Genomic DNA, 113,194 nt, shown 5'->3' on the forward strand with positions numbered 1-113,194 from the left:
AATCTCAAGGACCGGAGGCGGTGACCAAGCTGCGGCATGGCCACCACCCTCGCACGTGGCCCGATCGACATGAAGTCAAAGAGACAGAACCTAGTCAGCTGGCGGGCCGGTTCTTCTTTGTCCAGCTGGCGGTGCGGGGCCTTTTCCGGGACAGGCGCCGGGTCTGCACGCTGGCCACTGGACTATGGTCCGACGACTTCGAGCCAGGCTGCCACTTCCACAGATCTTCGGAGACCGGCTGTGAAGGCCATAGGGTTGGCCTCGGCGAGAGTTCGGCGGATCCCCATGGCTTCCTCGACTGCGGCCAGGCTCTCCTCCCATCGCCCCACCTCACCCAGCTGGATGGCCAGACTGTTCAGGGACTGGGCGAGGCCGGGCAGGTGCGCGGCGGGGTTGGCCTCGGCCAGAGCCCGGCGGATACTGGTGGCTTCCTCGACAGCGGCCAGGCCCTCCTCCCGCCGCCCTACCTCACCCAGGCGGATGGCCAGACTGTTCGGGCACATGGCGAGGTCGGGCAGGTGGGTGCCAGGGTTGGCTTCGGCCAGCACGCGGTAGTGGCTGGTGGCCTCCTCGTTGGCGGCCAATCTTTCTCCCATCGCCCCACGTCACCCAGCCGGTTGGACAGGTTGATCAGGGAGGCAGCGAGGTTGGGCGGGTAGGCGTCGAAGCTGCTGCAGGAGTTCGGGCACCAGGATGGTGCCAAGTTGATCAGTCCCTCCCTGGACCGGTGGATAAGGACGATCCACCGATCCAGGTGACCAACAGCGGATCACTGCGGCGGCGGTGCCAGACCTGCTGGCTCGTTTTCCGACTGCCCCCTCTGCCTGTCGGTGGAGGGGGAAACGCCGTCTTCGGCATCTGGCACGCACGCGCGCCGGTCAGAGACACGGATCAACCGGAATGGTCCGCGTCCTCGCCGACGACAGGCCACCAGGATCAAGCTCCTCAAACGCGTGGGCTACGGTCGCGCGAACCTCGACCTCCTTCGGCGGCGCGTTCTCGGCAGTCCGTGAGCGCCTGCTCCTGAACCGCAGGAAGCGGAGGTCAGTACCAGCGGCTGAACCCAACAGCGCCGGATCCGGTCTCTGCGGCTTGTCGAATCACCCGCAACGGTGCCTCGATAAGTTCCACCGCATCCGAATCGGCTGCCGCTCGCGATTGTCGGCATGGCGGTCCCTGCTCAGGCCGACAACGACAACAACTCCGGCAGCGGAATCCAGGCGTTTACGAAGGGATCGCCTGGTGGAGTGGACGCCAAGCCGCCAGCGACTACTACGCGCAGATCCTGCAGCGGATCGACGACGAGTGGACTCCTGAAGCCGTCACCGAAGCCTGGGCGGCATGCCCCACCCCCGAGCGATACGTCCTCGACCTCGCCCACACCGGGCCGTCTGCCCCGGAAGACGACTAACAGGCCTCACCTCGTCCGCGGAGTGCCCTCGCAGGCGAGGCCGGTCGGAGTAAACGGATCGCAACGCGCTCAGCCCGTAGCCCTTCACCGCTGTACTGCAATCGCACAACATCCTTTTGGGCGACGCTGAGAATGCCGACATGGAGGCCACTCAGGATTTCCCGGGTGGCCGGGACCGGGAGGTTATCGGCCATGGACGGCTAGTTGTAGTTCGAGTTCGCATGAAGCGCGCCCCCTGCACCACGACACCCGCGACGACCGGGGACGGTGCCTACCCAGTGTGGGGCGGCCGTTCCGAGACCGGTGAGGTAATCGGCGTCGTGGTGCTGGTGGAGGGGATGCCCGAGCTGCTCCCGGAGCGGGACGGAACCCCCACCGATACCGCTGTGTAGGCAGGGTCCTACGGGCGGCCGCAGTCGCCAGCCTAAGAAGCCATCTCAATTGGCTCGGTAGGCTGTGGGATGTGGCGGGGATCGTTGAGCGGCCGGTGCCGGATGAGCTGTGGGAGCTGTTCCAGCGGGTAGTGCCTGAGGCTCCTTCGCGGCCTCAGGGTGGTGGCCGGCGTCGGCATGGTGACCGTGAGGTGCTGGCTGCGATCGTATTCGTGGCGACCTCCGGGTGCACGTGGCAGCAACTGCCCGCCGCGTCGTTCGGGCCTTCCGGGGCCACGGCCCACCGCCGGTTCACTGAGTGGTCGAAGGCCAGGGTCTGGGCCAAGCTGTACCGCCTGGTCCTCGACGAGCTCGGCGCCCGGGGCAAGCTGGACTGGTCGCGCTGCGCGATCGACTCGGTGAACATGCGGGCGATGAAAAGGGGGAGCTGACGGGTCCGAATTCTGTCGACCGGGGCAAGTACGGGTCGAAGATCCATCTGATCACTGAGCGGACCGGTCTGCCCATCTCCGTCGGGATCTCCGGCGCCAACCTCCACGACAGTCAGGCCCTGATCCCGCTGGTGAAGGGCATCCCCCCCGATCCGTTCACGCCGCGGCCGACGGCGACGCAAGCCAGGCAAGCTTCACGCCGACAAGGGTTACGACTACCGCCACCTGCGGCGATGGCTCTCCGGCCGAGGTATCCGACACCGCATCGCCCGCAAAGGCATCGAATCCTCTCAGCGGCTCGGACGACACCGATGGACCATCGAACGCACCATGGCCTGGCTCGCCGGCTGCCGGCGCCTCCACCGACGCTACGAACGCAAGGCCGAGCACTTCCTCGCCTTCACCAGCATCGCCTGCACCCTGATCTGCTACCGCAGGCTCAACTCACCGAATGAGGTGACTTCTGCCGTAAGGGTTGTCTCGTAACTCCGACGTCCCTGGCTTCGACTGTGATCGGAAGGGTTGGTCAGGCGTCACTGGGACCGGGAGCCCAGCCGGTGTGCTGGGCCCAGGCGTCAGCGCGTCGGATGATGGCCCATACGAAGGCATCTTTTGCTTGGACGTAGCCGGGACGGTCGTTGCGGAATTTGACTGCGCAGTGCTTCTTGGCTGCCGCGTACTCGTTCGCGGCAGCCGTGTGGCACCGGAGGTAGTCGCGAAACAGTAGTGGGAACTGCTGTGAGAAGCTGCCCAGTTGCCGCACGTTCACGTGGGTCCGGCGCTGACCTGGAGGTTCCCGGAAGTATCGTTTGGTCCGTTCGGGATTGTCCGCCCGGTACACGAGCCCCATCTCTGTCAGCGGGCGCAGGAATGCATCCGTCCCTTCCAGCGATGCCACTGAGATCTGGATGTCAATCACCGGCTTGGCCGCCAATCCTGGCACCGAGGTGGACCCGATGTGGTCGATACGAGCCGCAGCATCACCGAGGGCGACACGTAGGCACGTGCCCCACTTGGCGAACATGGCCGGCCAGGCAGGGTCGTAGGGCGTGATCTCGACTGGCTCTCCCATACTGAGAAGTGTTGCAGGGCTTGCCGCAACCGTGATGTGCGGCTGCCGCCGCCTGCACCGCCTCTACGAGCGCAAGGCCGAGCACTTCCCGGCCTTCGCCGGGATCACAGCCGCTCTCATCTGCTATCGCACGCTGGCGGCCTGACGGGCAGCGCCCGGAAATGGGACGATCCACAGCGTGATCGGATGGATGCGCCACACCCCGCGCTGGGCGGTCATTTCGGTCTGCGTGATCGCGGCCGTGCTGCTCTTCGTCGGCGCTTCCGCGCATGTAGCCGATCTTCTCAGCCACGGTCTGCACCCCTACGCCTGGGCACCGAGCTGGCTCAACCTCTACTGGTCGTCGCTGGCGCTCTTCGACACGCTCGCCGCTGTGTTCCTGATCAGGGGGAAACGCCCAGGAACCGACCTCGCCTGCGCCATCATGGCGACCGACCTCGCCGCCAACTGGTACGCGGTCTACGGCATCCAGCACAGCAGCTTCGCCGCTCAGCCTGGCCTTCAACGACTGACCGTCTTCACCGTACTCGTCCTGGGAACGGCACCGTTTATCCGACGACACCTAACCAAATGAGATGACGTCTAATTACAGCTGGTGACGATCTCGGCAGCACGGTTCACAACGCTCGGCGCTTGCAGGCCGGGGTACATGTACCCATCAAGTCAGCGGCGGGTGCCTCCCGGACTCGGGCTCTGGCCCAACTTCTGTGCTGCCCTTGAGACGCTTACGGATCGCTGCGATTCCGATCCGGCCCCGCTGTCTGCCAAGCCTCACGTCGCCCGCCAGCGCCAGGAACTCATGCTCGACGAGCCACGCCACCACCTCTCGGAGGCGTGCGGCAGGGACGCGCGGTTCCCCTCCCCAGTGGGCCAAGTCGAACAGCGGCCGGTTGCCCTTCAGCTTCCCGGACAGGATGTCCAGCACATCGCGGATGGATCCGTCGCCGGCGCGGCGATTCGCCCCGGCGGCCTGGGCCTGAGCGCGCCGCACAATGGCTAGCTGTACTCGACAGTCGCATCAGCATGCCGACGGCTCTCGCCGCCAGCCGCACGAGCCGACCAACACGACTCAAGGTCAACGGTATTGCGCCTAAGGCTCCAGAGTCACGGTAGTCAGTTGTCCTCGGTTTCTAGGTCCATCTGACGCCCGGCGTCAGTTCGATCCGCGTCGTGTCATTCTCGCGGAAGATGTAGACGGAGTCGGTTGCCGCATTCCACCCCACGGGCACCACGTAGTAGTGATCGTCGCGCTCGATGAGCAACCGCAGGCCCGTGTAGCGGTAGCGCAGATGCGTACCCGGGCCCAGATCATCGGCCTTGAGTCCGGACGGTCCGGTCAGACTCAGGCGCTCGGTACTGAAGAGAACGACCCCTGGCCAGCGGACGACATGCTGCGCTGCTTGCTTGGCCTCGCGATCGCCGAGCTGCGCGGCAAGCAGCGTGATGGCGAGGAGGAGGAACGCCAGAGCGGTGAAGAGCGGTACCGCCCTGTCCATCAGGCCCTGGCCTCTACCCCGCAATGCGGCCCTGCTCTGCCCCAGCAGCAGACCCGCGGCCACGGTGGCCGGGGCGGCCCAGGAGGGCTCGATCCGCGGCCACAACAGGAAGAGCACGAGGCCGGCTGCGACGACCAACCAATATTGCTCGGCCACCGTGGCCCACAGGGCCGTGACACGTCGCCGGAGGCGATTGGTCAGCGGCAGACGCCTGATGAAGTGCGGTGCACTTGTGAGCAGAAGCAGGGTGACAACGGCGACGAGAACCGGGCGCGACAGAACTTGCAGACTCTCGACCACGTATTCGGAGAACCCGAAGCCGAGGGAGGAGGGAGAAAGGTGAAAATTGCGATAGTACCGGTTGGTGTAGATGAGCCCCACGTAAAACATGAGCGCCGCAATGAAGGACGCCTCCGCGACGACCAGCTTCAAGATCGCCGCCGGGTCGACCTCGCGACCGGAACCTCTCCGGCCGTTGTCCGGTAGCGTCACGGTCGGGCGACGCCTGGGGTGATGCCATCAGTCGGAACCCCACCGCTGCCGTCCGGAGTCGGCTTCGGGCCGCTGGGAGGCGGCGGGGGCGGTGGAACGTTGGTGTCTCCGCCACCCGTCGGCTCGGTATCTCCAGGACCGTCGGTCGGCACTGGCGCGTCCGGCGGATCGGTTGCCGGTGTGCTGGTCTCGGTGGTTGCTTCCGGCGATGGGCTTGCCGACGGCTCGTCCCCACCGTCATCCCCGTTGCAGCCGACGACGGATAGACAACACGCCACCAACACGCCGACCAGCCTCAGACGATGGACCGCTCGTCGCATCCCAGACCTCCTCATTGTCACCCGGACAGTAGCCATCCGGAGTCGACACCGACACTCGCCCTCGCTAGGTGTCGGCCAACACCACGCGAATGGCTCAAGCGGCACCCCATGAGGATGGGAATCGGCAGGAGGGTCGGTGCCGACGCTTCTGAGGCGGCCGCGCGCCTGCTGGCCGACCTCATCCTCGGCCGGGTCCGCGTGAACGGACCCAACCACGCGAAAACGCTAGGCGCTCGCCTCAACCATGCCGTCTTCCTTGGAGAGGCGGGGGAGCGCGCGGTCGTTTTCGGATCGCCGGAGCGAATGAGGTGGGGCGCCCACCGGCCGTCAGATCTTCGTCCTGGGCCCCCGGTTCTGTGGCACGGGCGGGGACGCGGCGGGCGCCTCATGCTGGGCCCGTACGGCGGCCTGCTGGCGTTGCTGGGCGTCTGCGGCAACCTGGCGGGCGAGGGTCTCGGTCCGGTGGAGGTCGGGCTGGGTCTCGGCGAGGAGCTGGCGGCGCTGCTGCTGCTCGATAACGGCGATGCTGGCGTGCCCGCGCCAGTCGGCGGTCTCCGCCACCACCGAACGGACAGCTCCAGACGGTCGGCTGAGCTTGGCCCTCGGCAAGAAGCACCTCGGCACGGGTGTTGCAGCCGCCGTAGGCCGCGTCGAGGCTGGCTTTCCAGTGGTCCCGCTGTCCCGCAAACCGACCTCGCTGTCCTGAACGCACTGCTCCCAGACCAGCAGAGGGAGGCGCCTGCTGAGGCAACTGAACTAAACACCTACCGTCAGCGGCACGGGAACGACATGGGGGTGGAGGTCAGGTTTCGGGGAGCCATTTGACGACCGTGAACACCACCGCGAGTACAGCGCTGATGACGGTCAGTGTCGTCGCGAACGCCTTGCCGGACATGGACACACAACGGCGGCCGAGACCAGCGGGCGCGGGTCGTCGCCGATGACTGGGTGGAGGCACGCCGACGGTCCTACGACGGCATCAAGGCCACGATGTCCGCCGGCAACCGCGACAACATCTCCCACGGGGCCGCCGAAATCCGCGACCACTTCGCCGCCGACTTCCACAGTCGGCTGTGGGACCGGCCGGACGTCCGGAAGCGGTGGGTCCTGCGCGCCCGCAACGAAGAATCCGTCCGCGAAGTCGCCGACACCCTCGCGTGGGACCGCGGTCAGCCTGGACCGCATCCTGCCCACCGACATCCTGAGCGCGACCGTCCGCGGCGCGATCCTCCACGACTTCACCGAAGCCATCGACATGAACCGCAACCTCAAGAAAGCCCCCGACGACGCCGAACGGCGGCACCTCTACGTCCTGCGCTCCGTCGCGAAGATGCTCGACTGGTTCATCCGCCACACCCCGAGTCCGCTCACCACTGCATCGGCGACATCGCGTACGAGGCGCACACCAGGTGGAACATCCCTGCGCAGGACACGCTCTACACCCTGAACCAGGCCCTCGCCCTGGACGGCAAGCTGAGCACCGACGACCGCGACGCGTTCTTCTCGCTCCTCGCCCGCCCGAGAAGAACAACTGACCCTCCGCCAGCAAGCAGCGGGGCCGGAGCCACTGACACCGGCTCCGGCCCCCGCTCCTGCGCACTGTAGAGCCACCCTCGGCGGACCCGCTGGTCAGCCGCCGGCCGACCCGATCCGGCCGACCGGATCCAGCCCATAGAGTAGGCAACTGATAGCTGGACGCACCCCCTTAGCAGCCTTGAGGAGCCCGCCGGGTGAGCAACGTACTGAGTATGAACAGCGTCCGGGGAAGGGTCCAGGCCCCGGGGACGGTCAGGGATTCGATCGACTTCTCCGACGGTTCGGGACCGGCCCGCGTGGTCGCGTACCCGGAGCGCGAGCTGCCGCCGGGAGGCATACCCGCCTATCTCGCGGCCCGCAAGAGCGGCGCCCGCGCCTTCGTGCTGTGGGCCGACGAACACCGCCGGGAGCGGGTGGCCACGGTGATGACCCAGTCCGCCGCCGGCGGTGTCGCCACCTTCCAGGTCCTCAGCGCGCACAGCGAGCACATCGGCACGATCGTGCGCGAGAAGGCGTTCCGAGGCAGGGGCCTTCGCACGCGCTGGACCGTGACCCCGCCCGGCGGCCCCGATGCGGTGGGCTACAAGGGCCGGATCGTGTGGTGGTTCGTGTGGTGGCTGTGCCTGCCCCTGATGGTGCTGATCGTCCTCGCCTCCATCCTCGACGGCATCCCGGGGAACGAGGGCGGTGCCGCGCGCGGCCCCCGGCGCATCCGATGGCGTGCGGGCGGCAGGATGCCCCTGGAGTTCAGGTCCGGTGGCGACAAGCTGCACCTGCACGAATCGGACCTGGACTGGCGGCTCGGGGCCGCGCTGGTCGCCCTGGTGCGCAGCTTCAGCTCCATCAGGTGGGACGCCATGAAGAAGTGAAGGGTGGTGCCCCGGGGCCGCGCACAGTAGAACTGGTCCCATGTCCGACCAGCAGCCTCCCTCCCACTGGCCCCGGCCGCCCGGTGCGCCCGGCATGTACGCGCCACCGCAGGCCCGTGAGGTCACCGCTTCCTACCGGCGGTGGGCGGGCGTTCTCACCTGGATCGCCGTCGTCGTCGCCGCCCTCATGGCAGTCGCGCTCGTTGTGAGCATCGTCTTCCTCGTATGGGCGGACCAGGACACGCGGAACGCCGCCTACGGCTACCTCGCGCTCGTTCTCTGGGTCGGGATCGCCGCGGGGGTCCCAGTCCTGATCGGGGTCGCGGTCCCTGCCCGAGGCATGAGGCGTCGGGTGCGGCAGCAGGGCGGGGCGGGGAACGCGCCTTCGTAGGACGCCGCCGCGTGCAGGCCGGGGCCGGTGCTCTCGGACCTCCCGGTCAGGCGGCGGTTCGCGTGTCCTCGGTTCGGCGCGTGCGGCCCAAGGCGAAGCGTCTGGCCGCGCGGGGCTGGCTTGCCGGGACACCTCGGGCTCCTTCAGCGTCGCTGTTTCGCGAGGTGACCCAGTCCGGGGTCGCGGCGGGCGCCGGCACCGGCGCCTGCGTCTCGGTGGCTGGGGTGCGCATGATGCGCCAGCTGGTGCGTGGCGTGGTGACGGCGTGGGCCAGGACGGCGACGGCCTGGCGGCCGGTGCCGCCGCGGGCTCGCAGTCTGGTGGAGCGGGTCTGATCGGCCGCGCAGTCGCCCGCTCGCTGCCACAGGCTGATCTAGCCGAGCCGATCGTCGGCTGCGAGCGCGGTGACGGCGATTGGCGGGGGTGGCTGGCGCCGCTGCCTTGTCCGTACGGTTATATCCATCGCATTCCGATTTTGGACAGCTGCTCCGCCCTCTTGGGTGTGAGTGTTGCGGTCAGGGATCGTTGGTTGTTGCTCCATGCGCCGAGCTTCAGCGGTACCTCCCGCCGCTCCCGGCCCTCCTCGCTGTCGCCGTTGCCGTCGCTGTCGGCGTCGGCGGTGATGGTCTCGACCTAATTGCTAGGGACTTGGAGGTGTCCTTCGCGTTGGTAGCACTGGCGGGCGGCGGCGTAGTTCCTGGCCCATTTCTCGGTTTGTGTACGGCGCGGCTGCGGCTTCTCGTTCTCGGTGGCGGGCTCGATCCCGAGGACTTGCTCCGCCACACCTCTGCCCCTGCCACGCACCAAGTGGCTGGTGTCACGGCTTCCACGCCGCCACCATTCACCGCCGGGGGCCGGCCCAGGCCAGCCACCTCGGCGAGGCCGAATCCCGCGACCTCCTGCTCCAAGTCGCCGCGCTCGCACGACCCCACCAACCCCGAAGAAACGCCCTCATCGTCGAAGCCGGCATGCGCGCCGGCAGCGCCCGACCCGTCCACCCCAAGCAACGCACATGAGCAGCGCCGGAAGCACCGGGTTCAACGCCCAGGCAGCGGCCGAACAGCTTGCCGCGTTCGGCACCGAACCGGCCCAGACGCCGCGGCGCCTTCCAGGCGATGACCGAGCAACCTGAATTAGCCCCTGACCGGTTAGGCTCCTGCAGGCCCCGCGGGTGGCGGCCGTTGGTACCCCGGCTGGTGGGGATCCCCCGCCGGGGTGTACAGGTTCGCGCTGCACGTCATCCGCAACTCGTCACTCGCGCCCCCCACCCGCACTGGCGCGGATACGAGGACGTGAACCTGTACGAACCCGAAGTGGCCGTACGAGACCAACGACCTGACCCAGAGACGGTCGGCCAGGGTAACGCCGGCTCAGTTGACTGGGTGAACGGAAATCCGTCCACCCAGTCAACTCAGAGATCGCTGGCCAGGCACTCGTCACTGGTCAGAGCCGCTGTTACGACAAAGCGCTGCGGCTTCCCTGGACGGCCCTGCCGCAGTTCGGGGGGAGCCCTTGCACGACGAGCGAGATAGCTTCTGCTGGTGTGGAAGCCGCAACGTACGTGGAGAGCTGGGCCTGCGGACTGCCCACGCGCCAGGCTCCACGGTCGGGCATCACGGTCGGGATGTCGTGGGAGTACGGCGACAGTGTGCAGCGGCTGAATGACAGGGAGCCGTGGGAGACGATCGGGAAAAGGCCCCGGAGCGCGGGTGTGTGATAGGCCTCGTCCACGAGCGCCGGGTTGATGGTGGTACTGGGCAGTGCGCGTACCTGATCCCATTGATACTCGACGGCCCGCCCTTCCTCGTGAGCCTGCGCGAAAGCATCGACCTCAAGTCGAGGCCAGGTGGCGCTCATAGAGGTGAGGGGAGTCCGCTGCTGCCACGCGTCGATCATCTCCGCAGCTTCACGCAGGGAGTCGATGCTCCCCGTGGCCGCCACACCCATCCATGGCATCGCGCATGAGATGCGGATGTCGCGCTGAGCGCGCTTGAACTCGATGGCGATCTGACCGCGGTCGGCGTCGATGATGTGGGTGACGGGGCCGTGTGGTGCCGTCGGCCACTCTGTGGTCTCTACGACCGGGAGGGCGAGTCCCGCCGTCGTGGCTGCCCGGAGCAGGCCGGCGCCGGGTGCTCCCGCGTCGGCGGCGAGTTCCGGATACACAGTTGTGTCCAGCGTGGGGCCGTACTGCTCGATTGGGTGGGACATGTTGGGTGCGTCTTTCGTCGGTAATCGCAGGTCGGGTGGCCGAGTGGGGCAGGGATTCTGCCCCACCCGGTGAAGGATCAACGGCCGCCGGCTGTGGTCCTCCAGTCCAGCGGAGGCAGTTCGTCTGGGGTCAGCTTCTTTCCCTTCCAGTAGAAGTCGATGGTTTCCCACCCTCGATCCCCGTTGAGGACGGTCGCCCTCATGACGGTAGCCAGTTCCCAGGCCGTCTGGTTTCCAGGCTGCCGGGCGGTTACTGGGTCCGTGTAGGTCCGGCCGCGTGCCACTGTGGCTCGGAGGGCTTCGGCGGGAGTGTCGAAGGGCTCGTTGTTTCTGTCCCGGAGCCCGTCGAGGGAGATGTCGAGTCTGATTCGGGGGTTGCTCGCGGCCTCCTGGGCGGCAACCATCCAGTTGGGCTTATTCGGGTCCGCATTGCTGGGATCCCCCAGAACTTTTCGCTGTTGAGGGACAAGCGGTTTCCCCCATCCCTGTTGTTGAGTGCCGCGGCGAGCTCGTCGCCGCTGGTGGGGATTTTGTTTACGCCGAGTACGAGGTGGTCGCCGTCGGCCAGCAGGCAGCCGATCTTGGTGTTGTGAACCAGGACGGGAAGAACGCGCCGCCGAAGGAGGTCGAGGTTCGCGTGACCGTAGCCCACGCGTTTGAGGAGCTTGATCCTGGGGACCTGTCGTCGGCGAGAACGCGGTCCATTCCGGTTGATCCGTGTCTCTGACCGGCGCGCGTGCGCGCCAGCGTTTTTCCGGCCAGCACGAAGTATGTGTGGATGTCGTTGACGGTGAGGTCGTAGGCGGGCTGGAGGGATTTCCGGTGCCGGACTTTGCCTACCTGCGCGACGCTGCGGTCGGCCGTGACGAGGTGGTCGCCCGGGTTGAGGGCTCTGGCGTCGACCCAGCGGCGCTGCTTGTCGGACCAGAACGGGTGATGGTCGGTCGTCGTGAGCGTTCCGCCGCCCTGAGCTGCGCGGAGAGTGATCTCGGTGAAGTCGCGGTCGTCGGGAGTCCTGCGTGTCTCCTCTACCTGTCTCGGCCCCTTTTCTCCCGTGACCGGGTCGAGGGACTCGACCATGTCACCGGCCACGATCTCCTCGATTGGGCGGGTCGAGCCATCGGCCATCAGCACTCGGGTTCCGGCCGGGAAGCTATGGGTGGGGACCAGGCAGTCTCCGCCGTTTCTCCAGATCTTGGCGATGGCCTCGAAGAGCTTTTGTGCTTCGGGACCGTACTTAAGCCCGTAACGGTTCCATTTGGACGGGGTCGTGGCCCATCCGGCGAAGGGCACGGCTGAGGCGCAGGAGAGGGAGGCGTCTTGCCACATTCCCTCCCGGCCGGTGAGCACAAAGAGGTCGACGATGCCCTCTGCCCCATAAAGGCCGCAGTTGACGAGATCGGCCGGCTCGCCAAATCCGGGGGCCATGCCCAGGACGTCGAGCCCGATGTGGGTGATGTCCAGTTGGGTGCCCAGCGGTAGCCGCTCGCGGTTGAAGAGCAGCTGGAGCAGTGCGTTCCCGGCCTTCAGCAGTGTGGCACGCCGCGCCATTTCCTGGTCGCGCATGCGTTGTTGCACGGCTGCTTGCTGGTACTGGTCGTACTCGTATCGGTCGAGAGCCTGCTGGTACTTGAACTGTGCCTGCTCGGCGCTCATGCCCGCGTTGATGGCGGAGTAACGTGAGCTCGGCTGCCTGGAAGGCGCTTCTGGCATAGTCGGTCGCGACCAGCGCGCTCGCTTTGGCGAAGGAGGCGGAACTTTCTGCGTTGTTGGCGCTGCTGCTGGCGCGTGCTTCGGCGTTGCTGGCGGTGGCGGCGGAAGTGGCAGCGTCGTTGGCGGAGGCTTTGGCCTGGTTGGCGTAGTCAGTGGCTTGGGTGGCCGATTGGTTGGCCTTGGTCGCGTAGTCGGCGGCCTGCTCGGCATAGCCCTGGGCGGTCGCGGCAGTCTTGGCCGCTTCGTACGCGGAGTAGAATGCGCGAGCGGACACGGCGCTCGCGGAGGCGATGATTTCCTTGACCTGTGCCACGTGAGCGGCGTTGAGCTGGTCGCGGCGCTTGGCCCTGTACTGGCCTGATTCGATGAAGGTGATCAGTTCGCTGTCGGGACCGGCCAGGGCGATCCGGGCGGCGGACTGGACCTCGGGCGTTCTGCTGCGCACCCTCATCAGCCGGCACATCCGCGATGTCTGGGAGGACGCCTTCCCCGAACTCGCTACCGCGGCGTCCGGACGTACTGCTGCGTGATCTTCACCAACCTGCACCGGCGGCTGCTGACCGCCGTCACCGAGATCGGCTCCGACTACCCCTTGGTCCTCGCCGGCGGCTACGCCGTCCAGGCCCACGGGCCGGTCAAGCGTGTCAGCCAGGATCTCGACGTCGCCACCCAGAACCCCGCCCCCATGGTCGACATCGCAGCCCGCCTGGAATCAGGGCTCCACGCCCGCGGCTGGCATGTCCGGACGACCGCAAACGGGCCGAGGGCAAGAGGCACTCCCAGGAGTCCTGGCGCTGGCCCGGCGACGGGTCAACGTGCTGTGGGCACTTCTCCGAGACCAGCGGCACTACGAACTCACGCCACCGATGGCAACCGCCTCATATGCCTTCTCGTCAATCGCAAACCTGATCGACGAGAGCCGAGTTTTCGAGGAGGATGCCGTCAGCATGGACGGATGACGCTGAGGAGCCCCTGTGATCACGCAAGGAGTACAGGTCACAGGCCGGTGCAGTGTCTGCGGAGGCACCACGACCTGCGATGTCGGTCAGTTCTTCGACAACGGCATGCTCTGCTGGGGCACCGAAGGACGATGCGCAGACTGCCTGAACGGGTGGTGCGAGCAGGACAGCGGATCCGTCACACCCGAGGACATTCGACAAGCTCTGCTGCAAGTGCACGGGGCGGCACGGCTTCGCCTGTCTGGAGACTTGCTGAGCCTTGCTCCCGTGCTGCAGGCCCTTCGCAATGTGCGAGAACTGTCCCTGGGCGAAGCACGAGTGCAGGCCACGCAACTTGCCGAGACCGGTCTCATCGGCACGCTCGTCGAGATGGAGATTCTGGCGGTTCACCTTCGAAGACGATTCGTCGCGGTGAGCGTTGAACCAGCGGCATAACCTCGTCTGAACAGCACCCCCATCGGCTCGACACTGGCATTGAGAAGTCTCCGTGGCCAGCCGCATCGGCGGCTGCGGGTACCTCTGGAATGGGCAAGAGCGGCCAGCGGTGGGGGAGGGGCGCCGGGTGGCCAGCCGGAGCGCCGCACTTCGGGCAGAGTCGGGCTGCTGCCGCGATGTGGCCGAGCCCGGCATCGCTGTCCAGCGCTGCGGGCATCGTCGCGGCCGGTGGCCTTCTCGTGCTGCCCTGCGGCCCGGCCGCCCTGCCGTTCCCTGACCGGCCGTGTGCGCGGGCCTGCCCCAGTTTGGCGAAGGCGAGAACGCGGGGCGCCGCGATGGACTTGGCCCGCTCGTACGCCCCTTCGGCCATGTCGGCGGCCTGCTCCGATACCCGCGGAGCACGGTCTGGAGCGACATTGTGGTCAGCACGCAGCAGCCGGCCTGTACGTCTCCCGCAGCCCGGGCCAGGCTCAGGGCCCGCACGAAGTGCTGTTGGGCGGCTTCGTGCTGGCCGATGTCGAAGGCCGACCACCCGGGACAGCTCGGCCGTCGCCGACAGCAGCTCCTTGCCGATGGCTACGGTTGTAAGTGCCGGCGAGCAGGGGAGCGGCCCGGAGCCGCAGGCATTCGGTGACCGAGCTGGACTTCCAGTTGCCCCCGCCGTACCGGGAGTCCCACTTCTGCGCCTCGGCGGCGGCCTGCCACAGCTCGTCCAGGTCGGCGCGGCCGACACGGCGACCACCCTGATGGGCGGGGGTGGCGTGGGCGGGCTGCGTCAGCCACCGCGTGACAGGCGTGGTGAAGCCGGTGACGGTGAAGCCGTTGCGGAGGAACTTTCGGCGGTCCACGGCTCTCCAATAGGTCGCGGTGACGCGGATGGCATCGGTCGGCTCTCGGGGGAAAACCAGGAGGGGGCGCTATGCCTCGGGGAGACCGCGGAGCATCACGGCGTAGACGGGGGAGTCGGCAAAGGGCTGGCGTTCGCCGATGTTGAGGTTTCCCCAGCTCTCGTAGAGGGCCTGGACGCGGGGGTGGGTAGCGTCGACGAGGAGGACGGCCAGTGGTTCGGCGCGCTGGCCATGAGTTCGGTGTGCAGCTGGGCCGACAGGCCGGTCCCGCGCCACTTTGGGCGGACCATCCGTTCTGAGAGGGAGAACGTCGCCGCCGAGCCAGGGGCAGGGGAGAGGTAGGCCCGCCACCATTCCCGGCCGTCCACCGCAGGGTCGCCGTAGGCGTAGCCGGAGGGCTCCTCGCCGTCGTAGGCGATGACACAGTCGAAGCCCGGCAATTCGCTCCAGTGGTCGACGAACCACGCCCGCCGCTTCTGGTCGTGGAACTCGTCCGTCTCGGTTGCGCAGGCGTCGGCGTGGACGTCGAGGAGCAGCTGGCGGATCTCGGCTGCCTGGTCGTGTCCGTAGCGGCGGAAGACGTATGTGGGGGTCACGGGCGGCTCCAGTCGGTGCGGTAGCGGTCGGCCCAGACCAGCGCGGCCGCTGAGCCGGGGGCAAGGGTGATCAGGTTGCGGTGGAAGTCGCTGAGCAGCGAGCGCATGCGGCCGGGCAACGGGGCACTGCACATCTCATCGAAGCCCCGCCCGATTGTGGCGGTGGCCTGCTCGATGTCGCCTTGGTGGAGCTGGGCGAGCGCCAGACGGGCGGTGGTGAGAGCCCGGTTGCGCCGGAAGCTGTCGGGCAGCGCGGCCAGGGCCCGGAAGGAGGCGGCCTCCGCCTCGGCGGCATCGCCGAGGCGATCGCGGACGATCGCGGTGAGCGCGAAGAGTTCGGCCGCTCCGTAGAACGCGATCCAGCTCGGACGGGGCAGTTGCAGGTCGGCCTTGTCGAGCGAGGCGGCGGCGAGGTCGAGCGCGCGCAGCGCGCTGCGGTGCTCGTTGAGGTGCGCGTGGGCGATCGCGGTACGGGCGTGCGCGAGGCTCGCGTACAACGGATCGCGCCGGATGGCTGCCGTGGCCTTCGCGGCCTGGCGGCGAGCGCCTCGGCGTGGTCGCCCTGCTGGTAGACGAGCATCGACACCGAGTTCCACACCCGAAGGGTGAGGGCCGGATCCTGGGCGAGACCCGCCAGGTACAGGGCTCGGTCCAGGTGGTGGCGGGCCAGGGCACGCTCGCGGGCGTCGACACAGGATCAGGCCGCGGTGGCGGTGAAGTCGGCAGCGAGCGCGAACAGTCTCTGCCGGGCGCGCTGCGTGGCTGCCCGCCCCTCGAGAGCGCCTCTTGCGCGCCGGCGAGCGCGGCTTTCTCCACCCGGTCGTGGCCGCCGCGCTGGTCGTCGAGGGTGTTCACGGTGTCGAGCTGCTGCCGCAGGCGCAGAATGTCGCTGCTGCCGACAGACGTAGAGGGATCCTCACCCTGCTCGACACGGAGCCCACCTCGTCGTGTACGTCCGACCGGCAGTACAAGATTTCATGAATTCAGCTATCCATGTACTGTCTTGGGTGTGCTGACTCTCGCTGCTGACATCGAGGTGCTGGCGCGGTTCGGCCGCGCCCTCGCCGACCCGATCCGCTGCCGGGTCCTGCTCGCCCTGCGCGAGGCCCCGGCCCACCCCGCCGACCTCGCCGACGTGCTGGAGATCTCCCGCACCCGGATGTCGAACCACCTGGCGTGCCTGCGCGACTGCGGCCTGGTCGTCGCGGTGCCGGTGGGCCGGCGCACCCGCTACGAACTCGCCGACGAACGCCTCGGCCGCGCCCTGGACGACCTGCGCACCGCCGTGGTCGCGGTCGAGGCCGACAAGACCTGTGTCGACGCGGACGAGAAGGGCTGCTGCCGATGACCACCGGGATATCCATCGGCATAGGCCCGGCCCCGGCCCGCCGTGACGTCCTGGCCAGGCGGATACGGCTGCTGGTCGCGGCCACCATCACCTACAACGTCATCGAGGCGATCGTCGCGATCACCGCCGGGACGATCGCCTCTTCCACCGCGCTGATCGGCTTCGGCCTGGACTCGGTCATTGAGGTCTCTTCGGCCGCGGCGGTCGCCTGGCAGTTCTCCGCCCGCGACCACGTGGTACGCGAGGCACGGGAGAAGCGCACCCTGCGGATCATCGCGGTGTCGTTCTTCGTGCTCGCCGCGTACGTCGGCGTCGACGCCGTCCGCGCGCTGGCCGGCACCGGCGAGGCCGAACGCTCCATTCTGGGCATCGTCATCGCCGCCCTGTCCCTGGCCGTGATGCCGTTCCTGTCCGCTGCCCAGCGCCGCGCCGGCCGCGAACTGGGCTCCGCCAGCGCGGTCGCCGACTCCAAGCAGACCCTCCTCTGTACCTACCTGTCGGCCGTCCTGCTGGTGGGCCTGGTCCTCAACGCCACCCTCGGCTGGTCCTGGGCCGACCCCATCGCCGCCCTCGCCATCGCCGCCATCGCCGTCAAGGAAGGGCGCGACGCCTGGCAGGGCAAGGGCTGCTGCGCGGCCCCTGCCACAGTGATGCCTCCCACCGGTGCCGGGCAGAGCGACACATGCGGTTGCCGCCCTGGCTGCGACTGCTGCGGGTGAGATTGATCAGCCCACGAAGAAGGCCCGGCTGCTGTCGGGAACTCGTGAACGTTCCTGCATGAGGACGACGACTGCGCGCCTCCCGACACACCGCGGGTCCGGCGTATCCCGGGGGAGCCGGGTGTGATCGCACGGGCTCTACATCGACCTGCGCCGCTGACCCACAAGCCGCCTCCGCGGCCGTCCGAGCCGGGCTCTGGCAGGCCCGGCCGGGCTGTCCGGGCTGTCCGGGCTGTTCGGCCGGACGCCTGGGTGTGTGGGTGGTGGGATCGGGGGCATGCGGGGATCGAGCGCATGGGACGGCTCTGGATATGCAGGGCCTGCCGTACTCCCCCTTCCGGCGGGTCCTTGGGTGGATGAACGGCCTGCACCAGGTGATGGTGCGGGCCGTTCGGCGTGTGGGCCCGTGGTGCCGGGCGTGGGGGCCCGTGGTGCCAGGCGTGAGAGGTCCGTGGTGCCGGGCGGCGGATCGTGGAGTGGTTGACCCCGTCCGCCGCCATGGCGTTACTGGAAGCGGAGGGACAGGGCAAGGTGGTGCGGCGCGTGCCCGCACGGTGGGGTGCCCTGGGGCCGCACTGTTGCGGACAGCGGGGGTGTGCTCGATGGCTGTTTCCGAAGTGGATCGAAGCCGGGCTCCCGCTGGATCGCGAACCGTACGAATGCCTCGTCACGGCCGTCCTCGCGTGCACCGGCGAGGACACCCTCACCGCCCGCGACTTGGAGCAGATCGCCCTCCAGCTGACCGGCTACGCCCGCGCGCTCGCCGCCGACGCCCGCCGCCGCGCCGACCAGCTGCCCAAGGACAGCGGACCCTGGGCGCTCGCCGACGTCGTCCTGCGCGAGGCGGAAGGCCGACTATCTACGAGGATCGAGGGCACCGTGCGCTGTGTCCAGACCGCGCCCGCCTCGTTCGCGCTCTCTACGAACGGCTGGACCGCCTGGAGGCCGCGCTCGCCCCGGAGAGGGTTGTACGGAGCGGGGGCTGAACCGTGGGCTGGACGGTTGCTTCCAGCTGCTTCGTCAGCGTGTCGAGTGCGTTCCTCGCCTCATCCGACAAGTCGCTGACCTGGCGCAGAGCATCTTCCTGGGCGTCGGCGGGCTTGCTGATCGTTCCAGCGGAGGAGGCATGGCCCGGCTCCCGCCTCGGATACCGTGTTGCTCTACGGAGTGCCACAACGGATGTGGCGCCCCCCCACCGGAGGTAGTCAGCGTATGAGTTCAAAGCGCAGCAAGAATCCAGCCCTGCCCGTACTTGACGACGCGTTCCGACTCGAGTCGGTCAAGGACGCCGAAGAGTCCACCCGTGACTTGGCCGCCCGGCTGGCCACCACCGAGCTGCGCCGCGTTTCCCACCCGGGCCGGGTCACCTGGGAGCCCACCGATCAGGCCGAGCCCGTGCCGGTCCCGCCGACTGTGGTCGACGGTGACGGGGACCTGTGGCTGCGGGACCGGGGCACTGGCACCTGGACCATGCCTGAGTTCAACCCGAAGGAGTTCCCGGCCCGCTGTGGCGAGGTTCTGACGTGGAACGAGCTTGCCTGCGAGTTCGGCCCGCTTACCGCACTGGCCGACGACCGCCGCATCGGCGGCGGAAGGCGTCGCTGACCGCGCAGCCTTCGGGGATGGCCGCGCCCCTGAAGCGCCCCCGTTACGGGTAGACGGGAGCTCCAGCTCACCGCCGAGCCCGACGGTGGCGGCGAGCAGGTGAGCGTGGTGGTGGCGTGCGACGGCCTCGAGCAGCGTGGTGCGGGGCCTGGCGCCACCCGATGTCCTCGGTGCGGCCGGCGTCGGTGGACCAGCCGGGTAGCGGTCGGCGTTCAGTTGCCGTGGTGAGCGTGCGGCCCAGCTCGCCGATCGACGGCTGCCAGTCGGCCACCTGCCCGGGCAGGCCGCGCACCAGCTCGTCGACGGCGGCCGCCGGGCGGCGCCGAAGGCCCGCGCTTCGACGGCGGCCTCGGCGAGGAGGTCTTCGTCCAGGTCACCGAGGGCCTGACGCCACGGAGCAGCCGCAGCGTCGAAAGCGTCCAGGGGACACCTTCAGTGCAGCACCGCCGCGCATCGCGCTCTGACCTGCGGTGATGCCTCGGATAGAGGTTCGTGGAATCGGTGTTGCACCTCGCGTTGCAGGCCCGCGCCATGTCCGGGCGGAGCCACCGCCGACAGCACGAGGCTCCGGGCGATGACGCCCGGGGCCTCTCGGTGCACTTCGCTTAACCGTCTTGTTCAACAACCAGCCGCAGTCGGTGTCACGCCCAGTCCACGCCCAGCGCCGCGATTGCGGCGAGCTCGGCAGCGGTGAGCTTCTCGCGTCTCGCAGCCGGCCGTTTTGGGCTCGCTGGGTCACTCGCTCACGATGCGGCTTGCGTAGAAGCGTTACGCCGTACGCTGCGGACTCGGCCGTGGTGTGGCATGAGCGGCACGGAGCTGACACCCATGGTTCGGGGCGCGGCTTCGGCGGTCGGCTCCGCTCCCGCCCAGTCGATGCCGAGCTTTCTGCAGCCGGCAGCGAGCCGTTGCCGTTCCTGACTGGCCTGCAGCGCGCTGGTCAGGGTGCAGGCGCTCTCCTCGAGGCTTCCCGCCTGGACGGGCGTCGCCCGTAGTTGGCGGGCAGCGCTCGGCGGCAGCCCACCAATGAGCTCGGCAAGGGGCGGAGCGAGATGCGGAGTCGTCGCAAGCCGATGGTGATGTAGCGACGGATCGACCGTCAGGCCCTGGGTCTCTGGCCGGGCCATCGGTGCGTGATCTTTGATGCTGGAGAGTGATCATCAGTAGGTTCGTGCCGCCCCCTGCCCGGATCCAGCAGCGGGCGGTCTGTTGAGGCGCTCAGTTCAGGGGACGGTGACATCGTGCGTGAACGGGGCGGGAACGGGCCTGGTGGCGGCCGTCCGTGGTGCTTGTCGCTGGCGGACCGGGTGCTGCTGGTGCTCGACGACGGAAGCACCGCCGTGTCCTCGGCGGCCGACGGCGCCTCAAGTGCCACAAGGGGGCAACGGCAGCATCCGACCGCTGGCCACCCTGCAGCTGGGCGGTTGTTCGCTGCAGATCGAGGAGCCCTAGCTCCGGGTCGCCGGGGCGAGTCCCGCGGAGAGAAGCACACACCTCATCAGGCTGCAGGTCGGTTTCGCGGGGCGAATGCTAGGGCACAGGGGATCAATTCCCGTCAGATTTTCGATGCTCCCGTAACCTCTGCCAGTCCGTGGGTAGCCTCTGTCGTCATCACTCGGCCAGGGCGTGAGACCGGTCGGGGCCACTCGAGAACAAGAGGAGCGAGGACCGATGTTGAGTGTGGAGACGTCTTTGAAGGAGGCGATGACCTCGATCGAGGGGAGCGTGGGAGCCGCACTGGTCGACTACACGAGCGGCATGGCGCTGGGGACGCTGGGCGGGAGCAAGGACCTCGATCTGGCGGTGGCCGCCGCGGGGAACACTGATGTGATCCGGGCGAAGGTCCGAGCCATGGAGATGCTGGGTCTCAAGGATGAGATCGAGGACGTGTTGATCACCCTCGGCAGCCAGTACCACCTCATCCGGCTGCTGCGGGGCCGCGGGGGCAACGGCATGTTCCTGTACATCGTCCTGGACAAGGGCCGGGCGAACCTGGCCATGGCCAGGCATCAGCTCAAGCGCATCGAAGCGGAACTGGAGGTGTAACCCCGCTCCTGTTTCCCGGCTCCCGCGTGGCCACAAGTTGAAAGATTCTTCAACTCGGCACATCTGAATGTGGTCAGCACGGGGTGGTCGGAGCCGGGAGACGGGAGGATGGGGAGCTGCACCGAAGGTCTGGCTGACCGGCCTTGGAAGGTTCGTATCCGAGTGGGAGTGTTGTCGTATGCAGGTGCCGCTGTATCAGGCCAAGGCCGAATTCTTCCGCATGCTCGGACATCCCGTCAGAATCCGCGTACTGGAACTCCTCCAGAACGGCCCTGTGCCTGTACGCGAACTCCTCAACGAGATCGAGATCGAGCCCTCCAACCTCTCCCAGCAACTAGCGGTACTACGCCGGTCCGGCATCGTGGTCTCGATCCGTGAGGGTTCCACCGTCAACTACGCCTTGGCCGGCGGCGACGTAGCGGAACTCCTGCGTGCCGCCCGGCGCATCCTCACCGAACTTCTGACCGGACAGAGCGAACTCCTCGAGGAGCTCCGGCATATCGACACCGAAGTACACCTCTGAAGGCGCCACGGACTACACGGCCGGGAACACGGGGCGGATCCTCACCACCGAGACGACCGAGGGGGAGGTGCTGCCTCAGGGCGGGTGGAGCTACCGGCTGACTGATGACATGGACGAGCGAGGGCGGTACATCGCACGGGCGTATAGGGACTGGCCCGGAGGCGGGGGGGCGAGGAGGTCGTCCCTGCTGTTGGTGCAGCGCCTGGTGCTGGGGTACGCCTGCCGTGCCCCGGGAGGAGACCCGAATGAGCGTCAACGCCGAACTGCGCGCCTTCTTCGACAGCCGGCAGCAGCAGATCACCGCCGACATCCGCGCCGTGATGCAGCGGGCAGCGGAGGAAATGGCCGACTCCGGCCAGGGGGGGACCAGGCCCTGGCCGTCGCCGCGAAGGCGCCGCGATTGGGATGACCTCGGGCACTCATGGGCGGAACCATGGGCGCCACCTGCGACATCAAGACGCAACGATGCCTTGCTCCGTCCGCCCTGAATGAGATCTCAAACGCGGTCTCAGGCGAGGAACCGGGTGAGTTCTGCCGGGCTTGACTGTGGTGGCGCACGCGACTCCCGCTTGCGTCCTCAGCGTTCTGGCTGGCCCTGAGTCCTCAAGACCACCAGGACACTCTGGCCGGTCGACTATCCAGCTGAACAGTCCAGCACGCGTCCGTCGCTGGTGCCGATGAGTAGCCGCTTTGGCCCGGCGATGGTCAGTGCGGTCGGGACAACGAGTACTCCGGCGACGGTGAGGTGGCGACGCCAGCGCACCGTACCGTCACGGAGATCGAGCGCGACGATCTCGCCATCGTCGTAGGTGACGTAGACGGTCTCTGTGTCGCAGTCGAGGTCGGTGGCGGGATGGTCGGTCGTGAATACCCAGCGCGGCTGCCCGGCAGATACCTCGCGCCGCACGACGAACGAGCCACCGGGCTGCAAGCCGTGGCCGTTGAACACGGTGCCAGCATGGACCAAAGACCCGTCCGTGAGCTCAGCACCCGGGCCGGCGAAGTGTGTCTCGTTCGGTGCCCAGGAATACGGGAACAGTCGCCTGACCTCCGTTTCTGCCGGCTCGCGAAGGCGTTCGGCAGCAGGTTTGCCGTCCAACTCGACAGCGGCGAACCATGGTTCACCTCGTTCGGGGTTCCGGTCCCCATCTTTGCGGACTACCGCCCGGAAGTAGACTCGGCTGCCGCGACGGATCTTCAGCCTGCTTCGCCGTCCGTTGCGCCCGGCGGGTGCGAGCGCCGGCAGGCCGTCGGCGCAGTGAACTACGGATACCGGGGCGGCCGGCTGGAGGCGGGCGAGCTGTGCCCCATCCTGGAGGGACAGCCGGACGACCGACTGGGGAGACTCCTCCCAGATGGCTCGTACCAGGCCGACCCAAGCCGACTGCTCGTCTGCGGCGACGGCGATGTCACGGCCGCCGTCCTCGTCGTCCGGAACCGTCCACTGCTGCTTCCCGGACAGAAGCCAACACTCCAACTGACACCCGTCGAGCGTCGCGAGGATCCTGCCGTCCGACAGCTCTTGTACTGCTCGAACGTTACGGCGGTGCTCCCAGCCGACACTCGAACCGGAGATGGCCCGTCGTGCTTCCTCTCGTCTGTCGGGACGCGGGGCGGTCACCCGCGGACCGGCTAGCTCTTCAGCGGTGATCGATCTGGGTGGTACGGCCCTCCAGTCAGGCCGCAGCACCCTCGCAACGTGCCCCTCGACGTGTGCGTCACTGTCCTGCCAGTCGTCAGGCGGTGCCATCAGCACACGTAGTTCCTGCTCATTGAGCCATTCCAGGCTCAAGACCTGACGTCCCAATCCGTCCTCGATGAGCGATGTTCCCGTGCCGGTCTCCAGGTCCAGCAGGAGCAGTTCTCCTTCGAAGAAGTAACCGCCGTCGTAACGGCCTGTTCCGACGATGAGGAGAGGAAGAGTCGGATGGAAAGCCATCGCGTGCACGGGGTAGTGCGAACGCAGGAGAGCACGGCAGCCCAGATCGGTTGTGCTGTACACGCCGACCGGCGCGGTGCTGTGGAACTCGTGCGCGCCTGCCACCGCCAGCAGGCCGCGACGCTCGTTGGCGACGGCGAGTACGGGACCACCGACCTCGGCGAAAGGACGGTCACCAAGGATCCGGTCGATACGGAAGGTCATGCTGGTGATCTTCTCAATGACCGAGGGATGCGGGAAGTCCGAAGCCTCGTAGCGGAACAGAAGGACCTGCATGGGACGCCACCAACTGCGAAAGGCCGTCCGTAGGGGGCTGGTGGAAACGGCCCGCCGCTACGCACCCCCATCGTCGTCATCCTCATGACCGCCCGCTCTCGGTCTGCCTGGAGCACAACGTCGGCCACCCCGTCGACCGCCGTGTGCTCGAGGGCACCGTCCACTCGCAGCACCGCGCCGCCGTAGATGCCCACCCGCGTCTGCACCACGAACGCTTCGACCACGTCGTGTTCGCCTCATGCCTCGACCGCCTTTACCACGCTCCTCCCCCGCGCCGCCGTCCACCAGGTCACCGACACCCAGTCCCGGCCGACCATGGGCGCCCCGTCGAGGGGGTCCGCTTCGCCGCACGTGGGGGAGCCGCGACGTCCTGAACATGGTCTTGGCCTGGCCGGACGTGATGGTCGTCCTCGCCCAGCACGCCGCCGCAGGTGCAGCGACCGCCCGTGGTCACTGCGACCTGGGCACCCGGCAGTCACAGGGCGGGTGAACTGGCCGACGCGCTCGGGATCCTAGGAGCGGGAAAGCCCAGGCTGCTCGCGTTCGCCGATGACCGCATCCCCGACTCCGCGCCCGGTAGTCCCCGGCTGTGCGAAGTCCCGATGGAAGTTTGGCCGCTCTGCGCGACGGATCCTCACCGGTGGCGCTGCCGCCCTGCTTGCCGCACTCGGCTGCGTCCTCCTAGGCCCCGGAACCTCCCTCTTCTGCCGATCGATCCATGTGGTGACCGCAACCAGAAAGGTCGCGGCGTCTTCGTCGGGAGGCGTACGCCGAAAGGAGCCGGAGCTTTGCGTCAGGGCCGGAGCCCGATGCGGTTGAGGGAGATCATGCTGAGGTCGGTGATGGCTTGCCGGTCCCCCTGTCGCCAGGCGTCGGCCCATCCGCCTGGCGGGGTCGGGAGTTTGGCGAGTGCGCCCGGAGGACCAGTGAGGGCGCGCAGGGCGAGCAGGTCGGCGCCACCGGGAGCCTCGGCGAGGCGGCGCAGAGTGCTGCTGCGCCGGATCCAGAGCAGGCGCGGCGGGAGCCACAGGAGCAGGACGAAGAGAACCGGGATGAGGATGAGGGCCGTCGTGATCACGTTGGCGACCTGGCTGACGGTCTCCTGGAGCGACACTCCCGCCTCGGCGAAGCCGGAGCCGGCGCCGGCCGCGGACTGGAGCGGCTTCTTCAGGGTGTCGCCGATGAGCGGCACGTCCGATGCCGCGTCTCCCGCGTTGTCGAGTTCTTCGGCGAGGCTGTTGCCAGCACTTTCCACCTTGCGTCCCGGTTGGGCCAGCAGCATGATCGCCTCGCGGACGGCGAAGGCCGCCCAGACGGCGATGGCGATCAGGGCTACGGCGATCAGGTCCACAAGCATCTGACGGATCCGGCGTGCGGGGGTCTGGGCGTAGAAGCGCAATCAAGGGCTCCTGTTCGAGTCCGGGCGTCGAGGAGGTCCGGCGCCCGGCCGGCGCCGTCGGGCGTCACTGGTCCACCGAGCCGACATGCCGCCCGCGACCTCTGGGAACGCGGTCAACCGCGCGCCGGAACGTCACTCATCCTGCGCGGTGAATCGTGAGTCCTCATTGTCGGGCTGGTCGGCGCGGTGGACAAGGACATCGCTCCGGTCGTGCCGGTCCGTCGCCTGCCGACCGGCGAAAGACGGGCAGCAAAGGCCACCTGATCTGCGACGGGCGCGGCACCCCACTCAAGGTGATCACCACGGCGGCCAACGTCAACGACGACACCCAGACCCTCGCCCTGGCCGACGGCACCCCGCCCGTCGCCGGACGTCCGCGACGGCGTCCCGAGGCTCTGCTCGGCGACAAGGGCTACGACTCCCATCCCCACCGCGCCCGAACTCCGCAAGCGCCGGATCCTCCCGGTCATCTCCCGCAGGTGCACCCCGAACTTCCAGGGCTTGGCACGCTCCGCTATGTCGTCGAGCAGACGTTCGCTCTCCTCCACCAGTTGAAGCGCCTCGCCGTCCGCCGGGAATGGGGGCGCGGGAGGCCGGTGTGGGGCTGCCGACCCGGGCGGTGAGCGCGGCGTGGTGGGCGGCGGCGAAGCCGGGGGCGTGGTGGTGCAGGGCCGGCAGACGATAGCCGATGGCGGTGACCGCGGCCGGCCGGGCCGGACCGGTGGTGACGAGCGCGGCTGTGACATTGACCGGTTGTGCGCTGTCGTGCCAACACATGGGCGCCGGAGGTCAACCCAGACGGTGGGGTTGCTCGTAACTTGACGAAGTGCCAAGCCGCGGAGGCGGCGGGACGTTACCGATCGCTCCGAGAGGACCCCTCATGCTCGACACAGCCAAGGTGCAGGCCGCCCCGACCGTCAAGGGTCAGCGAGTGAGGGTCAAAATCATGGCCAGCGCGGTTGCAGCGGTGAACCACGTGATCATGACGGCCCGCACGGCGGATGCGGTGTCGCTGGTGACCAGATCGCCCACCCGATCCCACGTGGTGGGCCCTTGCTCCGCCGTCTCGCTGCGGGCTTCGTCGAAGGACAGCAGGTCGGTGCAGTGAGAGCAAGGCGCGTGGTCGGCGCCGCGCCAATGGGCACGGTCCAGTACCGCGTAGTGAGAGGTCCGCATGCTTGCTCCAACCCTCCGATCGGGCGTCGCGTAATGCGCCCACGCGGTGTCGTCACCCAATCGCTATCTTGCTCGTACCTCTGGCATAAGCACCCCGCCTGGGTGGGTGTGTGAACACACCTCGTAGGAGGTGGTGAACGTCGAGGTGCACCCCGCCGGAGGAGCTGCTCGTGCCTATCTTGCCCGCCAGCGCCCAGCCGCCGCCTGATGGGCTATAAGTCTGCCGTCCCTGTACTGGCCCTGACGGTCGGTTCGAATCCGCCCCCTCAGCTCTTCAGGGGCGGTAGCCACTGATCGGCACCGCACGGCAGTCCGGAGTTGGCTGATCGGTGCGCAAAGGGTGGTGTTGCCTGCGGAATGGGGGAGTGCAGGTGGCACACCAGCCACCGACCATCGCCGCCGTCCACGACTTGCGGGGTTGTCCGCGCAGTGCCCAGACGGCCCGTAGGCCGGACGTCCGCGTACACGCGAGCCCTGTCTCCCGCCTCGCCCGGCGTGCGCCACACCGGCGTGATACCCGAGGTGGCCCACTGCTGCTGGAGTGCGGCCATCACCGTGAGGACGGTGTCCTCCTCGGCGGCGGTGATGTCCAGGACCACGAGCCCCGCCTCGGCGATGTGCTACTCATCGATCTGCATGTCCCCACCGACGGCTCCCCGGGTGGCTCGGTTCGCCGCCCGGGGGAGAAGCATCCGTACGAGCGACTGCGGTCACCGACTCGCCGGGTGCCACTCGCGCAGACCGGGATCGAGCCGTACACAGGGAGAAGCAGTCACGACGTCCGCTCACGCGACCGGTCTGGCCAGGCTGCCTGCGTACGTCATCGCCTTCGACGCCCTCCAAGTGGACGGCGAGGAGCTGCTCGCCGAACCATACGAGCGCCGCCGGGCAATGATGGATGCGCTGTTTCACGAACTGACGCCCGTGACGGCGTGCCGCTCCTGGATCCAGAGCGTCGCCGGCGTCTGACGCGTCACCGCCGACAAGGCGCCCGGCACAACGCGACACGGCCCTCCACCGCACCCCGACGGAGGGCCGTGTCGCCCGAGCGAAGCGGCACCCGGACCGACGCGCTACCGCCGACGAGCTGCCCATCCACTCGCCGCTCCGGGCGTTCACCGGCCCGGATCGCGTTCACCCCCGCCCGGCACGTGCCGTGCCGCCTTGCCCGGCACCCGCCGCCGGTCACCCGTTTTTCTCGCCGCTTCCGCCGACGGAGCGCTGGCGCGCCCGGGTCACCGCGAGAACGCCTCCCGCGATGGCGATCACCGCGATCGCCAGGGCGATGCTGACGCCGCCCTCGGTGTCCCAGTACACGTCTTCGAGACTGATCAGCAGCGCCGCCTCGTCCACGACCAGGGCCAGCCCGACCCCGTAGGCAAGTCCCATCCAGGCACGCGCCCGCGCAGACCGCTCGACCAGACCGGCCGCGCCCACCGCCACCAACAGCAGGATGCCCCATACGTAGTGGTGGATGTGGATCCCGCCGGCCTGGACGTCACCCACCCCGGCCACGTCGATGTGGATGAGCCAGGTGAGCAGGCGCATCCCGCCGAAGGTGAGCGCGAACCCCCACCAGGCGAGGACGAACCCGCGCCGCTCGGGGGAGATGCCTGGCAGGGCGCGCAGCCAGGGGGACGGGCGGTCCGCATCCGGCGAGCACGAACCGCCGGGCGTCCTGCGGGATTTCACGATCGCCCTCCTGCGGTGAACTGCTCGATCAGCGCGGCCACGGCGCCGGGCGCGCTGTAGTGCGCCGCGTGCGCGGCGCCCCGGACCTCGGCCGCGCGCCCGTCGCCGACCATGCGTGCCACGCGCCGGGCCCAGTCCCTGGAGGCGATCGTGTCACCGGCCCCGCGCACGATGAGGGTCGGCGCGGCGACCCTCGCCAGATGCCCCTCGAACGACTCGGCGGCGTCCCGTAGCGCGTGCCGGAAGGAGGCGGCGAACCGGAGGGGGCCGGTCAACAGGTAGTCGCTCACCGCCACCCCGAGCAGGGAGAGCGGTTCACGGGGGGCGTCCGCCAGGAGCCGCCCGCACTGCCGCCAGCCGCCGGCACCCGGTTCGAGCGCCGGGCCGACCATCACGATGCGGTGTACCAGGTGCGGGTGACGGGCGGCGAAGGCGGCGACGACCTGGCACCCGACCGAGTTGCCCACCAGCAGGCTCGGCCCCAGGCCCAGTCCGCGATGCCAGCGTTGCAGGGCGCCCGCGAGCTCCAGGACGCGCGGCGCACGGCGTACGACGGCACGCGACCGCGCGTTGCCCGGCAGATCCGGTACCAACACGGTCGTCCCACCCGCTGCCAGTCGCCGCGCGAGCGGCACAAAGTACCGCCCCGAAAGTCCAAGCCCGTGCACCAGCACCACATTGGGGGAGCCGGTACGCGGCGGTGGACCGAACCTGCGGGTGTAGAGCCCGGCGTGTGTCGACTGTTCCATCCTTCCACCATCCCCCGTACTGGGCCGCTCACCGCCCGAGCCACGCGTTCGGCGCAGGAACGAGTCGAAGGGGCGCATCGCCTCTGCAAGCTTCCTGACCTGCCCCCTTGCGCGGGCTGTAGGGGCCGCGGTCGGATGCGACGCCGCCGGACCGGTGTGCACCGTTGAGGTCGGTCGTCACGGCGGCGAAGGGAGTCCCCGAGCCGATTGCCGGAGAGCCCTTGCTCAGCCGGACATCGGCCCCGGCCCCGATACCCGGAGCGGTGATCGGGTCGGCGAAGATGTCATTGGGGCCTTTGCCCTCGGGGGACTTGCCGCCGAAATAGACGTTGTAGACGTAGGTGACGTCGACATTGCGGGACTTGCTGTTCGTCGCCTGGCCGGGCCGGCTGTAGGCGATGTTGTTGAGCAGCCGCACATCGGTGCTGTCGTGCGCGAAGATGTTGGCAGAGCTCTCCATGCGGGTTCTGCGACCGTTCTTGTACGCCGTGTTGTCGTGTTGTGGACGATGTCGACATGCTGGCTCTTGAAGGCGTGGATGCCTGAGCCGCCGTTGTCGTAGGACAGGTTGTGGGCCACCAGGACTCTGCCCTGGTAGTCGGGGCGGCTTTCTCCGGCCTTCGACTTGTCCTTGAGGGTGTCGATGATGGTGCCGTTACGTCCGAGTAGCACGTGTAGCGCTCCCACTTCACCTTGGTCTCGTTGTCGTGGACCGTGTTGTTGGTGACGCGGATCTTGTACGTGCGGGGGTTGCCCCGATCGATATCGTGCGCGGCCAGGATCGGATGCCGCTCGTGGCGTAGACGGTGTACCACGAGGTCGCGTAGACGTGGTTGCGGTCGATCGTCATGTAGTCCGCGCCGCGCGACCCTATGCCCAGGCCGGGGCAGTGATGGACGGTGTTGCCGACGATGTCGATGTGGTGGGATTCGGCACCCGTCGCCTTGTTGGGCTCCGCCCAGATGCAGCTCGCGTTGTAGGTGAGATCGTTCTTCTTCGCATGGCGCTCTCCCCCGGCCAGGGTCAGAGCGTCGCTGTTGCCCTTGACTTCGAGGTTCTTGATGGCGATGTAGCGCGCGCCGTGAAGGTGATGGTGTGCCGGGGCGGCCGAAGCTGTCCAGCAGCCGCAGTACGGTAACGATGACAACATGTCGGTGGGTGTGGTGATGTCTCTGTGGATGACCTGGACGGTCGAGTCGATCACGTTTGCGGGTGAGGGTGTGGACGACGTCGAGGGAGCTGTTGAGGCCGACATGTATTGATGCCGAGCCGTGACAGTTTCGACGCAGCTGAAAGGCAATGCCGCAGCGGCGTCACAGCCTCAACACCTGCCGTTCTTTCTGGCTGGAAGTGGCTGTTGGTCGGCCATGGCGAAGCACTCGCACGAACACGACGAGTATGTCTCCGGAGTCCGGTCCGAGCTGTGGGAGGCATACCGGACGGATACTTTCCTTCCGGTCGACCCCTATGGTGCTACGTGCCGTTTGTGCCAGGCTTTGGGCGATTCCTGCGACCAGACTGAACCCCCTACGCGGAAGGACGACAAGGAATGAGGGGGTGCCGCCGCCAGCGTCGTGCGGGGTACCGTTTGCGGGCTTCTGGCGGTTGCGACGGGGCCCGTGACGGTGCGACTGCCCGTTCAGTCAGACCGGTTCCGGGGTAAAGGTGCGCAAGTCGTCGGCTCCGGCCTGTACGACGCCGTAGCTGCTCTCGGGTACCTCGTTCCAGGCACCGGGCAGATCGCCGAGGGGCTCGGACACCACCAGGCGGGTCTCGTCGGACACTTCCTGAAGGAAGGTGACTTCGGGGTGCAGCTTGCGCAGCGCGTCTGCCCGGCTGCTGTAGAAGAGCGACCGCGAGGCGCCCTGACTGGAGTAGCGGAAGGCCCACACGGAAGTCCCGTCACTGACGGCGACCGTCATCTGCATCGGATACTCCACGCCGTGTTCGCGGCCTACGCGTTCCACGAGCCCCACCATCCGGGCGACGGAGCCCGGCGGATCCTCCTCCAGCCCGAAGGTGAGCGCAAGGTAGAACATGGTCTCGGAGTCCGTCGTCCCTTCGATCTCGGAGTACAGCGTGGGGTCGACGAGCAGAGCGAGGTCCCGCCGCATGGCGTGGAAGCCGGCGACGGAGCCGTTGTGCATCCACATCCATCGGCCGTGCCGGAACGGGTGACAGTTCGTCTGCTGTACCGCCGTACCCGTCGACGCCCGTATGTGGGCGAAGAACAACGGGGACCTGACGTGGTCCGCGAGCTCCCGCAGGTTGCGGTTGTTCCATGCGGGACCGACGTCCCGCATGAGCGCGGGGGTGCCCTCGCTGCCCTCCGGGTACCATCCGACGCCGAACCCGTCACCGTTTGTCGTCTCGACACCCAACCTGGAGTGCAGACTCTGATCGATCAGCGAGTGGGCCGGTTTGTAGAGGATGGTGTCGAGCAGCTGGGACGTTCCCGAGTAAGCGAGCCATCGACACACGAGCGATCACCTGTTTCTCACCTGAACCTACGAGAACGCCTCGTGTCCCGGTCGCCGCCGGCCTTCCCTAGTCTGCAGGACCCCGCCCGTCGTCTGGCCGCCGCGCCACCTGCGAGTGCGCCGGGAGTGGCAGGTCAATCTCATTTTCGCCTCCTTCGCCATGCACCGCCATGCGGCACGCGCACGTATCGGACGGCGATCGCTCCCGAGCTCGGGGTGATGGAATCAGCCGAGCTGTCCGCTCCTCCGTCGGCCGCGCGGTCCGCCGCGTGCGGGATGAGGACGAGTGGCGGAACTGTGAGCAGAGTCAGGGGTTCACAATGCGAACGTCATGGGCGTGAGCAGTGCTTCAATGCTGATCCGGCGCCAGCGGGCTTCCACCCCAGGCGCTCACACGCTGTAACAGTGGCTTGCCCAACAAGGGTGTGCATTGCTTCCGCTTCCGCTTCCGCACCGCAAGCGCCGAGGCCCGGGGCCTTCAGGGCAGAAAGATCGCCGACGACCGCGGCGAACCGACAGCCGCTTGCTGACAGCAGCAATCGCTTCATCGGATGGGGGCCTCCATCCGCCTTGTCGGACGAGTGGGACAGGATGGCGCCATGGCACAGCAGATCTTGCCCATCGGAGTCCTGGCGCCGGATCGACGCCTGGCCGGCATCGCACGTGGCCTCCGACTACGCACTCCTCAAGCCACCAGCGGCACCGGCGCCGCGCCGGCAGCCTGAAGGAGGTCCAGGTCACGGACATCGAACACCTCGAGTTCGGCCCGCAGCAGCCGCCCCGAACAGCCTCGAGCCCGGACCGATTGGTCCGGGCTCGGTCGCGTACCAGCTTCCGGACCCAGCCGAACTCACTGTTGCGCCGGGCTCCGGGGCCTCACCCTGGGGGTACGTGGGTCCGGCACCGCCGCCCGCACGGACAGGGCCAGATCGAGAAGACCGAGGCGGACCTGAGTCCCCCAGCTCAGGCGACTGCCGTCTCGCGGTTGATGGCCTTGAGCCGGCTTCAACATGTGGTGCTCCTCGCCATCACACAGCCACTACCGGAAGCACCCAAGCAGGCGTCCGCCGTCGGCGGGGAGGGGGGGCCGCATCACCTCACGCCCAGGCCGGCTCGGCCGAGGTGCCCGTCCAAGGCGGGAGGCTGAAGCGACATGATCACCGGCTGTGTGCTCCTGTGGATCCCCGCGGAACTTGGGGCGTCGCGGCGGCCCGCACACCCGACAGTATGGTGGCGGCCGTGATCAAGAACAGATTCCTCACCACCCTCCTCGCCGTGGGCCTCCTGATGGCCGGTGCGACGGCTGCCACCGCGCAGGACGAGACGTACGTGAAGACCGGCGTCGTCTTCAACAAGCCGACCGGCACGACCGCTGAGCAGGGCGCGATCCTCAGCCACCTCGGGCGCCTCGTCAACGGCGCCCCCAGCGGGTCCACCATCCGCATATCCCTGTACGCGTTCGGGTCGTCCTGGCTCGCCGACCAGCTCGTGAAGGCGCACCAGCGGAACGTGAACGTGCAGGTCCTCGTCGACGACACCAGCGTCAGCGGGGAGTGGATGGGCACGGCCGGGAAGACGGTCCGGGACAAGCTCCAGGCCGCGTTCGCGGCGCAGTCCGCGCCCGGTCAGACGTCGTGGTTCCGAGTGTGCGCGGCGGGCCGGCCGTGCCTGGCCGCGGGGACGAGCGGCGTGAACCACAACAAGTTCTTCCTCTTCTCCCACTCCACCGGCAGCGGCTCGCCGACCACGGGGGCGGTGGTCGAGAACATCGTGGTGCAGTCCTCCGGCAACCTCACCACCTGGGACCGCGAGTCCGGCTGGAACGACGCGATGACCGTCACCGACAACGCCGCACTGCACGCCGGCTACGTCCGCTACTTCGACCTGATGGCCGCTTCGCAGGCTCAGCCGGACGGGTCGAAGACGGTGAGCGACCTGGCGATCGACGTGGAGGCCGGGCAGGCCAAGGGCTACTTCTTCCCGCGCTCCTCGACCGACGTCGTCGAGAACATCCTGAGCATGGTCGAGACCCGCGTGCCGAACGCCGATGGGACCGCCGCTCCGGTCTGCCACGGGAACACCCCGGGCCACGGCACGGCGGACGGCCGCACCGTGATTCGCATCGCCAACGGGCACATCTCGCGGCCGGCCGTGGCGGAGAAACTGTGGAAACTCGCCGACGCGGGCTGCTACGTCGACGTCGTCTACGGCAAGCTCTCCGACTACGCCGCCGTCGGCACGCACCGGGAGACGGCGTACTGGCTGACGCGGTCGACCGCGAAGGGGAAGATCTCCCTCCACCGCCTGCAGAACGACGACGTGACGAACCCGGCCGCACCCGAGGTCTCCGGCACGGCCACCCACACCAAGTACCTGCTGATCGAGGGCTCGTACAAGGGCGTGAAGGATCAGAAGCTGGTCTTCACGGGCAGCCACACGTACACGGGCCTGGCGCTCACCGCCAACGACGAAGCGCTCCTGAAGTACGTCGGCCCCGAGATGCACGACGCTTACGTGACGAACTTCCGCGACCAGCGCGCCGCCGCCCTCGCGGAGTCCCAGTACGGCGGTGTCTTCTAGTGCTGTGACGGGGCAGCACCGCCCTCGCCCCCGACGACCGCTTCCTCCTATCAGGCACCACAGACGCCCCCGGTGCCTGTGGGAACTCCACCGGTAGCCGAAACATCCCCCACAACCCCCGGAGCCGCGTGGGGGAGAGGGGGCAGGGGCCACGGGGGACATCAATCGGAAGGTTGATCAGAGCCCTGGCTTCCCAGCCGTCCAGACGGCGTGACGGGGCCCATCCTGGGCAGGCGGGACGGCGGGGTACCGCAGCCCGGGCCCCGGAGCGGAAAGGGGCGTTTCGTGTTCGAGGATTTCGCCACCCGGACGGTGCGCACCGGTGAGGCGTCCATCTTCGTTCGGTACGGGGGCGAGGGCCCGCCTCTCCTGTTGTTGCACGGCCACCCGCGCACGTCGGCGACCTGGCACCGGGTCGCGCCCGTACTGGTGCGGCGCGGCTTCACCGTCGTCTGCCCCGACCTGCGCGGTTACGGGCGCTCCCGCGGCCCGGCGCCCGCTCCTGATCACGTCCCACATTCCAAGCGTGCCGTGGCCGAGGACATGGTCAAGGTCATGCAGGCGCTCGGGCACCAGCGCTTCGGGCTCGTCGGCCACGACCGTGGGGCCGCCGTGGCACTCCGGCTGGTCCTGGACCACCCCTCCGCGGTGACCCGGGTGGCGTTCCTGGACGGCCTGCCTCTGAGCGAGCACCTGGTCCGTGCCGACGCCCGGTTCGCCACCGCGTGGTGGCACTGGTTCTTCTTCGCCCAGCCGGAGATCCCGGAACGCGTCATCAACGCCGACCCTGACGCCTGGTACCGCGGCGACCCCGAGTCCATGGGGCAGGAAAATCACGACGAGTGGCGGGCCGCCACCAGGAATCCAGACGTCGTCCGCGCCATGCTGGAGGACTACCGTGCCGGGCTCACCGTCGACCGCCAGCACGAGGAGGCGGATCGAGCCCGGGGCGCACGGATCGAGTGCCCCATTCTGGTCCTGTGGTCGCTGCGGGACGACCTGGAAGACCTGTACGGCGACCCGCGCGCCATCTGGCGCGCCTGGGCCGACGACGTCGGGGGCCACGGCATCGACGCCGGCCACCATGTGGCCGAAGAAGCACCTGGCCCGCTCGCCGCCGCCCTGGGCGACTTCTTCACCCACTGACCGCAATGAGGAGGCTCGCGCCGATGCCCAGCGGGGGCTTGCCCAGGCCACCCGCTCGGTGATGGGCTGGAGCCGCGCGCTGAGACCCGGCCGCGGGTGGCGTGAGCGGCTCGACCTCTCAGAACAGACCGATATTCCAGCCCATGCCACCGTCCCTTTCCGGTTCGTCGACGAGAACGGCGAGCGCGTCCATCGGTCCATCGAGGACATGCTCAGGGCGGACATCACCGGTGCAGATGCCCCAGCACCCTCCCTCCTAGGCCAGGAGGTGCGCATCCGCCCCGCTCCTGGGGCGCACTCGCATGGGCCAGGCATGCGGTGACAGGGCTGCTGCCAGAGTTCCGGAGACGCCATGACCTCACCGTGCGAATGACCGGGGGTTCCACGCTCTCCGTTCCTGCCCCTGTGAGGCCGGAGTGCCAAGCACTTCACTTCGGTACCGAGGTGCTTGGCGCTCCGGCGAGCTCAGCAACTGGGCCGCTGAATGGTCGACAGCTGCATGGCGCCCTGAGCTTGGAGTGGGCCTCAACGCAGCGCTGACCAGGATGTAGAGGCCCTACAGGACCGCAGAAGACCTCGTTGCTGGTGTGGCCGGGGGCGCGATGGAGGGGCCAGGGCGACCATGGAGAGACAGAGGTATGGAGGCCGCAGCCGCGACTCATGCGGCGGCACGGCGCGCGTCGAGGGATGGCACCGGATGGGTGAGCGACTGCCGATCGAGGAACTGATCAGCGGGGCCGCGCAAGACGCGGGCGGCTGGCTGGGCTCCTTGTCGGTGGCGCAGGTGGCCACCGCGGCCGACGGGACGGTGGTGCGCTGGAACCACGCCGCACAGGAGCTCCTCGGTTACGCTCCGCAGCAGGTGGTGGGACGGCACATCGCCGACCTCCTCCATCCGGGCGCCGACCGTAGCCTGGGGCGTTCTCTGTGGGAGGCGGCGTCCAGCGGACGCGGGGTGACGGGGACGGTCACCGCCTGGCACCACGACGACTATCCGATGGAACTGGAGATCTTGGCGTGCCCCGTGCCTGACCGGCACCACGGCGCCTCAGCCGTGCTGATCTTCGCCGCCGATGCCCACACGACCCGCCGGATTCGCGGAACCTCGGCAGTCTGGGACGGACTGTTCGCCCGCTCACCCGTCGGCATCGGACTCCTCGACACCAAGCTGCGCTTCCTGAGGGTCAACCCGGCGCTGGAGCAGATGAACGGCCTGACCGAGTCTGCCCACGTCGGGCGACGCCTTGCCGAGCTGCTGCCCGAGGTCAACGCGGGCGAGATAGAAGAGGCGATGCGCCAAGCCCTGGCCTTCGGCGAGCCGGTTCTGGACCGGCACCGCACCGGTCGTACCCCGGCCGACCCCGATCACGAGCACGTCTGGTCGTGCTCCTACGTACGGATGGAAGACCCGGGCGGTTCGCCGATAGGTGTGGTGGCCACCCTTGTCGACATCACCGCACAGCACCGCGACCACGTGGAAGCGGAGGCAGGACGGCGCAGGCTCGCCCTGCTCAGCGAGGCCAGCGCCCGCATCGGCGCCAGTCTCGATGTGGAACGCACCGCCCAGGAACTGGCCGATCTCGCCGTCCCGCAGCTCGCAGACGTCGTCACCGTCGACATCCTGGACACCCTCGCCCGCGGAGACGAACCTGGCCCGGGGCTCACCGGCGGTGTCGCTGTGCGACGCCTGGGCAAAGCACCTCTGACCGGCTCCCCGATCACGCGTCTCCTCGCCCCGCTCGGCCGCACGCTCACCCTCCCCGCCGACGCCCCTTACATCCAAGCCATCAAAGCCCGCCAGCCATACCTGATCGCTCACCTCGACCAGCGGGCCATCGCGCCTGCTGCCCGCCACTCCACCGTGACCGCCCAGTTGCTCAGCAAGGGCGTGCACTCGTTCATGATGGTGCCGCTCATCGCCCGCGACCTCGTCCTCGGCGTCGCCACGTTCTACCGCACCCGGCCCGGAGCCCCGTACGGACCCGAGGACGTCACCCTCGCCGGCGAACTCACCACCCGCGCCGCCGTCAGCATCGACAACGCCCGCCTCTATCAGCACGAGCACGAGACCGCAGTCGTCCTCCAGCGCAGCATGCTGCCGCAACACGTCACGCCACCTCCGGGCATCGAGATCGCCCACCGCTACCTGCCCGCGAGCGACATCAACGAGGTCGGAGGCGACTGGTACGACGTCCTGCCCCTGCCCGGTGGCAAGGCCGCTCTGGCCATCGGAGACGTGATGGGACACGGCATCGCCGCAGCTGCCGTCATGGGCCGCCTCTCAGCAACCGTACGAGCCCTGGCGCGCCTCGACATGCCCCCTGTCGACCTGCTCCACCACCTGGAAGCCACGCTCGCCGACCTCGCCGAGCCACTGCTCGCCACTTTCCTCTACGTCGTCTGCGACCCCGCCACCGGACACTGCACCATCACCCGGGCCGGCCACCCGCCCCCCGCTGTCCTGGAGCCCGGCGGCAGCGCCTACCTCTTCCCCTCCGCGGCCGGCGCGCCCCTGGGCGTCGGCGGAGTCGACTTCACCTCCGCTGAAGCCACCCTCCCTGCCAACAGCCTCTTCGTCCTGTACACCGACGGCCTCATCGAAGGCCGCGGCACCGACCTCGACGACCGCCTCACCGAGCTCACCCGCCTTCTCACCCAACCCGAGAGCTCACTCGAACACCTCTGTGATTCTTTGATCACCCGCCTGGTCCCCGGCTCGGCCGACGACGACATCGCTCTGCTGGCCGCCCGCATCGCTCCCACGGCACACAGGACACCGTAAGAATCGAGCGTCCGAGTGGCCGTGACAGGAGCGCCGCCGGTGCTCGTCCTCGCCTTGCTCGGCCCGGCCTTCCCGGACGCCGTCCGGATCCATGGGGGCCAGCCCGCCCAAGGCGGTTGAAGCGTCGGGCAGGAGCCGCGCGGGCCATGACCGGTCCTTGCCATCAGGGTCTTGACCGTCGGGGGATGGGCCGGGTTGGCGTCGAGCAGCCGTAGGTCCTGCCCCGACTACCGGGTCGCTGTGCGCGCGCTACCGGGCCGGGACTTCGGCGCCGGGACGCGTGAACCAGGAAACCAGGGGGCCTGCAGGCGTCACCCGCGCTCGCCGCGCAACCGCGTACGGGGAGCCGGCGGCGCCTCCGCGCCAACGCTGCCCCGGGGGCCCGCTATCGCTCAGCCCCAGTGACCTCAGGCAGTGATCGTCGTTGCTGAGTTCATGATGAAGCGGAACATCCTGACCACTGCCGTGCTCGCCGTCGGCATGGCCCTCACGGCCGCTGTACCGGCGCACGCCGGAATCGTGGACGGTGCCCTCAACAACGCCGGCATCCTGGACAACATCGCACTGCTGAACACCGCTGCTCACAGTGACTCGCAGGAGTCCGGGAACAACAACGCCAACACCCGTGCCGAGGGTAAGAAGAACAACTCCACGTGGCAGCACGGGTAGGCATCCTGGTCACCGATCACCATCCGGTCTCTCAGCAGCGGCACACGTGCCACCGGTGCCCCGAAACGGCAGCAGCACATCGTGTCCTGACGGGCCGCTCACCGGTTGATCTCTGCGTGGAGACTGCTGAGCCGGTGACCGGCGGCTACCTCACTGCCACCGCCTGCCGCTAAACACCGCGGCCCAAGCACGAGACGCGGTCTGCTACCTGCGCCTGCTGGAGATGCTCGACCTCACACCACGAGGGCACGCCGCCGGGCACTGCGGATCTGGCCCGCCGGATCCCCGCCGAGTGGCCGACCGTGCCCGTGCAGGGTCGGTCAGCACTCGCGATCCCTCTGTCCTTCTACGACGTCAGCTGGGCCGGCCGCGCCACCGACGCAGCGGTGTGGTCCCTCGAGGGCGCGGACTAGAACCGGTATTCCGTCAGCACCGCCGGTCCGGCCCGCGGCTGATCTCCCTCCAGGTCTGCCCGTCGGTACGCCCCGCCTCGCTGAGGACACGGGTTACTCCTGCCGGGGTCTTCATGAGGCCGGGAGGGTGGAGCATGACGTTCACCTGAACGGAATGGCTTCATCGCCACCCTGAAGACCCGTCAGCTGGGGAAGGAGAAGTAGAGAGCCTCGCTGTAGAAGGACGCGAAGTGTCTCTGCCAGTCAGCTCGGACAGAGGCCAGCCAGTCATCGTTCTGGCCGGCGATTGCCGCCTCGGCCTTGGCGACGGCGTCGGGGATGTCCTCGGACGCCAGACGCCGCACGCTCGCCACCGGATCGTCGTCCGTCATTGAGACGATCTCCCCGGTCTCGAGGACGAAGTACTTCGCCTGCTGCTTCTCAAGGTGGGCCGTGGTCCTGGCAACGCAATCGGCGAACTCGGCGTCGTCCTCCAAGCCCTTGCCGACCGCACGCAGGAGATCGCGGAGCAGGGCCGCTCCGTTGGCGTAGTCGCCGGCGATGCCGATCGGAGGGTTCCAGATCATGGACGGGACGATTGTTGTCCCACGCCCCACCATGAGCTTGTGCGCGAGCGGGATGTCCCAGTTGTGCTCGGATATGCATCGGATCCGCTTGGGGACCTCTGCCTCGCTCGGCATCGAGTCTGCGGAGTAGAGATACGAACGGTTTGCCATGGTGGGGACGCTAGCACCGGAGACCGACAATGCCGGAAACGCCTGCGCGAGGAAGAGCTCTCGTCGTTCGGCCGGTAGCCGGGACGCAGTCGGCAGTCCTCGGGCGCATCTGCCAGCGGCGGGTCCGGGCACAGCAGCGGAACGATCCGGTGAAGGTTTTCCCCAGTTACGGCCCACAGGCCCATGGGCCGCTCTGCGCGCCGTTCGTAGGTGACGACGCCCTCCGGGCCTTCGCCGGTGCGGACATGGGCCAGTGCGCCGATGCCTTCATCGAGTGGTTTGGGACGAACATCAGGGCGGTCTCGTATCCGGCCCGTGCCCCACTCCGATGGCGTACGCCTGCCCGGAGGCGGGGGCTCGTGCCCAGCTAGGTCAGCGATCGGCGTGGACGGGGGGAAACGTCTGGGTGCACTTCGGCAGCTGGAACTGTCCGGCCGATGGCACAGACGCCGGCTTCGGCGCCACCTCCGACAATCGGTTGCCGCACCGGTCAGGTCGCTGATCTGGTCACGGCAACTGCCCATGCGATGTACAGGACGTTCACCACCAGCCGAGCCACCGCACCGGCAGGCCGCTCCAGCAGCCGGGGCCGGTCCAGGCACGCGCCCCGCAGCGCGTCCAGGTGGGACTCCAGATAGCAGGTGATCAGGACAGCGGCGGCCCAGCCCCCGGCCGGTCTGGTGCCCGGAACCAAGACCAGCACACCCACGACGAAGGGGATGGGGGGGCGATGCTAGACCTGGACGACCTGGACGACCTGGTGAACCGGGTGGTCAACCCGGATGTACGACCGCTGGTGAAGGAGGTACACCGCCGCTACGCCACCGGCGCCGCCCGGGCCGCATTGTGCTGACCTGGCCGCGGTGTGCGCGGACTTGATCCACACCGGACCACTCCCCTTCTCGGCTTCGGGCAGGAGCGTTGCTGGTGATGCCCTGGTGGTGTCCACGAGTGAGCGATCGTGCAGGCTGGTTGCATGGTCAGTCGCGTAGAGAAGTACCTCGCCCATCTTGATCGGCTTTCCGGGGGAAGGGAGCCGCGGTTCTTCCCTGTCGAGTCGACCAAACAGGGGCTGCCAGGCGTGACGGAGATCGTGTACGACGACCTGCCGGACGGGCTTCTCACGACGCTCACCTACGGCTTGTCGCTGGCCGAGCATCCGGACTGGCAGCACGGCTCGCCGGAACTCTGCCTCAGCGTGAACTCGACCAACGTGATCTGGGCCCACGCGGTGGGCTTCCTCGCCGAGCAACTTCGTGGCACATGCCCATTCAGTTACGGCAGCACCATCAACTTCGGTGAGCGAATCGTGCCCGAGTCGGAGATGACGGCATTCTGTGTGTTCGCGCCGATGGTTCTCGACAGAGATGACTACCTGGGCATCGACGTTGGCGTTCCAGGACACGAGGGTCACGACGTGATCAACATCCAAGGGATGTACCCGATCCACGAGGTGGAGCGGCAGTTCATCGATGAGCGTGGCCTTGAAGCCTTCTGGAAGAGCGATTGGGATCCCACTGACGTGCTGCGTCGCCCCGCAATCTGATCTGGGGAGGGCAGCGGTCTTGATCGCTAGGCGTCCGGGGCGCGTCCCGGGGCCGGCAACGTTCGCCCGGCCGGGTGACGGGTCCCTGCCGCCGTGCTCTACCGCGCTCGCGGAGGTCAGCCAGGGGCACTGTCGCACCCCAGGCCGAGGAGGACCGCCGGGCTTCGGCACATATCACCGAGGTCGGCCGCCGCAAGGCCCTGTTCCAGGCCGCCAAGACCTCTTCCGCCTTCATCGCCAACCCCTTCCGCACGACCCTCACGAAACGCCGAGCCGCATGCGGAGGTCCGCTAGGGCAAGCAGGGAGGGTGGGCCGTCCGGATCAACGACGCCCAGCTGACCGTCTCCGGACCGAGGGAGACCGCTCCAGAGATCTGGCGTGCCGGTCACATCGGCGCCGTTCGACGTCATCGCCTCCGCGACGCTTTCGCTGAAGGTCCCCGCGAACCATCATCACGGGTAGGAAGGGCAGAGCCACTCCCTCTGGTCCGCCGACGCTCAGACGCAGGCCGAATACCAGTGATTCGAGTCGGCAACACGAGTACGCCGTTTCGCCCTGTCGCTAGGGTGTTTCAGAAGTACCGGCAGGCGGGGCTGACAGCGGGGGCTGCAAGGATGCGGCCATGGAGCAGATATCGAGTCGCCGGGAAGCATCAGAGGCGGTCCAGGACTACGGGTGGCGTTTCTTGCTGGGCACTTTGCGAACGTCGGTCCGGGTCAGATCGCTGGCGCAGGCGATGGGCTTGGCGGTCGACACTGTCGCGGTGTGCGGCGACGACGCCGATCGGCACCTTCGGGTCGATGTCCGCCCCGATCGGGTCGTCTTCACTCTGCAGTCGCTGGACCACGCAGCGGTTACTACCCGGGATATCGAACTCGCGCGTCAGATCTCCGCCACCGCTGACAGGGCCGGGCTTCTGACAGAGGCCGAAATCGGAACGGGAGCACTGCGGTCCGTCCAGCTTCTGGAGATCGCGATTGATGCACTGAACATCGCCGGGATTCGGCCGTTCTGGAAGGCGGTGCTGGGCTATGCGGATGAGGCGGGTGCCGAGGGACCGGAGGATCCGCTCATCGACCCGGTCGGGCAGGGCCCTGCCATCTGGTTCCAGCAGATGGACCGGGCGCGCCCGCAGCGCAATCGCATCCACTTCGACATCTGTGTTCCGCATGACGAAGCACCCCGGCGGATCGAGACCGCACTGGCGGCTGGAGGCCGACTTGTGTCGGCGACCCGTGCCCCCGCTTACTGGGTACTTGCCGACCTGGAGGGGAACGAAGTCTGCGTGACCACATGGCAGGGTCGAGACGGCTGAAACTTCCTTCGACCGGGCTGCTCATAGCCACTCGACTCGTTGATGGCTGCCACCGGCACGGTCGCCTCGTAGCGGACGGCGAGCTTTTCGTAGCACCCGGGGCCCGCGAGGAAGGTCATTCGCGCGTCCATGGCCGCAGTTTCTCGGGGTTGAGCACGGCCCAGATCCGCCGGATCCGGCCGTCCGTGATGTCGAACGCGTAGACCGACAGGACGACACCGTCCAGGTGGGCCGCCAGACCGGGCTGTCCGTTGACCGTGCACTCCCTGACCGCGAGCCGGCCAGGGAGGGTCCGTTCGGCGAAGAACCGGGCGATCTGCTCGGCGCCGTCAATCGGGTGGAGCAGCGCGGTGACGAGTCCGCCGCCGTCCCCGACGGCGGTGGCGTCGGGATCGAGCAGACCGATGAGGGCGCTGATGTCCTTGGCCTGCCACGCACGCGCGAACTCCCGGACGACACCGGCCCGCTGGGCCATCGGCGACAGGGGAGCTCGCGAGGCGTCGATGCGGCGGCGGGCCGAGGTCGCCAGCTGGCGGCAGGCCGCCGGGGTGCGGCCGACGATGTCGGCCACCTCGGAGAACGGGTAGCGGAAGACGTCGTGGAGCACGAACGCCACGCGCTCCGCGGGGGTCATCGCTTCCAGAACGACGAGGAAGGCCATGCTGACCGTCTCGTCGAGCGTGACCCGATCGGCGGGATCGGCCGTGTCGTCGTCCGTCGCGCCGACGAGCCACTCGGTGCGCGCGGGCAACGGCTCGGGCACCCATGCGCCCACGTAGCGCTCCCGCCGCGATCTGGCCGAGCGCAACTCGTCGAGGCAGATACGGCCGGCGACCTTGATCAGCCATCCCCTGGGGGACGCCACCGCCTCCCTCTGCCGCTGAGGCATCGCGTACCAGCGGGCGTACGTCTCCTGCACGACGTCCTCGGCCTCGGCCAGGGAGCCCAGCATCCGGTACGCGAGGTTGATCAGCCGGCGGCGCTCGGCCGCGAGCGCGCCTGCCGGCGGGTCGAGTCGGCCGTCCTGCGGCGCGGTTGAACGGGACGTCATGCTCCTGAGGCTCCCTCGGTCGGATCTTCCCTCACCTCTTTGACGAGGTAGCGCTCCGAAATGTGAGGTCGGTGCCCGGCCTCACATTCCACCGGGCTGACTCGTCCTACCTGACAACGGGACGCAACCGAAGCAGACGGAGGCGCACCGGCATGGAGTCCGTGCATGTCGCGGTATGCGCCGCCTGATCCCGTACGCCGCACACCACGAATGAAGGAGTACGCGATGATCACCTCCGGCGAGTCCGAGATCCGGACGCTTCTGGCGAGCCGCGCCGACGCCCAGCAGACCAAGGACATCGACCGGCTCATGTCGTTCTACGCCGAGGACGCCGTCTACTACGACGTCGTCCCGCCCCTGCGGTTCACGGGAGCCGAAGAGATACGGCAAAACTTCCTGCGCTGGTTCGACGGATACGTCGGCCCGATCAGCCTGGAGACGTACGACGTCACCCTCGCGACCAGCGGGGACACCGCGTTCGCCCACATGCTCCACCGCGACTCGGGGGAGCGGAAGGGCGGGCTTCAGGCCTCGATATGGGTACGGGAAAGCGTCTGCCTCCAGCGGTCGACCGGAACGTGGTCGATCACGCACGAGCACATCTCGATACCGATCGACCCGACGACCATGACGGTCTGGCTTCCGTCCGACAAGGACCAGCCCGCCTGACCCGCGTTCACGTACAGAATTCCTTCTCGATGAGGAGCATGAATCATGCCCAACGGGGGCTGTGGTTCGCCGCGGCATCGCTCGCCGCGGTCGCGGTCGGCGCGTGGGCAGTCGAAGGTGCAGGGGCAGGCGCCGAGAATCCCGAAAAGCTCGAGGTCATCGAACTCAGAGTTCAGAACGACCAGTACACGGCTGCCGACCTGGGCCCCGCGGGATCGAGCCTGGGCGACATGGATGTGTACTCCGGCACCGCCGTCAAGGATGGTCGGAGCGTCGGACGCGGGGGCGGACACTGCCAGGTCATTCAGCTCAGGGGCGAGGAACCGACCTCTCAGTGCCTGATCACGATGGAGATTGAGCAGGGTTCCCTCACGATGCAGTCGCTGTGGACGAAGGGAACGGGCCCCCTGGACATGGCCATCACCGGCGGTACGGGCGTCTACCGCAACGCGCGCGGAATCGCCCGCTTCTGGGACATCGCGACGCCAAACGAGCGGGTGCGGCTCGAGATCCTGCGCTGAGAACGGTGAGGCCCTGCCGCACGGCTCGCCAGGGCCTCACGTCCGCGTCACACGTGTCCGGGGTGCAGCGCCACTTGCCCGGCCGTGCCGGTCAGCGTGGTGACTCCGCCCAGTTCGAATCGGCCCTGGCGAATATCCGCGGGACTCACCTCCGCCTGGGCGCCCACGCAAGCGCCTGGACAGTGTTCCCGCCGACAGGGCAACGACTCCCGGAAGAGCCGCACCTGCCTGCGCGGAGGCGGGCTTTTCACACACCCCCGTGCCTTACCTTCGGATCATCACTGATCGGCATCTTCGGACTTCAGCAGTCGGCGTGCCGCCTTCACCAGCTCGTCAAGAGCGACGTTAAGGCTGTCCTCCTGGTCCCGCCGCCGTGCGCGCAGGTGAAACCGGTACGTGTCGTCGAGCAAGAGGCGCCTTTCGTCATCACTCACGTGAGGCAACTCCTCCAGCGCCGTAACGGCCGCCGATCTGAACGCCACATACTCGTTCTTGTCGCGGGCGAGGTTGGCGACACGTGCGTCATTCAGTGCGCGGAGCGCTTGCTGCGCCCAGACATGCTCTGGCGACATCACGGGGATGGCCTCCAACCTGCGGCGAACGCGTTCTGCCGGCGCGCGGTCGTCTGCCAGGTCCATGCGCCTCTCCACTGCTGCGACGACCTGGCGAGCCAGTGCCACCACGTCTGCTGGGGCGATCAGTTCAAGCTCTGCCTGCTTCTGTGACAACTCCAGGTACGCAGTCCGGACAGCCGCCTGGAGAGCCCCCTCGTGGTCCTCCTGCTGGTACAACGTCTCCGCATAGGACACCGTCTCTCGCGCCTTCTGCACGAACTGAGCTATCTCCCGCCTGCGGTCGTCACGCAGGGACGCCAGGCGTTGTGCCTCTGCCGTGATGCGAGCGGCATCCCGAGCGGCGTCCGCTTGAGCACGGCCGCCCCGCAGCTGGATCCGCGCACCGATGAAGTTGCCGAGAATGCCCCCACCGATTCCGATGAATGCCACCACCGCGGCGAAGACTTCGGGATTGTCCTTGATCGCTTCGACGACTCTGTTCATGGCGACCATCGTCCCGCGAACCGCTACGCAACTGGTTCTGCAGGGGCAAGTTCGCCGACGCGGAGACCCAAGCCGCGCGTAGTCAGGACAGTCAGCCCGCAGAGGACGAAGGGGGCATCCGGGCCCCGGTCCGGATGGTGGAGCAGATCAGGAAGGCGTGTGATGCCGCAGAAGTCATCGAACACACAACGCATGCTGTGCGTCTAGCGTGCCACCAGGCCCTGAGCGCCCAGCCAACCCGGCGGTCCGGATCTGCGCTCGTCAACGCGGTGCCTCTCGGTGGACGGCACAGGCTTTTGGTCACCTTCAGAATCCTCAACCACGAGGGTTGCCTGCGGCTGTCGCGGGCGCCGGAGCACGAGACCCCCTCCGCGAGAAGCACGGTGATGCAGCGGAGCTGCGGGTGGCAGCACCGAGGCGAGCAGCGGGAGCAGCGCGGGCTTCACCATCAGTGAGTTCACGACGGCGTATCACGACACCATGATCCACCGTCGAACGATTATTTGCAGACGGAGTCTGGTCTAGAGGCCGTCACGGGACGGGCAGGGCCTGTTCCGCCCAGATCGTCTTACCCGTCGGCATATAACGCGTACCCCAGTGTTCGGTGAGCTGGGCGACCATGAACAGTCCGCGCCCGCCCTCCTCGTCGTTGCCGGCGTAGCGGGCGTGCGGTGAGGTGTGCTGCGAGTCGGAGACCTCACAGATGAGAGAACGGTCCCGGATCAGGCGCAGACCGATCGGGCCGGAGGCGTGACGGATCGCGTTGGTGACCAGTTCACTGACGACCAGTTCCGTGGTGAAGGCCAGATCGTCCAGTCCCCATCGCCCAAGCTGTTCCGCAGCCATCGAACGTGCACGTGCGACGAGCGCGGGGTCCGAGGGCAGCTCCCAGGCCGCCACCTGGCGTGCGTCGAGCGCACGGGTGCGCACGACCAGTAGCGTCGCGTCGTCCCGCACATGGTCCGACACCAGCTCCGCGACGATCTGGGCGCACAACAGGTCCGCCGACGATCCTCGCTGCTCCCCGAGTACCGCCGCCAAGCGGGCCGATCCCACGTCGATGCCTTGCCCCCGGGCCTCCACGAGGCCGTCGGTGAACAGGACGAGCAGGCTTCCCGCGGCGAGCGCCACCTCCACGCCCTCGTACGGGAGCCGTCCCACGCCCAGTGGAGGCCCCGGTGGCAGGTGAAGGAAACCGGCGGCGCCGTGCGGCTGCACAACGGCCGGGGTCAGGTGTCCCGCCGCGGCCCAGGTGCTCGTCCGGGAAGCCGGATCGTAGATCCCGTAGACACACGTCGCTCCGACGGCGCCGCTGTCGTCCGGTCCCCTCACGTTCTGGTCGGAGGCGTCCTTACCGACCTGATCGTTCAGCCGAGCCAGGAGTTCGTCAGGCGCGAGGTCCAGCTCGGCCAGGGTGCGCACCATCGCGCGCAGGCGCCCCATGGTCGCAGCGGCTCCCAGCCCGTGGCCGACGACGTCCCCCACGACGAGTCCGACACGCGCGCCGGACAGCGGAATGACGTCGAACCAGTCGCCGCCGGCGCCGAGGTGGCTGTCGGCGGGCAGGTAGCGACTCGCCGCCTCGACCGCGCTCAGCTCGGGCAGCGATCGAGGCAGGAGACTGCGCTGGAGCATGAACGCGGCGGTGCGCTCTCGTTGGTACCGCCGGGCGTTGTCGATGCACACAGCAGTCCGCGACGCCAGCTCCTCTGCCACCGCCCGATCGCCGTCGCCGAAGGGTTCCGAGTCGCCGCTTCGCACGAATGTGACAAGGCCCAGGGGCGTCCCCCGCACGATCAGCGGGACGTACAGCCGTGTCGGCGCGACCACGGCATCCGCGGTCGCACGGCCCCCTGCCAGGCTCTCGGCCTGCGGAGATCCGGCGACGTACGCAACCCGCTCGGCCACCGGGGAGGGTCCTTCGTCGGAATCGGCCACGCGTACCAGATCCCATGCCGTGACGGGCTTCGGTTCCTCTCCCTCGAGCACCTCCGCCGCCACGTCGATCAGCACGGCGTCCGCGTACTCCGGCACGGTGATCTTGGCGAGCTCCGCTGCCGTTCCGGACGGGTCGAGCGTCGCCCCGATCCGTGCACCGGCCTCCGCGAGGAGCGCGAGGCGCTGCTGCGCACGGTAGTGGTCGGTGACGTCAATGGACTGTTCGCACACCCCCACCGGCTCTCCCCTGCCGTCCAGCAGTCGGAAATAGGACGAGGACCAGACGCGCTCACGCCGCGGGTCAGCCGGGGCCCGGCCTCGGAAATGCACGTCGATGACCGGCTCACCGGTGTCGAGGATTTGTTGGACGAAGTCCTCGGGCGGCGCCAGATGCTCGGTGGTGAGGACGTCGCCGGGAAAGAGTTCGGTCATGGAGCGGCCCAGCGATGCTGTGAGGTCGCCGCCGAGCTCCCGGACACTGGACGCGTTGGCCCACAGGAGGCGCGCACCTGGGCCGTAGATGGTCAGTGTCACCGGCGACTGGGTCACGAGCCCCTGCAGCATCGCCTGTCGGGTCTCCCACCAGCGAAGCCCCTCCAGCTCAGCGGCCATGAGGACGGCTGTGGGGGCCCGGCCGGTGGAGTCCCCGTCGGCGCCGGAGGTCAGGGGACGCAGAGTCACTGCCACACGTACGGTGTGTCCGCCGCGGTGGCGCACGTCCACGACGGCACTGCGTGTCCCACCGGACCACAGCCGCTGATCCGGCCGCCGCCCTCCCGGTCCGTCGCGATCGGCGTCCGGGGTCACGAGCAGGTCCGCCGCCCGGCGTCCCAGTACCTGCGAAGCGGGATATCCCATGAGGGCCTCTGCCTCGCGACTCCACCCGACGAGCACTCCGTCTGCGGCGATCAGCGCGAAAGCGACCGGCGGCGGACCGAGCCGCCCGCCTTCGTCCGCCCCGGCGAGAGGAGTGAAAGGTAGCCCTTCCATGGTCCCATCATCCTTCCGAGCGCTCGCGACCGCAGTGCGCTCGATCCGCTCCGGACGGCCACGACGCAGCAGCCCGGGGCTCCGGCCCCGCAGTGCCTGCGCGCAATGGTGATCGGGATCGGCCGCGGCCGCCACGATGAGGGACGTCGGACGGGCACGGCGAGCAGTCTGCAACCGGTACCTAGGTACGGATCTACCGTCGGAGGTGTCCCCACCACCGGGACGTGATGACAGGACTGTGCGCGATGAGAGATTTTGCGTGGGTACCGCGCGGTGCTACTGACGTCCATCCGGCCGGCCCCGGCCGCGATGCCACGGTGCTGCTCGTCGCCCACCGGGCTCGCGGCGCAGGATCCGTTTCCCGCCATCGGCGACGCGGCTGTGCAGTGGGCCCGGGTTGTGCTTCGCTGGCCGATGCCGAGCGGATGCCGGGCTCGCGGGATGGCAGTCCGAGCGGACCGAGGTGTACGGGTACTACGTCCCGAGCGATGACCAGGTGTTCGGCCCGCTCGCCGATCCGAGCGTCAGCACAGTATGTGGCGGCGGGCCTTGGCCAGGAGGGGGTCGAGCGGCCGTCGGCACGCCTCGCACACCAGGCTTCCTGCCGGCACCCGGGGCGGCGGCACAGGTGCTGGCGCCTGCGCCGCCCGTTCCTGGGCGTCACGAACGGACTGGGCGTACCGGGCCGCGTCGTCCTGGCGCCGCTTCGCCTTCTGGCGCGCCTCCTGCTGGGAGTCGAGCAGCCGCTTGTGCAGGTCCCCCGGCAGCACCGCGCCGTGTGCCGCCAGGCCCAGTGAGCCGAGGGGCATCGTCACCCGCTCGAGCTCGTCCAGCGCGCACGGAGGATGGTGGAGCCCTGGCCGTTGCGCCGACATCTATGGGGCGAGGACTTCGTCGGCACCCGCAGGGCTCGTTGCAGGGGGGGCAACGGCGACGGTAACGGAGGGGTGAGCGGTCTGTGACGGTGTCAGATCGGGGGCGTTGACGGGGTGGCCTGGGCGGTACCGGCGGCAGGGCGCCCCACGCCCAGGCGTCGGCTGACCCGGCTCATCGCCTGGGACATGCGGGAGGGGAGGGCGTCAGGGTCGGGAATGGTCACTGGTCGCACGCGTCCATTGTGGATGGCGGAGATCCGCCAACCCTGCTCCGTCCGGACGACCACGAGGGTCTGCCGGGACAGACGCCGCTTGGGCAGCTCGGAGCGCCACGGCATCAGTACCGATGCCGTGCCGTGGACGATGGCGGCGTCCGCGGTGATGTGGCGGATCGCCTCCACGTCGCCGACGAGCGCCGACCCGGCCAACACACCACGAAAGAGCCGGTCGTGGTTGTCCTGGAGGGCCGGTCGGCCGGTCGCGCGGGTGCCGTCGTACGAGACGTAGTCGGCGTCGGCGGTGAAGCAGGCGCCAAGGGCGACGGCGTCGTTATCGGTCCACGCCTGCATGAACTGCTTGAACAATTGCGTGATCCGCTCGTCACTGGTGGGCATGACGTCCTCCTAGAGCTATCATTTCGGCTATCGAATCTTACGCTAACAGAAAGTTTCGAATGTCGAAAGATGATGCCGTGCGCGAGGTCGCCGGGCGGATGAGGCTGCTGCAGCAGAGCTTCGACGCCTTCGATGAGGCCGCCGCGACCCGGCTCGGGCTCAACCGCACCGACCTGCGCTGCCTGGACCTGATCCTGGCCAAGGGCCCGATGTCGGCCGGAGAACTCACCACCGGGGCCAAGCTCAGCCCGGCCGCGACGACAACCGCCATCGACCGCCTCGAACGAGCGGGCTTCGTCACCCGCAGCCGGGACGCCGCCAATCGGCGAAGGGTTCTGGTCACCGCCACCGAGGCTGCCCGCACTGCCGAACACGAGGTGTACGGTCCCCTCGGCGAGGCGGGGACATCGGCGCTCGGGCGCTACAGCGAAGAACAGCTCGCCGTGATCACCGACTTCCTGGAGACAGCCCGCCAGGTCCAGGAAGACCAGACGACACGCCTGAAGGGGCTGCCGGTCCGTGGGTGAACACCCGGGAGCACAACCTCGGTCTCGCCGGAGAGACCAAGGGCTTCACGGTGATCAACCATGGCCGAGGCGACCCGGAGATCATTTACGGGACAGCCCTTAGGGCGGTCGGCCCACGCCCACCAGACGTGCTGCTCGGAAACAACCCCAGGCCACGCGGCAGTGTGTCTGTCGTCATCGTCCCGTCGGCACAGGACAAACGCGCCGGCCTTCAGCAGCCTGTCGCACAGGGGGGAAGGTGGGAACCAGTTCGTTTGGCATCACCCGTCGGCGGTGCCTGCGTCCGTCCCGCCGGGTCGGTCCGGCAGCCGCTGCGCACGCCGGCAACAGCCTCCGCCCGAGGCGGGCGCCGGGTCCCGGCACGTCCGCGCTGCCCACTGGCACCATGGTCATCGCCACATCGGCAGCCGGATCACCAGCGCCCGCGTTGCACCAGTCGATCACCGGACTGCGCCCCACGTTCGCCGGTGACCGTCCCTTCTTCGACGAGGCGCTGCCGACGCTGGGACAGCAGGTCCCGAGGAGCCTGTGCAGAACTGACTCCCACCGCGCCGGCCACTCCGCTCCGGCTACGTCGCCGTCGCCGTCGCCGCTCAGTGTTCGTGCGTCACCTGAGCCAGCAGCTCACGGATCTCCCGCAGGCTCATCCGCGTACCGGGGTCGGAGTCCCGCTCCTCGATCTGCGCGAAGTGCTGTTCGGCCGTGGCCAGGTCGCCGCGGCGCCGGGCCAGGCGGCCGGCGAGGCGGTGGCCGGCGAGGAGGCCGGGGTACTCGGCGAGGATGTCCGCGACGAGTGGCGCGGCCTCCTCGTCGCGCTCCGCCTCGACGAGCAGCTCGGCCAGCTCGGGACGGGGGTCGACGCGCCCTTCGAGCGGTCCGCGCGGTGGGTCGAAGTCGCCGGAGCGCTCCACCGCGCGGCGCAGCCACTGTTCGGCCTCCGCTGTGCGTCCGAGCCGGCGCAGCGCCCTGCCGAGGTGGTACGCCGCCTCGGGAATGTCGTTCTCCCACCCCTGCACGAGCCACCGCTCGGCCTCGGCGTACCGCCCCCAGCGCACCATGCTGCGACCGGCCAGGAACGCGGGCCGCGCCAGACCGCCCTCGGCGGCGCGCACGTACCAGCGCTCCGCGAACTGCGGGTCCCCGCCCCGCTCTTCGGAGGTCCAGCCGACGCCCCAGGCTGCCCTCGCGTGACCGAGCTCCGCGGCCTTCAGCGTCCAGATGCCGGCGGCCCGCTCGTTCTTCGCGTGGGTGTGGATCCCGGCGATGCTGTACGCAGCCCCCGCGTCCCCGGCCTCGGCGGCCGGCTCGAAGTACGGCACGAGAAGGGGCTCGTCGGCATGGCAGTCCTGCAGCATGCGGCCGAGTTCGAGCAGCCCGCGCGGAGTGCCGGTCCTGCGATACCAGTCGGCGGCCTCGGGCAGCCGGTGGAGGCGGTCGAGTGCATCGGCGTACGCGAAGCACTCCTCGGCACCGCCGGACTCCGCGGCCGCCCGCAACTCGGGCAGGCGGGCCGCGAGTTCGGGGTCGGGCAGCCGGGCGGGGTCGGCGCGAATCGCCGCGATCTCCTCGAGCTGCTCGACGAACATCTTGGGCAGGCCGCCGTACTGGTCGTTCTCGTCCTCGTCCTCGGTGTCGCCGGTGAGACGCAGCCATCGCTCGGCCTCGTCCAGCCGCCGCTGCATGATGCCGATCAGACCGAGGTAGAAGCGGGCGTAGTCGTGACCATCGGGTGCTGCGGCCGCCGTCTCGAACCAATGCTCGGCCGTGCGCTGGTCACCGCGCTCGAAGGCCCAGACACCCAGGACGTAGGCCGCGCCCGAGTAGCCGAGCTCGTGCGCCCGTACGGCCAGGGCGCGTGCCTCCTCGATCCGGTCGCTGTCGCGGGCCACCAGGATGGCCTGCTCGACCAGGGCCTGGTGCGAGCCGACCGCCGCGGCTCGCGCGTAGAGAGCCTCCGCCGCGCGGATCGTGCTCGGGTAGTACGTGAACATGCCCGCGTACTCCAGGTCCCGCAGCGGACTCAGCGCCTCGAACGCGGCCTCGGCGTCTCCGTCCGCCTCCGCCCGCGCGAGCCGCTCCTCCCAGAGCTCAAGGTCGTCGACGATGTTCTCGATCATCTGACGGGCCGAGGCCGCCTTGCGGTCACCCAGTTCGGCCGCCTCGTCCAGCTGCGCCTGCGCTTCGGCGAAGGCACCGTGGCGGGCGGCCTTGAGCACGGCGCCGTTGGTGAGGCTCTGGACGTGGCCGAGTGCGGCTCCCCGCGCGTACCACTCCTCTGCTCCGTCCTGGTCGCCGGACTCCTTCAGGAGCGTGGCGAGCCCGAAGGCGCAGCCGCCGTCACGGTCGGCAGCGCTGCGGTACCAGCGCTCGGCTTCGGCGAACTCCCAGCGGTCCTTGTGGCAGATCGCGAGCGTGCGCGCCGCATCCGCGTCCCCGTGCTCGGCGGCCTTGGCCCACCAGGGCAGGGCCTGGTCCATCCGGCCGCTCTTGCCGAGGAATGTGGCGTAGGCGCGGTACGCGCCGTCCTGTCCGGCCTCGGCAGCGGCCGCCAACTCGGCTTCCTGGCCGCGTATGTGCTCATGCGTTTCCCCGTGTGTCATTCCCTGATCGTGTCAGGCGGCGACGGCCGGGGCGGATACGGGGTGCCGGGGCGTGGGCCCGACGTGCGGCTCAGGGCCGCTGCAAGCTGACCCAGTGGGAGGGCTCGGAACTCGGCAGGTCACCGGCCGAGGTCGCCGACACGAAAGAGGCCGGGGCCCCGGTTCTTCCGAACCGGGGCCCCGGCCTTCCGTGGGGAAGGGGACCGCTCAGGCCGCGAGAGGCGCCTTCCGCGCCGCGCCGCGGAGCCCCAGGACACAGGCGACGCCGGCGGTGAGGGCGAACAGCACCATCACCGCGTTGACCAGCACGTCCGGTCCGGCGTCCTGCGCCAGCGCGTTGGACGTCGCCGCCCAGACGCCGAGCACCTGCGTGACGGCCACGAGGCCGAATCCGGCGGCACGCGCCCACGAGGGGCCCTTGTCCGCGAAGGAGGTGAGCCCGAGCGCGGCCGCTCCCCAGAGCAGCAGCAGGACCGTCAGCCCTTCGGCGGCGAGGAAGAGGACGCCGCCGAGGCCGCCGTACCCCCCCGCGTCCGTGTGGTCGATCTCAGAGGTGTCCACCACGAACACCGCAAGGGCCAGCTCCATGAGGAGCAGGTAGCAGGCCTCCAGAACGAGGATCAGGGCACCGGCCCGCTTGACGAAAAGGGTCACTGATTGCTCCTCACAAGCCTGCCGCTCTTGATGATCCACAGCTTGCCGTTCCGCTGGGCGCTGCGGCAATCGTCCCGCGCCTTCGTCCCGGCGCTGTTCTGGCCGGTCCGCTTGCGGCCGATCTCCCGGCCGATCGCGTTGTTCTTCAGGTCCATCTGCTTGTCAACGCCCGAGGACGTCGACTCGTGCCGGGTCGCGAACTCGTAGGCGTCCGTGGTGGACAGGCGGATCTCCATCCGCGCGTTCCAGTAGCAGTGCCGGAAGGAGTCACCCGTGCCCTGGAAGAGGGTGCTGTCGGGGTACCAGTCCTGCGCCTGCTTGAACGCCTTGTTCGCCGCGTCGTAGGCCGCGGTGCAGTCGATCGGGTTCCAGAAGCAGTACGACCTCTCGGAGGGCGTGGCGCTGCCGTAGCCGAAGCCCGGGTCCATCAGGACCGGGTAGGCGAGCTCCTGGCCGGCGGCCGGCGCCAGCGAGGCGGTGACCTCGGTGCCCGAGAGCGTGAGCTTCACGGGGATCTCGACGCCCTTGGCGTCCCTGGCGATCGGGGCGGTGATGAAGGTGAGGTTGCCCAGTTCGTCCGAGACGATGATGACGTTGTCCGCTCCCTGCGTGGCCGTCTGGCCGGGACGCAGCTGGAGGGAGTACGCGTAGCTCTTCGCCGCGGACGCGCTCCGCAGCAGGTGGAACGTCTCGACGGCGTTCTGGCTCGTCCGGATGGCGAGGGTGTCCGCGTCCGTCTGCGTGTTGGGGTAGACGATGACGCCGGTCTCGCTGAGGCCGGCGGTCGCGGCGGCACCCGCGGGCATGGTCACGGCGGTCTGGGTGGTCCCGTCCGCGCTCGTGCCCACGATCTCCTGGCCCGCCGTGCCGGGGAGCTCCACGACGCCGGCGGCGAGGACGGACTCCTCCGTCTCGACGACCTCGGGGTCGATCTGCTCCTGGTAACCCACCGGGGTGTCGTCGACCTCCGGGTACTCGGTGTCGATGGGCCGGTCCTCGGGCTCCGCCTGCTCCTCCTCGGGGTGCAGCAGGTCGGAGAAGTGGGTCTCGGCGATCTGGTTGATGAACGCGGGGGAGAGGCCCCCGGTGATCCGGCCGCTGCGGAAGGTGTACTCCGCCGGGTCCGACCACGTTCCGGCGACGTTCTTGACCCGGGCGGACAGGACGTGCGTGCCGTCCACCGAGGGGGTCAGGGTCACGGTCGCCTTGCCGGCCGTCAGCGCCACGGTGCTCGGCGCGCCACCGTCGAGGGTGTACTCGGCCGTCACCGCCTTGCCCTGGGGATCGGTGATCGTGAACGATCCGGGCGTCCCCGCGCCGCCGTGCCACAGACCGTCGGCGGGGTAGGTGGTGGAGCTGACGGCGGGGGCCGCGGGCACGGACGTGTCCACGGTCAGGGTGCGCCAGACGGACCAACCGCCGTTCCAGAGCTTGCCGTCGTACACGGCGATGCGCCACTTGTACGTCCCCGGCGCCAGCGCGCCGGCCGTCCAGGTGCCGGGCTTGCCGGACGGGACGAAGGCGGAGACCCCGCTCGTGACCTTGGCGGTGGCGTCCGCGTTCCACACCTCGAAGGTGAGGCGCACGGAGTCACCGTCGGGGTCGGTCGCCTGCCCGGTGAGCGTGGGGGTGGTGTCCGCCGTGACCAGGGCGTCGGCGGGGCTCACCGGGGAGGCCAGGTTCGGCTTGGTGTTGTACGTGACGACGAGGGTCGGCTCGGTGGGACCCTGGGACCCGTCCACGTAGTTCGCGGAGCGGAAGCGCCGCCAGCTCAGCGAGTCGGCCTCGTCGACCGCGCGCACCTGGAGGCCGTGGTTCGGCTGGCCCGAGGCCCAGGCCTGGACGATCGCGTCCACGTCCCAGCGCATGAAGTTCGCCGGGCACGCCGAACTGTATCCGTACGCAGCCTTGGAGACGACGGCGCCGTCGGCCGTCGTCGCGGGCTGGACCCCCCAGGTCACCGTGCTGGGGTCCCAGTTCGCGGTGATGCGCCGGACGGCCACGCCGGACCCGGTCGTGGCGCAGCTCGACGACCAGTAGGAGTGCAGCCTGAACTCGGTGTCCAGGATCTGCTTGCCGGCGTACTTCGACACGTCGAACTTCACGTACGACCGGGCCTTCGTGGTGCCGCCGTCGTACGTCCCGGCCTTCAGCTCGGTCGAACCGCGCTGGGAGTCGGGGTAGTTGGTGGCGATCCAGGTGTCCGTGGACGCCGCCAGGGTCGTCGTCGGGTCGATGTTGACCGGGTAGACGACGTCGGGGTCGGTGAGGAACTCCATGCTCGGCTTGAGGACCAGGACCGCCCGGCCCGCCCCCTGCTCGATGCTGGTCTCGATCTCCATGGAGTGGGTCGGGTCCCCGGACTTCGGGTCCGTGCCCATGCCCCACATGCGGGGGGCCGGGGCGCTGGCGACCAACGCCCCCTTGGAGTCCTCGAGTCGCAGGTGCCCCGACCGCTCCTTCTCCAGGCTCAGACCCTTGAGGGTGATCGGGAGCCTCAGCTCCACCGGCTTGGTGGGCCGCTCGTTCAGGATGAGCGACTCCGTGAAGCCCTGCGGGAGTGCGGTGACGTGCAGGTCACCGTCGGGAACGACATCGTCGTAGACCGCGGTGTCGCCCTCGACCCGAGGCGTCGGCAGGGACTTCGACGTGGACCAGTCGAGACCGAAGGTCTGCGTCCCCCGGGTGACGGCGGCGAAGTCCTCGGCCCCGCCGTCGGACAGTTCGACGTCGGCCAGGGCGACTTCGGGTTCCAGCCGCTCCCCGGTGTCGACGAGGGTGGTGTCGAGCTGCTTCCACTCGCCACCCTCCTTGACCCGGAACGGTCCGGACGCGGTCTCCGTGGTGAGCGTCCCGTTCGGGTTCGCCCAGGTGCTGGAGGTCTGCGTCCGCTCGGACAGGGCCTCGACGCGCTCCCCCCTCAACGTGGCGGCCAGGCGGGCCGACGCGAGGTCAGGTGCCTCGGCGCGCTCGGTGGTGGTGTCAACGCCGCTCGATGCGGCGGCGATCGGTGTTTCCTCTACCGCGATGGCCGGCAGCTGTATGGACAGCGTCAGCGCAACGGCGGTCGAGACGGACGCGAGACGTACTGCTCGTCGCATCCATCCCCCCTTAATCGTGCGTTCGATGTGGATCACCTGCGAGGCAGGCGGTGCATGATCATTTCATGAGGATTTAGTAAAGGAACAGTCATGGACTTATGTGATCAGTCACACGGCGTTTCGAGAGGGTGCAACACGTGACTGTTCGTGATCAGGGGGAGGGGGCGGCCCTCGGCCGTGCCGCCGGATGCGCCCGCACACGCCACAACGACGCAGGCCCCGGGTTCCTCCGAACATGGAGGCAACCAAGCCGGGCAGCCTATGGGGTCGGGAGCAGCGACGCCGGAGGCGCGACGTGGACAGCCCGCCTCGCGGGTATGCCGGAGGACGGGCCGTCAGATCCGGCAGGGCACAGCGCCGGTCAGGTTGCAGGACAGGTCATCGACGCGGTCGGCCCCGCACGCGCGGTGCGTGCGGGGCCGGGACGGCTCATGACCCGAGCGGGCGGGGCGCAGCCGGGGTCGAAACGGCGGTTCGTCGCTGTAGCCTCCGGCCCAGCCGGGCCCCGCCTTGTCGGGAGGTCAGCGGCGGATGGTCGGCGTGCGGCGCCGCACGCCGAACCGGCGGCGCAGCTGGTCGAGGAAGTGGAGCGGCCACAGGGGCAGGTCATCGCCGAGGACGTGGTAGGCGGGGCACGTCGGGCAGGGGGTGGCCACGTCGGCGGCCCGGTCGGAGGGTGATGTGCCTCGGGAGGTAGCCGCTGCCGTGGCAGCGGCGGCAGGAGTGCTTCGGGCCGCGGACCGAGTACTTGGGGCCCCGGGACGGGGGCAGGGACAGGGACTTGATGCCGGGGGAGTAAAGGGGTTCAAGTACCCGTACCGCCACGCCCACTGAAGGGCTGGTCGGGGTCGTCGTAGGGGTGGGCGGGCCCGGCGAACCGCACGGACGTCTCCTTGCGCTGAGGGGTGGGCGAGCCCCGGTGGCCGGCCGTGTCGACCCGGGGTGGGCCGCACCGTGGAGTACGGGGGCCAAGCGGGGCGAGGCGGCAGGGCGACGCGGCGGCGCGAGGCGGGCATGGGACGGCCCCGGCCGCTGCGAGGGGCGGGCCGGGTCCAGGCCGGCCCCGGACCCGCCCCGATCACGTGGTCCTGCTGCGGATCATCCGGCGAGGCAGCGGATGCAACCCGAGGTGTTCTGAGCCACGACCTGCCTTGCGGAGCTTGTGCTGCCGGACAGCTCATAGGGGCGTGTTTGAGATCGGTAGTGGGCTGATCGGCGGGTATCTGGCTGGCGGCTACGACGAGCTCGTTACGGGAGCAGCGCCGCCAAGCCGTCCATGATCCGCTCCAGGCCGAAGTCCAGGGCGTCCCCGGCGTGTGGCATGAAGGCGCCCCCTGCGATCGCTGACGTGAGGGCGGGGAAACGGTCCGCGTGGCGCTCCAGGACGTCGGCCGTAAGGCGGGCCCATTCCTCTTTCGCCGCCTCGTCGTGGTCGACGGTCTGCTGGGCGACGTTGCGGATGTGGCCCACGAGCAGCAGGAACGTGTCATGCCGCTGGCGGGCTGACAGGCCGGTGCCGGCCAGCGCGGCCAGGGCGCTGTCCAGCCAACCCAGTTGATTGGGACCCATGATCTGGCGGCGCATGCCGGTGGCCGTCAGGATCCACGGGTGACGGCGGTACACCGCCAGACACTGCCGTGCCCACTCGGTCAGCTGCGGGCGCCATCCGCCGGGGAGGTGAGCAACGGGGACCGTGGGGCCGATCGCGAGGTCGACCATCAGATCGACGAGTTCGGCTTTGCCGGGGACGTACCGGTAGAGCGCCATCGCGGTGACGTCAAGGTTCTTGGCGACCCGCGCCAGGGAGACCGCGTCCAGACCCTCTTCGTCGGCGATCGCGATGGCCGCCTCGGCGATCCGGCCTGCGGTCAGTGAGGGCTTCGGACCCCGGCTCGGCTGACCCTGCTCGCCCCACAGCAGCGCGAAGCTCGCCTTCGCGCCGCTGCCCTGCTTCCCCGTCGGCTTCCGGGGCTCGTTCGCGCTCACCCTGCAACTCCCTCGGCGTCACCCGTTGACGATCTGCACTAACTGTTTATAGCGTATAGCTAACTGCTTACGGCATACACAGTTCATATCCGGGATCTCAGGGAGTCGTCATGCTCACCGCCCTCGTCGCCACCTCCGCCGCCGCGCTCCTCGCCGCACCGACGACCGGAATCCTCAGCCACCGCGCCCTGAAGCGCTCCCGCAACATCTCCCTCATGAAGATCGACACCCCGACCGGCATCGACGACCAGGGCTACGTCCGCATCGGTGGCATCGACCAGTGGATCTCGATCCGCGGCGACGACCGAACCAACCCGGTCGTCCTCGAGCTGCACGGCGGCCCCGGAGCCTCGACCGCGATCTTCGGACCGCGCACCAGATCCTGGGAGAAGCACTTCACGATCGTCCGCTGGGACATGCGTGGCACCCTCAAGACCCTCGGCCGCAGCGGAGCCGACGGACAAGGCGAGATGACCTTCGAGCGGATCTACACGGACGCGGTCGAGGTCACCGACCACATCCGCACCCGCCTCGATGTCGACAAGGTCGTCCTGCTCGGCCACTCCTACGGCAGCGCCTTCGGCCTGCGGCTCGCCCGCGAGTTCCCAGAGCGCTACTCCGCGTACGTCGGCACCGACCAGAACATCCATGACGCCGGCCGCGACGACTTCGTGCACCAGGCGCTCCTCACCCGACTGCGAGCGACGGGGAAGCGCAAGGAACTCGCGGCGGTCGAGGCCCTGGACGCCGACAAGCACCGCTGGACCGCCCGGGAGCGCGCGATGCACGCCAAGCTGCTGGCCACCAGCGATCCGCTGACCCTGGACACGATGAAGAAGGTCGTCATGGGGTCACTGTGGCTTTCGCCGCTGCACTCGCTGCGCGAGCTGGGGCACTTCGTCAAGGGCATGAGCTTCTCGGAGCAGGTCACTACAGGCACGTCCACGTTCGACGACTGGGCGGACGGTACCGAGTTCGAGATCCCGTTCTTCCTCTTCCAGGGTGAGAAAGACGTCCTTACGTCGCCCGACCTCGCCCGCCGCTTCTTCGACGACGTGCAGGCCCCGGTCAAGGCCTTCGCACTGATCGAGGACTGCAGCCACTTCGCGGCGTTCCGCCGGCCGGAACGGTTCCTCGAGCTGCTGTTGGCTCACGTACGGCCAGTTGTCGTCGGCGCCGCGTCGGCTGCTGCAGCAGGCATCTGAACCGGGTGCCACGCTCCTGCCGTCCGGACGTGGTCCCGAACCTGGGTGGGGTGCGCTTGCTGTGGCCCCAGGAGGTCTGCGGTGGCCGAGTGGGTCGGTGGGTCGGGTGAGTCGGGTGGGAGGACAGTGTCACAAGATCGAGAGATCGCACCTCGTCGGGGGGAGAGAGGTGGGCGGTGCGCGGCCGGCCGGGCGGGCGGCGGGCGAGGTACTGGTCGAACTCGGCACGTACGCAGATCCCTTCCCGCTCCGCCGGCTGTGGACGGATGCTGCAGGTCGAGCAGTTCCGTCGGTCAGGTCGTCCACCCACGCTGTCGCGCGCAGGAACGCGGGCGCTTCCTCCTCACACAGCCCCCTGGTCGTACTTCGGGTTTGTGGTTCTGCTCCTCGGGCACGTCCTGACGGTGCTCGGCCTCCTCGGCGGGGCGCCGGTGCTTCCCGGCCTCCCGTCGGTCGTCTTCGCGCTGCGCCGCTCCGGCCTGCGCCTGCATGGGGGTGGCATGTGTGCTGAGGGCGTTGTGTCAGTCGTCGTGGTGGAACGCACAGTGCGTGGAAGGCGTTAGCAGGGTGGTGCACGATGATGCGTGCCCAACGAGAGACGACGTGACAGAAGCTGAGGTGGCACGAGTGGCGATGTGGGATCGGATCAAGGACCAGGCGACCAGAGGTCTGCAGCAGGCCCAAGGAGGGCGCGGCGGCTCCGGCGGCCATGGGCCGGCCGGCGCACGGTCCGGGGGCGGTTCCAGGGCCGAGCTCGTGAGCGCGCTGAAGTCGCAGCTCACGTCGCTGAAGGCGGAGCTGAAGAGCGGCGCGTTCCGGGATGCCAGCATGGCCATGTGCGCGTTGGTGGCCGCCGCTGACGGACGGATCGATCCGGCCGAGCGCCAGCACGTCGAGTCGCTCATCCTCACCAACGATGTCCTTCAGAACTTCCCCGCCGACCAGCTCCGCCAGCGTTTCAACAAGCACGTCGACGAGCTTTCGGCCGGCTTCGTCATGGGCAAGGCGGCGGTGCTTCAGGAGGTCGTCAAGGTGGCGAAGAAGCCCACCGAGGCACGGGCTGTCATCCAGACCGGCATCGTGGTCGCGGGTGCGGACGGCTTCATCGAGCCTGCCGAGGAGCAGATCATCCGCGAGGCGTGCGCCGCACTTGGCCTGCCGGCGGCGGAGTTCGGCATCTGACCCGCTGACCCGCTGACCTCGACGAAGAGACGCGTGACGTGTACCTTCCGCTGGCCCGTCGGGTCCTGCGGGCCGTCCCGGTCGACCAGTAAGGCCCGACCCTCCAGGCGGCTGTCGAGGAACGTGGCCGGCGCGGGGCGCCTTCAGGGGCACCGCGGGCATGGCGCGTCCTGGGGGTGCTAAGGGGTGACCGCACGACTCTCAACCCCGACCTGCGGCGCTGACCCACCTGCCGCTTCTGCGGCCCGTGTGCCAGCCCCTGGTAGGCCCGGCCCGGCTGTCCGGGTTGCTCGGTCGGACAGTGGGGGTGTGGCTTGTGGGATTAGGGGCATGCGGGTGGTGAGCGCATGGGACCGCTCTGGATATGGAGGGTCTGCCGGATTTCCCCCTTCCGGCGGGTTCTTGGGTGGTGAACGGCCCGCACCGGGTGACGGTGCGGGCCGTTCGGCTCGTGTGGGCCCGTTCTGTGGTGCCGGGGGAAAGAGGGCCGTGTGCGGAGCGGCGCCGGGTTGTGGAGCGGCTGTCCCGCCTGCCTTCGTCGGTCTCGGCGACGTGCACCTGGTGCAGGACAAGGACTGCCGTGAGCTCGGGATGCGCTTCGGTGAAGGCGAAACGTTCCGTTGCAAAGGGGCCCGCATGGAGGGGGCAGACGGGAAGAACAGCCGGCGGTCGACGCTCCCCGAGGGAGTCAGCAGCTCAGCTGTCGGCGGCGCTGAGCACGCGCCTGAGGCGTACCGCCATGTACTCGCGGCCCGGGAGAACCACCTTGTTCCGCCTTTGAGCCGCCTGTGTCTGTGTCTGTGTTGGTGTCTCGACGGTCATCTTCCAGGTGTCGCTGAGATCGACGTCCCACTGGCTGTGGCAAGGGCTCGATGCGGCCACTGGGGACCTCACTGGTGATGAGGGCCAGGAAGGAGGCTTGCTCAGTCGATGATCGCGGTGGCTTCGATCTCGACCAGGTGCTCGGGCACGTCCAGCGCCGCGACTCCCAGCAGGGTGGCCGGGGGTGGAGGGGTGACGCCCAGTTTCGTGGCCGCCCGGGTGATCCCTTCCATGAGCAGGGGCATTTTGTCAGGAGTCCAGTCGACGACGTAGACGGTCAGTTTCGCCACGTCCTCGAGGGAGGCGCCGGCTTCGGCCAGTGCTGTGCCGATGTTGAGGTAGCACTGCTCGACTTGAGCGGCGAGGTCGCCTTCGCCGACGGTGACACCGTCGGCATCCCAGGCGACTTGGCCTGCGGTGAAGACCAGCTTCGAGCCCGTCGCGATCGACACCTGGTGGTAGGCGTCGATCTTGGGCAGTCCGCCGGTGTTCAGCAGGGTGATGGGCATAACTGCTTCCTCCTTCATGAGGGCGCGCCGCAAGCTTCGCGCTCTCTTGTGGTTACTTTGGAACCGTAGGAGAGTGGTCGCTGACATGGAAGAACGCACTTTTCAGTGACTGGGGAACCTCATGGTGACCAAGCAGTTCGTAAGCTCGGCCGACGAAGCGGACGTGAGGCGCGCCGACTCTCTGGCTCGGGAGATCTTCTCGGACCTCGCCAACAAGTGGGCTCTCCTGATCATCGAGGGGCTGGGGGAGCGCACACTGCGTTTCGGTGAGTTGAGGGATGAGATCGAGGGCATCAGCCACAAGATGCTCACCCAGAACCTGCGCATGCTGGAGCGCAACGGCCTGGTCGAGCGGACGGTGCACCCGGTCGTGCCGCCGCGGGTCGAGTACACCCTGACCGAGCCGGGCCAAGCCCTGCGAGTGACGATCGATGGCCTGTGTGACTGGACCCACCGGTACCTCGGTCGCATCGAGGCCTCCCGTCACCGCTTCGACGGCTGACAGATTGACCACTCACCTTCCATTCGCCCACTCACCCCAGAGGGCCCGGCCGGCCGGTCCCCACTGCTGCTCCAGCTCCCGCCGCCCCGCGGCGAGGCGGGACCCCCACCGGCGTCCTGGGCGTGCGGGTGCGGTGGGGAGCTTGCCGGTGTGATCCGGTTCGGGGAAGTAGCCGGGGCGTCCCTTGAGGTAGGCGTGGATCGTGGTGACGTTCTTGTAGCCGAGGGGGCCGCAACGTCGCCGGTCGGCGGCAGCGACCAACGCTCCCTGCCAGGCCTTGACGCCGAGATACACCAGGTAAGCGCCCAGCCGTCTCCGTCGGGTACCTGAAGCACTGAAATGTTGAAGCGGGGGCCTACCGACGGTTCGTCACCTGCTCAACCGGCTTGTCCAGCAGGCGCATTATGGCAGTAAAGGTGCATGCCGCAGCTCAGCGACCTATGGTGAGGTTGTAGCCGAATGTGCAGCGGTATGACACCACGTGCGCGGGATTGCCATCCGTCCAAGTACCTTTCGCGCTGGTTCGGTCGCCGCTGGTACCTCGCACCGAAAGTCACGGGGCGGGGCCTGGTTCCCATCACGATCTGTGATCAGAGGGTGTACGGCGATGGACGTCTACGGAAACGACGCAGAGGACCGCCAGGACACGGACACCGGCAAGAACCCGAGCGCGACCATCGAGGCCAGCCCTCGGGCATGCCTGCAGGGCACGACGCTCGACGTCCGTGGCGAAGGTTGGCATGGCTGGAGTGTGGATCTCTCAATCGACGGGCGGCCCGCCGCCCTGGACCACGTCCTGCTCGGCCTGCGCACGGACGACGGGATCCGGCCGGATGGGACCGGGGCGTTCGTCGCCCGGATCTCGACAGCGAAACTGAGGCCGGGGGAGCACACCCTCACCGCCGCGTCCTCGTGGGACGGGGATCGGGCTCACGTGGGCACCGCCTTCGTCGTGGACGAGCGGCGGCTCGCGAACGGATCCGCTGCTCCCGGGGACCAGGACGGAGGCCCGGCCGAGGGCACTGAGCCTGAGGAGGACCCGTACGAGCGCGACCGGTACCACTTTGAGCGGCGCTTCGGGCACCTGGGGTACGTGCCGCCCGGGACCCGGGAGAACCAGATCACGCACGTGCGCGAGCTGCGCGCCCGCCGCGACCGGCTGGAGAACGCGCTCCCGGTCCCGAGCGCGGAGGAGAGCGGCGACGAACCGGACCGGTCCATGCCGGTGCCCGGCGTGGTGAACTGGACGCCGGTGGGGCCTGGTCCTGTCGTGACGCCGTGGGACGCGTGGAGCGGCCGCGCACTCGCCGCGGCCATCGATCCGACCAACACGAACACGGTGTACCTGGGCACGGCCGGAGGCGGACTCTGGAAGAGCACCGACCGCGGCCTGACGTGGTCCCCCAAGAGCGACTTCCAGCGCAGTCTTGCCATCGGATCGGTCGCCATCGACCCGAACGACCCGCAGCACGTCGTGGCCGGCACCGGCCAGTTCGACACGCCGGGCATCGGCTGCTACTACGGCAACGGGCTGCTGCGCTCCCACGACGGCGGCACGACGTGGGCCGAGCTCGGAACCACGGTCTTCCTGCGGGACGAGATGTCCAGGGTGTTCTTCGATCCGACGGACACCACCGGGCAGCGCCTGTTCGTCTCCTCCGGCACGGGTGTGTACGCGAGCACGGACGACGGTCTGAACTGGCAGCAGCTCAGGGCCGCCGACGTCAGCGACATGGTGGCGCTGCGGCCGCCGGGGCCGTCCGGCACGGTGAAGCTCATCGCCGCGGTCAAGGGCTCCGGTCTGTGGACGAGCACCCGCACGTCGGGCAATTGGTCGGCCTGGACGCAGATCTCGTCCGCGGCGTTCCCCGCGGAGTTCGGGAGGGTGAGACTCGCCCAGCAGCAGAGCGATCCCTCGGTCGTGGTCGCCGCGTTCGCCCAGGACAGCGGCATCGCGGGGCTGGCCCGCACCAAGGATGGTGGCGCCAGCTGGACCACCGTCACCGTCCGACTCAACACTCCCGCGGGTGGCTCCGTGTACCAGGCGGCAGGCCACAGCCACGGGCTCACCATCCCCGCCGCGGACCTTACCGCCGCGCCCATGGCGCGCGTCTACACGACCACATCGAGCGGCGCCACGCCGCACACGCACACCTTGTCGCTCACCGAGCCTCAGATGACCACAGTGGCTGGCGGGGGCCAAGTCGTGGCGACGACCAACGCGGACGCCACGGGGCACGAACATCAGGTCCAGTTCCGCATCTGCGGGCAGACCAGCTACAACCTCCACGTCGCCGTGCACCCCACTGACGCCGACACCCTGTTCCTGGGCGAGATCAACCTGTGGCGGAGCACCACGTCGAGCGGCGTCTTCGACCCGGCCCCCATCATCCACTCCGACCATCACGGCTTCGCCTTCGATCCGGTCAACCCCAGCACCTGCTGGGACATGAACGACGGTGGCGTCTACATTTCGACCGACACCGGGGCGACCTGGAGCCACCGCAACCGGGACCTGGGCACCTTGGAGTACATCACGATCGCCCAGCATCCGGAGTGGGAGAACGTGATCCTGGGCGGCACCCAGGACAACGGCACCCAACGCTTCGAGGGCAGTCCGGCCTGGCCGCTGGCAGCGGGGGGCGACGGCGGGTTCTCAGCAATCGATCCGGCGAAACCCACTCGCATGTACCGCCAGTACACCTTCGCGTCCATTTACCGGTCGGACGACGCGGGCGTGAACTGGCTTCCCAAGACCAGCGGCCTCGACGGACGGTCGTACTTCTACTCGCCGTTCGCCTTCGATCCGGCCGACTCCGCCGTCTGCTACTTCGGCGGCTGGGACCTGTGGCGCAGCGCGAACCACGCGGACACCTGGTCGGCCGTCACGTCCGCGCTCAACGATCCCATCTCCGCCATCGCGGTCCACCCCACGGACAGCACCACGATCTACATCGGAACGACGAACGGGCGCGTCTATCGGCTGCAACGCACCGGAGCCACCTGGAATCCCTCGGACGTGCAACGCACGGACCTGACCGGATCACTGCCCTTCGTCTGGATCTCCGACCTCGCCGTGGACCCGAGCGGAACCCTCTGGGCGACCGTGGGCGTCGTCCTCCACGGTGAGGCTCCAGGTGAGTTCTCCAGCGACCACGTCTACCGCCGGACGCCGACCGACACCGACTGGGCGGTGCGCTCCAACGGCCTGGCCCGGGCGAACCCCGTCAACACGATCGTCATCGATCCGGCCAACGTCAACCGGCTCTTCTGCGGGGCCGACACCGGGGTGTTCCGTACGGAGGACGCCGGCCAGAACTGGTACCCCTGGGATCAAGGCCTGCCCAACGTTCCCGTCTTCGACCTCCTCATCCACGCCAAGCACAGACTGCTGCGCGCCGCCACCCACGGTCGCAGCGTCTGGGAACGGCCCATCGACACAGTTGCGGTCAAGATGGTCGACCTCTACATGCGTGACAACATGCTTGACTCCGGCCGGGTGCAGCCCTCGCCCTCGGGAGTCGTGGATCCGCTCGATCCCACGGGCCAGCGCACGCTGTGGTGGTGGCAGAGTGCCGACGCGCTGGTCGACTCGCCCGAGCCGACGTACCAGACGCCGACGCCGGTCAGCGACTACGTCGCCTTCGCCCGGCTGAAGAACCGCACCGCCCGGCGGGGCAAGGTCAACCGTATCTACGTGCAGGTGCACAACCGCGGGGTCAACCCGGCCACCAATGTGCAGGTGCGGGCCTTCCTGGCGAGCGCTGCGGCGGGCCTGCCCGCATTGCCGGCCGACTTCTGGACCGGCGGCCGGCCCTTCACCGGAGACCCGACGGCCACCTTCTGGACGCCCATCGGGCCCACCCGGACGATTCCGCGGCTGGAGCCGGCGGAGCCCGGCATCCTCGAATGGGACTTCCTGGTGCCGCCCAGTGCCGCGGAGCACTCCTGCATCCTTGCCGTGGCCACCTGCGCGGAGGATCCGCTCAATGGAACGGGCGAGTTCGACGTGGGCACTCTGGTGACCACGAGGAAGCACGTCACTCTGAAGAACCTTCAGGTCCTGGACGCTCTGCCCGGGACGACGATGCCGGACACCGCCGTCATCCTCCAGCTCAACAACCCCGCTCTCGAACACCGCCCCTTCAACATCTTCGTCCACTGGGCAGGACTGCCCGCCGGCACCCGGCTGTTCGCCGTCTTCGAGAAGGGGGCGGGCGCGGGACCACGGCCCGGTCACGGTGTCAGACCGATCGGGCACGGGCCGGACATCTTCCCCGGCCAGTTCACCGACCCGCACGGACGTCCCCACCACTTCGACTTCCACCACGCCTACGAGCTCTTCGAGCAGGAGGACGGCCGAAACGACATACGGGCGCTGCGCATTCCGCCGCGCGGCTCGCGTGCCATCGCCCTCAACATCGGCCTTCCCGTCCACACGGACCACGATGGGGAGTACGGCCACGCCGAACTGCACGTGCTTCAAGAAGACGAAGACGGCCGGCTTCTCGGAGGGACCACGTACCACGTGCGTCCGGCCCGTCACACCGACGGCGACCAGGCGGCCTGAGCGGGCTGAAGGCATCCAGGCGTACGCAACTCGGGAGCACCGATGGAGTGGTACCTGCTTCCCGTCGTGATCGCGGCTGTCGCCGCGGCCTTCACCCTCTCGGCCGCGGCCGGCTTCGGCGGCAGCCTGATCCTCGTCCCCACGCTGGCGCTGCTGCTCGGCACCAAGTCGGGGGTGGCGCTGGCGGCTCTCCTCCTTGCCGCCAACAACGTCGTCAAGGTCGTCGCCTACCGCAGGACGCTCCCTTACCGGCAGGCGGCACCTGTGATCCTGCTGGTCGCCGCCGGGGCCTTCCTGGGAGCCAAACTGCTGGTGTCCGCGCCGGAGCGGGCCGTGACGATCGCGGTCATCGTGAGCTTCGCGGTGGCGTTCCTGGTCGAGTCCTTCGACTTCACACGCGTCCGGTGGCTGAGTTCGCCCGTGCTGGCGTTCGCCTCGGGCGCGACCTCGGGTTTCAGCGGCACGTCCGGTCCGCTGAAGGGCCTCGCCGTCCGCGGTCTGGCCCTGGACCGCTTGCATCTCGTCGGCGCGCTGTCGATGGTCTCGCTCGTCGGGGACGCCACCAAGACCGCGATCTGGACGGACGCCGACCTGCTCTCGGCGGCGGACTACGTCACTGCCGCCGTGTGCATACCTCTGATGCTGGGTGCGACGTTCCTGGGCCGGCGCTTCAATACCAGGATCGGTGAACGCGGATACACCGGTCTCTTCTGGACCGTGATGGTCGGCTACACCGGTCGCCTACTGGCCGGCTTGTGACTGTCGCCGAACAACGGTGGGTATAGCCGCTCGCACAGATACAGCAACTCCGCGGTGTCCGCGACGGCGGCCAGATCGGCCGGCAGCGTCCGGATGGCCGCGTCCTCGCCGACACGGACCGCCTGCACGATCTGCTCGACCGTCGCGCACGAAGGATCGATGCCTGCCGGACCGGCCGGGGGCCACCCAAGGCCGGCCGTTCCGGCTCACCGCGTTCCCGCCTGAACGTGTTCTCCGCGCGAGCGGAGGTGAACCGTTGTCGTACCGGACGACCAGGGGAACACGACTGCGCCTCGAAGACGAAGGCGTTCACCACAACGTGCTCGGCATGGCCCTCCCGCACAACCTCACCCACGCCGGATGGGGGGCAGCTCGCTGGTCGACCTGCACCGCGTAGGTCATTTATGGGACAACTCCTGGGCCTCCGGTCGGCCCTGTTCGGCACGGAACTCGTCGAGTAGCTCGAAGAACAGCTCGATCGCGGGTCGGTTCGTGGCCTCTGCCGCGCGCTCTGTCTCCACCGCCCAGCCCAGCGCGCTTTCGTACTCGTACCCCAGCCGCGGCCACAGCCAGCTGGCGAACGGGCCGCCCTGCAGGAAGTCAAGCTCTTCCTTGGCGCTGTGCACCTGCAGAGCCACGTGATAGCCGAACAGCATGGAGTCCAGATGCTGCAACGAACTACCTCGCACCCACATCCCCGGGCGCAGGCGTACTTCCTCCAGGAGGTCGTACACGTCGCGCATCTCGGTGAGCTGTCTGGGTGCCCGCCGGGCCATCTCGGCTTCTGTCATGTGGGAACGCTACTGTCACTTTGAGGACCACCGAATCGCGTGATCGTCGAAGGGCTGTTCAAGGGCTTCGTGGCCGGTGCTCGCGACGGTATGCCATCCGAAAATGCTGCCCAGGGCCGAGAGGCGCATCTGAGGCGGGCAGTTCTGCGGTCAGGGACCAGCCGCAGCGGCCGGTTGACCGACGACGAAGGCGCCCACACTGCGCCGGCGGACATGACTCCTTCTGTTCGGCCCGCCCCGAGCAGTGCCTCCGGGATGAGCGCGTCGGAAGGCAGTCCGAGTGCCTGCGCCAGGCGCTTGCGGTGCTGGGCTTCGGGAAGCCCTGGAGATCCGGGAGCAGGGGGGAGGTCGTCGCGGATATCGGCCGCCAGTTGTGGCAGTGGGGTGGCGGCCATCAGCGGGTCCGCGGACGGTGGGGAACGTTCATCGGATCGTCGGCGTTCTCCGCCCGTGGACGCGCAAGGGAGGGAACGCCGTCGGCCGGATGGGGGTCGGAACGCGTCCGACGCTAATCCCGGCCACGACGCGGAGCGCGGTCCCGAACCACTCGGGACGGTGCCCTCTTCGCTCGCGCGGCATGGGTGCGAACGGGAGGCGCGAGCCCGTCAGGGAGTCACGTAGAGGAACTCCGGACCGTAGTTCTTATCGCCGCCGGGCAGCGGGCGCGCCATCAGCTGTTGTGCGGGGTCCTGCAGGGCGGACATCTGTGCGATCGCCTCGAACAGCAGCCCCTCGCCCTCGCCTTCGTCCTCCCTCCGCCACGCATCCTGCAGAAGACGCAGCAGCTTGCTGTACGCCTGGTTGAACTCGTCGAGCAGCTGTGTCGTCCCGGCGTCCGGTGCGGAAGGTCCCGTCCGGGGCCAGCCCCCAGCGGGAACGATCCCCATCGGCAGGGCGTCCGGAATCGAGATCTCCGCTCCCGTGAACTCGAACTTCCCGGTCTCAGGGTTCTTCCTGAGCCTGCGCTTGTGGAAAATCTCCCGGAAAGCGTAGTAGTGGGCCAGCTCTCCCGCCGCCCCAGGGTGCGGGTTCTGGGGCGAAGCGGTCGTGCCCTCGCCCTGTTCCTTGATCACACCGATGGCCTTCTCCACGGCGGCGAGCGTGGCGAGAGGCACGACGGGGTTCCCCGCGCCGTGACCGAAGTGCAGGGTCAGCTGCCGGGCGCCGGTGATCCGCTCCGGGTGCGTACGGAACGCCTCCAGGAGGGCGGTGTAGAAGGCCCCGATCGACGGGTGCGGCGCCGCGGTCCTCGCGAGCGGCTGGTCCGGCTGCTCTATGAGGGAGTACATCTCCGCCGCGTCCGTCGTCAGGCCGCTGAGGAAGACTTCGAGTTCGGGCCGCACACCTCCCGGCAAGGGCCCCGGATACGTCGGCACCACCGAAGCGTCGTCGAGCACAGGAATCCCGCCGAGTGTGGTGAGCAGGTTGCATGCCAGACCGAAGTGCGACATCTCGTCGAAGACGATCTCGCGCAGCGTGCGGTGGACGGAGCCGTCCCCGCTCGACGTGTCGATCGACCACATGCCGCACAGATACGGGGGGAGCGTGGCAAGTTCCAGGAGGATCGCCTGCTGCGCCGCGTCCCGCATCCATTCGGCGTCACGCCGCTCCGCGGGCTGCTCCATCAGTTCGACGATCCGGTTCTTGCTCCGGGCATACGGAAGCGTGTTCACCACCGGTCTCCTTCCGGTCGGATCCCTCCCGCCTCAGAGGGTGGCGGCGGTCCGTCACCCCGCCGTCATTGGGCTGTCCCGTCACTACTGTGGCTGGGGAAGCGTCCGCGCGAACCGCACGGACGATGTGACACCGAACTCGTGCGCAGGTGCCGGAATGCGACCGAGGAGGGAGGAGGAATAGGCGTTCATCTGCCGTCCCGCAGCGTTTCCCTGACACCGGGATTTCGCTCTTTACCACCACCATCCATGGTAGAAGGAGTGATGGCCGACGGCGCGCTGCAGCGACCTGGTGTGCTTGCTGCGGTCGATCGCACAAAGAAGGCTGAGGACGTTTGGCCGATCACCGCGCACCCATCGAGGCCGCCGCCCTGGCCACGGCGCTCACCGCCGACGCCCAGCGTGGCCCGCATGCAGGTCCTCGCTCGCCCCCCTCGTCGGCTTCACCTACCAGGACTACTACGGGCCGGTGCTACCGACGAGTGGTGCGGGCCGCTGTGGGCGAAACGCTGCCGCTCAGCGAAGACGAGTTTCTGGCTCTGTTCACCAGCCTCGGCGAACTCTGAACGCTCACGGCCGGAGCAGCCCCGGCTCTCCGGACGCCGTTTATTGCCGACTGCTCACCGTGACGAGGTCAAGAGGAACGGCCCGATCTCTTCCATCCGCGCCCCGGGCCCGGGGAAGTTGATGCCCGGCCCCGTACGGGCGATGGGCCGGACACGCTGCGGAAGCGCCCCCCGCTCCCGAGCGAAGCCGGCAAACACATGGCCCAACTCCGGCGCATTGGCCAACGTTTGATCACGCCCATTTCTGCCCAGCTGGAAGGGCAACTGAAGTTTTCCCCAGCCCGCCAGGGCTGGCAAGGTAAGCATCGGGGTACTCCGCTCCGCTATTCGACCTCAATGCGCATGCTGGCGTTCTCCACCTCCTGCACCCCGGTTGGCAGCCGTCACAACCAAGTCGTACGGCTCAGAGATGTGGGTCAGGTCTTCGGGGTCGATCTCCCCGCCGTCTTCCAGGAGTTGGCGGACGATTCCGGCGATGTCCAGGGCGATGTGGAAGATCACGGCGTTCGTGAGCAGAGAGTTGAAATTCATCGAAGCTGAGCGGATGTCGCAGGCACACCTTGCGCCGCTGCTGGGGCCGCTGGCTTCGCCCGGCTCAACGGGTGTGCTGAGCCAACCCCATGGCCAAGGCGGTGGGCGAGCACATCGGCAGACGCCGTGCCAGACTGAGGACGAGCGGTGTCGTACGGGTGTACGTCCCTGGCCGGACGCACCGGCGGCTCGCGATCCCATTCAGCACACTCGCCTTGGCAGGGCGCGTCACCGCGCTTCTTGGTCCAGAGGGAGGAAGTCTGAGATGACAGCCACGAGCACCAACATCAAGCGGGCACTACCTCCGCGCGTTCAGACGACGATGGCGCTGGGGGACGATCACGCCATCCAGATTCTCGAGTTCCCTGACGGTACGAAGGCGATCGTGGAGGGTGGTCGCGCGGTTGACCAGCTTCCCGCTACTCCGGGAGAGGTCGGTGCTCCGCCCGAGGCCGGAGAGCAGGCGAGTGGTGAGCGGGCTGGCTACGACGAGCCGGCGGTGCGAACCACGGACGAGCAGATCTGGTTCCGGAACACGTTCTGTAACGGCGCCCAGGCGTGCGTACAGGGTTGGGACTGGGCGATCTGCGGGACAAATCGGGCCGTGGGCTTCGGGACGGGGATCGCGATGGTCGGTCGCGAAGGGTCGCGCAACGCCACGCTCTTCGTCGATGTGTGGCAGTGCATCTGCATCCCGCCCTTCTGCCTCGGCGGCCAGGAGTGCTTCTGGGTGCAGAACTGGCAGGGCGCGGTCGTTCCGGGACACTGGCTCTCAGTGAACACGAACGCGCCCGACCGCAAGTGGCTGCGGTGGCGGCTCGAGGGCGCCGGAGGCGACACTCAGGTCAGTCTCGCCGCCAAGTTCTGACCGCCCGGCCCGCTCAGCCGTCCCCATCCCTCGCCGGCTGTACGGGACGGCTCTTTCAGGAAGGCCGCGGCCCCGACGCGGTGGGGCCGCGGGCCGACACCCATGCGAGTCTCGCGGCCCGCGGCGGCTCATGAGCCGGGAGACGGGCCGGTGGTTCGTCAGTCGCAGAGGCGGAGAGTAGGGAAGCACGAGATGACCGACACGGAGAAGTACGCAGGCCCGGCCACATCTTCGATGGATCTTCAGATCTCCATTCGTGATGACTCGACTCAGGCCGATCGGCAGAACGCGGAGCGTTCCGTCGCGGCACTCGTCGAGCGTTCTGCCGCGGCGGGCGCGCGTGACCGCGCCGCGGAAGCCGAAGTGGCGGCGCTGACGGCTTCACTGGACACACCCTTCGTGAAGCTGATTGAAGGAGACCCCTCCGCAGTCAGAGCGCTCGAGGACCTTCGCGTCCGCCAACTCGTGCGACACGACGCGGCCGACACGCTCGGCGACGGCGGCCTGTCCGCCTCGGCCTTCGATACGGCACCTATGGGACCGCAAGGGGCGGGGCTGCGGTCTCTGGGTTTCGTCCCACCGTACGACTTCAGCTGGTCTTGGCACGACGGGAACGGCCACCCGCCGTTCAACCGGATCCTGGACCGGCCGACCGGCCGCGTCGGTCTGGACGCCCGGTCGGGGTTGCTGGACGGCGGAGCGTCCGGATTCGTCAACGCGCACGCCGGTTTCGGAGTGTTTCTCAGATCCGACACCCCAGGGCAGAGGTTCCCTCATGCGGTCCTCAATCCCGGTCGTTTCAGTCATGTGATGAAGGCTGTCGGCGTGGGCAGCAATGCGACATCCGAGGGCGGATTCGAACTCACCGTATTCGAGGACGGGCGGCTGCTGGCCGCCGCCAGTCGCAAATTGTGGCGCGCGAGGATCAGCGCGGGCGAATCCTCGTCCGGAGGGGAGGGACCACACCTGATCACCGGACCGGAACTCCAGTTCATGATCCAGCCGGGACGTGGATACACGTTCAACGCAGGCATCTGGGTGTTCAGTGACCGGTCCACGGGAATCGGTGGGGCGGCGGCGCAGTCCCTGCTGCAAGGCGTGGTGACCAGGATGTGGGTCTTCGGCTGAGCGGAGCCGGCTTTCGCCGCATGGGGCTGTGTGGCGGAGCTCACGCGGCGCTCAGTCACCACGCCATTCTGCCGTGTGCAACCGCTCGCACACCAACCGATATCGGAGTCGACCATCCTGAACTCATAGGCGTGCCCTGCCTGCACCGCCCTTCCAGAACGGAGCGCCTCAGTGACCGGCTGCTCTGCCGCGGTGGCCGATCGGCGGACCGAGCGACCAACCAGGAGATCGCCGACCGGCTGTCCATCAGCCCCCGGACCGTCGACCATCATCTACGCAACGTCTTTGCCCGGCTCGGGGTTCGCTCCCGCGTGGAGCTGTCAGTGGTCAGGGTGCTGGCCGCCCGGCACACCGGGAACGAGCCGTGACGGGTACGCCCCGAGCGCGGCCGCGGCCGGTGGTGCGGACCGTCCACGGCCTCCGTCCCCCGGCCTCCGTCCCCGGTCTCAGAACTTCCGCCACCTGGCGAGGCCGAAGGAGAACACCCCGAACAGCGCCAGTCCGACCGCCACGGCGACCAGCAGCCACTGTCCGGCCGGGGCCGTCGCGAAGGAGCGGATCGCGTCGTCCACGCCCTTGGCCTCGGCGGGGTCGAACTGGATCGCGGCCTTGAGGGCGAAGAAGCCGACGGCTGCGAAGACCAGGCCGCGGGAGACTCCGCCGGTGATGCCGGTGCTGTCCATGAGACGGCGCTGGTTCTTCGACAGTCGCGCCCACGTCAGGTGTTTGCGGTACTTCCGGAGGGCGGCGCGCCCCGCGATGACGAGGCCCGCGACGAGGATGCCGGCCGCCGCCGCGCCGACCCACCACTGTCCGCCGGGCTGGCCGAGCAGGCGGCCGGTGACGTCCTGGCTCTGCTGGTCGCTCGACCCGGCCCCGCTGCTCTTGGCGCCCGCGGCGAAGGACAGGACGAGGAAGGAAACGAAGGCGTAGAAGACGAAGCGGAAGGCGGACTGGGCTCGCTTGGCCGCCTTGCCTCCGTCCGGTCCGGCGGCCCCGTACACGGCCTCCGTCAGGCGCCACAGCGCCATGCCGGCGAGCCCCGCGCCGAGCGCCCAGAGGAGGATGGCGCCGAATGGTGTGGCGGCGACCTCGGCCAGGGCTCCGCCCCGGTCGGCCTGCTCGTTCGCCCCCGTGAGGCCGATGCGTACCGCCAGCAGGCCCACGAGCAGGTACAGCACTCCGCGCGCCACGAAACCCGCGCGGGCACCTGCCCGCACCGCGTCACCGCGGGCCGCTCTGCTCGCCGCCGCTCGTGGCGACCATGTTCCTGTCATTACGTCTGACACCTCCGTCGGGCCGGGTCCTTCGGTTGCCCCCGGCCCGGCGATCGCAACCCCTTTCGAGTCCGGTCTCCCACGCGGCGTGTCCGGTGCGTGACCCGGGGATGGCGACAGAGGCGCAGATGCTCAGAATTCGCAAGAAAGGGAAACCGTGATGCAGTCCCGGGTGACGCCTGTTCGTCCCGCGCCCCCGCGTCCGGACCGTCGTGGGCGACCTGACCGCGACGGCCGAACCGCGGCAGTGCGGACGTCCACCGACGCCAGAGAGGCCGCCCGGCGACGGCTGGCGGGCATCCGGCCGACTTCAAAATAGTAAAGGCGAATTCAAGCAGTCCCAGCGGGCCCCGAGGCCTTCCGCCTAGGTGACGGAGTATCGCCCCCCGGGGGCGACCGGCTTCGCGGCTCTGCGTCCTCCTTTTCTCCAGGCCATTTTCGGGAGAACTGATCATGGCGGTGCAACTCGGGGCCTCGCCTTCTGCCTTTTTCTCTTGCTGGGAGCCGGGCTGGGCCAAGTCTGCGGTCAATCTCGTCCAGTTTGCCCCCGAGTGTTCCTAGTTGTGTCTTGAGTTGCTCGTCGTCCTTGGATGACATCATCGACCCCGGGGTTTTAGGATGACGGCAGGTTTAGGCGGGGGGCGGTGGCGTGGGTTTCTCCATTTTCGGCGCGGTCATGCTAATTCTTGGTGTATTCGCATACCGCCGAGAAAGGGGGATCGCGCGCAATGGCAGGCATGTTGACGCGGTCTGCGTCGACCTGATCTACGAGGGGTACGATCCTCACCCCGTGCGCCTCGTGTGTACGTACGTCGACCCAAGCGGTCGGGATTTCCGATGGGTGGTGGACGCGCAGCCTGATCACCCGCCGGTGGGGACAGCCGTCCCAGTGGTCTATGACGTCGAAGCGCCGGCGATAGCGGAGCGGGCGTCGGGCGAGAAACCGGGGTTCTTCACCTTTGCCAGGGTCTGGTGCCTGGCGGCCTGCGTCATGATCGTGGGCGGAATCCTCTTCGACCGTTTCCTCTTGCGGTGTGACTGGCCTCAGGCGAAGAACCGGGTGAGTTCCGCCGGGCGTGGCTGTGTGGCGCCGGGTTGTCCGTTTCCGTAGTCATGATTGGCTCGCTCGTCGTATCGGAGCCGGCTCCCGGCCGCGGCACCGGCACCGGCTGCTCCAGCGCCTCCGCTTCCTCGTCCTGGTTGACCGTAGCGAACATCCAGTGGGCTTCGGCGAGTTGGTCGACGGTCGTGGAGAGCAGGCAGTCGGTCACCGACCATTCCGCCACCTCGCCGTGGACCGCGCTGTCGCTCGACATGAGCCTTGACCTCCGTTCCCCGCCTGATCAGTGACAGTCTTCGCTCGAGTTACGGCGAGACATGCTTGGTCCTTCACCGTTGATGGCTGCCGACAAGCACAGACGCCGGCTTCGACGCCACCTCTGGCAATCGGTCGCCGCGCATCGGCCGTCAGGTAGCTGATCTCGCCACGGCAACTGCCCAGGCGATGTACAGGACGTTCACCACCAGCCGAGCCACCGCACCGGCAGGCCGCTCCAGCAGCCGGGGCCGGTCCGGGCGCGCGCGCCGCAGCGCGTCCAGGTGGGACACCAGGTAGCAGGTGATCAGGGCAGCGGCGGCCCAGCCGCCGGCCGGCCTGGTGCCCGGAATCAGTACCAGCGCACCCACCACAATCTCTGCCGCCCCGCTGGCGGTCACGAGGAGCCGCTTCCGGCAAAGCCATGTGGGCACCAGCATGCGGAAGTAGCCGGGGGCCAGAAAATGCATGACTCCTGTGACGACCAGGAACACGGTCAAGGAGACGGCAGCGATAGCGTGCATGTCACGATGATCCGCTCGCCTCGTGCCTGGGCACTTGAACAGAACGATCGCCGCGTCGTCTTCGCCTGCGGCCCCGACGCGACGATGTTCGCCGAGTCCCGCCCATTCCGCGTCGCCCAACACCGACTGCCCGCGTGGAAAGCCGTGCTGCCCATCGGCGGCCACGCCCACCTCCTCCGGCCCGGAAGGCCCGTGGCGACGGCGCCCGGGCTGATCGTTCCGCCCCAAATGGCCCAGAGCTGCGCGGTGACCTCGCCCTACGTCGCCCTGTTCATCGACCCCTGGCTGCTGCCGTCGCGCCCAGGACCGATACCGCTTGACGCAGTTGTGGTCCGCCGCTTGCTCGCCGCGCTCGGCACCACCGATTCCGACGGCCCCGGCACCGGTGTGGACCTGGCCGCCGGATACACCGAGCTGCGGACCCTCACTGGCGGCCCGGCACCACTCGATCCGAGAGTCGCCCACGCCATCCGCCTGTGCACGTTGGACGATCCGGACATGCCCATCGCCTCCATCGCCAACGAGATCGGCCTGTCGGCCCCGCGGCTGCGCGCCCTGGTCCACCAGGATGTGGGCGTCGCGCTGGCCCGCTTGCGCCGATGGGGCCGGCTCCGCACCGCGATCGCCGGCCTGCCGGATTCCACTGCCGCCCTGGCCGCAGCCACCGCAGGATTTGCCGACCAGGCCCACCTCACCCGAACCGCAAGGCAGTTCCTCGGGCGTACGCCTGCCTCTCTGCGACGCGCTGCGCCATAGGGCGCACCCTTGCCAGGCCGACATGCCCCGTCTTGGGGAGATCCGGCGAACCCCAGCCCCTTATGAAATCCGCCGCCTTCAGGACGGAGGACGCATGGCCGTATCCGACTGGCCGCGCTCAGGTGTACGCCGACATGGGCCTGTGGGGTCGCCCCTACCTGTCGCCGCCCAGTCCAGTCACCGGGCAGCGTACGGGGTGGCCTCCTCGGCACCAGTTGTGGTTGGCACAGGCCCGCGACCGGTGTGATCAGCGCGAGTGATGCACCTGCCGGGCCGTGAAACTGTTTCGGACCGGTCATGAAGGACGACGTGCTGGTGGAACAGCCGACTGTCACGCTGTGCGTCGACTCGTCGGAGGGGCTGCTCTCCCTGACACTCGGTCAACTGCTTGGGCAGTGCTCTTCTAGCACGCCGGTTCTGAGGTGGATCGTGCTCATCAGCCACATCATCGAGAGCGACGCCCCGCGTGTGAGGCTCCTGCGCGACCTTGATGTGACCACCCGAGCCGCCGCGACGCCGGAGATCGAGGCCGTCATCTTCGCCCACCGCCCGAGCCGCGGCTCCTCGAACCGACGGCAGCCCTCCACGACGTCGTCCAACGGTCCACTCCACCTCGCACGGGTGCGCACCACGAGAGAGGGTGAGGGCGGGCCGGCCGGGCCCTCCCGGCAGTTCTTCACGCGAGGACGTTGACGGCGCGGGCTACCACGAGGCCGAGGATCAGCAGGGAGACCAGGGACTGCACCCCCATGGCGATCTTGGCCCAGGGGGCCAGGGGCATGACGTCGGTGGGACTGAACGCGGTGGCGTTGGTGAGTGCGAGGTAGAGGTAGTCGATGTAGCGGGGCCGCCAGCCGGGGCCGCCCAATGCCGGGGTGAGCTGCTGCGGGAAGGCGAGCGCGGGCGTCGGGGGCATGTGGTGGGCGCGGGCGGCCGCTCCGCCGCTGTCCAGCTCGAAGTACAGCAGGGAGAAGGCGAGGACGGTGCAGGCCCACACGGTGCCGCCGGCCTGGAGCAGGCTCTCGGCGGAGCCGGTTTCCTTGCTGCCGTGGATCAGGTCGTCGATCAGTTGGACGGTCGACCAGACGGCACTCAGTGCGAGCACGCTCACCAAGGCGATCGAGGCGGTGCGCAAGGCCGCCGAGCGGCGGCTGATCCTGCCCGGGTCACCGGCGACCAGCGCCAGCAGGAGGAGGCCCTCCAGGGTGGGGAGGGCCCAGCGAGGCGCCAGTCTGAGGTCGTCGGGGAGGAGGAGGGTCAGCACCATGGCCGCGATGACGGCCCCCGCCATCGGCCACCGGCGCTCGCCGAAGGAGTCGTGCGGTTCCGGGCCCTGGGTCGGCTCGGGTGAATGTCCGGTCACGTGGGCGGGCCTTTGCGGTCGAATGCGACGTCGGTCTCGGCGGGTCAGGGTTCGCGGGGTGGCTCGCGTTCTCCAGCGGGTCACCCGCGAGGTGGTGCAGGCTCCAGCCAGGTTCGGCCGGCCGACCCGTACGGTCCGCATGGCGGCCTCGCGCTGCTCGGCCAGGTCCTGATCACCGAGTGAGCCTTCCACGGCAGAACCCAGAGCACGCACGACCCGCCGCCCCATTGCTGTCGCTCACTACTGCGGCTCCGCGCCGGACGCGCCCCGGCGTCGGTTGACGGCATCTCCGCAAGAGGCTTCTTTGCCCCGCGGGGGTTACTGCAGGCTTGACCCTCTCATCGGAAGGCTGTGTGCGACTCGTGACTCGCTGCGTCAGCCGCCACAGCCCTGGCCGTACTCCTCATGGCGGTACAGCGGCCACGGCCCGATCACCTGGCCCGCCGCCTACGCGGCCACGTACGGGGCGCTGCCGGACACCGACGTCCACGGCAGCGTGGGCAAAAAGGCGGTGCCCGTTATCGACGGCATACTGACGTCATGCGGGTAGCGGTGATGACGGCGGGATCGTACGGCGACGTAGCGCCCTTCACAGGACTCGGGCACGCCCTCGCGCAGGCGGGCCACGACGTGACTCTGGTGACCCATGCACGCTTCGCTTCCATGGCCGCCACGGCGGGGATCGGTTTCCATGCGCTGCCGGTCGATCCTCACGCCGAGCTGCATTCCGCCCAAGGCCGGGCACTGCACGACAGCGCCACCGACGCCGGCAAGCTCCTGAAACTTGTCTCCCTGGCCCGAAGGGCGCTTCCAGAGATGGCCGACGAGTTGCTCGAGGCCGCCCAGACCAGCGAGGTGCTGCTTTTGTCCGGCTCGCTGGGCCGATGCGGCTGACCTCCCTCGGCGTTGCGCCCGGGCCTGTCCCCTTGCGCACGGCGTATCCCCAGGGGAGCAGGGTGTGATCGCACGGGCTTACGCCGATCGCAGCGCTGACCACAAGCCGTCTCTACGGTCCACCGCGCCAACCCTTGGTAGGCCCGGCTGCCTCGGCTGTCCCGGCTGTCCGGGTTGCTCGGTCGGACAGCTGGGGGTGTGGGTTGTGGGATCGGGGGCATGCGGGGTGGTGAGCGCATGGGACCGCTCTGGATATGGAGGGTCTGCCGGACTTCCCCCTTCCGGTGGGTTCTTGGGTGGTGAACGGCCCGCGCCGGGTGACGGTGCGGGCCGTTCGGCTCGTGTGGGCAGGGCGACACCGAGGCTCGGATCGAGGTCATCCGGCAATCGAGAGCTGCGCGCCATCTTGCGCGACTGGTTTGCGGCGCCGATACCTGGTCAACGTGGAGCGGGGCAGGTGGGGGAGTGGGTCCGCGGACGATCTCGGTTCATCTCTTGTCGGCGCAGGCTTCCGCCTCCGCCAGATACCGCGCCACCGGCCCCAGCGTCAGCATCCCGCTCGCCCCGCCCGCGTGTTCGGTGCGGGCGGCACGCAGGGCCGTTGCCGCGCGGGCGGCGGCCGGGCGCTCGCCGAGGCGGGCGGCGGCGTGGGCGGTCAGGCACCAGAGTGCCTCCTGCATGTGATCAAGGGGTGGTTCGGGCGTTTTGGTCAGGGCGGTACGGGCTTCCTCGTCCCGCTTGCGGGCGAGCAGCACCAAGGGGTGCGTCCAGGGGTGGTACGGGCCCCAGTCGAGGGTGGGATCGGTGGGCGCAGGACGGTCGTGCAGGAGACGCAGGCCCAGGAGGGCGAGGGCGAACAGGCCCCGGTGCAGCCCCGGCATGCCCGCTGTTTCGGCGAGGGCGTCTTCGGCGGCGCGGTAGTGGGCCGCGGCCGTGGCGGCGGTCGGCCCGCCCGGTTCGGTACTGCGGGTGGCCGTGGCCCGGGCCCGGAACCAGCCGGTCAGGACGGGGACAAGAGAGGCCTCGGTGCTGACGGCGAGCTGCTCGGCGGCCTCGGCATGTGCGGTCGCGGCGTCGAGGTCGCCGAGAGCGGAGGCGGACTGGAGGCGGATGAGCCGGCCGAGCACGGCGAAGCTCGGCAGCTCGTGCCGGGTGGCGAGGTCGAGGAGCTCGGCGCCGATCACGTCCCGTGCCGCCGCGAGCCCTGGCCGGGTGAAGGACTGAAGGAACACGCCGTTGAGGGCGAACGCCAGCAGGGCGGGATCGCCCAGCTCCCGGGCCAGCGCCTCGGCCTCGCGCGCCGCCTGCCCGGCGCGCCTCCGTTCGATTGCGGACAGATCGGCGCTGCGGCTCTCGACCGCAACGGTGGCCAACAGGCGGGCGCGGAGCTCAGCGGGGCCCTCTGTGCCGAGCGCGGTGAGGGTACGCTCGGCCGCCGCGACGACGGCGCGGGACTGCTCGGGGTCGTCGGCCCGGCTCCAGAGGGCGGGCACGTCGTAGGCGCCGATGACGCGGGCGGTCAGAGTGATGTCTCCGGTGCGCTCCGCCGCCTGGACGGCGGCGAGGCGGTCGCGCCGCGAGTGGATGAGGGCATCGCCGCCCGCCAGGGCCAGGGTGCGGGCCAGTTCAACGGTGGTGCGCGGGCCGAGTCGTACGCCTGCGGTCCACACGGTACGTGGGGGCTGGAGCGTCGTAGCTCCGCGAAGAATGTCCGTCTCCAGGCGCCGGAGGTCGGCACCGGGGTCGAGCCCGAGCTGGTCCGCGAGCATCGTGCGGGCGCGGCGGAGGGTGGCCAGTGCGTCCGCCTGACGGCCTGCCCGGTGCAGTGCGCGGGCCAGCAGCCCCCAGGCCGGCTCACGCCAGGGGTGTTCGGTGACGTGGGCGCCCAGTTCGGCGACCAACTCGGCTCCTGAACCGGAGTCGAGGAGGAGGCAGGCGCGCAGTTCCACCCCGTCCAGCCTCAGCTCCTCCAGCCGGGTCCGTTCGCGCTGGGCCCACGCGGAGCCGGTCACGTCGGCGTAGGCGGGGCCGCGCCAGGCGGTGAGGGCCGCGTCGAGGTCGGTGAGCCCATCGGGTGTACGCCGGGCGCGGGCCAGGGCGTCCTCGAACCGGTGGACGTCCACGGCGTCGCGCGGCAGGCGCAGCGCGTAGCCGGGGCCTTCCGTGACGATGACACGCGGCGGGGTGCGGGGCGGCCGGCCGGGTTCGACGGCGCGGCGCAGCGCGGCGACGAACGTACGCAACGCACCCACGGCACGCACCGGCGGCTCGGCCCACAGGTCGTCCACGAGGGTATCGGTGGCGACCATCCGTCCCCCGGCGGCGACAAGCCGGGCGAGCACCTCACGGTGGCGTGGTCCGCCCAGCTCGACCGGGGTGCCGTCGTCGTGGAGGGCCCGCACGGCACCGAGTACGTCGATTCGCATGCCCTCATCTTCCGTGCCGCGGGTCCGCGGCGTCGAAGCGTACTGATCGGCTGCTGATCGGCGTCGCCCACGCTGATTCCGTCGCTCCCCGGACCAAGGCGCTCGCCGGTCCCCGCCCCCCAGGAAGGGCCTTTCATGACTCTCACCATCCCCGGCTTCGACCACGTTCGTCTGCCCGGCACCGACGGAGTGGAGCTGGCCGCAGCCGTCGGCGGCAGCGGCAGCCCGGTCGTGCTGCTGCACGGCTTCCCCCAGACCCACCTGATGTGGCGGCACGTCGCCGAGCGGCTCGCCGGCGAGCACACGGTGATCTGTCCCGACCTGCGCGGCTATGGTGCCAGCGACAAGCCGGCGGCCACCGGCCCTGAGGTGTACTCCAAGCGCACCATGGCCGCCGATGTCGTCGCCTTGGCGGCGGCGCTCGGCCATGAGCGCTTCGCCCTGGTCGGCCACGACCGGGGCGCCCTGGTCGCCTTCCGGGCGGGATTGGACCATCCCGAGACCCTCACGCACCTGGCCATCCTTGACGTCGTGCCGACCCTGGACATGTGGAACGTCCTGCACGGTCTCTCGGCGGCGGTCGGCTACCACCTGTTCCTCATGGCGCAGCCCCCGGGCCTGCCGGAAACAATGATTGCCAACAGCGCCGACGCCTTCTTCGGCTCCTTCCTCGACGCCTGGGCCAGTGACCCGGCCGCCATGCCGGAACCGGTCAGGTCCGCGTACCTGCGGGCGAGCTCCGCGGCCGTGGCGTCGATCGTCGCGGACTACCGCGCCTCGGCGGGCATCGACGTCACACACGACCAGGCGGACCAGGATGCCGGTTCCCAGCTGGCCATGCCCGTGACGGTCGTCCAGCAGGACTGGGGTGCGCGACTGGGCTACGACGCCGCCGCGGTCTGGCACGCGTGGGCGCCGGATCTGGACCACCGGCTGACCGGCGCGGGGCACTTCATGGCCGAGGAGGCGCCCGACGAGATCACGGAGGCGATCCGCGACCTGCTGCTCCGTTGAGCCGTCCACCGCGGGCCACGGGAGGCGGCGGGCGAGCCCTGCGTTCCCGGCCACCGGGCCGACGCCGCGATCCGGTGGCCGGTGAACCGCCCGCCTTCCTACGGCCGTGCCGAGTGACGCTCCGTTATGGCTGGACATCGAAAAGAGCGAAGGAAGGGGGTGGCGGGGGCAAGGCGTCGGGACGACGCCGATGGCGCCTCGTCCCCGCCGCCGGCGGGCGGGCTGTGTGCCGCGCGAAAGGTGTGGCGGCCCCAGGCGGAAACGGATGTAGCCGAGTTCGTGGTTTCCGGGGGTGGTGGGGTGGTCGATGGCTGTGTCGCAGTCGGCGGGGTCGATGAGTCCGGTGGCGAGGATCTCGGTGCGCATGGTGGTGAAGGTGAGTTCCCAGAAGCGGGCGGTGTGGTTGTCGGCGCGTACGAGGGGGATGTCGGCTGTTGTGGCGATGTCGGTCAGACCGGTGTCGTTGAGGGGGGTGGGGTAGGCGCGGGCGTAGTTCAGATCGATCGCTGTTGAGGGTGGTGAGCAGCGCGCGGTCGCAGGCCTGGGTGAAGGCGCGTACGACGGGGTTGGGTGAGCCGGCGGCCATGGTGTTGATGACGCCGCTCAGGATGAGGTGGCCGCCGGGCGCGAGCCACGATGCGAGGCGGGGGAGGACTTCTTCGCGCCGTGGCCACCCGAGCCCGCGGCTACACCGATGCCCCTCCGATTGGACACGGCGGCAGAGAACCGGGCGGAATGGCCCGCTCGCCGCCAGGGACCCGAGAGGCCCCTTGCGGACCTGCGCCGCCCGGCCGGACGCTCCCGCGCGATCGGTGCCGGCGAAGCGGGTGTGGAGTCCACAGCGGAGATCGCCGCGCGCGTATCCGGGCGGCGGTCGCAGCAGGGCGCCCCTCTCAGGCTCTGATGACGACCGATCGCCACCAGGCCGATCCACCTACGACGCGCGTGGTCATAATGCGCGGGTGAACAGACCTCCGGTGCCGTTGCCCGCCGAACACATACCGCCCGGTACCGACGACTGGCGGACCCCCGACGCCCAGCGCTGGCTCGCTGCCGCGCCCGCCCGGTGGGCACACCCTCTGTGGGCGCTGCTGGTGCTGGTCGCCTCGCTGGTGTGGGACATCGTGGCGGCTTCCGTCGCCCCCTGCACCTCCGCCGACCCATGCGGCACTGACTGGCTGGGCCTCGGGACAGCCGTCGTGCTGCTGCTGACCCTGTATTGGGTGTGGCGGCAGCCGCGGCTCGCGCTCGTGGGGCTCGCGGCCGTGCTGACGGGGTTCGCCCTGAAGGGCGGCTTCACGGCGGCGCTCAGCGAACCGTCCGCACTCGTGTTCCTCCTGGCCGCCGCGTTCACCACCGCCGGGCTCATCCACCGGCTGGCCGCCGCGGAGCGGCAGCGGGCGCGGGCCCTGGAGGCGGCCGGACCGGTCGCGCAGCCGCTGCCCGCCGCCGCGCGGACGTTCCGCCGGGGCCGGTTCTCCCTCGTCCTGGCCGCGCTGCTGCTGGCAGCCGCCGGGTTCGGCTGCTGGCAAGGCCGGCAGGTCGCCCACGAGTACGAGGAGCGGGCCGCGGGAGCCACCCACCTGTCCGGACGGATCACGGACTTGGAGCAGGACGACGACATCGACTTTCTCGAGGTGGAGGCCGAAGGGCGTACTCATCGTTTCGAGACGGCCTACCCCGAGGACTTTCCCGTGGGCAGCCGGGTTGACATCGTCGTGGACGGCGACTGGGCGGCGCTGGTCGCGGAGCCGTACGACATCTTCGGCTGGGAGCTGCTGACGCTGGCCGGCTTCGTCACTGGGCTGGCGTTCCTCGCGAACGGCGTGGACGGGCGGACCCGTTCGCAGCGGCTGCGGCGCGGGCCGCTGCCGGTGCTGCACGTGCTGGTGCGTGAGGGTCACGACGACGGCCGCACCTGGGTGTTCGCGGCCGACGACCCGGAGGGACTTCGGCCGATCCTGCACTTCCATTCGCTGTACGCCTTCGAGGAAGAGGAGGAGGACGAGGGCGACGACGACGCAGCCGTCGTTGAACTCGACAAGATCACGCAGATTCTCAAGGGCGAGGATCTTCCCCCGCCGTTGCGGGAGGCCGTCCTGTACGGCGTCCCCTACACCGGCGCCGAAGTCGTCTTCGTCGCGTTCGACGACGAAGACGACGTCGAGGTGTCGGTGCAGTGCAGTGTCACCGCGGTGAAGCCGGCCGCCCCAGGGTTGGTGGAGCGCGGGCAGCGGCGCCGTGAGCGGGAGAACCCGCAGCGGCCCTGCGACGAGATCGCCGCCGGCATGACACCCTCGGAGAGCGCGCGCACGTGGACGGCTCACGGCTTCTCGCGCGCCGTGGGCCTCGGCCTGCTGCTGGTGCAGGGCGGCGGCATCTGGGCCGCGCTCGAGGACGGGCTGTCGTGGCACTGGCTGTGGCTCGCCGTGAGTCTGCCGTGGCTGGTGACGACCGTGGCGACGGCGCTCACGTGGCGTATCACCGCCGACCGTGACGGGCTGTGGGTGACGGGGGCATGGCGCGTACGGCGGATCCCATGGCATTCGATCACGTCCGTACGCCATTCCGATGACGGCATCCGCGTCGACCGGGCCAAGGACTCGTCCGTCGAGCTCACCCCCACCGGCTGGGCGTGGCTGGAGCGCCGCTTGGACCGCGAGCCGCATGCGGTGCGCACCGTCGAGGAGTTGCGGGCGCTGGTGCTTGATCCGGAACTACGGCCGCTGGAGGAGGCGCCGTCAAGGCGGCAAGGCATGCCGGTCGGGCCGCCACTGGTAGCACTGTCGGCGCTGTGGGGTGTGGCGGTGCTGCTTCTGCTGTGACCGGCCCGAAGGTCGGTGTTCGGGCCGCACGTCGATGACCGGGCCGCAGGTCTCGCTCAGCTCCCTGGCCTGCGGCGGGCGAGCCGCGTCCCTCAGGACGGAGAGCAGTTCCGCGCACCGACGCATACCGGTTGGCCGTACGGTGCCGCTGAGGCCGCCCGCCACCAGGTTGCCGAACGCCTCCGCTCCGCCGGCCTCGACCACCCGTGGACCGGCGCACGTCGCGACCTTCTGGGAACCGCGGCGGCCCCGCAGCACCCGAGCGGACCTGGGCTCCTGCACCATGCCGCACTCGCCGACAGCCTGGCTCACTGGGCTGCGCCACTGCGACCACCGCATCGCCGGCTACACCCAGATGCTCAAGCGGCATCCCTCGAGATCCACCCGCACGGGCGACCGGTTCCCCGCAGTGACTCCTGCCGTATCCCCTTCCCGCGGCACCCAGCCAGCCAATGAGTCAACATTCCGTTGTTTCGTTGATCCAACTGTAGGGTGGGAGTCATGTCGGACGACACCGGGATCGAACACCGCATGCGCTTGGCCGGCCTGGCTGACCTCCCACTGGGCGACGGCGTGCCCGCGTGCGCTCTGCAGCATGATGCCGCCCTGCTCGGCAGACTGCTGGCCGGTGCCGCGCAGAACGGCGGCGCGGGGGACCGAAGTGTGACGGACGACGATGTGGCCGCGGCCCTCGCTCTGTTCGAGGACATGCGGACGGCGTTGGACCGGCTGGAGACACAGGTCATCCTCGAAGCCCGGCGCCGCGGCATGGAGTGGCGGCAGATCGCCCTTCACCAGGGCATGAAGTCCTCCCAGGCCGCGTCCCAGCGATATCAACGGCTGGTGACACGTCTTGAAGAAATCCGTCAGGGCATCCGGTAGCCGGCAGGAGACCACCCTTTCATGAGCCATGCGCCCTCCGATCCGCTCTCCGCTGTCGACGCACTCCTCGCCGCCGTCGACGACGGCCACGTCCTGCCCGCCCCGGCCGAGCGTGCCCGTCTGCGTGAGGCGGCCGGCCTGACCCAGGCCGCCGTCGCACAGGCCCTCGGCACCCGCGTGCCCAGCATCCAGGCGTGGGAGGAGGGGCGGGCCGAACCGAAGGCCGAACGCCTCCAGGCCTACCGGCGTCTCCTCGAGGGCCTTGCCCAGCGCTACCCCGCCCCGGCGGAGGCGCGGACCCTGCCCGCGGATCAGGCCCCCGAGGATGCGGCCAAGACCGCAACCGAGAACACTCAGCCTTCTGCCTCTGCTCCCGTCGATGCTGCTCCGACTGCCGCGCCGCGTCCGGCGCGCACCAGGCCGTCGTCGGCGTCGCGCCGCCCGGTGGCGAAGAAGGCCGCCTCGGCCGGCGCCCCGGTGGACGGTACCGATCCGCGGTTCGCCAACGGTCCGCTGGCCGTCATCGACGTCGAGGACGGCCAGGTGCTGGCGTACTGCACCGGCGGCCTGGTCCTGGACGTTCCCGCCAAGTCCCTGCCGTCCCTGGTGGAGTGGACACTCAAGGAGGCGAAGCTCGGGCAGCCGAAGCTGTCGGGCCCGGGCAAGGACGCCGACCCGCTGCTCGTCCTCACCGAGGCCGCCCTCGAAAGCTACGGCCTCCCCGTCACTCTCACCGACGAGGAGCGGCTCGCCGGCCGGATCCCGGAGGGACACAAGGTCATCAAGCAGCTGGTGCGCGCGGAGTGGAAGCTGACGAAGCGGGGCTTCGGGCCATGGGCGCGGATCTACCGCCCCGCGACCGGTTCGGAGCGGGCCTGCGTGCAGCTGTGCATCCCGTCGTGGAACGCCCTCGACTCCCGGCACTGGGGCGACGCCGGACAGCTCCCGCCGGCGGAACTGGCCCGCGTGCTGGGCGTGTACGCCTCCCGGGTGATGACGCCGCGCGGCTCCACGGCCGTGACGGGCCTGGAGTTGATGACCGCCCTGCACCCGCCGACTCGTGCGTCCGAGGCCGACGCGACGGGGAGGCGGCACTCCGAGCACAACCCCGGCTCGCTGGGCAAGGACCCTGTGGACTGCGCACCGTGCGAGGCCCCGGACGGGCACCCGCTCCTGAAGGACCTGCCGCGCTTCCACGTCCGCGGCCCCGGCGAGAAGCTGTTCGAGGAGGCGTACGACTGGGCGCGGCCGATGACGGATGCCGAGTGCACCCTGCGGTACCTGGTCGGCATCGACGTGAACATGGCCTTCGCCGCGGGCGCCAACGGCCTGGTCGTCGGCCTCGGAGCGCCGACACACGTCAAGAGCCCGGTGTTCGATCCGAAGCTGCCCGGCTCGTGGCTGGTGGACCTCTCCCACGTCGACCTGTCCCGGGTAAAGGCCGGCAAGGAGTGGGTGGAGCTGGACGGTTCGCTGCTGCCCTCCCCGTTCACACCGAAGGGCGACCGACCGGAGGGGCCGGCCTGGTACGCGACGCCGACCGTCGCCTACGCGGTGGAACTCGGCTACGACGTCGCGCCGCTGGAGGCGTACGTCCGGTACGACAACGGTCGTTACCTGGACAGTTGGTACACCCGGCTGCGTGATGCCTATCTCGCCACGATGGCCGACCTCGGCGTCGACGCCAACCTGTCGCCGGAAGACTTCCTCGCCGCGATGGGCAACTTCAAGAGCCGCAACCCCGAGCTGGCGATCGTGACGTCCGCGATCAAGGCGACGGTCAAGGGCGGCCTGGGCAAGCTGCGCGAACGCCCGCGCGGGGAGGGCTGGCGGCCGGGCGAGCCCTGGCGTGCCCTTGCCCGCCCGACGTGGCGCCCGGACATCCGCGCGGCCGTCATCTCCCGCACCCGCATCAACCTGCACCGCAAAATCGTCAAGCACGCGGCGTTCACCGGCCAGTACCCGGTCGCGATCCTGTCCGACTGCGTCGTCTACGCGGCAGGCGGCCCCTCGCCGCTGGACTTCCTGCCCTACCGCGAGGGCAAGCCACTGCCCGGCGGCTTCAAGCTCGGCATCAACCCCGGCCTCGTCAAGCACGAAGGCACCCAGAGCGTCCTGTGGGGCGAAGAGGCCCGAGACCGGTTCAACGCCCCCGAACTCAACCTTGCCCGGTACATCAAGGACGGCACCGTCACCGTCACCGACAACGGAGAGTAGGAGGAGGCGACGATGAGCCTGTTCGGGGACGGTCTGGAAGCCGCGGTGCAGAAGGCGTTCACCCGTCCGGTGCCGAAAAGCGCCGGCGCGCAGATGCGGTACCTGGTCAAGCAGCTCAAGGGCACCAAGGCGGTCGCCCAACTGTTGCGGGTCTCCCAGCGCACCGTCGAGCGGTATGTGAAGGACCAGATCAAGAAGCCCCGCCCGGACCTCGCGGCCCGGATGGAGCGTGAGGTGAAGAAGCGGTGGCAGCCGCAGATCCGCGCCAAGGCCCGCAAGCAGGCGGCGAGCACCGGCGGCATCGTCATCGACACCCGCGCCCGCATGGGCTACACCGCGCCGATCGGCTCGACCGACCAGGACCGCATCCGTCACCTGACCGTCGCCCTGCCCCCGCAGTACGCGGCCCGCCTCTTCGACGCCCAGCAGGCCGGCGCCACCGATCAGCAGCTCCGGCAGATCGCAGCCGAAGGACTCAAGGAGGTCTACTTTCAGGACGGCGGCCGCCGCGCCGGCTCCCTGGAAGAAGTCCGGTTCACGGACATCGAACACCTCGAGTTCGACCTCTAGCAGCCGCCCCCTGCTCGAGGGTGACCCCGCACTTGCTCAGTGGATCTCCCCATCCCATAGGGGGCAGCCCAGATACGCTTGAGGGCAGCCATGAGCATTGCGGCCCGCAGGCGTATCTGAACCCCCATGGCGGGGCGCGGATCAGCCGCCGCTCCCGAATTGTGCTGCCCGTCGTGCCGAGGAGCAGCCCCGCCCTGTGTTACCCGGTCTCGGAATCGCTGTGGGCTGAGTCCAGGAGATGGTCGAACGACTCCTTCTCGAAGAGCCAGCCATACTGGCCACCTGTGATCTGGATGCCGTTGATGGCGACCGTGGGGGTGCCAGGGCCGCGTGGGTCGTCGCCCCCGGCTGCCTCATACGTCTTCTGTGATGCGGTGACGAAGTCTTTGTACTTCATCGTCGTCACGGCGGAGTCGAAAGTCTCGCTCCGCAGCCCCTCGACCTGGCCGGCGAGTTTCAGCAGGGACGCCGTGGTGTAACCGCCTGCGAGTTCGTTCTCGGTCATGTTCTCGAACAGCACGGCGTGGTACTCGGTGAACTTGCCCGCGTCCAGCGCCGCGCGAAGGGCATTGGCCGCCCTCTTCGATCCGTCGCCGCCCACGCGGTCGTCCCTGAAGGACGCGAGGGTGTATTCGGTCTTCGCCTCGCGGCGCAGCGTCATCTCGCGTAGAGCCGGGGCGCCGGTCGCCTCGAACTCCTCGACGACCGGACAGCGTGGATCCTCGTACAGCCGGACCGTCGTTGCCGCGGCCGGATCGCCCACCACGATCGTCGTGCCGTCCGCGGCCAGCTTCTCCGGCAGCTCCTCGACACCCGTGTATGCCGCCGGCAGCGGTGTGCCGGCGCCGCTGTCATCCCTGGACTGCGCCTTCGGTGCGCAGCCCGCCATCATGAGCACAGCGATTCCGGCCGCGGTTGTGGCGGCCAGCCCTCTTACGTTCCTCACCTGCGGATTCCCTCCCCTTTGACCGCGCAGACTCTAGGCGCTCCAGGTCACGAATCGCACAGCGATTTCGCCTGATGGCCCAGCCTTGCGGTCGACGTGAGGAGTCCCTTCTTCCCAGGGGGATACCGGCGCGCTCTGTCCACCGTTTGGGAACAGCCCCAGGTGCCCTCGACTGGCCAGCACGTCCCGTACACGGGTCGACCCCGACCGCCGTTGCCGCCAGCGACCGACTGGGGAACGAAGAGCGGCCTTGGGGACATACCGGTTGCCAGTGCCCCCTGGGGCCATGTCAGTTGCGACAGGAAGGTGCGTCTGTGAGGGGAGGTACGGATGGTTCTGGGTACGGCCGTACACGCGGTGGGACGGCACGGAGATCCGTGAGGGCACATGCGATGGCACCGGGGGCGCGACGCGAAGCGATGATCTGCGCGGTGATCGCTTCAGCCGTGGTCGCGAGCGCGCCGGTCCAACCCGCGCGGTCCATCCGCCGTCGCCCCGATTTCCGCCTGCCCCGCAGACACGGAAGAATCCGCCGAGCACGATGACGCACGCTGGAAGGACGCCAATTGACATCGGACATAAGCACGTTCGCCACCCCTTCCACCGGGCAGCCGCCCTCCTCCGTACCCATCGACTGGCCGGCCGTCGAGGACTGGCTCGGACTGCGGCTCCCGGCTGACTACAAGCGGCTTGCCGATCGGTACGGGCCGCTGGACTTCGGTGAGTACGTGTGGATCCACGTGCCGTGCGTCCAGCGGGACCGGTTCGACTACGGCGAGTGGCTGCGAGCGACGCACCGGGAGGCGCGCATCGAGGCACGGGAGCTGTCCGAGGCCGAGCGGCCCGTGTTCCACCCCGAGCCCGGCGGCCTGTTGGCCTGGGGGTGCACGCGGGGCAGCGACGTACTGTTCTGGGACACCTCGGCCTCCGTCGACCCCGACAAGTGGCCCGTGGTGGTGCAGCACTTGGGGGCGGTGCCGGGCAGTGGCCTGCTCCCGTGGCACCGGTACGACCTGACGCTCACCGACTATCTGAGGCACACCGTCCGCGACACCTGGGAGCTCCCTTCTCCTCCCGGCCCGCTGCTGGGCCCGCTGCCGGGCACTGTCGCGCGTACCGCCTTCCTTCCCGACGCCGAGGTGTGGACCCCGCCGGCGCCGGTCCCGCCTCGGCTCACCGAGGCCGAGCGCCGAATCGCGCTGGAGAGCGGCACAGGGCTGGAAGGGCTGCGGCTGCTGTCGCCGCCACCCGAGCTGCCGTACCTCGGCGACGGTTCTTGGGAGGGACTGTTCGCCGAGCTGGGCACACGGCTGCCCGGGGAGTACGTGCGGCTGATGGACGAGTACGGCGCCGGCATCTGGAGCGGGTGGCTGCGTTTCCACACCCCGCTCCGGACCGGCGAGCGGCGTTTCCTCACCCACGTCGAGGAAACAGCGGACGCCTACCGGCAGCTCAAGGACGGCAACGCGGACTGGTACCCACTGGCCATCTGGCCCGAGCCCGGCGGCTTCCTCCCCTTCGCCAACTCCATCGACGGCGACTACCTCGGCTGGCTCACCGAGGGCCGGAATCCCGACACATGGCCGCTGATCGTCTGGCCCCGCCACGCGGACCAGGGACCACCGCTCGAGGGCGGCCTGATCGACACCCTCCTCGACTGGCAGCGCGGCACGCTGGTCACGCACGGGTTCGCCGCCCTGGACGAGGATGACGACCCTGTTGAATTCGCGGACTTCCGGTCCTGGGACAACCACGCCTACTGGTGAGCCCTCCGCCGGAGGTCGTCCGACAGCCCGCACGGCCGGTGCGCTGGGTGACGCGTTCACGCTGCCGTTGCCGATGTGCCGGCCTACGAGCTGTCCGGCCGATCACGTGACCGCCCGCTGACTGGTACTCCAGCCGTAGTTCGTGATCTCGATCGTGAGAGGCGCCGAGGAGTCAGTCGGCAGCGTCGTCCTGGACGAGACCGCCCACGCCGTCGCGGGCGACCGTTTCCTTCTCCGCCTAGCCGAGTCCACCGGGACGGAGGGCGTTCCTCATCTCGCTGAGCTTCGCGGTCGTCGCCGGGGTCCACTCCTTCACCTGCTCACCGAGACGGAGGGCGTTCTCGATCTCGCCGAGTTTCGCGGAGGACAGGGCGCCCGCCCGCTCGATCAGGTCGTCCCGGGACACGGTGGTCAGCCACGTGCAAGGGGTGAAGCCCGGACGCGGCAACGCGAACCGAAGCACGCCTTCGAAGGGCAGTCCTTCCACGGCGCCTACTGCCACTTCGACGCCCAGACCGGTGATGTCGACACCCGCCCGAGCGACGACCTGCATCACCCGGATCCCGGACGCGTCGTCTCCCGACAGCAGGACGACCGGCCGCCGCTCGTCGAACTCCACCCACCAGACCTCGCCACGTTGCACATGTCCTCCTGACACAGGACGGCGGGCGGACGCTGCGCGACCGCGACGCGCTGTGGAGACGGGTGCGGTACCCGTTGATCATCGGTGTGTGATGACAAACGATCACGCTGTGGCCGCAGGTCACAGCGTAGACCCTGCCCGCCGGCAGGAGGCGTTCGAGGGCCTGATGAGCCGGATAGCGGGACGGTTCAGACGGGTCGAACCACGTTGCCAGGTATGGAAGTTGATGCTCGGACTGCTGTCGGCCCCGCGCTGTGGTGGGCGGCGATGTCCATCGAGGGCGTGCCGTCCTGCACCGGCGTAATGCCGGTACGGGATCGGCTCACGTAGATGATGACCTCGTAGTAGCGCAGGGTAGGTGGTGTACCCGTGGTGTACGACAGCGTGATCGAAGATCTCGTCCAGCATCTGTGGAAGTACGGCGGCATCCATGCCGCCCTTCTACGTCACGCGGCGAGACTTTCGACAACGAGATCCACGGATGTCACATGCCGTTGCGCAGAGACCGGCCGGACAGGGCCTAGTCGCCGGTCGTGCCGTCGAGCATCTCGCGCAGGATGTCCAGGTGGCCGTTGTGGCGGGCTGTCTCCTCGGTGAGGTGGAGGAGGATCCAGCGCAGGTCGACGTGGCGGCCGTCGCGGATGGCTCGCTGGGCTTGCTTGTCCAGGTCGTTCCCGGCGACCAGTTCGCGGTAGCGGGCGCTCTGTTCGGCGTATTCGTCGAGCAGCTGCGTGAGCGGGAAGTCGACGGCGATCCGCATCTCGCGGTCGGGGTCCTCCTCGGTCCAGGGGCCCTGGTCTTCCTCGCCGAGGAAGACCACCTGGAACCAGTAGTACTCGACCCAGCGGAGGTGGTTGATCACTCCGCTCATGGTCATCAGCGGTGAGCCCGGCAGGAGGGCCTTGCGGGCGTTCTCCGCAGAGACGTCCTCGCACTTGGCGCGGGCGGTGTCACGTGCGTAGTCGAGAAACGTGGTGAGCTGGGTGCGCTCGTCCCACGCGGGCGGCGTGTCGTCGATTCTTGTCATCCCGCGTAGCGTCCCCGATCACGCACCCGATGTCGAGGCGTTTATCGGCGGGCCCAACTTCTGCCCCATCAACTCCTTGTGCGGCGGGCCGCTACAGCCTGTCGGCGCGCCGGTGGGCCGCCCGCCGAGATCCGCCGGACTGGCCCTAGGCTGTGGGCCGATCGGCCCCGGGCGCGGGGTCCCAGGGGGGGGCGGGGAACAGGTTGTCCGTAGAACGTCACATAGCGGGGATGCTCCAGCAGATCGCCCGTCAGCAGGACATCGTCGAGATCGCCCCTCAGGGCTCCACGCCGAAGGCGGCCGCCTTGGCGCACGTGGCGGAGCAGTACGGCTACATGTACGGCATGGCGTACAGGACCGGGTTCAAGAACTCGCTCGTCCAGGTCCGGATGTACCGGGACCCGCAGCCCGACGCGCGCGTCCGCGAAGCGGCCACCATCACCGCTCACCCGCAGGCAGGCAACGGCGGCACAGTGCCGGGGCTGGAGCAGGGTTCGCTGAAGCCGCTCCCCGAAGCGGTCGGCGCCGTGGCCGTGCTGAAGGACCTCATCACCTTCGACGTCATGGCCCTGTACGTTGCCGACCGGAGCCAGAAGGTGAAGTGCTACCTCGCCTGCGTGGTCCTGACCGTCCTCCTGCTCATCGACAGGTCGGCGGTCGAAGCGGTCGCCTCCGGCGGGACGGTCGCGCTTCTTTGCACCGTGGCGTTCAAGGTGGGCGGGATGCGCCGCAGGACGATCGCACAGCGGCTGACGGCCGCCGGGTTCCTCGCGGTGCGCGACGAACAGGGCAGCCAGCGGTTCCTGCGGCCGGGGCAGCAGTTGCCCGGCCACACCAACCCGTTCGCCACCTAAGAACTCCTAGCGAATGATCTTCGAGGTGGTGGGATCGCTTCGGGAGCGTTGATCCGGGGGCGGGGTGGGGGCGAGGTGGCTCGGCCGAAGCCGTGGGAAGTCGATGACGGGTTGTGCGCGGTGCTGCCGTTGTGGTCGAGCTCGGGCGACCGGATCCACCGAGGGCTCTTCGGCACCTCGCCTTTGAGCGGCTTCTCGAACCATGAGGAGAAGTCACGGACCGACCCCTCGGAGACAAAGAGGTAGGTCGCCGTCAGCTCGGCACGTTTCCCCGCTGCCAGCCGGGCAGAGCTCGCGTCGGTGCCGTTGGCGAACTGGCGCAGGGTTTCGCAGTCGGTGACGAGGTGGTCGCCGCACATGCGGCCCAGACGCGGTCGGGGGTACGTGGCGGCCGGTCTCAAGTTCGTTGGAGGCCGCGGCGATCGATGAGGGGGGCTTGTCCGCGGCGGCAACGGCAGCTTGGAGATCCGCAGCGCGTGCATGACTCTGCGCTGCAAGTCCGTACGCCGTCAAGGTTGTTCGGCGTGTGATCGGACGCCTTGGAGGACGGTTACGAGGGGTTTCTGGCTGGCGCTGGCGACCGTGTCGGCGGGGTCTTCGCCGGGCTGGAGGGAAACGGGCACGATGATGCGGGCTGTCTTCGTGCCGACGACCTGGTTGCGGCAGAGCGCGCGGCCGATCATCAAAGGTCAGAACGGCATGCGGCCTCGGGTGCGTCGGCCGGCGGAGCCGCTGCGACCCACCGCCTTGGAGCTGCTGCGGAAGGGCTTGCTGAAGATGCGGCCCAGGGCCCCGGGTGCTTTGCCACCAATCCGCGAACCGGCTCCCAGGGTGCGCTGGGTGCCGCGTTCGGGATGCCGGGACAGGCGGGGCAGGAGGAAGCCAAGGACGGCCAGAACGATACAGACGGCAACGATGCCGACAACCATCATGAAGGACTCCCTGGGGTGAGGTGTGTATGCCGCCTGCCCCGGCGACCAGAGCTCATGCGCTCGCCACCGCCCGTCCATACGCCCGGGGGCAGTCGGCTCGCTGCTCAAGCCGCGCTGGACTGGCATCGCGGTCTGAGTGTCCTCGTCCTGTTCCGGCCGGGGAGCCACAACGTGCACACCGGCCCCTACCACTGCGTGACTCGCCGCGCTCTTCCCGCTCGCGGGCGGGGGCGGGCAGGGGTGACCCTGCGCCCGCCGCGCCACCAAGCCAGACCGCCCAGGGGACAGATGGCGGGGACGCGCTGCCCCGACCCCGTCGAATGAGACCGTGACCCTCGCAGACTCTGAGTGCCCACTGCCGGTCACGCTCACAGGAGTCGCCTACCAGGACGCACGCGCCGCCGGGAGCTGCGTGGTACGACCCTGCAGTGCGGCTGTGCGCAGTGCCGTGACGAGGGCCGTGGTCGTCGGGTTCGCGGTCTCGGTTTGACGCGTGGCGGCGAACAGTTCGCGCAGGATCGGACGGTCCTCGATGGGTACCGCGCTGATTCCGGGCGCGGCCGGGTCGATGGCCGTGCGGGGGACTAGCGCGGTGGCGAGGCCGGCACGTGCAAGGGCGAGCTGGGCGGCGATGTCGGCGGTGACGTAGCGCACCGTGGGGGTGAGGCCGGCCTGCTCGAAGGCATGCAAGATGGCCTGTCCGCAATCCGTGGTCGGCGGTGGCACTGCGAGGCTGTGCGTGACCAATTCCCGCAGGCTGACCGGTCGTTCGCCGGTCTGGCCGGCCGCGGTGACGATGAGCAGCGGATCGTCGAGCAGTGGAGAGACCGCGAGGCCCCGGGGAGTCGTCTCGGGCAGGTGGTGATAGCGCTGCCCCAGCACCACATCGACGGCGCCGAGGGAGAGTTCTCGTAGCTGAGCCTGGTCGGTGAGAAGGCAGGTCACGGTGAGCTGCGGGTGCTCTGAGCCGAGTGCGGTCAGTGCGGGGGCCACGATCTGGGCGACGGTCGACGGCAGCGCGGCGAGGGTCGCGGTGGCGCCGACCGTTCCCCTGACCGCCGCGACGGCGCTCTCGGCGTCCTGCACAGCGGCGAGGATCCGGTCGGTGTGTTCGAGGAGCACGCGTCCCGCCTCGGTCAGTGCCACGGTTCGCCCGTCGGGGCGTAGCAGATCGACTCCCACTTCGCGCCGCAGCGCGGACAGCTGCTGGGACACGGCACCGGCGGACAGCGCCAGTGAGTGGGCGGCCGCAGTGATGGAACCGCGGGCAGCGACGGTCTTGAGCATGTGCAGACGGCGGATATCCAGCATGAATCAATAGATTACCTAAAGGGTCTCATCAGAAATCACCCTCTTGACCTATCGAGTTGTGGTGAGCGACCTTCGGCCCATGGAGATCTTCGATTGCATCGCCGCGGTGGCCCGGCCGATCCACGATTTCGGCGATGAGTTCATGTCCGACGAGGCGACCGCCGCCATCGGTGTGCGGGCCGGGTTTCCGCCGGGGCGCGGCTTCTACTGCCGCGGCCGCTTTGGGGTGCTCGGCGAGGTATCGGCCTCGGTGGTGCAAGCGGTACAGGGCTTCCTCGGACCCGATCTGGTCATCGCCGGCTGGCGGGCTGGACGGTCGGTGATGCCGGCGGAGGAAGCCGTCGGCTGCTATGCGCACGCCGTCCGAACGTGGGGGCGCGCCAACATCACCACCGACGTCGACGTGGAGCGCTTCAATTGCTTGGCGGAGCAGCTGATCGATGCGGCCGATGCCGATGCCGATGCACTGCCTCTGTTCGCCGGCTGGCGTGCACAGCCCATCCCCATCGATGACCCGGTTGGTGCGGCCATGCAGCGTGCACACGTACTGCGGGAACACCGGGGCGCCTGTCATCTAGCGGCAGTGCGCCGGTGTGGGCTGAGCGCAAGAGAGGCGATGGTCATCAATCTCGGCGTCGAGCAGGCGACCCACTACGGCTGGCATGGGCCGCACCCCGACACCGCGACCCTGATCCCCCGCTGGCAGCGTGCCGAGCAACTCACCGACGAGATGCAGGCGCCCCTCTACGCCACCCTGACCGACCGGCAGCGTACCGAGTTCGCCCAACTTGTCGAGGCGTTGACCGGGGCCCTGATCCCATGACCGGACGCCGAGACCATCGACCGACAGGAACACGAAGCCCAGGCGGTCGTCACCACCGGCCAACCGTTTTCTCCGGGAGCCGGCGGAGCACCCTCTCGCAGACAGTCAGCCCGCACCGACGCGGGTCTTGTCTGGTGGAATGGTGTGCGACGGCGCCCCAGGGCGCGGCATGATCGCGGCCATGCTGATCGCTCATGAGGGTTGTTCGCCGACGGTCCACCCCACGGCCTATGTCGCTCCGACCGCCACGCTGTGCGGTGACGTGCGCGTGGGGGCCGGGTGCCGGGTGCTGTTCGGTGCGGTGCTCACCGCCGAGGGCGGGCCGGTGGAGCTGGGCGAGGGCTGCATCGTGATGGAGAACGCGGTCCTGCGTGGCACCCGACGGGATCCGCTGATTCTGGGACGGCAGGTGCTGGTGGGCCCCACCTCATACCTGACCGGCTGCCGAGTCGAGGACGAGGTCTTCCTGGCCACCGGCAGCCGCGTCTTCAACGGAGCCCGGATCGGAACCCGCGCCGAGGTACGGATCAACGGCATTGTGCATCTCCGCACCGTGCTGCCTGCCGACTCGACGGTGCCAATCGGCTGGGTCGCCGTCGGCGACCCGGTGCGCATCCTTCCGCCGGAGGACCACGAAGGAATCTGGGCTGTGCAGAAAGACCTGGACTTTCCCGGCTACGTCTTCGGCCTCGACCGCCCTGCCGAGGGCGAGAGCCTGATGCCGGCCATCTCCGAACGCTTCGGACGCAGCCTCGGCCGCCACAGCAACGACCAACAGATCTGAGCCCCCGTCGGAGAATCCCGGGCCATCACCGCTCGGCTCCACCAGGCATGCCGCAATGAGCGTCTGCGGTCAGCCCCGCGGCAAGCCGGAGACACCTTTCCGGGCGCGAGCGGCGGCCGTTGCCGGCCTGCGAGTTCTTCAACCTTGCCCCGGCGGGTGGCCATGAGCCTGACGGAGGGCCATGCCGTAGCTGCGCGCCGTGGTCAGGTGTGGCTGGTGGCGGTGAGGATGGTGCCGCCGTGAAAGCGCCCGTAGACCGGAGTGCCTCCAGGCCACCTCGGATGGCGGCCGAACGGAACGCTCGTTGGCCTCGCCGCCCCGCCCAGGTCGGCCAGGAGCGTACCCTCGGGCACCCGGGAGCCGAGGTCCGCGAGCGTCGGATCACCCGAGGAACGCGCTTCCTCGACGGTGATGGGCCTCGCGGTGGCGGGTTCGGCCGCGCGCGCCAGAGCCTCTGGCGAGTCCTCGGGGAACCCGTCGCCGGCATCGGCGAAGTCTCCGGAGAACCAGTTGAGGAATGCGGTGGAGAAGCTGTCGAAGTGCTCCGCGTCCCTCGCGGCGTACCTCACCAGCCCGGCCACGGTCATCAGCCAGTGCTGGAGCGACGGCGCGACCAGCTCAGCACCATGGGTCTCCCAGAATTTGAACACCGGACCCCACGCGCCCGTCGCGGGATTCACGTCCACGTAATAGGTTTCTGCGTATGCGTTGGTGTGGACGATGCGGAACGAGCCGGGATCGCCACACCGCCACGCGCCCCCGCCGCTGGCGGCCTGGGAACGGTTCGGGGCCCCGAACTCTCCATGTTCGCCGACATGTAGCACTCCCACGCGGCGGTAGATCTCCCGGATCGGCTCGGGCACCGGAACACCCCAGCCGTCCATCTCCTCGTCGCTCACCCCTTCACCCACGCGTACGCTCTCCTCGGTGTCCGAGGCCTCCCGCAATGCTTGCACCACGTACTGCCACGAGGGGGTTTCGCTGCTCCACGTCATGCATGGAGCTTCACATAGCGCTCCCATGCTCTCGGCACCGCGGTCGCCCTGAGTTCACGGCAGGCCAGCACGGTGCTGGGCGGGCCGTTGCTGCTGGCCGCCGGGGGGAGGGGTGGCGCCCTCGCATGGTCGCGGCCGGTGCTGGCGCTGTCGGCGGGCTGTCCTTGGCCTGCGGTTCGGGTTGTACCGCCTCCTATCTGGAATGCGGCCTGCGGCTCTGCGGCTTCAGCGGTGGCCGGTCACGATCACCGTGGTTGTTTCCCGCTTTCGTGGTGGCCGGTTGTGGTTGTTGCGGGGCCCGTGGTTGTTCGTGTTGTGGGTGTTTTCTGTGTGTGGTGGGGGTTGTTGCTGGTTGTTAGTGGGGGTTGTGGTGGTCGGTGTCGGTGATGGTGGGGGTGATGGGTGGGACGACCATGCGGCGTCGGCGGAGGATGCTGGTGTATACGGCTGTTCCGATGATTCCTACGGTCATCAGGATCAGCCCGACGAGGTCGAGGTTGACGCCGTCGAGTTGCCAGTCGGACGCGAAGGTGAGGATGGCTCCCACGGCGATCAGGATGATGCAGGCTCCCAGACCCATAAGATTTTCCTCCCTTGGAGGGTCGGATGGCCCTCGCGTACCCCGCTCGGGGCCTGTCATCCCCCTTCTTGCGTGGCGTCCGCGTTCCGCCCGGCCGCGTCTTTTCGCGAGAGCCTCAGTGTCCCGGGGGGTGAGGGGGGCCTCAGTGTCCCGGGGGGTGAGGGGGCCTCAGTGTCCCGGGGGGTGGGTTTGAGAGAGCCTCAGTGCCCAGGGCGGTGAGGGGGGCCTCGGTGCCCGGGGGTGAGGGGGCGTCAGTGTCCCGGGGGAGGGGGGTGTCTGTGCCCGGGGTGGGTTTGGGGGGGGGTGTCTGTGCCCGGGGGTTGGGGGGGTGTCTGTGCCGGGGGGGCGGGCTTTGAGGGGGGGTTAGCGTCGGACGCGGGCGAGGAGGAGGGCGACGTCGTCGTGGTCGCCGGGGTGTCGTAGTGCGGCCAGGAGGTGGTCGCAGGTGTATTCCAGGCTGCGGTGTGGTCCGTCGAGGAGGGTGAGGAGGGTTTCGAGGCGGTTGTCGATGTCCTGGTCGCGGGTTTCGACGAGTCCGTCGGTGTAGAGGAGGAGTTGGTCGCCGGGGTCGAGGTCGACGGTGGTGGTACGGAAGGGGACGCCGCCGACGCCCAGGGGGGCGCCGGTGGGCAGGTCGAGGAGTTCGGGGCGGTGTCCGGGCCGCATCCGGACGGGGGGCAGGTGTCCGGCGGTGGAGATGTGGCATTGCGCGCCGTGGGGGTCGTACAGCACGTAGGTGCAGGTGGCGATGTAGGGGTCCAGGCCGGCGGTGATCCGGTCCAGGTTGCGCAGTACCTCTGCGGGGGGGAGGTCGAGGCCGGCGAGGGTCTGGGTGGCGGTGCGCAGTCGTCCCATGGCGGTGGCGGCGTTGATGCCGCTGCCCATGACGTCTCCGACGACCAGTGCGGTGCGTTCGCCGTTGAGTGGTAGTACGTCGAACCAGTCGCCGCCGACCTCGATCGCCGCGCCGGCGGGCTGGTAGCGGGAGGCGACTTCGAGGCCGAGGACGTGGGCGGGTGGGTCGGGCAGCAGGCTGCGTTGGAGGGTGAGGGCGGTGTTGCGCTGGCGCTGGTACCAGCGGGCGTTGTCGATGCATACCGCGGCGCGGGCGGCGAGTTCGCCGGCCAGGGTGGCGTCGTCGTCGGTGAACGGCAGGGGGTTTCGGGCGCGTACGAGGTCGAGTGCTCCGAGGACCTCTCCGCGTGCGATCAGGGGGACGGCCAGGTAGGAGTGGACGCCCGCGCGGGCGAGCAGGGCGGCGGCGCGTGGGTCGCGGGCGATGAGGGACAGGTCCGCCTCGTGGACGTGGGGCACCATGACGGGCCGGCTGGTGTTCACGCACCGGGTGACCAGCCGGTCGGCCTCGTAGCGGGCCACTTCGCCGGGGGGGTCGGCCGCGGCGGCCGCCGCGGTGGGGTAGGCGGCGGTGACCGCGAGGGCTCTGAACACCGCCGGCCCGTCGGCCGGTCCGGGCGCGCGGTGGCCGGACAGGGCGGAGTCCAGGACGTCGACGGCGGCCATGTCGGCCAGTTCCGGTACGGCGACATCGGCCAGCTCCCGGGCGGTCTGTTCCAGGTCCATGGTGGTGCCGATGCGTACGGAGGCATCGGCGACGACGGCGAGCCGGTGCCGGGCCCGGTCGGCGTCGGTGGCCGCCCGGTGCCGGTCGGTGACGTCGATGACCGAGAGGGCCACCCCGAGTACTTTTCCGCCGGTGTCCTCCAGGCGGTAGAAGGACACCGACCAGGCGTGTTCGGTGTCCGGGTCGGCCTGTGTACGGCCCAGGGTGTACCGGTCGACCAGGGGTGTTCCGCTCGCCAGGACCTGACGCATCGCCGCTTCCACTCCGGCGGTGTCCAGCAGCGGCAGCATCTCTCCCACCCGGCGGCCCAGGTGTTCCTCGGCCGGGACTCCGTTGATCCGTTCGAGCGCCGGGTTGACCATGACGTAGCGCAGCTCGCTGTCCATGACCGCCAGTCCGATCGGTGACTGTTCCACCAGCCGTACCGACAGTGCCAGGTCACGTTCCACCCGCCGCAACAGTGCCTGGTCGGTGGCCAGGCCCAGCGCGTACAGGTCTCCGAGGTCGTCCTCGAGGCGCATGTTGCGGAATTCCAGCAGCCGTGTCCGGCCGTCCTTGTGCCGTACGGGGAAGGTGCCCGCCCAGCTCCCTTCCCCGCCCATCACCTCGGCGAACAGCCGCAGCACGAGACCGACGTGTTCCTCGGCGACCAGCAGCTGCGCGGCGGGCCGGCCCAGTGCCTCGGAGGCGCTGTAGCCGATCAGTGCCTCCGCCTGCGGGCTCCAGAACACGATCCGCCCCTGCGCGTCCAGGACGATCGCCGCCACCCCCAGCACGTCCAGCAGCCCGCCGCGCGGTGTCCCGCTCAGCTCCAGCCGCCCCGCGCCGTCCACGCCCTCCCCGAACCCGTCCGTGTCCATCGACCAGCCGCTCCTCCCACCCCCCGGGCACGCCCCCGGCACGGTCACGCCACGTACTCCTCCCGCAGAGGCCGCCATGACCCCCATCGTCTCCCCGGCCCCCGCCCGGCGCAGCCGCTGAGCCGGCCGCCCCCGCACCCCGGCCGCACCCCGGCCGTGCCCGGGGCCCCCGGCCGTGTCCGCGCGGGGGCCCGCGGCCGCACCCGCGCCTCCCGCCCGCGCCGCGGCCGTGCCCGCCACCCGGGCCGCGCCTTCCGCCGCGCCCCCGGCCCGGCCGTGCCCGCGCCTTCCGCCGTGCCCGGGCCGCACCCTGTCCCCGGCCGCGCCTTTCGCCGCGCCCGCCCCCCGGCCTCGGCCTCACCGGCGGTCGGGGTACGACGCCCCGGCCGCCCCTGCCTCCCGCCGCGCCCGCGCCCCGGCCGCCCCTGCCTCCCGCCGCGCCTCCCGCCGCGCCCGCGCCTCCCGCTGCACCCGCGCCCCCGGCCGCCCGGGCCTCCTGCCGCGCCCGCCGCCCGGTCGCGCCCCTACCGTCGGTCCGGGGTACGACACCCCGGCCGTGCTCGCGGCCTCGGCCTCACCGTCGGTCGGGGTACGGCGCCCGACCGCCCCCGGTCACGCGCTACTGGCGGTCGGGGTACGCCGCCCCCGCCGCCCCTGCTTCCCGCCGCGCCCGCGCCCCGGCTGCACCCGCGCCCTTGGCCGCCCGGGCCTCCTGCCGCGCCCGCCCCCCGGTCGCGCCCTTACCGTCGGTCCGGGGTACGACGCCCCGCCCCCGCTCGCGGCCTCGGCCTCACCGTCGGTCGGGGTACGGCGCCCGGCGGTATGACGAGGACCCCGCCTGACACTCACGCCCGCCGGCGCCCGACGGCGCGCGGCTGTTCCGCGCCATCGGCGTGTCACCGGCGGCGGTCTCGAAGGGTTTCCCGTACGCGATGGCGCCGGGCGGTCGCCTTTGCCGCCGGGCACGCCCCGGGCTTCTGGTGGGAGGTCTTCACCGTCGAGGAGCGGATCCCGGTGCACAGCGTCCGTCTCTGCCGCACCCGCGCGATGCCCCCGCCCGCCGGTGGCTCCGGCGCCTGCCTTCCGCGTCCGTCAGGTGGTGGCTCCCGTCCCGTACGTCCGCGATCATCCGTGACGTCGCTTCGGTGGTGTTCGGTGTGCCGGGGGGCGTCGTGGCAGCGGTGTCGAGGTGCCCGGCGGTGGGTCCTTCCCCTTCTCGTCGTCTCACCCCGCTTCCCCGCATCGGCCGGTTTCCCCGCATCGGCCGGTTTCCCTGCTTCGGCCGGCTTCCCCGGGCTCCAGGCGGCCGGTCGGGTGACAACGCGGCCCGGGACGGCCCGCCGCGTGCCGGTGATGCATGAGACGGCCGTGGGGAGGAAACCCGCCGGGTATGGCACGTACACCGGAACGACCGCGTGGCGGTGAAGACGACGCGTTTCCCCCCGGCCCCGCCCCTGGCCCTGGCCCTGGCCCTGGCCGCTCCACTGTCGGCGCTGGTCCCGGCTCCGGCCCTGGTCCCGGCTCCGGCCCTGGTCCCGGCTCCGGCGGTGATCGGGGCCCTGGGGGTGAGCAAGGTCCTGGCGGTGATCGGGGTCCGGGTCCTGGTCTTGATGCGGGTGGCGGGCGGGGTGGGGGGCCGGGGCCGGACGAGGTGGTGGAGGAGCGGGCGCCGGAGCGGCTTTCGCAGCTGCCCGGGGGGTCGTGGAAGGCGGTGTTGCGCGGCACTTTGAAGGAGTTCAAGGACGACGAGCTGGCGGACCGGGCGGCGGCGCTGACCTACTACGGTGTGCTGGCGCTCTTCCCGGCCCTGCTGGTGCTGGTGTCGCTGCTGGGGGTCGCGGGGGAGTCGGCGACCCGGCAGGTCCTGGACAACCTGAGCAGGATGACTCCGGGGTCCGCGCGCGATGTGATCACGGGCGCGGTCGAGCAGCTGCAGAGAAACTCCGGCATCGGCTCCGTGGTGGCGGTGGTCGGTCTCCTCGTCGCGCTGTGGTCCGCCTCGGGTTACGTGGCCGCGTTCATCCGTACCTCCAACGCCGTCTACGACATGCCCGAGGGGCGCCCGGTGTGGAAGGTGCTGCCGCTGAGGCTGGCGTTGACCCTGACGCTGATGGTCCTGGCCGTCGCCAGCGCCCTGATCGTGGTGTTCAGCGGCAGCCTGGCCCGGCAGGCGGGCAGCGCCCTGGGTATCGGCGACACGGCCCTGACGGTGTGGTCGTACGCGAAGTGGCCGGTCCTGGTCCTGCTCGTCACGATCATGATCGCGATCCTGTACTGGGCCGCTCCCAACGCCAAGGGCCGCGGTTTTCGCTGGGTCACTCCCGGCAGCCTGCTGGCGCTGCTGATCTGGATGATCGCCTCGGCGGGCTTCGCGTTCTACGTCGCGAACTTCGGCTCCTACAACAAGACGTACGGCACCCTCGCCGGCGTGATCATCTTTCTGGTGTGGCTGTGGATCACCAACCTGGCCATCCTGCTCGGCCTGGAGTTCGACGCCGAGCTGGTGCGCCAGCGGGCCGTCGCCGGCGGGCACCCCGAGGACGAGGAGCCCTATGTCGCACCCCGCGACACCCGCGCGTGGAGCGAGGAGGACCGCCGCCGCCTGGAATGAACCCCCCGCCCCATCCGCAACCCCGCCCGGCCGCAAGCCCCTCACCCCGCCCGCCGGCCGAAAGGCCCGCCCCCGCCGGCCGAAAATCCCGCCCGGCCGCGGGCCGTCACCCCGCCCGCCGGCCGAAAATCCCGCCCGGCCGCGGGCCGTCACCCCGCCCGCCGGCCGAAAATCCCGCCCCGCCGGCCGAAAGGCCCGCACCGTCCGCTGCCCCGCCCCGCCCCGCCCGCTGGGCCGCGCCCTGCCTGGGCCGGCGGGGCGGCGGGGCGGGGGCCGTGTCCGACGGGTGTGTCGGATGGCCGGCCGGGTTCGGTGCGCTGCCGGGCCACGGCCGTGGGCGCCTGTGGTCAGTGGAGGGCCGGTACCCGTTCGGCCGGGGGCGGCGGGCCGGGCGGGGTGCCGTCGCCGAAGGGCCGCCCGCCGAGCTGCTCGCGTCCGTGGGGGGTGAGCCAGCCGCCGGTCCGCGGGCCCAGGGGCACGATGCCGGTGGGGTTGATGTCGCTGTGCACGACGTAGTAGTGGGCCTTGATCTGGTCGAAGTCGATGGTGTCGCCGAAGCCCGGGGTCTGGAACAGGTCCCGCGCGTACGCCCACAGGGCGGGGAGTTCGGTCAGTTTGTTCCGGTTGCACTTGAAGTGGCCGTGGTAGACGGCGTCGAAGCGCACCAGGGTGGGAAAGAGCCGGACATCGGCTTCCGTGATGGTCTCGCCCACCAGGTAGCGGCGGCCTGTCAGCCGTTGCTCCAGCTCCTCCAGCCGTTCCCACAGCCGGCGGTAGGCCGCGTCGTACGCCTGCTGGGTGCGGGCGAAGCCGCACTTGTAGACGCCGTTGTTGACGTCGCGGTAGATCTTCCCGGCCAGGTCGTCGATCTCGTCGCGCCGTCGGGCGGGGTAGAGGTCGGGGGCGCCGTCCCGGTGGTGGGCCGCCCACTCGTGTTCCAGGTCGAGGGTGATGCGGGCGAAGTCGTTGGTCACCACCTGGCCGGTGGGGATGTCGACGATGGCGGGGACCGTGATGCCCCGCCGGTAGCCGGGCTGCCGGCGGAAGAAGGCTTCCTGCAGCCGTTCGATGCCCAGGACGGGGTCCCTGCCGCCGGGATCGAGGTGGAAGGACCAGCTCCGCTCGTCGTGCAGCGGGCCGGCGATGCCCAGGGACAGCACGTCCTCCAGGCCCATCAGGCGCCGGACGATCGCGGCTCGGTTCGCCCACGGGCAGGCCCGGGCGATGACCAGCCGGTAGCGCCCGGGTTCCACCCGGTAGCCGTCCCGGCCGTCCGCCGTGATCCGTGTCGTGAGGTAGTTCTGGTCCCGCTCGTACGCGCCGTCACCCGCCACGCCCCCAGCCTAGCCCCGCCACCCGCCCGCCCGCCGTGCCGGCGGCCCCTGCGGCGGGGCGCGGACCAGACCGGGATACGCAGGCGGGCCGGGGGCGCGCGGCGGGCCGGGGCCGGTCGGGGCCGTGGGCCGGGGGTGGGGTGGGTCAGATCATCAGCAGCAGGCGGGTGTGCGCGACGAGTTTGCGGTTGACGCTGGTGCTCTGCACGAAGATGGTGAAGTCGTCGTTGTGGTCCGGCTTGACGCGTACCTCCACGTCGGGCAGGCCGAGCAGGGCGCGCGCCTCGGGCCCGGTGTACACCCGGTCGGTCTTCTTCTCCAGGACCGCGATCTGCTTCTGCGCCTGGACCTTCTCCGCCTTGCTCAGCTGGTAGAACGCCGCGCCGGTACGGTAGGAGTGGCCGCACTCCAGGACCCATTCGCGGATTCCCGCGTCCCGGGCGACCGGGATCAGCTGGTACTGGGAGGGCTTCACCGGGGTGAGTCCGGCCGCCTTGATGGTGTCCTTGTTGACCGTCTCCGCGCCCATGGAGAACACCGCGCGGGAGCCCCGGATGCCCTGGGCGCGGCCCACCATGAACTTCTCGGTGGCCTGCTGGATGACCTGCCCGGCCTCCTCCAGGCCCTGGGTGCTCGTGGCGTCCCAGATGGCGATGTTCTCCTTGGGGAAACCGCACTGCATGGCTTCGCGCTTGCCTATCTGGTCCGGTACGAGGACGGCCAGGGTCCAGTTGTCCTGCTGCGTCGCGATCATCTCGGCGACGGCCTTGACCAGTTCCCGCGGATTCCTGGCGGGGGAGTCGGGGCAGCGGTGGCTGGCGTTCTCCTGCCCGTCGGTCAGCACGAACGTCAGGAAGCTGTGGTCGCCGTACAGTTGGGCCGTCTGCGCCAGCTCCCGCTGCGACTTCAGCGCGGCCGCCAGCAGGGCCGTCATGCCGCCGACCCGGTACAGCTCCTTGAGCGAGGGCATCCGCAGCACGTCCTTGTCGTAGATGACGCACTCCACCTTGTCGGCGAAGACGTATACCGTGACGCGGGTTTCCTGCTCCAGCTCCCTGGAGCGGCGGGCGAGGTAGGCGATCTGCTGGTCGGCGACGTCGACGACCTTGCGGCTCAGATGCGACATGGACGAACTGGCATCCAGCACGAGAGCAACGTGATTGATGTAGTTCTGGTTTCCGGACATGACCAGCTCCCCCTCGCTTGCGGCTTGATGGTCCTACCGTCTCACCCACCACTGACAGTCGATCTTGTCGGCGCGGCCGGTCACCGCGCCGCCGCGCGGCCGCGCCGGGACGTGGAGACGAGGCATCCCGGGGGTGCCCCGTGCCCTGCTCGATGCCGGCCTGCGCGGTCGCGCTGCGGGCCCCGGGCGCGTGCCGCGCCCTGGTCGATGCCTGGCGGTGTGCGGTCGCGCTGCGGGCCCCGGGCGCGTGCCCCGCGCCCTGGTCGATGCCTGGCGGTGTGCGGTCGCGCTGCGGGCCCCGGGCGCGTGCCCCGCGCCCTGGTCGATGCCCGGCGGTGTGCGGTGTCGCGTCCGGTTGTTGTGAGCCGCGCGGTCCTCGGGTGCGGCGATGAGGTCCTGGAGCGTGCCAGGTGCCCGGTCGGCGCCGGGTTCTCGCAGCCGTGTCCGGCTGCCGGCGGGCCGGGCCGGTGGGCGGCGGCTGCCGCGCCGGTGATACCCGGACGGGGGCCGGCTCCGCCTCGCCACCGTGCCGCGAGCCCTTCACCGCACGCCCGGCCGGCGCCGGCACACGTACAGCCGGCGATGGGTGACCGCCTCCCGCAGCGCGCACGGCCCGGTGGCCGTCTTCCCGCTCGCCCCACCGCGCGGAGGGCTGACCAGGGCGCGCCACGGAGTGCGCCGGGGCACTGAACTCCCGCTCATGAGCCGCTGGTTGGGGGAGGGGGGTGCCGCCGGCCCCGTACGGCGGAGGTAGTGCCGTCGCTGGTCGCTGGTCGCCGGTCGCTGGTCGCCGGTCGCCGGTCGCTCCGGGCCGTTCTGCGCCGTCCGTATCGGGATGTTCGGTGACGAGAGAGGCGCTCTCCACGCTCCACCCCCTCACCGGCGAGGTCATCAGCGAGGCCCGCGATTCCCGGCCGGGGTGCGAAGAGGCCGTCCGCCCGCGGCGGCTCACCGGTGCCCGCGCCCACGGGCGCCCTGCGGCCCTGCGCCGGACGGCGCGCCCACGGTGCGCGCCGGAGGCCCTGGGCCGGCTCGCCGCTCAACTCGACCGGCCCGCAAGGCGGTTGACGGTCGGCGTCGCGCGGCTGCCGTGTCAGTTCGCCGGCAGGGCTCTGACGCGTTCGGTGAGCAGGGGCATCAGATGCCTCCGCCATGTGTCGAGGTGGACCATGCCGCCGGACATCCCGCCATGGGCGTACTCCTTGCGGTAGACGGCCTCGGACTCGTCCTTGGCGAGGTCGACGCCCACGGCCTCGCCGAACGCCGCCCGCAGCAGGGCGGTGACCTCATCGACCGACGGCGGGACCTCGGTGTGGGGCAGCCGCTCGCGCAGACCCCGCCACACGTGGGTGTCGCCGCGCATGCCCCACCTCTCCGGTTCGGGATCGAAGAGGACGGCCATGGTCACGGCCGGTGCCTGGTCGGGTGTTCCATGTGCCATGGGGGCAGCCAGCCTCCCAAACCCGCGCCGCCGCCGGCCCGACGGTGTCCGGCGACGTCCGGCGGCGCCGCCAAGGCACCATCAGGGGAGCGCGGCTTGCGCCGGATCTTCGTGAAGCCGGCCGCCGGATGCCGCGCCGCCCATGGGCGCGGGAGGCCGTCAAACGCGAGGACGAGCCGGGCGCGGCAGCCGTGTCCTGCAGGCTCAGAGAGCTGCCGGGCCGAAGACCGCGGTGTCGACGGAGGCGTACGTCACGCCGTGGTCGGCCAGGACTTCGGCGACGGTTCCGCCGGTGGTGGTGAGCGCCAGGAGGATGTGCTCGTCGCCTATCTCCCGGTCCTTGCGGGCCACCGCCACCCGAAGGGACTGCACCAGGACACCCTTGGCCTCCCGTGAGAAGGGCCGCCGTCCGGGCCGCCGCCCAAGGCCCTTGCGGTCACCCGCCAGCGCGCCCGCGCCGTGGGTCTGTTCCACCCGGGCCACGAGCACGCCGAGGTCGATACCGAGGTCGGCCAGGGCCTCCGCGTCCGCCCGGGACAGCCCCGCCCGGCGCCGGGCGTCGGCCAGCGCCGCCAGAAGGGAGGGTCGGCGGTCGGGCGGGCACAGCTGTCGCAGTGCGGCCGCCGCCGGGGTGTTCTCCCGGTCGAGCAGGGCCAGCAGCAGATGCTCGTGGGTGACGAGCCTCGCGCCGTCACGCCCCGCGTGCTCGACCGCGCCCTTCACCACACACCGCGCGGCCTTCGTGAACCGTTCGAACATCACTGCCTCCCGTGCTTCTTGTGGACGGCCTGCCGGCTGACACCCAGTTCGGTCGCGATCTCCTGCCACGACCACCCCTGGTTGCGCGCGCTGCGCACCTGGACGGCTTCCAGCTGTTCCAGCAGCCGCCGCAGAGCGGATACGGCCCGCAGCCCGACCCGGGGGTCGCGGTCGCCCGCTCGTGCGGCGAGATCGGTCGCATCGGTCATGATGTCAACCTACGTTGACACCCTCTCGCGTGTCAACCTTCATTGACACCGCGGCTGCGCCGCCCCACCCCAGCCCGGCCCCCGCCCGAGCCCCGGCCCCCGCCCGAGCCCCGGCCCCCGCCCCTGTCCGATGCCTGCCCTTGTCCGGGCCCCCGGCTCCTGCCCGGCCTCGTCGGGGCGGAAGGCGCGCGGCAGGCGGCGGACGCCGCGCGGGGCGTGACGAGGTGTCATCGGTCCACCTCGCCGCTGGACGGCTCGGCCTGCCGGCGGGCCCGCAGTACTCCGTCACTGTCGGGCAGGACAGCGCAGAACAGCGCGGCGGCTCACCGGCGTACACGGGCAGGAGCGCCGTGGCTCGGGCGCCGGCCAGCCGGGCGGCCAGCTCCGGGACGTCGTCCTCGTCGGCGAGCACGCTGTGGACCAGGCCGTCCCGGTCCTGCCGGACACTCTCGACGAGGCCCTCGGCGGGAAGGGCGCCGAGGACGGCGGCGATGTCGGACGACAGGTCCGGCCGTACGGCCGGCCGGGCGCGGGGAGCGAGCCGGGCGCGAACGGTGTCGAGGGTGTCGAGGGTGAGGCGGTGCCGTCGTGAGGCGTTTGCGACGTACGTCTCTTCCAGAAGTCCGGCACGGCCGCAGGCGACCGCCTCGCGCACCAGGGCCCAGAAGCCCTCGTCGGCCGGCCGCCGGAGGCCGTCCTCGCCGGGCTCGAAGGCGTAGGGGGAGACACCCAGGCGTTCGGGGAACGGTCCGAGCTCGCGGGTACGGGCGAGTGCCGCGTGGCAGGGCCGGCTGCTGCCGACGCAGAGGTACTGGTCCCACCCGACGTGCACGAAGAACGCCCCCTCTGCTTCCAGGCGGCACCAGGCGCCGCTGTCGCGCAGCATGAGCCGTACCAGCTCCAGGGCGATGTCCGGCGTCACCTCCGCCCCGTCGTGGAAGCCGGCCAGACCGCCCGGAAGGAGCGTGTCGAGCCCGAAGCCGTCCAGTGGCGGCTCGAGGCCGAAATGGACGAACGACGCGACCTGCGGCTCACGAACGGACAGCCGGCCGAGCCCGGTGCCCGCGGCGAACGCCTGAACCGCCTCGAGGTAGGCCGCCTCGCCGGGCCGTGATCGCCGGCGGTGTCCTCGGCGCCGGTGTAGTGCCCGTGCGCGTCGCGGTCGGCGGGGTCGTACGTGCTCACGCGGTAGACGTAGGGAAGGTGCACGCCGCCCTCTTCCACCGGCTGCTGCCAGGGCCAGGGCCATAGTCGGCCGGGCGGCCCCGGTCAGCGAGCCTGAATCCGAGGTCGCTGATCTGTCCGCGCAGGCCTTGCGGCAGGCGAAGGGCCCAGCAGCCTGCCGCCTCGGCGGCCAACTCGCGCCCCGACCACCGGCTTTCACGCGCTGTGCGCACTTCGGGCCGGCGGGCGGCGGCGGTCGCGGAGGGGGTGCGGTGACGGCCGGCGACGGGGCAGGTCCTGTCCCAGCGCTCGGCCGGGGGAGAGGGCAGGGGGTGGTGCGCCCCCGCGGGAGACGGCACATCTGCAGCTGCAGCTGTTGCAGGGTGCGACGCCGGTGTGCCGGCAGGGGCGCGGGCACTGGCGCGGCCTGGGCACTCTCGCCGCGGGCAGCCGGGACAAGGGCGGGCATGAGTGTCCGGCTGGCCGGCTCGTCGATGAGCGGCGGGGTGTTCGCCCTCGGCTCGGGCGCGTCACGGCATCGTCGTACGGGCTCGGCCGGTCACCTGCCGTACAGGAAAGACCGGGCGGGGACGAAGAGTTCGTGACCGGTCGGGAAGCGGACGCGTACCCCGGACTCCGTCCATGTGGTGGACTCGATGCCCTTCGCGCCCAGGACGGTGTCGATGTCCACCCAGTGTCCGTAGGACATGTTGTGACTCCTGCCGACCACCATCTTGTAGGAGTGCCGCCCGGACAGGGTGTGCCGGTGCACCAGCTCGAGGAAGTGCGGGAAGCCGTCGGGGTAGGCCACCGTTGCGGGAGCGCTGCTGCGGTAGGTCACCTCGCTCTGCGGCCACCAGATGACGGTCAGGAACGCGGCGGTCAGCACGACGCCCGCGACGCCGCCCAGCAGCATCCTGCCGATCGCGGCGGCCCTGCGGGGCCGTGCGGTGGGGGAGGGGTGGTCGGGGATGGACGTGCCGATGATGCCCTCCAGGGTTGGCGGTTGGCGCCGCTCCGTACCGGCCGGCCGGCCGGAAGCGGTTCTGCGTGGAGGACGCTCAACCGCGCCGATCGGTTGTGGCGAGCACCGGGCCCGGTAATGAAAAGGCCCACCCCCGCCTCCAGGCATCCGGGGGAGCGCGGTACGCCACCGGAGCGCAGGGCCACCGTTGTCCGGCGGGATGAGTCCGGCCGCCCGGGCGCGCGGGCCGGCGGTCCCGGCCGACGCACCCACCACCCCGGCCGGCGCCCGCGGTTCGGTACGAGGCCGGGTGGACGCACGACGGGAGAGGGCTGGGCGCCGGCCGGCCCGACCGGGGCCTGGACGACCCGGGGCGGG

The 113,194-nt window shown here is 69.5% G+C and carries 104 protein-coding genes and 9 pseudogenes; 53 read left to right on the forward strand and 60 right to left on the reverse strand.

Features of this window, described 5'->3' with window-relative positions; all coding sequences use genetic code 11:
• Positions 1-182: 182 nt before the first annotated feature.
• Positions 183-584, reverse strand: coding sequence for a tetratricopeptide repeat protein (locus ACZ4VW_RS25330; protein WP_467966147.1), 402 nt, complete (start codon positions 582-584; stop codon positions 183-185).
• Between the two features lie 1,299 nt (positions 585-1,883).
• Here ACZ4VW_RS25330 and ACZ4VW_RS25335 point away from each other — a divergent pair.
• Positions 1,884-2,720 (forward strand): annotated as a pseudogene (locus tag ACZ4VW_RS25335) (IS5 family transposase).
• A gap of 40 nt (positions 2,721-2,760) precedes the next feature.
• Here ACZ4VW_RS25335 and ACZ4VW_RS25340 read toward each other — a convergent pair.
• The gene (locus ACZ4VW_RS25340) at positions 2,761-3,306 is read right to left on the reverse strand and encodes a GrpB family protein (RefSeq protein WP_467966149.1); all 546 of its coding nucleotides are present in this window, start codon (positions 3,304-3,306) and stop codon (positions 2,761-2,763) included.
• Between the two features lie 34 nt (positions 3,307-3,340).
• On the opposite strand from ACZ4VW_RS25340, the pseudogene ACZ4VW_RS25345 reads away from it, so the two are divergent.
• A pseudogene (locus tag ACZ4VW_RS25345) lies at positions 3,341-3,451 on the forward strand (IS5/IS1182 family transposase); the annotation flags it as partial.
• 33 nt (positions 3,452-3,484) lie between these two features.
• Complete coding sequence (locus ACZ4VW_RS25350) at positions 3,485-3,880, forward strand: hypothetical protein (protein ID WP_467966151.1); 396 nt, start codon at positions 3,485-3,487, stop codon at positions 3,878-3,880.
• 84 nt (positions 3,881-3,964) lie between these two features.
• On the opposite strand, the gene ACZ4VW_RS25355 is transcribed toward ACZ4VW_RS25350, so the two are convergent.
• The 4 genes from ACZ4VW_RS25355 to ACZ4VW_RS25370 all read right to left on the reverse strand — a co-directional run bounded on the left by ACZ4VW_RS25355 (position 3,965) and on the right by ACZ4VW_RS25370 (position 6,871).
• Positions 3,965-4,231, reverse strand: a complete 267-nt coding sequence (locus ACZ4VW_RS25355; RefSeq protein WP_467966153.1) for a hypothetical protein — start codon at positions 4,229-4,231, stop codon at positions 3,965-3,967.
• Between the two features lie 205 nt (positions 4,232-4,436).
• Positions 4,437-5,294, reverse strand: coding sequence for a hypothetical protein (locus ACZ4VW_RS25360; protein ID WP_467966155.1), 858 nt, complete (start codon positions 5,292-5,294; stop codon positions 4,437-4,439).
• Between the two features lie 647 nt (positions 5,295-5,941).
• Entirely contained in the window at positions 5,942-6,178 is a 237-nt protein-coding gene (locus tag ACZ4VW_RS25365; RefSeq protein ID WP_467966157.1) for a hypothetical protein, read from the reverse strand.
• Positions 6,179-6,478: 300 nt separating this feature from the next.
• A complete protein-coding gene (locus tag ACZ4VW_RS25370; RefSeq protein WP_467966159.1) occupies positions 6,479-6,871 on the reverse strand; it encodes a hypothetical protein in 393 nt (130 codons plus the stop codon).
• A 473-nt stretch (positions 6,872-7,344) separates the two neighbouring features.
• Here ACZ4VW_RS25370 and ACZ4VW_RS25375 point away from each other — a divergent pair, with 473 nt between their 5' ends.
• The 3 genes from ACZ4VW_RS25375 to ACZ4VW_RS25385 all read left to right on the forward strand — a co-directional run bounded on the left by ACZ4VW_RS25375 (position 7,345) and on the right by ACZ4VW_RS25385 (position 8,745).
• A complete protein-coding gene (locus ACZ4VW_RS25375) occupies positions 7,345-8,019 on the forward strand; it encodes a hypothetical protein (protein WP_467966160.1) in 675 nt (224 codons plus the stop codon).
• Positions 8,020-8,059: 40 nt separating this feature from the next.
• A complete protein-coding gene (locus ACZ4VW_RS25380) occupies positions 8,060-8,410 on the forward strand; it encodes a hypothetical protein (protein WP_467966162.1) in 351 nt (116 codons plus the stop codon).
• 164 nt (positions 8,411-8,574) lie between these two features.
• Positions 8,575-8,745 (forward strand): hypothetical protein, encoded by a 171-nt coding sequence (locus ACZ4VW_RS25385; RefSeq protein ID WP_467966164.1) that lies wholly within the window; start codon positions 8,575-8,577, stop codon positions 8,743-8,745.
• A 1,120-nt stretch (positions 8,746-9,865) separates the two neighbouring features.
• Here the strand turns inward: ACZ4VW_RS25385 and ACZ4VW_RS25390 are convergent.
• The 4 genes and pseudogenes from ACZ4VW_RS25390 to ACZ4VW_RS25405 form a co-directional block, all read right to left on the reverse strand.
• Complete coding sequence (locus tag ACZ4VW_RS25390; protein ID WP_467966166.1) at positions 9,866-10,621, reverse strand: DUF6193 family natural product biosynthesis protein; 756 nt, start codon at positions 10,619-10,621, stop codon at positions 9,866-9,868.
• Positions 10,622-10,698: 77 nt separating this feature from the next.
• The gene (locus tag ACZ4VW_RS25395) at positions 10,699-11,196 is read right to left on the reverse strand and encodes a polymorphic toxin type 27 domain-containing protein (protein ID WP_467966492.1); all 498 of its coding nucleotides are present in this window, start codon (positions 11,194-11,196) and stop codon (positions 10,699-10,701) included.
• Positions 11,156-12,277, reverse strand: a complete 1,122-nt coding sequence (locus ACZ4VW_RS25400) for a polymorphic toxin-type HINT domain-containing protein (protein WP_467966168.1) — start codon at positions 12,275-12,277, stop codon at positions 11,156-11,158. The genes ACZ4VW_RS25395 and ACZ4VW_RS25400 overlap by 41 nt, the downstream gene beginning before the upstream one ends.
• A gap of 445 nt (positions 12,278-12,722) precedes the next feature.
• Positions 12,723-12,797, reverse strand: a pseudogene (locus ACZ4VW_RS25405) (hypothetical protein); the annotation flags it as partial.
• Between the two features lie 284 nt (positions 12,798-13,081).
• Here ACZ4VW_RS25405 and ACZ4VW_RS25410 point away from each other — a divergent pair.
• Both ACZ4VW_RS25410 and ACZ4VW_RS25415 read left to right on the forward strand, forming a co-directional pair.
• Positions 13,082-13,215 (forward strand): annotated as a pseudogene (locus ACZ4VW_RS25410) (IS110 family transposase); the annotation flags it as partial.
• Between the two features lie 93 nt (positions 13,216-13,308).
• Positions 13,309-13,728 (forward strand): hypothetical protein, encoded by a 420-nt coding sequence (locus tag ACZ4VW_RS25415; protein ID WP_467966170.1) that lies wholly within the window; start codon positions 13,309-13,311, stop codon positions 13,726-13,728.
• A 470-nt stretch (positions 13,729-14,198) separates the two neighbouring features.
• Here ACZ4VW_RS25415 and ACZ4VW_RS25420 read toward each other — a convergent pair whose 3' ends face one another.
• The 3 genes from ACZ4VW_RS25420 to ACZ4VW_RS25430 all read right to left on the reverse strand — a co-directional run bounded on the left by ACZ4VW_RS25420 (position 14,199) and on the right by ACZ4VW_RS25430 (position 15,669).
• Entirely contained in the window at positions 14,199-14,576 is a 378-nt protein-coding gene (locus ACZ4VW_RS25420) for a hypothetical protein (protein WP_467966171.1), read from the reverse strand.
• Between the two features lie 95 nt (positions 14,577-14,671).
• Entirely contained in the window at positions 14,672-15,172 is a 501-nt protein-coding gene (locus tag ACZ4VW_RS25425) for a GNAT family N-acetyltransferase (RefSeq protein ID WP_467966173.1), read from the reverse strand.
• Positions 15,169-15,669, reverse strand: coding sequence for a hypothetical protein (locus ACZ4VW_RS25430; RefSeq protein WP_467966175.1), 501 nt, complete (start codon positions 15,667-15,669; stop codon positions 15,169-15,171). The genes ACZ4VW_RS25425 and ACZ4VW_RS25430 overlap by 4 nt, the downstream gene beginning before the upstream one ends.
• A gap of 289 nt (positions 15,670-15,958) precedes the next feature.
• On the opposite strand from ACZ4VW_RS25430, the gene ACZ4VW_RS25435 reads away from it, so the two are divergent.
• The 9 genes and pseudogenes from ACZ4VW_RS25435 (at position 15,959) to ACZ4VW_RS25475 (ending at position 21,901) form a co-directional block, all read left to right on the forward strand.
• Positions 15,959-16,153, forward strand: a complete 195-nt coding sequence (locus tag ACZ4VW_RS25435; RefSeq protein ID WP_467966176.1) for a hypothetical protein — start codon at positions 15,959-15,961, stop codon at positions 16,151-16,153.
• A 28-nt stretch (positions 16,154-16,181) separates the two neighbouring features.
• Entirely contained in the window at positions 16,182-16,520 is a 339-nt protein-coding gene (locus ACZ4VW_RS25440; protein ID WP_467966178.1) for an ArsR/SmtB family transcription factor, read from the forward strand.
• Positions 16,517-17,239 carry a cation efflux transmembrane domain-containing protein gene (locus tag ACZ4VW_RS25445; RefSeq protein ID WP_467966180.1) on the forward strand — a complete coding sequence of 241 codons (723 nt, stop codon included), beginning with the start codon at positions 16,517-16,519 and terminating at the stop codon, positions 17,237-17,239. Before ACZ4VW_RS25440 ends, ACZ4VW_RS25445 begins: the two co-directional genes overlap by 4 nt.
• Before the next feature lie 606 nt (positions 17,240-17,845).
• Positions 17,846-18,225: pseudogene (locus ACZ4VW_RS25450) on the forward strand (DUF6415 family natural product biosynthesis protein).
• Between the two features lie 226 nt (positions 18,226-18,451).
• Positions 18,452-18,844: a hypothetical protein gene (locus tag ACZ4VW_RS25455; RefSeq protein ID WP_327159530.1), complete on the forward strand. Its 393-nt coding sequence runs from the start codon at positions 18,452-18,454 to the stop codon at positions 18,842-18,844.
• A gap of 1,241 nt (positions 18,845-20,085) precedes the next feature.
• A pseudogene (locus ACZ4VW_RS25460) lies at positions 20,086-20,163 on the forward strand (IS5/IS1182 family transposase); the annotation flags it as partial.
• Between the two features lie 352 nt (positions 20,164-20,515).
• Entirely contained in the window at positions 20,516-20,890 is a 375-nt protein-coding gene (locus ACZ4VW_RS25465; RefSeq protein WP_467966183.1) for a hypothetical protein, read from the forward strand.
• Positions 20,891-21,068: 178 nt separating this feature from the next.
• Entirely contained in the window at positions 21,069-21,413 is a 345-nt protein-coding gene (locus ACZ4VW_RS25470) for an ArsR/SmtB family transcription factor (protein ID WP_467966185.1), read from the forward strand.
• 245 nt (positions 21,414-21,658) lie between these two features.
• Positions 21,659-21,901 carry a hypothetical protein gene (locus ACZ4VW_RS25475; protein WP_467966187.1) on the forward strand — a complete coding sequence of 81 codons (243 nt, stop codon included), beginning with the start codon at positions 21,659-21,661 and terminating at the stop codon, positions 21,899-21,901.
• A gap of 146 nt (positions 21,902-22,047) precedes the next feature.
• Here the strand turns inward: ACZ4VW_RS25475 and ACZ4VW_RS25480 are convergent, their stop codons facing one another.
• Entirely contained in the window at positions 22,048-23,628 is a 1,581-nt protein-coding gene (locus tag ACZ4VW_RS25480; protein ID WP_467966189.1) for an outer membrane protein assembly factor BamB family protein, read from the reverse strand.
• A gap of 376 nt (positions 23,629-24,004) precedes the next feature.
• Here ACZ4VW_RS25480 and ACZ4VW_RS25485 point away from each other — a divergent pair.
• A pseudogene (locus ACZ4VW_RS25485) lies at positions 24,005-24,236 on the forward strand (hypothetical protein); the annotation flags it as partial.
• 185 nt (positions 24,237-24,421) lie between these two features.
• Here ACZ4VW_RS25485 and ACZ4VW_RS25490 read toward each other — a convergent pair.
• The gene (locus ACZ4VW_RS25490) at positions 24,422-25,027 is read right to left on the reverse strand and encodes a hypothetical protein (protein WP_467966191.1); all 606 of its coding nucleotides are present in this window, start codon (positions 25,025-25,027) and stop codon (positions 24,422-24,424) included.
• Positions 25,028-25,182: 155 nt separating this feature from the next.
• On the opposite strand from ACZ4VW_RS25490, the gene ACZ4VW_RS25495 reads away from it, so the two are divergent.
• Positions 25,183-25,650 carry a transposase gene (locus tag ACZ4VW_RS25495; protein ID WP_467966193.1) on the forward strand — a complete coding sequence of 156 codons (468 nt, stop codon included), beginning with the start codon at positions 25,183-25,185 and terminating at the stop codon, positions 25,648-25,650.
• A 301-nt stretch (positions 25,651-25,951) separates the two neighbouring features.
• Here the strand turns inward: ACZ4VW_RS25495 and ACZ4VW_RS25500 are convergent, their stop codons facing one another.
• Complete coding sequence (locus ACZ4VW_RS25500) at positions 25,952-26,203, reverse strand: hypothetical protein (protein ID WP_467966195.1); 252 nt, start codon at positions 26,201-26,203, stop codon at positions 25,952-25,954.
• Between the two features lie 266 nt (positions 26,204-26,469).
• Positions 26,470-26,820 carry a DUF6207 family protein gene (locus ACZ4VW_RS25505; protein WP_467966494.1) on the reverse strand — a complete coding sequence of 117 codons (351 nt, stop codon included), beginning with the start codon at positions 26,818-26,820 and terminating at the stop codon, positions 26,470-26,472.
• A gap of 226 nt (positions 26,821-27,046) precedes the next feature.
• On the opposite strand from ACZ4VW_RS25505, the gene ACZ4VW_RS25510 reads away from it, so the two are divergent.
• On the forward strand, positions 27,047-27,172 hold the full coding sequence (locus ACZ4VW_RS25510; protein ID WP_467966197.1) for a hypothetical protein: 126 nt from the start codon (positions 27,047-27,049) through the stop codon (positions 27,170-27,172).
• 216 nt (positions 27,173-27,388) lie between these two features.
• On the opposite strand, the gene ACZ4VW_RS25515 is transcribed toward ACZ4VW_RS25510, so the two are convergent.
• The 5 genes from ACZ4VW_RS25515 to ACZ4VW_RS25535 form a co-directional block, all read right to left on the reverse strand.
• Complete coding sequence (locus tag ACZ4VW_RS25515) at positions 27,389-27,895, reverse strand: hypothetical protein (RefSeq protein WP_467966199.1); 507 nt, start codon at positions 27,893-27,895, stop codon at positions 27,389-27,391.
• A complete protein-coding gene (locus ACZ4VW_RS25520; RefSeq protein ID WP_467966201.1) occupies positions 27,892-28,644 on the reverse strand; it encodes an alpha/beta fold hydrolase in 753 nt (250 codons plus the stop codon). The genes ACZ4VW_RS25515 and ACZ4VW_RS25520 overlap by 4 nt, the downstream gene beginning before the upstream one ends.
• Before the next feature lie 28 nt (positions 28,645-28,672).
• Positions 28,673-29,104 carry a choice-of-anchor Q domain-containing protein gene (locus tag ACZ4VW_RS25525; RefSeq protein WP_467966203.1) on the reverse strand — a complete coding sequence of 144 codons (432 nt, stop codon included), beginning with the start codon at positions 29,102-29,104 and terminating at the stop codon, positions 28,673-28,675.
• A gap of 228 nt (positions 29,105-29,332) precedes the next feature.
• Positions 29,333-29,848 carry a hypothetical protein gene (locus ACZ4VW_RS25530; protein WP_467966205.1) on the reverse strand — a complete coding sequence of 172 codons (516 nt, stop codon included), beginning with the start codon at positions 29,846-29,848 and terminating at the stop codon, positions 29,333-29,335.
• A gap of 439 nt (positions 29,849-30,287) precedes the next feature.
• The gene (locus ACZ4VW_RS25535) at positions 30,288-31,124 is read right to left on the reverse strand and encodes a class II glutamine amidotransferase (RefSeq protein WP_467966207.1); all 837 of its coding nucleotides are present in this window, start codon (positions 31,122-31,124) and stop codon (positions 30,288-30,290) included.
• Positions 31,125-32,363: 1,239 nt separating this feature from the next.
• Here ACZ4VW_RS25535 and ACZ4VW_RS25540 point away from each other — a divergent pair.
• The 4 genes from ACZ4VW_RS25540 to ACZ4VW_RS25555 all read left to right on the forward strand — a co-directional run bounded on the left by ACZ4VW_RS25540 (position 32,364) and on the right by ACZ4VW_RS25555 (position 38,301).
• Positions 32,364-33,704, forward strand: coding sequence for a phospholipase D-like domain-containing protein (locus ACZ4VW_RS25540; RefSeq protein ID WP_467966209.1), 1,341 nt, complete (start codon positions 32,364-32,366; stop codon positions 33,702-33,704).
• Between the two features lie 285 nt (positions 33,705-33,989).
• The gene (locus ACZ4VW_RS25545) at positions 33,990-34,850 is read left to right on the forward strand and encodes an alpha/beta fold hydrolase (protein WP_467966211.1); all 861 of its coding nucleotides are present in this window, start codon (positions 33,990-33,992) and stop codon (positions 34,848-34,850) included.
• Positions 34,851-35,547: 697 nt separating this feature from the next.
• Entirely contained in the window at positions 35,548-37,632 is a 2,085-nt protein-coding gene (locus ACZ4VW_RS25550; RefSeq protein WP_467966213.1) for a SpoIIE family protein phosphatase, read from the forward strand.
• Between the two features lie 414 nt (positions 37,633-38,046).
• Positions 38,047-38,301, forward strand: coding sequence for a hypothetical protein (locus tag ACZ4VW_RS25555; RefSeq protein ID WP_467966215.1), 255 nt, complete (start codon positions 38,047-38,049; stop codon positions 38,299-38,301).
• Positions 38,302-38,896: 595 nt separating this feature from the next.
• Here ACZ4VW_RS25555 and ACZ4VW_RS25560 read toward each other — a convergent pair.
• A complete protein-coding gene (locus tag ACZ4VW_RS25560) occupies positions 38,897-39,430 on the reverse strand; it encodes a DUF7822 domain-containing protein (RefSeq protein WP_467966217.1) in 534 nt (177 codons plus the stop codon).
• 490 nt (positions 39,431-39,920) lie between these two features.
• Complete coding sequence (locus ACZ4VW_RS25565) at positions 39,921-40,139, reverse strand: hypothetical protein (protein ID WP_467966219.1); 219 nt, start codon at positions 40,137-40,139, stop codon at positions 39,921-39,923.
• Between the two features lie 21 nt (positions 40,140-40,160).
• Here ACZ4VW_RS25565 and ACZ4VW_RS25570 point away from each other — a divergent pair, with 21 nt between their 5' ends.
• The 3 genes from ACZ4VW_RS25570 to ACZ4VW_RS25580 all read left to right on the forward strand — a co-directional run bounded on the left by ACZ4VW_RS25570 (position 40,161) and on the right by ACZ4VW_RS25580 (position 42,292).
• Positions 40,161-40,283: a hypothetical protein gene (locus tag ACZ4VW_RS25570; protein WP_467966221.1), complete on the forward strand. Its 123-nt coding sequence runs from the start codon at positions 40,161-40,163 to the stop codon at positions 40,281-40,283.
• A 123-nt stretch (positions 40,284-40,406) separates the two neighbouring features.
• Entirely contained in the window at positions 40,407-40,976 is a 570-nt protein-coding gene (locus tag ACZ4VW_RS25575; protein ID WP_467966223.1) for a suppressor of fused domain protein, read from the forward strand.
• Between the two features lie 623 nt (positions 40,977-41,599).
• Entirely contained in the window at positions 41,600-42,292 is a 693-nt protein-coding gene (locus tag ACZ4VW_RS25580; RefSeq protein ID WP_467966225.1) for a VOC family protein, read from the forward strand.
• Positions 42,293-42,407: 115 nt separating this feature from the next.
• On the opposite strand, the gene sigJ is transcribed toward ACZ4VW_RS25580, so the two are convergent.
• On the reverse strand, positions 42,408-43,343 hold the full coding sequence (sigJ, locus tag ACZ4VW_RS25585) for an RNA polymerase sigma factor SigJ (RefSeq protein ID WP_467966227.1): 936 nt from the start codon (positions 43,341-43,343) through the stop codon (positions 42,408-42,410).
• Positions 43,344-43,568: 225 nt separating this feature from the next.
• On the opposite strand from sigJ, the gene ACZ4VW_RS25590 reads away from it, so the two are divergent.
• Together ACZ4VW_RS25590 and ACZ4VW_RS25595 are read left to right on the forward strand one after the other, a co-directional pair.
• Positions 43,569-44,012 carry a YybH family protein gene (locus tag ACZ4VW_RS25590; RefSeq protein ID WP_467966229.1) on the forward strand — a complete coding sequence of 148 codons (444 nt, stop codon included), beginning with the start codon at positions 43,569-43,571 and terminating at the stop codon, positions 44,010-44,012.
• 38 nt (positions 44,013-44,050) lie between these two features.
• Positions 44,051-44,533 carry an allene oxide cyclase barrel-like domain-containing protein gene (locus tag ACZ4VW_RS25595; RefSeq protein ID WP_467966231.1) on the forward strand — a complete coding sequence of 161 codons (483 nt, stop codon included), beginning with the start codon at positions 44,051-44,053 and terminating at the stop codon, positions 44,531-44,533.
• Between the two features lie 278 nt (positions 44,534-44,811).
• Here ACZ4VW_RS25595 and ACZ4VW_RS25600 read toward each other — a convergent pair whose 3' ends face one another.
• The 4 genes from ACZ4VW_RS25600 to ACZ4VW_RS25615 all read right to left on the reverse strand — a co-directional run bounded on the left by ACZ4VW_RS25600 (position 44,812) and on the right by ACZ4VW_RS25615 (position 50,008).
• Complete coding sequence (locus ACZ4VW_RS25600) at positions 44,812-45,591, reverse strand: hypothetical protein (protein WP_467966233.1); 780 nt, start codon at positions 45,589-45,591, stop codon at positions 44,812-44,814.
• 531 nt (positions 45,592-46,122) lie between these two features.
• Entirely contained in the window at positions 46,123-48,519 is a 2,397-nt protein-coding gene (locus tag ACZ4VW_RS25605; RefSeq protein WP_467966496.1) for a SpoIIE family protein phosphatase, read from the reverse strand.
• Positions 48,520-49,043: 524 nt separating this feature from the next.
• On the reverse strand, positions 49,044-49,334 hold the full coding sequence (locus ACZ4VW_RS25610) for a hypothetical protein (RefSeq protein WP_467966235.1): 291 nt from the start codon (positions 49,332-49,334) through the stop codon (positions 49,044-49,046).
• Between the two features lie 152 nt (positions 49,335-49,486).
• A complete protein-coding gene (locus ACZ4VW_RS25615; protein ID WP_467966237.1) occupies positions 49,487-50,008 on the reverse strand; it encodes an SgcJ/EcaC family oxidoreductase in 522 nt (173 codons plus the stop codon).
• Between the two features lie 59 nt (positions 50,009-50,067).
• On the opposite strand from ACZ4VW_RS25615, the gene ACZ4VW_RS25620 reads away from it, so the two are divergent.
• Positions 50,068-50,535 (forward strand): MarR family winged helix-turn-helix transcriptional regulator, encoded by a 468-nt coding sequence (locus ACZ4VW_RS25620; RefSeq protein WP_467966239.1) that lies wholly within the window; start codon positions 50,068-50,070, stop codon positions 50,533-50,535.
• Between the two features lie 593 nt (positions 50,536-51,128).
• On the opposite strand, the gene ACZ4VW_RS25625 is transcribed toward ACZ4VW_RS25620, so the two are convergent.
• The 5 genes from ACZ4VW_RS25625 to ACZ4VW_RS25645 all read right to left on the reverse strand — a co-directional run bounded on the left by ACZ4VW_RS25625 (position 51,129) and on the right by ACZ4VW_RS25645 (position 58,876).
• Positions 51,129-53,135, reverse strand: coding sequence for a tetratricopeptide repeat protein (locus ACZ4VW_RS25625; RefSeq protein ID WP_467966241.1), 2,007 nt, complete (start codon positions 53,133-53,135; stop codon positions 51,129-51,131).
• Positions 53,136-53,342: 207 nt separating this feature from the next.
• A complete protein-coding gene (locus ACZ4VW_RS25630; RefSeq protein ID WP_467966242.1) occupies positions 53,343-53,789 on the reverse strand; it encodes a hypothetical protein in 447 nt (148 codons plus the stop codon).
• Positions 53,786-56,890 (reverse strand): DNRLRE domain-containing protein, encoded by a 3,105-nt coding sequence (locus ACZ4VW_RS25635; RefSeq protein ID WP_467966244.1) that lies wholly within the window; start codon positions 56,888-56,890, stop codon positions 53,786-53,788. Before ACZ4VW_RS25635 ends, ACZ4VW_RS25630 begins: the two co-directional genes overlap by 4 nt.
• A 521-nt stretch (positions 56,891-57,411) precedes the next feature.
• On the reverse strand, positions 57,412-57,546 hold the full coding sequence (locus tag ACZ4VW_RS25640; protein ID WP_467966246.1) for a hypothetical protein: 135 nt from the start codon (positions 57,544-57,546) through the stop codon (positions 57,412-57,414).
• Positions 57,547-58,138: 592 nt separating this feature from the next.
• Positions 58,139-58,876, reverse strand: coding sequence for a TetR/AcrR family transcriptional regulator (locus tag ACZ4VW_RS25645; RefSeq protein ID WP_467966248.1), 738 nt, complete (start codon positions 58,874-58,876; stop codon positions 58,139-58,141).
• Between the two features lie 110 nt (positions 58,877-58,986).
• Here ACZ4VW_RS25645 and ACZ4VW_RS25650 point away from each other — a divergent pair, with 110 nt between their 5' ends.
• Positions 58,987-60,081, forward strand: a complete 1,095-nt coding sequence (locus ACZ4VW_RS25650) for an alpha/beta fold hydrolase (RefSeq protein WP_467966250.1) — start codon at positions 58,987-58,989, stop codon at positions 60,079-60,081.
• Positions 60,082-60,708: 627 nt separating this feature from the next.
• Positions 60,709-61,263, forward strand: coding sequence for a tellurite resistance TerB family protein (locus ACZ4VW_RS25655; RefSeq protein WP_467966252.1), 555 nt, complete (start codon positions 60,709-60,711; stop codon positions 61,261-61,263).
• 696 nt (positions 61,264-61,959) lie between these two features.
• Here ACZ4VW_RS25655 and ACZ4VW_RS25660 read toward each other — a convergent pair.
• Together ACZ4VW_RS25660 and ACZ4VW_RS25665 are read right to left on the reverse strand one after the other, a co-directional pair.
• Entirely contained in the window at positions 61,960-62,157 is a 198-nt protein-coding gene (locus ACZ4VW_RS25660; RefSeq protein ID WP_467966254.1) for a DUF5605 domain-containing protein, read from the reverse strand.
• A 29-nt stretch (positions 62,158-62,186) separates the two neighbouring features.
• Complete coding sequence (locus ACZ4VW_RS25665) at positions 62,187-62,594, reverse strand: RidA family protein (RefSeq protein ID WP_467966256.1); 408 nt, start codon at positions 62,592-62,594, stop codon at positions 62,187-62,189.
• Between the two features lie 121 nt (positions 62,595-62,715).
• Between ACZ4VW_RS25665 and ACZ4VW_RS25670 the strand changes: the two genes are divergently transcribed.
• The gene (locus ACZ4VW_RS25670; protein ID WP_467966258.1) at positions 62,716-63,096 is read left to right on the forward strand and encodes a winged helix-turn-helix transcriptional regulator; all 381 of its coding nucleotides are present in this window, start codon (positions 62,716-62,718) and stop codon (positions 63,094-63,096) included.
• A gap of 12 nt (positions 63,097-63,108) precedes the next feature.
• Here the strand turns inward: ACZ4VW_RS25670 and ACZ4VW_RS25675 are convergent, their stop codons facing one another.
• Entirely contained in the window at positions 63,109-63,357 is a 249-nt protein-coding gene (locus tag ACZ4VW_RS25675) for a hypothetical protein (RefSeq protein ID WP_467966260.1), read from the reverse strand.
• A gap of 346 nt (positions 63,358-63,703) precedes the next feature.
• Between ACZ4VW_RS25675 and ACZ4VW_RS25680 the strand changes: the two genes are divergently transcribed.
• Positions 63,704-67,666: a glycosyl hydrolase gene (locus ACZ4VW_RS25680; protein ID WP_467966262.1), complete on the forward strand. Its 3,963-nt coding sequence runs from the start codon at positions 63,704-63,706 to the stop codon at positions 67,664-67,666.
• Between the two features lie 42 nt (positions 67,667-67,708).
• Positions 67,709-68,425 carry a TSUP family transporter gene (locus ACZ4VW_RS25685; protein WP_467966264.1) on the forward strand — a complete coding sequence of 239 codons (717 nt, stop codon included), beginning with the start codon at positions 67,709-67,711 and terminating at the stop codon, positions 68,423-68,425.
• Between the two features lie 398 nt (positions 68,426-68,823).
• Here the strand turns inward: ACZ4VW_RS25685 and ACZ4VW_RS25690 are convergent, their stop codons facing one another.
• The 3 genes from ACZ4VW_RS25690 to ACZ4VW_RS25700 all read right to left on the reverse strand — a co-directional run bounded on the left by ACZ4VW_RS25690 (position 68,824) and on the right by ACZ4VW_RS25700 (position 71,986).
• On the reverse strand, positions 68,824-69,216 hold the full coding sequence (locus ACZ4VW_RS25690) for a hypothetical protein (RefSeq protein WP_467966266.1): 393 nt from the start codon (positions 69,214-69,216) through the stop codon (positions 68,824-68,826).
• Positions 69,217-69,821: 605 nt separating this feature from the next.
• Positions 69,822-70,889, reverse strand: a complete 1,068-nt coding sequence (locus ACZ4VW_RS25695; protein ID WP_467966268.1) for a ferritin-like domain-containing protein — start codon at positions 70,887-70,889, stop codon at positions 69,822-69,824.
• Positions 70,890-71,788: 899 nt separating this feature from the next.
• Complete coding sequence (locus ACZ4VW_RS25700) at positions 71,789-71,986, reverse strand: hypothetical protein (protein ID WP_467966270.1); 198 nt, start codon at positions 71,984-71,986, stop codon at positions 71,789-71,791.
• Positions 71,987-72,251: 265 nt separating this feature from the next.
• Here ACZ4VW_RS25700 and ACZ4VW_RS25705 point away from each other — a divergent pair, with 265 nt between their 5' ends.
• The 3 genes from ACZ4VW_RS25705 (at position 72,252) to ACZ4VW_RS25715 (ending at position 74,350) form a co-directional block, all read left to right on the forward strand.
• Positions 72,252-72,854: a hypothetical protein gene (locus tag ACZ4VW_RS25705; protein WP_467966272.1), complete on the forward strand. Its 603-nt coding sequence runs from the start codon at positions 72,252-72,254 to the stop codon at positions 72,852-72,854.
• Positions 72,855-73,046: 192 nt separating this feature from the next.
• Positions 73,047-73,982, forward strand: coding sequence for a hypothetical protein (locus ACZ4VW_RS25710; RefSeq protein ID WP_467966274.1), 936 nt, complete (start codon positions 73,047-73,049; stop codon positions 73,980-73,982).
• Between the two features lie 20 nt (positions 73,983-74,002).
• Entirely contained in the window at positions 74,003-74,350 is a 348-nt protein-coding gene (locus ACZ4VW_RS25715) for a helix-turn-helix domain-containing protein (RefSeq protein WP_467966498.1), read from the forward strand.
• Positions 74,351-74,428: 78 nt separating this feature from the next.
• On the opposite strand, the gene ACZ4VW_RS25720 is transcribed toward ACZ4VW_RS25715, so the two are convergent.
• Positions 74,429-75,259 (reverse strand): DUF1206 domain-containing protein, encoded by an 831-nt coding sequence (locus tag ACZ4VW_RS25720; RefSeq protein WP_467966276.1) that lies wholly within the window; start codon positions 75,257-75,259, stop codon positions 74,429-74,431.
• Between the two features lie 649 nt (positions 75,260-75,908).
• Between ACZ4VW_RS25720 and ACZ4VW_RS25725 the strand changes: the two genes are divergently transcribed.
• Complete coding sequence (locus ACZ4VW_RS25725) at positions 75,909-76,370, forward strand: hypothetical protein (protein WP_467966278.1); 462 nt, start codon at positions 75,909-75,911, stop codon at positions 76,368-76,370.
• 356 nt (positions 76,371-76,726) lie between these two features.
• On the opposite strand, the gene ACZ4VW_RS25730 is transcribed toward ACZ4VW_RS25725, so the two are convergent.
• Entirely contained in the window at positions 76,727-77,098 is a 372-nt protein-coding gene (locus tag ACZ4VW_RS25730; RefSeq protein ID WP_467966279.1) for a DoxX family protein, read from the reverse strand.
• Between ACZ4VW_RS25730 and ACZ4VW_RS25735 the strand changes: the two genes are divergently transcribed.
• Both ACZ4VW_RS25735 and ACZ4VW_RS25740 read left to right on the forward strand, forming a co-directional pair.
• Entirely contained in the window at positions 77,093-77,854 is a 762-nt protein-coding gene (locus ACZ4VW_RS25735) for a helix-turn-helix domain-containing protein (protein WP_467966281.1), read from the forward strand. The two genes, ACZ4VW_RS25730 and ACZ4VW_RS25735, sit on opposite strands and share 6 nt — an antisense overlap.
• A gap of 297 nt (positions 77,855-78,151) precedes the next feature.
• Positions 78,152-78,547, forward strand: a complete 396-nt coding sequence (locus ACZ4VW_RS25740) for a hypothetical protein (RefSeq protein WP_467966283.1) — start codon at positions 78,152-78,154, stop codon at positions 78,545-78,547.
• On the opposite strand, the gene ACZ4VW_RS25745 is transcribed toward ACZ4VW_RS25740, so the two are convergent.
• Positions 78,531-79,217, reverse strand: coding sequence for a hypothetical protein (locus tag ACZ4VW_RS25745; RefSeq protein WP_467966285.1), 687 nt, complete (start codon positions 79,215-79,217; stop codon positions 78,531-78,533). The genes ACZ4VW_RS25740 and ACZ4VW_RS25745 overlap by 17 nt on opposite strands.
• Before the next feature lie 540 nt (positions 79,218-79,757).
• Here ACZ4VW_RS25745 and ACZ4VW_RS25750 point away from each other — a divergent pair.
• On the forward strand, positions 79,758-80,111 hold the full coding sequence (locus ACZ4VW_RS25750) for a glycosyltransferase (RefSeq protein ID WP_467966287.1): 354 nt from the start codon (positions 79,758-79,760) through the stop codon (positions 80,109-80,111).
• A 488-nt stretch (positions 80,112-80,599) separates the two neighbouring features.
• Here ACZ4VW_RS25750 and ACZ4VW_RS25755 read toward each other — a convergent pair whose 3' ends face one another.
• On the reverse strand, positions 80,600-82,537 hold the full coding sequence (locus ACZ4VW_RS25755; RefSeq protein ID WP_467966289.1) for a BTAD domain-containing putative transcriptional regulator: 1,938 nt from the start codon (positions 82,535-82,537) through the stop codon (positions 80,600-80,602).
• A gap of 135 nt (positions 82,538-82,672) precedes the next feature.
• On the opposite strand from ACZ4VW_RS25755, the gene ACZ4VW_RS25760 reads away from it, so the two are divergent.
• From ACZ4VW_RS25760 to tpg, 5 genes are all read left to right on the forward strand, one after another.
• Positions 82,673-83,551 carry an alpha/beta fold hydrolase gene (locus tag ACZ4VW_RS25760; protein WP_467966291.1) on the forward strand — a complete coding sequence of 293 codons (879 nt, stop codon included), beginning with the start codon at positions 82,673-82,675 and terminating at the stop codon, positions 83,549-83,551.
• 962 nt (positions 83,552-84,513) lie between these two features.
• The gene (locus ACZ4VW_RS25765) at positions 84,514-86,376 is read left to right on the forward strand and encodes a hypothetical protein (RefSeq protein WP_467966293.1); all 1,863 of its coding nucleotides are present in this window, start codon (positions 84,514-84,516) and stop codon (positions 86,374-86,376) included.
• A gap of 501 nt (positions 86,377-86,877) precedes the next feature.
• Positions 86,878-87,258 (forward strand): hypothetical protein, encoded by a 381-nt coding sequence (locus ACZ4VW_RS25770; protein WP_467966295.1) that lies wholly within the window; start codon positions 86,878-86,880, stop codon positions 87,256-87,258.
• Positions 87,259-87,279: 21 nt separating this feature from the next.
• Positions 87,280-89,475 carry a telomere-associated protein Tap gene (tap, locus tag ACZ4VW_RS25775; RefSeq protein WP_467966297.1) on the forward strand — a complete coding sequence of 732 codons (2,196 nt, stop codon included), beginning with the start codon at positions 87,280-87,282 and terminating at the stop codon, positions 89,473-89,475.
• Between the two features lie 12 nt (positions 89,476-89,487).
• On the forward strand, positions 89,488-90,045 hold the full coding sequence (gene tpg / locus ACZ4VW_RS25780) for a telomere-protecting terminal protein Tpg (protein WP_467966299.1): 558 nt from the start codon (positions 89,488-89,490) through the stop codon (positions 90,043-90,045).
• 199 nt (positions 90,046-90,244) lie between these two features.
• Here the strand turns inward: tpg and ACZ4VW_RS25785 are convergent, their stop codons facing one another.
• Positions 90,245-90,991: a DsbA family protein gene (locus ACZ4VW_RS25785; protein ID WP_467966300.1), complete on the reverse strand. Its 747-nt coding sequence runs from the start codon at positions 90,989-90,991 to the stop codon at positions 90,245-90,247.
• A gap of 566 nt (positions 90,992-91,557) precedes the next feature.
• Here ACZ4VW_RS25785 and ACZ4VW_RS25790 point away from each other — a divergent pair.
• Positions 91,558-92,757, forward strand: a complete 1,200-nt coding sequence (locus ACZ4VW_RS25790) for an SMI1/KNR4 family protein (RefSeq protein ID WP_467966302.1) — start codon at positions 91,558-91,560, stop codon at positions 92,755-92,757.
• Positions 92,758-92,995: 238 nt separating this feature from the next.
• Here ACZ4VW_RS25790 and ACZ4VW_RS25795 read toward each other — a convergent pair whose 3' ends face one another.
• On the reverse strand, positions 92,996-93,400 hold the full coding sequence (locus tag ACZ4VW_RS25795) for a type II toxin-antitoxin system PemK/MazF family toxin (RefSeq protein WP_467966304.1): 405 nt from the start codon (positions 93,398-93,400) through the stop codon (positions 92,996-92,998).
• Between the two features lie 109 nt (positions 93,401-93,509).
• Between ACZ4VW_RS25795 and ACZ4VW_RS25800 the strand changes: the two are divergent.
• A pseudogene (locus ACZ4VW_RS25800) lies at positions 93,510-93,644 on the forward strand (IS701 family transposase); the annotation flags it as partial.
• 52 nt (positions 93,645-93,696) lie between these two features.
• Here ACZ4VW_RS25800 and ACZ4VW_RS25805 read toward each other — a convergent pair.
• Both ACZ4VW_RS25805 and ACZ4VW_RS25810 read right to left on the reverse strand, forming a co-directional pair.
• Positions 93,697-93,832, reverse strand: a pseudogene (locus ACZ4VW_RS25805) (YxiG-like protein); the annotation flags it as partial.
• An 88-nt stretch (positions 93,833-93,920) separates the two neighbouring features.
• On the reverse strand, positions 93,921-94,427 hold the full coding sequence (locus tag ACZ4VW_RS25810; RefSeq protein ID WP_467966306.1) for a DinB family protein: 507 nt from the start codon (positions 94,425-94,427) through the stop codon (positions 93,921-93,923).
• Between the two features lie 230 nt (positions 94,428-94,657).
• Between ACZ4VW_RS25810 and ACZ4VW_RS25815 the strand changes: the two genes are divergently transcribed.
• On the forward strand, positions 94,658-95,281 hold the full coding sequence (locus tag ACZ4VW_RS25815; RefSeq protein ID WP_467966308.1) for a hypothetical protein: 624 nt from the start codon (positions 94,658-94,660) through the stop codon (positions 95,279-95,281).
• A gap of 689 nt (positions 95,282-95,970) precedes the next feature.
• Here ACZ4VW_RS25815 and ACZ4VW_RS25820 read toward each other — a convergent pair.
• Together ACZ4VW_RS25820 and ACZ4VW_RS25825 are read right to left on the reverse strand one after the other, a co-directional pair.
• Positions 95,971-96,213: a DUF6411 family protein gene (locus tag ACZ4VW_RS25820; RefSeq protein WP_467966310.1), complete on the reverse strand. Its 243-nt coding sequence runs from the start codon at positions 96,211-96,213 to the stop codon at positions 95,971-95,973.
• Between the two features lie 381 nt (positions 96,214-96,594).
• Positions 96,595-97,524, reverse strand: a complete 930-nt coding sequence (locus ACZ4VW_RS25825) for a LysR substrate-binding domain-containing protein (protein WP_467966312.1) — start codon at positions 97,522-97,524, stop codon at positions 96,595-96,597.
• Positions 97,525-97,603: 79 nt separating this feature from the next.
• Here ACZ4VW_RS25825 and ACZ4VW_RS25830 point away from each other — a divergent pair, with 79 nt between their 5' ends.
• Together ACZ4VW_RS25830 and ACZ4VW_RS25835 are read left to right on the forward strand one after the other, a co-directional pair.
• Complete coding sequence (locus ACZ4VW_RS25830; protein ID WP_467966314.1) at positions 97,604-98,347, forward strand: SCO6745 family protein; 744 nt, start codon at positions 97,604-97,606, stop codon at positions 98,345-98,347.
• A 169-nt stretch (positions 98,348-98,516) separates the two neighbouring features.
• Entirely contained in the window at positions 98,517-99,131 is a 615-nt protein-coding gene (locus ACZ4VW_RS25835) for a gamma carbonic anhydrase family protein (protein WP_467966316.1), read from the forward strand.
• Between the two features lie 203 nt (positions 99,132-99,334).
• On the opposite strand, the gene ACZ4VW_RS25840 is transcribed toward ACZ4VW_RS25835, so the two are convergent.
• The 3 genes from ACZ4VW_RS25840 to ACZ4VW_RS25850 all read right to left on the reverse strand — a co-directional run bounded on the left by ACZ4VW_RS25840 (position 99,335) and on the right by ACZ4VW_RS25850 (position 103,148).
• Positions 99,335-100,126 (reverse strand): hypothetical protein, encoded by a 792-nt coding sequence (locus ACZ4VW_RS25840; RefSeq protein WP_467966318.1) that lies wholly within the window; start codon positions 100,124-100,126, stop codon positions 99,335-99,337.
• Between the two features lie 355 nt (positions 100,127-100,481).
• Positions 100,482-100,706, reverse strand: coding sequence for a DUF6458 family protein (locus ACZ4VW_RS25845; RefSeq protein ID WP_467966320.1), 225 nt, complete (start codon positions 100,704-100,706; stop codon positions 100,482-100,484).
• Between the two features lie 363 nt (positions 100,707-101,069).
• Positions 101,070-103,148, reverse strand: coding sequence for a SpoIIE family protein phosphatase (locus ACZ4VW_RS25850; protein ID WP_467966322.1), 2,079 nt, complete (start codon positions 103,146-103,148; stop codon positions 101,070-101,072).
• Between the two features lie 1,357 nt (positions 103,149-104,505).
• Here ACZ4VW_RS25850 and ACZ4VW_RS25855 point away from each other — a divergent pair.
• On the forward strand, positions 104,506-105,759 hold the full coding sequence (locus ACZ4VW_RS25855) for a YihY/virulence factor BrkB family protein (RefSeq protein ID WP_467966324.1): 1,254 nt from the start codon (positions 104,506-104,508) through the stop codon (positions 105,757-105,759).
• Between the two features lie 347 nt (positions 105,760-106,106).
• Here ACZ4VW_RS25855 and ACZ4VW_RS25860 read toward each other — a convergent pair whose 3' ends face one another.
• From ACZ4VW_RS25860 to ACZ4VW_RS25890, 7 genes are all read right to left on the reverse strand, one after another.
• Positions 106,107-107,093: a glutathione S-transferase family protein gene (locus ACZ4VW_RS25860; RefSeq protein ID WP_467966326.1), complete on the reverse strand. Its 987-nt coding sequence runs from the start codon at positions 107,091-107,093 to the stop codon at positions 106,107-106,109.
• Positions 107,094-107,238: 145 nt separating this feature from the next.
• Positions 107,239-108,279, reverse strand: coding sequence for a vWA domain-containing protein (locus ACZ4VW_RS25865; protein WP_467966328.1), 1,041 nt, complete (start codon positions 108,277-108,279; stop codon positions 107,239-107,241).
• Between the two features lie 1,093 nt (positions 108,280-109,372).
• Positions 109,373-109,720: a hypothetical protein gene (locus tag ACZ4VW_RS25870; protein WP_467966330.1), complete on the reverse strand. Its 348-nt coding sequence runs from the start codon at positions 109,718-109,720 to the stop codon at positions 109,373-109,375.
• Between the two features lie 204 nt (positions 109,721-109,924).
• A complete protein-coding gene (locus tag ACZ4VW_RS25875; protein WP_467966332.1) occupies positions 109,925-110,479 on the reverse strand; it encodes a Clp protease N-terminal domain-containing protein in 555 nt (184 codons plus the stop codon).
• Positions 110,479-110,688: a helix-turn-helix domain-containing protein gene (locus ACZ4VW_RS25880; protein ID WP_150235008.1), complete on the reverse strand. Its 210-nt coding sequence runs from the start codon at positions 110,686-110,688 to the stop codon at positions 110,479-110,481. Before ACZ4VW_RS25880 ends, ACZ4VW_RS25875 begins: the two co-directional genes overlap by 1 nt.
• A gap of 4 nt (positions 110,689-110,692) precedes the next feature.
• A complete protein-coding gene (locus tag ACZ4VW_RS25885) occupies positions 110,693-111,610 on the reverse strand; it encodes an RNA-binding protein (RefSeq protein ID WP_467966335.1) in 918 nt (305 codons plus the stop codon).
• A gap of 801 nt (positions 111,611-112,411) precedes the next feature.
• Positions 112,412-112,768, reverse strand: coding sequence for a hypothetical protein (locus ACZ4VW_RS25890; protein WP_467966337.1), 357 nt, complete (start codon positions 112,766-112,768; stop codon positions 112,412-112,414).
• Between the last annotated feature and the right edge of the window lie 426 nt (positions 112,769-113,194).

It is taken from the genome of Streptomyces sp. NPDC029139 (assembly GCF_055564335.1).

Bases quoted from the DNA above. Each gene is read 5' to 3' on its own strand.
- ACZ4VW_RS25595 (WP_467966231.1), top strand. From the start codon at position 44,051: ATGAATCATGCCCAACGGGGGCTGTGGTTCGCCGCGGCATCGCTCGCC.
- ACZ4VW_RS25600 (WP_467966233.1), bottom strand. From the start codon at position 45,591: ATGAACAGAGTCGTCGAAGCGATCAAGGACAATCCCGAAGTCTTCGCC.
- ACZ4VW_RS25550 (WP_467966213.1), top strand. From the start codon at position 35,548: ATGGGTGAGCGACTGCCGATCGAGGAACTGATCAGCGGGGCCGCGCAA.
- ACZ4VW_RS25830 (WP_467966314.1), top strand. From the start codon at position 97,604: ATGGAGATCTTCGATTGCATCGCCGCGGTGGCCCGGCCGATCCACGAT.
- ACZ4VW_RS25615 (WP_467966237.1), bottom strand. From the start codon at position 50,008: ATGCCCACCAGTGACGAGCGGATCACGCAATTGTTCAAGCAGTTCATG.
- ACZ4VW_RS25890 (WP_467966337.1), bottom strand. From the start codon at position 112,768: ATGCTGCTGGGCGGCGTCGCGGGCGTCGTGCTGACCGCCGCGTTCCTG.
- ACZ4VW_RS25470 (WP_467966185.1), top strand. From the start codon at position 21,069: ATGCAGGTGCCGCTGTATCAGGCCAAGGCCGAATTCTTCCGCATGCTC.
- ACZ4VW_RS25455 (WP_327159530.1), top strand. From the start codon at position 18,452: ATGAGTTCAAAGCGCAGCAAGAATCCAGCCCTGCCCGTACTTGACGAC.
- ACZ4VW_RS25560 (WP_467966217.1), bottom strand. From the start codon at position 39,430: ATGGCAAACCGTTCGTATCTCTACTCCGCAGACTCGATGCCGAGCGAG.
- ACZ4VW_RS25580 (WP_467966225.1), top strand. From the start codon at position 41,600: ATGGAGCAGATATCGAGTCGCCGGGAAGCATCAGAGGCGGTCCAGGAC.
- ACZ4VW_RS25770 (WP_467966295.1), top strand. From the start codon at position 86,878: ATGTCGGACGACACCGGGATCGAACACCGCATGCGCTTGGCCGGCCTG.
- ACZ4VW_RS25525 (WP_467966203.1), bottom strand. From the start codon at position 29,104: ATGGAGAGCTCTGCCAACATCTTCGCGCACGACAGCACCGATGTGCGG.
- ACZ4VW_RS25635 (WP_467966244.1), bottom strand. From the start codon at position 56,890: ATGCGACGAGCAGTACGTCTCGCGTCCGTCTCGACCGCCGTTGCGCTG.
- ACZ4VW_RS25500 (WP_467966195.1), bottom strand. From the start codon at position 26,203: ATGCGGACCTCTCACTACGCGGTACTGGACCGTGCCCATTGGCGCGGC.
- ACZ4VW_RS25845 (WP_467966320.1), bottom strand. From the start codon at position 100,706: ATGGGTCTGGGAGCCTGCATCATCCTGATCGCCGTGGGAGCCATCCTC.
- ACZ4VW_RS25340 (WP_467966149.1), bottom strand. From the start codon at position 3,306: ATGGGAGAGCCAGTCGAGATCACGCCCTACGACCCTGCCTGGCCGGCC.
- ACZ4VW_RS25650 (WP_467966250.1), top strand. From the start codon at position 58,987: ATGCTCACCGCCCTCGTCGCCACCTCCGCCGCCGCGCTCCTCGCCGCA.
- ACZ4VW_RS25820 (WP_467966310.1), bottom strand. From the start codon at position 96,213: ATGATGGTTGTCGGCATCGTTGCCGTCTGTATCGTTCTGGCCGTCCTT.
- ACZ4VW_RS25370 (WP_467966159.1), bottom strand. From the start codon at position 6,871: ATGTCGATGGCTTCGGTGAAGTCGTGGAGGATCGCGCCGCGGACGGTC.
- ACZ4VW_RS25625 (WP_467966241.1), bottom strand. From the start codon at position 53,135: ATGACACACGGGGAAACGCATGAGCACATACGCGGCCAGGAAGCCGAG.
- ACZ4VW_RS25620 (WP_467966239.1), top strand. From the start codon at position 50,068: ATGTCGAAAGATGATGCCGTGCGCGAGGTCGCCGGGCGGATGAGGCTG.
- ACZ4VW_RS25670 (WP_467966258.1), top strand. From the start codon at position 62,716: ATGGTGACCAAGCAGTTCGTAAGCTCGGCCGACGAAGCGGACGTGAGG.
- ACZ4VW_RS25710 (WP_467966274.1), top strand. From the start codon at position 73,047: ATGACCGACACGGAGAAGTACGCAGGCCCGGCCACATCTTCGATGGAT.
- ACZ4VW_RS25705 (WP_467966272.1), top strand. From the start codon at position 72,252: ATGACAGCCACGAGCACCAACATCAAGCGGGCACTACCTCCGCGCGTT.
- tap (WP_467966297.1), top strand. From the start codon at position 87,280: ATGAGCCATGCGCCCTCCGATCCGCTCTCCGCTGTCGACGCACTCCTC.
- ACZ4VW_RS25855 (WP_467966324.1), top strand. From the start codon at position 104,506: ATGAGACGGCCGTGGGGAGGAAACCCGCCGGGTATGGCACGTACACCG.
- ACZ4VW_RS25840 (WP_467966318.1), bottom strand. From the start codon at position 100,126: ATGACGTGGAGCAGCGAAACCCCCTCGTGGCAGTACGTGGTGCAAGCA.
- ACZ4VW_RS25850 (WP_467966322.1), bottom strand. From the start codon at position 103,148: ATGGACACGGACGGGTTCGGGGAGGGCGTGGACGGCGCGGGGCGGCTG.
- ACZ4VW_RS25835 (WP_467966316.1), top strand. From the start codon at position 98,517: ATGATCGCGGCCATGCTGATCGCTCATGAGGGTTGTTCGCCGACGGTC.
- ACZ4VW_RS25465 (WP_467966183.1), top strand. From the start codon at position 20,516: ATGTTGAGTGTGGAGACGTCTTTGAAGGAGGCGATGACCTCGATCGAG.
- ACZ4VW_RS25480 (WP_467966189.1), bottom strand. From the start codon at position 23,628: ATGCAGGTCCTTCTGTTCCGCTACGAGGCTTCGGACTTCCCGCATCCC.
- ACZ4VW_RS25475 (WP_467966187.1), top strand. From the start codon at position 21,659: ATGAGCGTCAACGCCGAACTGCGCGCCTTCTTCGACAGCCGGCAGCAG.
- ACZ4VW_RS25690 (WP_467966266.1), bottom strand. From the start codon at position 69,216: ATGACAGAAGCCGAGATGGCCCGGCGGGCACCCAGACAGCTCACCGAG.
- tpg (WP_467966299.1), top strand. From the start codon at position 89,488: ATGAGCCTGTTCGGGGACGGTCTGGAAGCCGCGGTGCAGAAGGCGTTC.
- ACZ4VW_RS25575 (WP_467966223.1), top strand. From the start codon at position 40,407: ATGGTCAGTCGCGTAGAGAAGTACCTCGCCCATCTTGATCGGCTTTCC.
- sigJ (WP_467966227.1), bottom strand. From the start codon at position 43,343: ATGACGTCCCGTTCAACCGCGCCGCAGGACGGCCGACTCGACCCGCCG.
- ACZ4VW_RS25750 (WP_467966287.1), top strand. From the start codon at position 79,758: ATGCGGGTAGCGGTGATGACGGCGGGATCGTACGGCGACGTAGCGCCC.
- ACZ4VW_RS25730 (WP_467966279.1), bottom strand. From the start codon at position 77,098: ATGCACGCTATCGCTGCCGTCTCCTTGACCGTGTTCCTGGTCGTCACA.
- ACZ4VW_RS25520 (WP_467966201.1), bottom strand. From the start codon at position 28,644: ATGGAACAGTCGACACACGCCGGGCTCTACACCCGCAGGTTCGGTCCA.
- ACZ4VW_RS25755 (WP_467966289.1), bottom strand. From the start codon at position 82,537: ATGCGAATCGACGTACTCGGTGCCGTGCGGGCCCTCCACGACGACGGC.
- ACZ4VW_RS25680 (WP_467966262.1), top strand. From the start codon at position 63,704: ATGGACGTCTACGGAAACGACGCAGAGGACCGCCAGGACACGGACACC.
- ACZ4VW_RS25870 (WP_467966330.1), bottom strand. From the start codon at position 109,720: ATGGCACATGGAACACCCGACCAGGCACCGGCCGTGACCATGGCCGTC.
- ACZ4VW_RS25760 (WP_467966291.1), top strand. From the start codon at position 82,673: ATGACTCTCACCATCCCCGGCTTCGACCACGTTCGTCTGCCCGGCACC.
- ACZ4VW_RS25880 (WP_150235008.1), bottom strand. From the start codon at position 110,688: ATGACCGATGCGACCGATCTCGCCGCACGAGCGGGCGACCGCGACCCC.
- ACZ4VW_RS25380 (WP_467966162.1), top strand. From the start codon at position 8,060: ATGTCCGACCAGCAGCCTCCCTCCCACTGGCCCCGGCCGCCCGGTGCG.
- ACZ4VW_RS25590 (WP_467966229.1), top strand. From the start codon at position 43,569: ATGATCACCTCCGGCGAGTCCGAGATCCGGACGCTTCTGGCGAGCCGC.
- ACZ4VW_RS25720 (WP_467966276.1), bottom strand. From the start codon at position 75,259: ATGACAGGAACATGGTCGCCACGAGCGGCGGCGAGCAGAGCGGCCCGC.
- ACZ4VW_RS25665 (WP_467966256.1), bottom strand. From the start codon at position 62,594: ATGCCCATCACCCTGCTGAACACCGGCGGACTGCCCAAGATCGACGCC.
- ACZ4VW_RS25740 (WP_467966283.1), top strand. From the start codon at position 78,152: ATGAAGGACGACGTGCTGGTGGAACAGCCGACTGTCACGCTGTGCGTC.
- ACZ4VW_RS25715 (WP_467966498.1), top strand. From the start codon at position 74,003: ATGGGGCTGTGTGGCGGAGCTCACGCGGCGCTCAGTCACCACGCCATT.
- ACZ4VW_RS25810 (WP_467966306.1), bottom strand. From the start codon at position 94,427: ATGACAAGAATCGACGACACGCCGCCCGCGTGGGACGAGCGCACCCAG.
- ACZ4VW_RS25815 (WP_467966308.1), top strand. From the start codon at position 94,658: ATGCTCCAGCAGATCGCCCGTCAGCAGGACATCGTCGAGATCGCCCCT.
- ACZ4VW_RS25570 (WP_467966221.1), top strand. From the start codon at position 40,161: ATGCTAGACCTGGACGACCTGGACGACCTGGTGAACCGGGTGGTCAAC.
- ACZ4VW_RS25400 (WP_467966168.1), bottom strand. From the start codon at position 12,277: ATGAGCGCCGAGCAGGCACAGTTCAAGTACCAGCAGGCTCTCGACCGA.
- ACZ4VW_RS25605 (WP_467966496.1), bottom strand. From the start codon at position 48,519: ATGGAAGGGCTACCTTTCACTCCTCTCGCCGGGGCGGACGAAGGCGGG.
- ACZ4VW_RS25685 (WP_467966264.1), top strand. From the start codon at position 67,709: ATGGAGTGGTACCTGCTTCCCGTCGTGATCGCGGCTGTCGCCGCGGCC.
- ACZ4VW_RS25875 (WP_467966332.1), bottom strand. From the start codon at position 110,479: ATGTTCGAACGGTTCACGAAGGCCGCGCGGTGTGTGGTGAAGGGCGCG.
- ACZ4VW_RS25825 (WP_467966312.1), bottom strand. From the start codon at position 97,524: ATGCTGGATATCCGCCGTCTGCACATGCTCAAGACCGTCGCTGCCCGC.
- ACZ4VW_RS25445 (WP_467966180.1), top strand. From the start codon at position 16,517: ATGACCACCGGGATATCCATCGGCATAGGCCCGGCCCCGGCCCGCCGT.
- ACZ4VW_RS25865 (WP_467966328.1), bottom strand. From the start codon at position 108,279: ATGTCCGGAAACCAGAACTACATCAATCACGTTGCTCTCGTGCTGGAT.
- ACZ4VW_RS25390 (WP_467966166.1), bottom strand. From the start codon at position 10,621: ATGTCCCACCCAATCGAGCAGTACGGCCCCACGCTGGACACAACTGTG.
- ACZ4VW_RS25700 (WP_467966270.1), bottom strand. From the start codon at position 71,986: ATGAATTTCAACTCTCTGCTCACGAACGCCGTGATCTTCCACATCGCC.